This window comes from Candidatus Enterococcus murrayae, assembly GCF_017315985.1.
GTDB classification, from domain to species: domain Bacteria; phylum Bacillota; class Bacilli; order Lactobacillales; family Enterococcaceae; genus Enterococcus_A; species Enterococcus_A murrayae.
This window is the reverse complement of sequence record NZ_JAFLVR010000035.1, coordinates 1-115343: the sequence shown is the minus strand read 5'-3', so window position 1 is coordinate 115343 and position 115343 is coordinate 1. Positions and strand designations below refer to the sequence as shown.

The 115343-nt window shown below is 40.5% G+C and carries 119 protein-coding genes and 1 tRNA gene (1 of these 120 running past the window's edge); 101 read left to right on the top strand and 19 right to left on the bottom strand.

Annotated features, from left to right (window positions below; translation table 11 throughout):
• Positions 1-65 carry the 5' end (the start) of a TetR/AcrR family transcriptional regulator gene (locus JZO85_RS15205; protein ID WP_207109372.1) on the bottom strand. 544 nt of this gene lie to the left of the window's left edge, so only the first 65 of its 609 coding nucleotides appear in the window; it begins with the start codon at positions 63-65; its stop codon lies beyond the left edge, outside the window.
• 177 nt (positions 66-242) lie between these two features.
• Between JZO85_RS15205 and JZO85_RS15200 the strand changes: the two genes are divergently transcribed.
• Both JZO85_RS15200 and JZO85_RS15195 read left to right on the top strand, forming a co-directional pair.
• Entirely contained in the window at positions 243-4484 is a 4242-nt protein-coding gene (locus JZO85_RS15200) for a 2-hydroxyacyl-CoA dehydratase (RefSeq protein WP_207109371.1), read from the top strand.
• A gap of 144 nt (positions 4485-4628) precedes the next feature.
• Positions 4629-5333: a UTRA domain-containing protein gene (locus JZO85_RS15195; RefSeq protein ID WP_207109370.1), complete on the top strand. Its 705-nt coding sequence runs from the start codon at positions 4629-4631 to the stop codon at positions 5331-5333.
• Positions 5334-5343: 10 nt separating this feature from the next.
• Here the strand turns inward: JZO85_RS15195 and JZO85_RS15190 are convergent, their stop codons facing one another.
• A complete protein-coding gene (locus tag JZO85_RS15190) occupies positions 5344-5985 on the bottom strand; it encodes a YigZ family protein (RefSeq protein ID WP_207109369.1) in 642 nt (213 codons plus the stop codon).
• A 109-nt stretch (positions 5986-6094) separates the two neighbouring features.
• On the opposite strand from JZO85_RS15190, the gene JZO85_RS15185 reads away from it, so the two are divergent.
• The 15 genes from JZO85_RS15185 (at position 6095) to JZO85_RS15115 (ending at position 20205) form a co-directional block, all read left to right on the top strand.
• Complete coding sequence (locus JZO85_RS15185; RefSeq protein WP_488350010.1) at positions 6095-6376, top strand: DUF7662 domain-containing protein; 282 nt, start codon at positions 6095-6097, stop codon at positions 6374-6376.
• A gap of 146 nt (positions 6377-6522) precedes the next feature.
• Complete coding sequence (locus tag JZO85_RS15180) at positions 6523-7827, top strand: DEAD/DEAH box helicase family protein (protein WP_207109367.1); 1305 nt, start codon at positions 6523-6525, stop codon at positions 7825-7827.
• Positions 7817-8482, top strand: a complete 666-nt coding sequence (locus JZO85_RS15175; RefSeq protein ID WP_207109366.1) for a ComF family protein — start codon at positions 7817-7819, stop codon at positions 8480-8482. The genes JZO85_RS15180 and JZO85_RS15175 overlap by 11 nt, the downstream gene beginning before the upstream one ends.
• 140 nt (positions 8483-8622) lie before the next feature.
• A complete protein-coding gene (gene hpf / locus JZO85_RS15170) occupies positions 8623-9168 on the top strand; it encodes a ribosome hibernation-promoting factor, HPF/YfiA family (protein ID WP_067622946.1) in 546 nt (181 codons plus the stop codon).
• A 267-nt stretch (positions 9169-9435) separates the two neighbouring features.
• Entirely contained in the window at positions 9436-11967 is a 2532-nt protein-coding gene (secA, locus tag JZO85_RS15165) for a preprotein translocase subunit SecA (RefSeq protein WP_207109365.1), read from the top strand.
• Positions 11968-12183: 216 nt separating this feature from the next.
• A protein-coding gene (gene prfB, locus JZO85_RS15160) for a peptide chain release factor 2 (RefSeq protein ID WP_207109364.1) occupies positions 12184-13294 on the top strand; the annotation gives its coding sequence in 2 pieces (ribosomal slippage) (positions 12184-12255 and positions 12257-13294; 1110 coding nt in all).
• 97 nt (positions 13295-13391) lie between these two features.
• Positions 13392-14081 (top strand): cell division ATP-binding protein FtsE, encoded by a 690-nt coding sequence (gene ftsE / locus JZO85_RS15155; protein WP_207109363.1) that lies wholly within the window; start codon positions 13392-13394, stop codon positions 14079-14081.
• The gene (gene ftsX, locus JZO85_RS15150; RefSeq protein WP_207109448.1) at positions 14074-14958 is read left to right on the top strand and encodes a permease-like cell division protein FtsX; all 885 of its coding nucleotides are present in this window, start codon (positions 14074-14076) and stop codon (positions 14956-14958) included. Before ftsE ends, ftsX begins: the two co-directional genes overlap by 8 nt.
• A gap of 238 nt (positions 14959-15196) precedes the next feature.
• A complete protein-coding gene (locus JZO85_RS15145) occupies positions 15197-15517 on the top strand; it encodes a DMT family transporter (RefSeq protein ID WP_207109362.1) in 321 nt (106 codons plus the stop codon).
• 45 nt (positions 15518-15562) lie between these two features.
• On the top strand, positions 15563-16000 hold the full coding sequence (locus JZO85_RS15140; protein WP_207109361.1) for a GNAT family N-acetyltransferase: 438 nt from the start codon (positions 15563-15565) through the stop codon (positions 15998-16000).
• Between the two features lie 60 nt (positions 16001-16060).
• The gene (gene cls / locus JZO85_RS15135; protein WP_207109360.1) at positions 16061-17509 is read left to right on the top strand and encodes a cardiolipin synthase; all 1449 of its coding nucleotides are present in this window, start codon (positions 16061-16063) and stop codon (positions 17507-17509) included.
• A 232-nt stretch (positions 17510-17741) separates the two neighbouring features.
• A complete protein-coding gene (locus JZO85_RS15130) occupies positions 17742-18590 on the top strand; it encodes a phosphate ABC transporter substrate-binding protein PstS (protein WP_207109359.1) in 849 nt (282 codons plus the stop codon).
• A 120-nt stretch (positions 18591-18710) separates the two neighbouring features.
• Positions 18711-19487: an AraC family transcriptional regulator gene (locus JZO85_RS15125; protein WP_207109358.1), complete on the top strand. Its 777-nt coding sequence runs from the start codon at positions 18711-18713 to the stop codon at positions 19485-19487.
• A 67-nt stretch (positions 19488-19554) separates the two neighbouring features.
• A complete protein-coding gene (locus JZO85_RS15120; RefSeq protein ID WP_207109357.1) occupies positions 19555-19947 on the top strand; it encodes a VOC family protein in 393 nt (130 codons plus the stop codon).
• A gap of 6 nt (positions 19948-19953) precedes the next feature.
• Entirely contained in the window at positions 19954-20205 is a 252-nt protein-coding gene (locus tag JZO85_RS15115; protein ID WP_207109356.1) for a helix-hairpin-helix domain-containing protein, read from the top strand.
• Between the two features lie 107 nt (positions 20206-20312).
• Here JZO85_RS15115 and JZO85_RS15110 read toward each other — a convergent pair whose 3' ends face one another.
• The gene (locus JZO85_RS15110) at positions 20313-21302 is read right to left on the bottom strand and encodes an alpha/beta fold hydrolase (protein WP_347401802.1); all 990 of its coding nucleotides are present in this window, start codon (positions 21300-21302) and stop codon (positions 20313-20315) included.
• Positions 21303-21714: 412 nt separating this feature from the next.
• Here JZO85_RS15110 and pstC point away from each other — a divergent pair, with 412 nt between their 5' ends.
• The 16 genes from pstC (at position 21715) to JZO85_RS15030 (ending at position 35196) form a co-directional block, all read left to right on the top strand.
• Positions 21715-22647: a phosphate ABC transporter permease subunit PstC gene (gene pstC, locus JZO85_RS15105; RefSeq protein WP_207109355.1), complete on the top strand. Its 933-nt coding sequence runs from the start codon at positions 21715-21717 to the stop codon at positions 22645-22647.
• Positions 22640-23527 (top strand): phosphate ABC transporter permease PstA, encoded by an 888-nt coding sequence (gene pstA / locus JZO85_RS15100; protein ID WP_207109354.1) that lies wholly within the window; start codon positions 22640-22642, stop codon positions 23525-23527. The genes pstC and pstA overlap by 8 nt, the downstream gene beginning before the upstream one ends.
• A gap of 147 nt (positions 23528-23674) precedes the next feature.
• A complete protein-coding gene (gene pstB, locus JZO85_RS15095) occupies positions 23675-24475 on the top strand; it encodes a phosphate ABC transporter ATP-binding protein PstB (protein ID WP_207109353.1) in 801 nt (266 codons plus the stop codon).
• A 55-nt stretch (positions 24476-24530) separates the two neighbouring features.
• A complete protein-coding gene (gene pstB, locus JZO85_RS15090; RefSeq protein ID WP_207109352.1) occupies positions 24531-25286 on the top strand; it encodes a phosphate ABC transporter ATP-binding protein PstB in 756 nt (251 codons plus the stop codon).
• 92 nt (positions 25287-25378) lie between these two features.
• Complete coding sequence (phoU, locus tag JZO85_RS15085) at positions 25379-26056, top strand: phosphate signaling complex protein PhoU (RefSeq protein ID WP_207109351.1); 678 nt, start codon at positions 25379-25381, stop codon at positions 26054-26056.
• A 182-nt stretch (positions 26057-26238) separates the two neighbouring features.
• The gene (gene liaX / locus JZO85_RS15080) at positions 26239-27780 is read left to right on the top strand and encodes a daptomycin-sensing surface protein LiaX (RefSeq protein WP_207109350.1); all 1542 of its coding nucleotides are present in this window, start codon (positions 26239-26241) and stop codon (positions 27778-27780) included.
• A 25-nt stretch (positions 27781-27805) separates the two neighbouring features.
• Complete coding sequence (locus JZO85_RS15075) at positions 27806-28123, top strand: PspC domain-containing protein (protein WP_207109349.1); 318 nt, start codon at positions 27806-27808, stop codon at positions 28121-28123.
• Positions 28123-28485: a phage holin family protein gene (locus tag JZO85_RS15070; protein ID WP_207109348.1), complete on the top strand. Its 363-nt coding sequence runs from the start codon at positions 28123-28125 to the stop codon at positions 28483-28485. Before JZO85_RS15075 ends, JZO85_RS15070 begins: the two co-directional genes overlap by 1 nt.
• A 426-nt stretch (positions 28486-28911) precedes the next feature.
• On the top strand, positions 28912-29847 hold the full coding sequence (hprK, locus tag JZO85_RS15065; protein WP_207109347.1) for an HPr(Ser) kinase/phosphatase: 936 nt from the start codon (positions 28912-28914) through the stop codon (positions 29845-29847).
• A gap of 1 nt (position 29848) precedes the next feature.
• Positions 29849-30679 (top strand): prolipoprotein diacylglyceryl transferase, encoded by an 831-nt coding sequence (lgt, locus tag JZO85_RS15060; RefSeq protein WP_207109346.1) that lies wholly within the window; start codon positions 29849-29851, stop codon positions 30677-30679.
• 131 nt (positions 30680-30810) lie between these two features.
• Positions 30811-31830 carry an NAD(P)H-dependent glycerol-3-phosphate dehydrogenase gene (locus tag JZO85_RS15055; RefSeq protein ID WP_207109345.1) on the top strand — a complete coding sequence of 340 codons (1020 nt, stop codon included), beginning with the start codon at positions 30811-30813 and terminating at the stop codon, positions 31828-31830.
• A gap of 23 nt (positions 31831-31853) precedes the next feature.
• On the top strand, positions 31854-32747 hold the full coding sequence (galU, locus tag JZO85_RS15050; protein WP_207109344.1) for a UTP--glucose-1-phosphate uridylyltransferase GalU: 894 nt from the start codon (positions 31854-31856) through the stop codon (positions 32745-32747).
• Between the two features lie 165 nt (positions 32748-32912).
• The gene (locus JZO85_RS15045; RefSeq protein ID WP_207109343.1) at positions 32913-33473 is read left to right on the top strand and encodes a TetR/AcrR family transcriptional regulator; all 561 of its coding nucleotides are present in this window, start codon (positions 32913-32915) and stop codon (positions 33471-33473) included.
• 119 nt (positions 33474-33592) lie between these two features.
• The gene (locus JZO85_RS15040) at positions 33593-34030 is read left to right on the top strand and encodes a DUF948 domain-containing protein (RefSeq protein WP_016181289.1); all 438 of its coding nucleotides are present in this window, start codon (positions 33593-33595) and stop codon (positions 34028-34030) included.
• A 2-nt stretch (positions 34031-34032) separates the two neighbouring features.
• Positions 34033-34599, top strand: coding sequence for a YtxH domain-containing protein (locus tag JZO85_RS15035; protein ID WP_207109342.1), 567 nt, complete (start codon positions 34033-34035; stop codon positions 34597-34599).
• Between the two features lie 114 nt (positions 34600-34713).
• Positions 34714-35196: a helix-turn-helix domain-containing protein gene (locus JZO85_RS15030; RefSeq protein WP_207109341.1), complete on the top strand. Its 483-nt coding sequence runs from the start codon at positions 34714-34716 to the stop codon at positions 35194-35196.
• Between the two features lie 42 nt (positions 35197-35238).
• Here JZO85_RS15030 and JZO85_RS15025 read toward each other — a convergent pair whose 3' ends face one another.
• On the bottom strand, positions 35239-36339 hold the full coding sequence (locus JZO85_RS15025; protein WP_207109340.1) for a M24 family metallopeptidase: 1101 nt from the start codon (positions 36337-36339) through the stop codon (positions 35239-35241).
• 195 nt (positions 36340-36534) lie between these two features.
• Here JZO85_RS15025 and ccpA point away from each other — a divergent pair, with 195 nt between their 5' ends.
• On the top strand, positions 36535-37539 hold the full coding sequence (gene ccpA, locus JZO85_RS15020) for a catabolite control protein A (protein WP_207109339.1): 1005 nt from the start codon (positions 36535-36537) through the stop codon (positions 37537-37539).
• A gap of 67 nt (positions 37540-37606) precedes the next feature.
• Here ccpA and treR read toward each other — a convergent pair whose 3' ends face one another.
• Complete coding sequence (gene treR, locus JZO85_RS15015) at positions 37607-38329, bottom strand: trehalose operon repressor (protein WP_207109338.1); 723 nt, start codon at positions 38327-38329, stop codon at positions 37607-37609.
• A 350-nt stretch (positions 38330-38679) separates the two neighbouring features.
• Between treR and treP the strand changes: the two genes are divergently transcribed.
• Positions 38680-40626 (top strand): PTS system trehalose-specific EIIBC component, encoded by a 1947-nt coding sequence (gene treP / locus JZO85_RS15010; protein ID WP_207109337.1) that lies wholly within the window; start codon positions 38680-38682, stop codon positions 40624-40626.
• Positions 40627-40641: 15 nt separating this feature from the next.
• Positions 40642-42264 carry an alpha,alpha-phosphotrehalase gene (treC, locus tag JZO85_RS15005; RefSeq protein ID WP_207109336.1) on the top strand — a complete coding sequence of 541 codons (1623 nt, stop codon included), beginning with the start codon at positions 40642-40644 and terminating at the stop codon, positions 42262-42264.
• Positions 42265-42294: 30 nt separating this feature from the next.
• Here the strand turns inward: treC and JZO85_RS15000 are convergent, their stop codons facing one another.
• From JZO85_RS15000 to JZO85_RS14985, 4 genes are all read right to left on the bottom strand, one after another.
• On the bottom strand, positions 42295-42801 hold the full coding sequence (locus tag JZO85_RS15000) for a QueT transporter family protein (RefSeq protein ID WP_207109335.1): 507 nt from the start codon (positions 42799-42801) through the stop codon (positions 42295-42297).
• A 116-nt stretch (positions 42802-42917) separates the two neighbouring features.
• Complete coding sequence (locus JZO85_RS14995) at positions 42918-43670, bottom strand: 3-oxoacyl-ACP reductase (RefSeq protein WP_207109334.1); 753 nt, start codon at positions 43668-43670, stop codon at positions 42918-42920.
• Positions 43667-43888 carry a DUF2829 domain-containing protein gene (locus JZO85_RS14990; RefSeq protein ID WP_207109333.1) on the bottom strand — a complete coding sequence of 74 codons (222 nt, stop codon included), beginning with the start codon at positions 43886-43888 and terminating at the stop codon, positions 43667-43669. The genes JZO85_RS14995 and JZO85_RS14990 overlap by 4 nt, the downstream gene beginning before the upstream one ends.
• Before the next feature lie 154 nt (positions 43889-44042).
• On the bottom strand, positions 44043-46412 hold the full coding sequence (locus JZO85_RS14985) for a transglycosylase domain-containing protein (RefSeq protein WP_207109332.1): 2370 nt from the start codon (positions 46410-46412) through the stop codon (positions 44043-44045).
• A 330-nt stretch (positions 46413-46742) separates the two neighbouring features.
• On the opposite strand from JZO85_RS14985, the gene tyrS reads away from it, so the two are divergent.
• The 3 genes from tyrS (at position 46743) to JZO85_RS14970 (ending at position 49914) form a co-directional block, all read left to right on the top strand.
• Positions 46743-48005, top strand: a complete 1263-nt coding sequence (gene tyrS, locus JZO85_RS14980) for a tyrosine--tRNA ligase (RefSeq protein ID WP_207109331.1) — start codon at positions 46743-46745, stop codon at positions 48003-48005.
• Between the two features lie 94 nt (positions 48006-48099).
• Positions 48100-49005 (top strand): AEC family transporter, encoded by a 906-nt coding sequence (locus JZO85_RS14975; RefSeq protein WP_207109330.1) that lies wholly within the window; start codon positions 48100-48102, stop codon positions 49003-49005.
• An 18-nt stretch (positions 49006-49023) separates the two neighbouring features.
• Positions 49024-49914, top strand: coding sequence for a deoxyribonuclease IV (locus JZO85_RS14970; protein WP_207109329.1), 891 nt, complete (start codon positions 49024-49026; stop codon positions 49912-49914).
• A 42-nt stretch (positions 49915-49956) separates the two neighbouring features.
• Here the strand turns inward: JZO85_RS14970 and JZO85_RS14965 are convergent, their stop codons facing one another.
• Together JZO85_RS14965 and proB are read right to left on the bottom strand one after the other, a co-directional pair.
• Positions 49957-51207, bottom strand: a complete 1251-nt coding sequence (locus JZO85_RS14965) for a glutamate-5-semialdehyde dehydrogenase (protein WP_207109328.1) — start codon at positions 51205-51207, stop codon at positions 49957-49959.
• Entirely contained in the window at positions 51200-52009 is an 810-nt protein-coding gene (gene proB / locus JZO85_RS14960; RefSeq protein WP_207109327.1) for a glutamate 5-kinase, read from the bottom strand. The genes JZO85_RS14965 and proB overlap by 8 nt, the downstream gene beginning before the upstream one ends.
• 302 nt (positions 52010-52311) lie before the next feature.
• Here proB and JZO85_RS14955 point away from each other — a divergent pair, with 302 nt between their 5' ends.
• From JZO85_RS14955 to JZO85_RS14915, 9 genes are all read left to right on the top strand, one after another.
• Positions 52312-52530: a YneF family protein gene (locus JZO85_RS14955; protein ID WP_010740033.1), complete on the top strand. Its 219-nt coding sequence runs from the start codon at positions 52312-52314 to the stop codon at positions 52528-52530.
• A 207-nt stretch (positions 52531-52737) separates the two neighbouring features.
• Positions 52738-53652 carry a thioredoxin-disulfide reductase gene (trxB, locus tag JZO85_RS14950; RefSeq protein ID WP_207109326.1) on the top strand — a complete coding sequence of 305 codons (915 nt, stop codon included), beginning with the start codon at positions 52738-52740 and terminating at the stop codon, positions 53650-53652.
• Positions 53653-53840: 188 nt separating this feature from the next.
• Positions 53841-55565, top strand: a complete 1725-nt coding sequence (locus tag JZO85_RS14945) for a phospho-sugar mutase (protein WP_207109325.1) — start codon at positions 53841-53843, stop codon at positions 55563-55565.
• Between the two features lie 18 nt (positions 55566-55583).
• Positions 55584-55871: an ArsR/SmtB family transcription factor gene (locus JZO85_RS14940; protein ID WP_088931815.1), complete on the top strand. Its 288-nt coding sequence runs from the start codon at positions 55584-55586 to the stop codon at positions 55869-55871.
• Between the two features lie 127 nt (positions 55872-55998).
• Complete coding sequence (locus tag JZO85_RS14935) at positions 55999-57288, top strand: homoserine dehydrogenase (protein WP_207109324.1); 1290 nt, start codon at positions 55999-56001, stop codon at positions 57286-57288.
• A 2-nt stretch (positions 57289-57290) separates the two neighbouring features.
• On the top strand, positions 57291-58349 hold the full coding sequence (gene thrC / locus JZO85_RS14930; protein WP_207109323.1) for a threonine synthase: 1059 nt from the start codon (positions 57291-57293) through the stop codon (positions 58347-58349).
• Positions 58346-59209, top strand: coding sequence for a homoserine kinase (gene thrB / locus JZO85_RS14925; RefSeq protein ID WP_207109322.1), 864 nt, complete (start codon positions 58346-58348; stop codon positions 59207-59209). The genes thrC and thrB overlap by 4 nt, the downstream gene beginning before the upstream one ends.
• A gap of 352 nt (positions 59210-59561) precedes the next feature.
• Complete coding sequence (locus JZO85_RS14920) at positions 59562-60833, top strand: O-acetylhomoserine aminocarboxypropyltransferase/cysteine synthase family protein (RefSeq protein ID WP_207109321.1); 1272 nt, start codon at positions 59562-59564, stop codon at positions 60831-60833.
• A gap of 3 nt (positions 60834-60836) precedes the next feature.
• Positions 60837-61766: a homoserine O-succinyltransferase gene (locus tag JZO85_RS14915; protein WP_207109320.1), complete on the top strand. Its 930-nt coding sequence runs from the start codon at positions 60837-60839 to the stop codon at positions 61764-61766.
• Between the two features lie 2 nt (positions 61767-61768).
• Here the strand turns inward: JZO85_RS14915 and JZO85_RS14910 are convergent, their stop codons facing one another.
• Positions 61769-62623: a pyruvate, water dikinase regulatory protein gene (locus JZO85_RS14910; RefSeq protein WP_207109319.1), complete on the bottom strand. Its 855-nt coding sequence runs from the start codon at positions 62621-62623 to the stop codon at positions 61769-61771.
• 84 nt (positions 62624-62707) lie between these two features.
• Here JZO85_RS14910 and JZO85_RS14905 point away from each other — a divergent pair, with 84 nt between their 5' ends.
• From JZO85_RS14905 to JZO85_RS14805, 21 genes are all read left to right on the top strand, one after another.
• Complete coding sequence (locus JZO85_RS14905) at positions 62708-63145, top strand: Fur family transcriptional regulator (protein ID WP_207109318.1); 438 nt, start codon at positions 62708-62710, stop codon at positions 63143-63145.
• Between the two features lie 138 nt (positions 63146-63283).
• Complete coding sequence (gene rpsU, locus JZO85_RS14900; RefSeq protein WP_002356740.1) at positions 63284-63460, top strand: 30S ribosomal protein S21; 177 nt, start codon at positions 63284-63286, stop codon at positions 63458-63460.
• A gap of 20 nt (positions 63461-63480) precedes the next feature.
• On the top strand, positions 63481-63927 hold the full coding sequence (locus tag JZO85_RS14895) for a GatB/YqeY domain-containing protein (protein WP_207109317.1): 447 nt from the start codon (positions 63481-63483) through the stop codon (positions 63925-63927).
• Between the two features lie 742 nt (positions 63928-64669).
• On the top strand, positions 64670-65590 hold the full coding sequence (locus JZO85_RS14890; protein ID WP_207109446.1) for a PhoH family protein: 921 nt from the start codon (positions 64670-64672) through the stop codon (positions 65588-65590).
• A gap of 15 nt (positions 65591-65605) precedes the next feature.
• Positions 65606-67810, top strand: a complete 2205-nt coding sequence (locus tag JZO85_RS14885; protein ID WP_207109316.1) for an HD family phosphohydrolase — start codon at positions 65606-65608, stop codon at positions 67808-67810.
• Positions 67810-68283, top strand: coding sequence for an rRNA maturation RNase YbeY (gene ybeY / locus JZO85_RS14880; protein ID WP_207109315.1), 474 nt, complete (start codon positions 67810-67812; stop codon positions 68281-68283). The genes JZO85_RS14885 and ybeY overlap by 1 nt, the downstream gene beginning before the upstream one ends.
• Positions 68261-68656: a diacylglycerol kinase family protein gene (locus JZO85_RS14875; protein WP_207109314.1), complete on the top strand. Its 396-nt coding sequence runs from the start codon at positions 68261-68263 to the stop codon at positions 68654-68656. The genes ybeY and JZO85_RS14875 overlap by 23 nt, the downstream gene beginning before the upstream one ends.
• 35 nt (positions 68657-68691) lie before the next feature.
• On the top strand, positions 68692-69591 hold the full coding sequence (gene era, locus JZO85_RS14870) for a GTPase Era (protein ID WP_207109313.1): 900 nt from the start codon (positions 68692-68694) through the stop codon (positions 69589-69591).
• Positions 69592-69726: 135 nt separating this feature from the next.
• Entirely contained in the window at positions 69727-70506 is a 780-nt protein-coding gene (gene recO, locus JZO85_RS14865; RefSeq protein ID WP_207109312.1) for a DNA repair protein RecO, read from the top strand.
• Between the two features lie 320 nt (positions 70507-70826).
• On the top strand, positions 70827-72386 hold the full coding sequence (hisG, locus tag JZO85_RS14860; RefSeq protein WP_207109311.1) for an ATP phosphoribosyltransferase: 1560 nt from the start codon (positions 70827-70829) through the stop codon (positions 72384-72386).
• Positions 72383-73663, top strand: a complete 1281-nt coding sequence (gene hisD / locus JZO85_RS14855) for a histidinol dehydrogenase (RefSeq protein WP_207109310.1) — start codon at positions 72383-72385, stop codon at positions 73661-73663. Before hisG ends, hisD begins: the two co-directional genes overlap by 4 nt.
• Positions 73660-74718, top strand: a complete 1059-nt coding sequence (gene hisC, locus JZO85_RS14850; protein ID WP_207109309.1) for a histidinol-phosphate transaminase — start codon at positions 73660-73662, stop codon at positions 74716-74718. The genes hisD and hisC overlap by 4 nt, the downstream gene beginning before the upstream one ends.
• Complete coding sequence (hisB, locus tag JZO85_RS14845) at positions 74715-75308, top strand: imidazoleglycerol-phosphate dehydratase HisB (protein WP_207109308.1); 594 nt, start codon at positions 74715-74717, stop codon at positions 75306-75308. Before hisC ends, hisB begins: the two co-directional genes overlap by 4 nt.
• A gap of 61 nt (positions 75309-75369) precedes the next feature.
• Entirely contained in the window at positions 75370-75996 is a 627-nt protein-coding gene (hisH, locus tag JZO85_RS14840; protein ID WP_207109307.1) for an imidazole glycerol phosphate synthase subunit HisH, read from the top strand.
• Complete coding sequence (hisA, locus tag JZO85_RS14835; RefSeq protein WP_207109306.1) at positions 75993-76712, top strand: 1-(5-phosphoribosyl)-5-[(5-phosphoribosylamino)methylideneamino]imidazole-4-carboxamide isomerase; 720 nt, start codon at positions 75993-75995, stop codon at positions 76710-76712. Before hisH ends, hisA begins: the two co-directional genes overlap by 4 nt.
• A complete protein-coding gene (hisF, locus tag JZO85_RS14830; protein WP_207109305.1) occupies positions 76709-77467 on the top strand; it encodes an imidazole glycerol phosphate synthase subunit HisF in 759 nt (252 codons plus the stop codon). Before hisA ends, hisF begins: the two co-directional genes overlap by 4 nt.
• A gap of 14 nt (positions 77468-77481) precedes the next feature.
• Positions 77482-78114, top strand: coding sequence for a bifunctional phosphoribosyl-AMP cyclohydrolase/phosphoribosyl-ATP diphosphatase HisIE (gene hisIE / locus JZO85_RS14825; RefSeq protein WP_207109304.1), 633 nt, complete (start codon positions 77482-77484; stop codon positions 78112-78114).
• Positions 78115-78130: 16 nt separating this feature from the next.
• Positions 78131-78961, top strand: a complete 831-nt coding sequence (locus JZO85_RS14820) for a histidinol-phosphatase (protein ID WP_207109303.1) — start codon at positions 78131-78133, stop codon at positions 78959-78961.
• Positions 78962-79442: 481 nt separating this feature from the next.
• Positions 79443-80330, top strand: coding sequence for a glycine--tRNA ligase subunit alpha (gene glyQ / locus JZO85_RS14815; RefSeq protein WP_207109302.1), 888 nt, complete (start codon positions 79443-79445; stop codon positions 80328-80330).
• A gap of 1 nt (position 80331) precedes the next feature.
• A complete protein-coding gene (gene glyS, locus JZO85_RS14810) occupies positions 80332-82410 on the top strand; it encodes a glycine--tRNA ligase subunit beta (RefSeq protein ID WP_207109301.1) in 2079 nt (692 codons plus the stop codon).
• 109 nt (positions 82411-82519) lie between these two features.
• Complete coding sequence (locus tag JZO85_RS14805) at positions 82520-83011, top strand: P-loop NTPase family protein (RefSeq protein ID WP_207109300.1); 492 nt, start codon at positions 82520-82522, stop codon at positions 83009-83011.
• Positions 83012-83060: 49 nt separating this feature from the next.
• Here the strand turns inward: JZO85_RS14805 and JZO85_RS14800 are convergent, their stop codons facing one another.
• The 4 genes from JZO85_RS14800 to JZO85_RS14785 all read right to left on the bottom strand — a co-directional run bounded on the left by JZO85_RS14800 (position 83061) and on the right by JZO85_RS14785 (position 87552).
• On the bottom strand, positions 83061-84002 hold the full coding sequence (locus tag JZO85_RS14800) for an AEC family transporter (protein WP_207109299.1): 942 nt from the start codon (positions 84000-84002) through the stop codon (positions 83061-83063).
• Positions 84003-84044: 42 nt separating this feature from the next.
• Complete coding sequence (locus JZO85_RS14795) at positions 84045-85997, bottom strand: fructose-1,6-bisphosphatase (protein ID WP_207109298.1); 1953 nt, start codon at positions 85995-85997, stop codon at positions 84045-84047.
• Positions 85998-86098: 101 nt separating this feature from the next.
• Complete coding sequence (locus JZO85_RS14790) at positions 86099-86911, bottom strand: pyruvate, water dikinase regulatory protein (RefSeq protein WP_207109297.1); 813 nt, start codon at positions 86909-86911, stop codon at positions 86099-86101.
• Positions 86912-86922: 11 nt separating this feature from the next.
• Positions 86923-87552 carry a CBS domain-containing protein gene (locus JZO85_RS14785; RefSeq protein WP_207109296.1) on the bottom strand — a complete coding sequence of 210 codons (630 nt, stop codon included), beginning with the start codon at positions 87550-87552 and terminating at the stop codon, positions 86923-86925.
• 243 nt (positions 87553-87795) lie between these two features.
• Between JZO85_RS14785 and JZO85_RS14780 the strand changes: the two genes are divergently transcribed.
• The 9 genes from JZO85_RS14780 to JZO85_RS14740 all read left to right on the top strand — a co-directional run bounded on the left by JZO85_RS14780 (position 87796) and on the right by JZO85_RS14740 (position 94579).
• Positions 87796-87867 (top strand) — tRNA-Glu (locus JZO85_RS14780).
• Positions 87868-88008: 141 nt separating this feature from the next.
• Positions 88009-89061, top strand: coding sequence for a 1-aminocyclopropane-1-carboxylate deaminase/D-cysteine desulfhydrase (locus JZO85_RS14775; RefSeq protein WP_207109295.1), 1053 nt, complete (start codon positions 88009-88011; stop codon positions 89059-89061).
• Positions 89062-89341: 280 nt separating this feature from the next.
• Positions 89342-89815, top strand: coding sequence for a hypothetical protein (locus JZO85_RS14770; protein ID WP_207109294.1), 474 nt, complete (start codon positions 89342-89344; stop codon positions 89813-89815).
• 31 nt (positions 89816-89846) lie between these two features.
• Positions 89847-90275, top strand: a complete 429-nt coding sequence (locus JZO85_RS14765; RefSeq protein WP_207109293.1) for a hypothetical protein — start codon at positions 89847-89849, stop codon at positions 90273-90275.
• A 110-nt stretch (positions 90276-90385) separates the two neighbouring features.
• A complete protein-coding gene (locus JZO85_RS14760; RefSeq protein WP_242550380.1) occupies positions 90386-90817 on the top strand; it encodes a hypothetical protein in 432 nt (143 codons plus the stop codon).
• Positions 90818-91001: 184 nt separating this feature from the next.
• A complete protein-coding gene (locus JZO85_RS14755) occupies positions 91002-91475 on the top strand; it encodes a hypothetical protein (protein WP_207109292.1) in 474 nt (157 codons plus the stop codon).
• A 3-nt stretch (positions 91476-91478) separates the two neighbouring features.
• Positions 91479-92696, top strand: a complete 1218-nt coding sequence (locus tag JZO85_RS14750) for an efflux RND transporter periplasmic adaptor subunit (RefSeq protein WP_207109291.1) — start codon at positions 91479-91481, stop codon at positions 92694-92696.
• Positions 92697-93383 carry an ABC transporter ATP-binding protein gene (locus tag JZO85_RS14745; RefSeq protein WP_207109290.1) on the top strand — a complete coding sequence of 229 codons (687 nt, stop codon included), beginning with the start codon at positions 92697-92699 and terminating at the stop codon, positions 93381-93383. It abuts the gene before it with no gap.
• A complete protein-coding gene (locus tag JZO85_RS14740) occupies positions 93380-94579 on the top strand; it encodes an ABC transporter permease (RefSeq protein ID WP_207109289.1) in 1200 nt (399 codons plus the stop codon). The genes JZO85_RS14745 and JZO85_RS14740 overlap by 4 nt, the downstream gene beginning before the upstream one ends.
• Positions 94580-94626: 47 nt before the next feature.
• On the opposite strand, the gene yidC is transcribed toward JZO85_RS14740, so the two are convergent.
• Both yidC and JZO85_RS14730 read right to left on the bottom strand, forming a co-directional pair.
• On the bottom strand, positions 94627-95559 hold the full coding sequence (gene yidC, locus JZO85_RS14735) for a membrane protein insertase YidC (RefSeq protein ID WP_207109288.1): 933 nt from the start codon (positions 95557-95559) through the stop codon (positions 94627-94629).
• Between the two features lie 104 nt (positions 95560-95663).
• Positions 95664-95936 (bottom strand): acylphosphatase, encoded by a 273-nt coding sequence (locus JZO85_RS14730; RefSeq protein ID WP_207109287.1) that lies wholly within the window; start codon positions 95934-95936, stop codon positions 95664-95666.
• Positions 95937-96076: 140 nt separating this feature from the next.
• Here JZO85_RS14730 and JZO85_RS14725 point away from each other — a divergent pair, with 140 nt between their 5' ends.
• The 4 genes from JZO85_RS14725 (at position 96077) to efp (ending at position 98871) form a co-directional block, all read left to right on the top strand.
• Complete coding sequence (locus JZO85_RS14725) at positions 96077-96838, top strand: TrmH family RNA methyltransferase (protein ID WP_207109286.1); 762 nt, start codon at positions 96077-96079, stop codon at positions 96836-96838.
• 130 nt (positions 96839-96968) lie between these two features.
• Positions 96969-97466, top strand: a complete 498-nt coding sequence (locus tag JZO85_RS14720) for an HD domain-containing protein (RefSeq protein ID WP_207109285.1) — start codon at positions 96969-96971, stop codon at positions 97464-97466.
• Between the two features lie 132 nt (positions 97467-97598).
• Positions 97599-98219, top strand: coding sequence for a YczE/YyaS/YitT family protein (locus JZO85_RS14715; RefSeq protein ID WP_347401801.1), 621 nt, complete (start codon positions 97599-97601; stop codon positions 98217-98219).
• Positions 98220-98307: 88 nt separating this feature from the next.
• Positions 98308-98871, top strand: coding sequence for an elongation factor P (gene efp, locus JZO85_RS14710; RefSeq protein WP_207109284.1), 564 nt, complete (start codon positions 98308-98310; stop codon positions 98869-98871).
• A 438-nt stretch (positions 98872-99309) separates the two neighbouring features.
• On the opposite strand, the gene JZO85_RS14705 is transcribed toward efp, so the two are convergent.
• Positions 99310-99501: a hypothetical protein gene (locus JZO85_RS14705; protein ID WP_207109283.1), complete on the bottom strand. Its 192-nt coding sequence runs from the start codon at positions 99499-99501 to the stop codon at positions 99310-99312.
• Between the two features lie 166 nt (positions 99502-99667).
• On the opposite strand from JZO85_RS14705, the gene JZO85_RS14700 reads away from it, so the two are divergent.
• From JZO85_RS14700 to JZO85_RS14610, 19 genes are all read left to right on the top strand, one after another.
• A complete protein-coding gene (locus tag JZO85_RS14700) occupies positions 99668-100135 on the top strand; it encodes a hypothetical protein (protein ID WP_207109282.1) in 468 nt (155 codons plus the stop codon).
• Positions 100136-100147: 12 nt separating this feature from the next.
• A complete protein-coding gene (locus tag JZO85_RS14695; RefSeq protein ID WP_207109281.1) occupies positions 100148-100864 on the top strand; it encodes a GntR family transcriptional regulator in 717 nt (238 codons plus the stop codon).
• Positions 100865-100990: 126 nt separating this feature from the next.
• Positions 100991-101413: a PTS sugar transporter subunit IIA gene (locus JZO85_RS14690; protein ID WP_207109280.1), complete on the top strand. Its 423-nt coding sequence runs from the start codon at positions 100991-100993 to the stop codon at positions 101411-101413.
• A gap of 20 nt (positions 101414-101433) precedes the next feature.
• Positions 101434-101907 carry a PTS sugar transporter subunit IIB gene (locus JZO85_RS14685; RefSeq protein WP_207109279.1) on the top strand — a complete coding sequence of 158 codons (474 nt, stop codon included), beginning with the start codon at positions 101434-101436 and terminating at the stop codon, positions 101905-101907.
• A gap of 18 nt (positions 101908-101925) precedes the next feature.
• Positions 101926-102708, top strand: coding sequence for a PTS mannose/fructose/sorbose/N-acetylgalactosamine transporter subunit IIC (locus JZO85_RS14680; RefSeq protein WP_207109278.1), 783 nt, complete (start codon positions 101926-101928; stop codon positions 102706-102708).
• Positions 102698-103507, top strand: coding sequence for a PTS system mannose/fructose/sorbose family transporter subunit IID (locus tag JZO85_RS14675; RefSeq protein WP_207109277.1), 810 nt, complete (start codon positions 102698-102700; stop codon positions 103505-103507). The genes JZO85_RS14680 and JZO85_RS14675 overlap by 11 nt, the downstream gene beginning before the upstream one ends.
• A gap of 16 nt (positions 103508-103523) precedes the next feature.
• Positions 103524-104525 carry an SIS domain-containing protein gene (locus JZO85_RS14670; RefSeq protein WP_207109276.1) on the top strand — a complete coding sequence of 334 codons (1002 nt, stop codon included), beginning with the start codon at positions 103524-103526 and terminating at the stop codon, positions 104523-104525.
• A 448-nt stretch (positions 104526-104973) separates the two neighbouring features.
• Complete coding sequence (gene phnD / locus JZO85_RS14665) at positions 104974-106002, top strand: phosphate/phosphite/phosphonate ABC transporter substrate-binding protein (RefSeq protein ID WP_242550378.1); 1029 nt, start codon at positions 104974-104976, stop codon at positions 106000-106002.
• Between the two features lie 19 nt (positions 106003-106021).
• A complete protein-coding gene (gene phnC, locus JZO85_RS14660) occupies positions 106022-106774 on the top strand; it encodes a phosphonate ABC transporter ATP-binding protein (RefSeq protein WP_207109275.1) in 753 nt (250 codons plus the stop codon).
• Between the two features lie 8 nt (positions 106775-106782).
• A complete protein-coding gene (gene phnE / locus JZO85_RS14655) occupies positions 106783-107577 on the top strand; it encodes a phosphonate ABC transporter, permease protein PhnE (RefSeq protein ID WP_207109274.1) in 795 nt (264 codons plus the stop codon).
• A 62-nt stretch (positions 107578-107639) separates the two neighbouring features.
• Positions 107640-108464, top strand: a complete 825-nt coding sequence (locus JZO85_RS14650; RefSeq protein ID WP_429958622.1) for a PhnE/PtxC family ABC transporter permease — start codon at positions 107640-107642, stop codon at positions 108462-108464.
• Positions 108465-108499: 35 nt separating this feature from the next.
• On the top strand, positions 108500-108937 hold the full coding sequence (locus JZO85_RS14645; protein ID WP_207109272.1) for a phosphonate C-P lyase system protein PhnG: 438 nt from the start codon (positions 108500-108502) through the stop codon (positions 108935-108937).
• Complete coding sequence (gene phnH / locus JZO85_RS14640) at positions 108934-109500, top strand: phosphonate C-P lyase system protein PhnH (RefSeq protein ID WP_207109271.1); 567 nt, start codon at positions 108934-108936, stop codon at positions 109498-109500. The genes JZO85_RS14645 and phnH overlap by 4 nt, the downstream gene beginning before the upstream one ends.
• Positions 109500-110591, top strand: a complete 1092-nt coding sequence (locus JZO85_RS14635) for a carbon-phosphorus lyase complex subunit PhnI (RefSeq protein ID WP_207109270.1) — start codon at positions 109500-109502, stop codon at positions 110589-110591. The genes phnH and JZO85_RS14635 overlap by 1 nt, the downstream gene beginning before the upstream one ends.
• Positions 110591-111427 (top strand): alpha-D-ribose 1-methylphosphonate 5-phosphate C-P-lyase PhnJ, encoded by an 837-nt coding sequence (locus tag JZO85_RS14630; protein WP_207109269.1) that lies wholly within the window; start codon positions 110591-110593, stop codon positions 111425-111427. The genes JZO85_RS14635 and JZO85_RS14630 overlap by 1 nt, the downstream gene beginning before the upstream one ends.
• Positions 111424-112275, top strand: coding sequence for an ATP-binding cassette domain-containing protein (locus JZO85_RS14625; protein WP_242550377.1), 852 nt, complete (start codon positions 111424-111426; stop codon positions 112273-112275). The genes JZO85_RS14630 and JZO85_RS14625 overlap by 4 nt, the downstream gene beginning before the upstream one ends.
• 15 nt (positions 112276-112290) lie before the next feature.
• Positions 112291-113472, top strand: a complete 1182-nt coding sequence (gene phnM / locus JZO85_RS14620; protein WP_207109268.1) for a phosphonate metabolism protein PhnM — start codon at positions 112291-112293, stop codon at positions 113470-113472.
• A complete protein-coding gene (locus JZO85_RS14615) occupies positions 113450-114202 on the top strand; it encodes a phosphonate C-P lyase system protein PhnL (RefSeq protein WP_207109267.1) in 753 nt (250 codons plus the stop codon). The genes phnM and JZO85_RS14615 overlap by 23 nt, the downstream gene beginning before the upstream one ends.
• A gap of 34 nt (positions 114203-114236) precedes the next feature.
• Positions 114237-115067 (top strand): PHP domain-containing protein, encoded by an 831-nt coding sequence (locus JZO85_RS14610; protein ID WP_207109266.1) that lies wholly within the window; start codon positions 114237-114239, stop codon positions 115065-115067.
• The last annotated feature ends 276 nt before the right edge of the window (positions 115068-115343 follow it).

The window sequence follows — 115343 nt, the reverse complement described above, 5'->3', positions numbered from 1 at the left end:
TGAATAAAAGCTTCCATAATCATTTTATTGGTGCGCTTAACACGTAGGTCGATTTTTTTTACCATAGTAAAATCCTTTCAGTTTTGCAACAGATTTCTTTGAATTGTTGCTTATCACACGAATGAAACGGTTTTGAGTATTGCATAACGTTCGAAATGTTTTTAGAATATACGTGAGTAGTATAACAAACACTTTGTAAGTTAATCAACATGTGTTGTTAAAAATGGAAGGTAGGAATAATTATGACATTACGAGCGGGGATTGATGTTGGCTCTACAACCGTCAAGTTGGTCATTTTAAATGAACAAAACGAGAGTCTGTTTGCAAAGTATGAACGACACTTTTCAGATGTGAAAGCTGCCACAGAACGTGTGCTGCGAGAAGCTGAAGTAGTGATCGGCAATCAAAAAATGACCATGAGCATCACAGGATCTGGCGGGATGGGTTTAGCGGATGTTTTAGAAATACCTTTTGTTCAAGAGGTAATCGCGTGTACACGCACAGTTGAGGAAATTATTCCTGAAACAGATGTAGCCATTGAGTTGGGTGGAGAAGACGCGAAAATCACTTTTTTTGAAGGCGCATTGGAACAACGCATGAACGGGAGCTGTGCGGGTGGTACAGGGGCTTTTATCGACCAGATGGCAGTTTTATTGAAGACCGATGCCAACGGTGTGAATGAACTAGCAAAGAAATATAAGACGATTTATCCAATCGCTTCCCGTTGTGGAGTGTTTGCAAAAACAGATGTACAGCCATTGATTAATGAGGGAGCGGCAAAAGAAGATATTGCTGCAAGTATTTTTCAAGCAGTTGTTAATCAAACAATTGCTGGTTTGGCAGCTGGTCGAAAAATTAAAGGGAATATCGCATTTCTTGGCGGACCATTATTTTTCATGTCCGAGCTTCGTCAACGTTTTATCGAGACATTGGATATCGCACCAGAGAATGTAATTTTTCCAGAAAACCCACAGCTTTTTGTTGCGATGGGTGCCGCTTTTTACTCAGAGGAAGCAGAAGTGACTTCGTTAGAAGCGTTATTGCATCGTTTGACGACTGCTGAAGAAGGGCATTTGTCTCCTTCAGATACCTTGGAACGATTATTTGAAGATGAAGCAGATTTGGCAGATTTTCGTATGCGGCATGGTCAAGCGCAAGCTAAGGAAAAGAGTTTGACAGATCATGAAGGAGTAGCATTCTTAGGAATCGATGCGGGTTCGACGACGACTAAAGTTGCTTTGATCGATGATAGTGGAAACTTGATGTATTCATTTTATGGAAACAACCAAGGGCAACCTTTAGAAACAACTATGACAGTATTAAAAGATCTGTATAAGAAATTACCTGAAAATGTATTTATCGGAAAATCCGCAGTAACTGGGTATGGGGAACAATTGATTAAAAATGCCTTGAAGGTGGACATCGGTGAAGTTGAGACAATGGCGCACTATAAAGCGGCGAATCACTTTCAGCCAGGCGTTGATTTTATCCTAGACATTGGTGGTCAAGATATGAAGGCTATGACTATCAAAGAAGGTGCATTGTCTTCGATCCAACTGAATGAAGCGTGTTCTTCGGGGTGCGGATCTTTTATTGAGACGTTTGCTAAATCGTTGAATTATCGAGTGGAGGATTTTGCTCAAGCAGCCTTGAAATCGAAGGCTCCAGTTGATTTAGGTTCTCGTTGTACAGTCTTCATGAATTCTAAAGTAAAGCAAGTGCAAAAAGAAGGCGCCACTGTTGGTGATATCTCAGCGGGATTGTCTTATTCTGTTATTAAGAATGCTATCTATAAAGTAATCAAAGTACGCCGACCAGAGGAGCTGGGTGAAAAGATCGTCTGTCAAGGTGGAACCTTCTACAATGAGGCTGTACTGCGTGCTTTTGAAATGGTAACTGGTCGAGAAGTTGTTCGCCCATCGATAGCTGGTTTAATGGGGGCATTTGGGGCGGCTTTGATTGCTATGGAAGATTACGAGCTGGGTGAAAAAACTGAAACCTTATCTTTAGCCGAAATCGATAGCTTCACTGCAGAAAAGGAGTTCACTCATTGCGGACTATGTGAAAATAACTGCATGATGACAGTCACTTTATTCTCAGACGGTCGTCAGTTTATTACTGGCAATCGTTGCGAACGCGGTGCGCGAATCAAAATTAAGCGAGAAGATAAAAAAGTTAATTTGGTGGATTATAAATATCGACGTTTATTCAAATATCGTCCGTTACGCAAGAAGGATGCGGTTCGCGGTGAAATTGGAATTCCTCGTGTTCTTAACATGTATGAGAATTATCCACTGTGGCATACACTTTTTAGTGATCTGGGTTTTCGCGTAAAATTATCGCCGCGTTCAAACAAGGAACTGTATGAGCAGGGGATGGAAACAATCCCTAGTGACACAGCTTGCTATCCTGCAAAAATCGCTCACGGTCATATTCAAGCCTTGATTGATGACGGTGTGCCAATGATTTTCTATCCTGGTGTAGTATTTGAACAGGAAGAATCTAAAGAAGCAGATAATCATTTTAACTGCCCAATCGTTCAAAGCTATCCAGATGTAATTCGCAACAACGTGGATGATATTCGTGAAGGCAAGGTTGATTATCGTAATCCGTATTTGAATTTAGCAAATGAACAATCAGTAGCGGCAGTCTTAGGTCGCTGTTTCCAAGACTTGGGGATTACACAAGAAGAAATCAATCAAGCACTGCATCATGCGTATGAGGAATTAAAAATATTTAAAGAGGAGATCCGACAAAAGGGTGAAGAGACTCTATTGATGTTGAATCAAAAAGGCGAGCGCGGTGTGGTTCTTTCTGGCCGCCCCTATCATTTGGATCCTGAAATCAATCACGGAATCGCCGAAGTAATCACTCAAGAAGGATTTCATGTTTTAACAGAGGACAGCATTTCACATTTAAGTGATGTTGGAAATCTCCGCGTGGTTAATCAATGGGTCTATCATTCTCGTTTATATGCAGCAGCCCGTGTCGTTGCAAAATCGAAGAATCTTGAGCTTGTTCAATTGAATTCATTTGGTTGTGGACTTGATGCGGTCACGACGGACCAAGTAGAAGAAATCATGGAACAATATGGCAAAATCTATACTGTTCTGAAAATCGATGAAGGATCTAATCTTGGTGCGATAAGAATTCGCCTTCGTTCATTAAAAGCCGCAGTTAACGAACGAGACAAAACAAATTTCGAACCAGTTCGACGTTTCGAAGAACCAGAAAAAATCGTATTTACTAAAGAAATGCGTAAAACTCATACTTTATTGCTACCTATGCTGAGTCCGATTCACCAATCTGGTTTATTTGATGTTGCTTTGGAAGCATCAGGTTATAATGTCGTTTGTTTACCAGCGATGGATAGAGAAGCGGTCAATGTCGGTTTAAAATTTGTTAACAATGATTCTTGTTATCCGGCGATTATTTCGATTGGGCAACTTGTCGAAGCTTTACAAAGCGGCGAGTACGATCTAGATAATACGAGTGTAATGATGAGTCAAACAGGAGGCGGATGCCGCGCAACAAACTATATTCCATTGTTGCGGAAGGCTTTAAATGACGCTGGTTTCCCACAAGTTCCGGTTGTTTCTGTTTCTCTAGGTAACAAAGGAGTAGAAAGCAATCCAGGTTTTAAATACACATTGCCGATGTTAAAACGAATTGTAGTTGCGATCCTTTATGGTGATTTATTTGAACGAGTCGTTTATCGAACACGTCCTTATGAGTTGGAAAAAGGGCAGATTGATGCTTTGCATGAAGAATGGCTGAAAAAGGTTGAAAGCAATGTTCGAAATGGCTCGTTGACAATTTTCAATCGTAACATGAAGAAAATCATCAAGGATTTTGATACGGTGCCTATTTCAGATGAAGTTAAACCAAAAGTCGGTGTTGTGGGTGAAATCTTAGTGAAATATTCCCCAACTGCTAACAACGACATTGTACGTTTATTGGAAGAAGAAGGTGCTGAAGCTGTTGTTCCGGATTTGATCGGGTTTATGAATTACTCCTTGTATAACCAAATTTGGAAATACGATAACATGGGAATGCCGAAGAAAAACAAAACGATTGCGGAAATGGCGATCAAACTGATTGAAGTCGTAGAGAAACCGATGGATAAAGCCCTGCGTGCTTCTGAACGCTTCACCGGCATCCATTCTATTTATCAATTGGCTGAAGATGCCAGCAAGATTCTTTCAATTGGGAATCATACTGGAGAAGGCTGGTTCCTGACGGGTGAGATGATCGATCTATTGAAAACAGGCGTTAATAATATTGTCTGTATGCAACCATTCGGTTGTTTGCCAAACCATGTAGTTGGTAAAGGTGTCATCAAGGAGTTGCGTCATCAATATCCGAAGTCAAATATTGCTGCGATTGATTATGATCCAGGAGTGTCAATCGTTAATCAATTAAATCGAATTCGTTTGATGATGGCGACTGCCAACAAGCAATTAAAAGAAGAAGTAAAGAATTAGTTATAAGAGTAGACCAATTAAAAATGGTCTGCTCTTTTATTTTGAAAAAAAGATGTATGAGCAAAGGAGATAGAGGATTATTGTTGTGCATTAGGTATATACCAGTTATAATGAAAGTAGAAAAATTGAACGGGGTGACGGAACGTGGCGAATCAAGTGCCAGTTTATATTCAAATACATGATCAATTAAAGCATGAAATTGAAAACGGTGTATGGAAGGTTGGTGCTCGCTTGCCTTCTGAACGAGAATTATCGTTGAGATTTGGAGTAAGTCGAATGACTCTCCGCCAAGCGATTCAAACATTATCCGATGAAGGAATTTTAGAACGAAAGATCGGTTCAGGAACGTATGTAGCAAGTAAGAAAGTACAAGAAAAAATGAGTGGGACGACCAGTTTTACTGATATCATGGAATCATTGGGGAAAGTACCTTCTAGCAAGACTATTTCGTTTTTTCATTCACGAGCAAGTTCCAGTGAAGCAGAAAAATTGGGATTAGAAAAAGGGGAACAAGTTTTGCGCATGGAGCGAATTCGTTACGCTGATGATGTGCCGATTTGCTTCGAAGTCGCAAGTATTCCAGCCAAGCTGATAGAAGGGTTTAGTAAAGAAGAGATTACAGATTCTTTTTATCATAGCTTGCAAGAAAAGGGCTTTGAAATAGGTCGGGCAAATCAAACGGTATCAGCGATTTTGGCATCTGAACAAATTGCTGAATATTTAGCTGTGAAACGCGGTGATGCCATTTTAAGACTGCGTCAAATTTCTTATTTGGCAGATGGACGTCCATTTGAGTACGTGCGTACACAATACGTCGGTAGCCGTTTTGAATTTTATTTAGAAAAATGATCCAAGAGGACTACACCTCTTGGATCAATTGTTCATGGTAAGTAACTTCACCAGTTTTAAAGCTGACTTGGCCATTTAGCAGATCAGTAACCTGACTTTCAAAGTCAGTCACTTTATTTTCGTCTACCATACAGGTTACAACGACTTGATCCGTAAATTGAGTATCTTTAACTGACAGGTGTTCATTTGTGATGAAATTTTCCATCTTTCCCCACTGCGGATAGTCTAGCTGAACTAAGATTTCTTGTTGCAGTCGACCTTCTACAATGCCAGTAGCAACTAGCGCTTTGGCAACAGCACCTGAATAAGCTCTGATCAAACCGCCAGCGCCGAGTTTGGTTCCGCCAAAGTAACGCGTTACGACAGCACAAACATTAATCAGGTCATTTTTTTTCAGTACCTCTAGCATAGGAACACCGGCGGTTCCGCTGGGTTCGCCGTCATCTGATGAGCGCTGAATTTCATTACGATCACCTAAAACAAAGGCACTACAATTATGATTCGCTTTCCAATGCTCCTTTTTGATTTGTTGAATGAAGTTTTTTGCTTCTTCTTCTGATTCAATGCGCTTCAAAAAACAAATGAAGCGAGATTTTTTTATTTCTGTTTCGTGTTGATTGTCTTCTTTGATGGTTCGATAATTTTGCAGCATGATTTTGCCTCACTTTAGTTTTCTCTATTATAGTATAGGAGAAAAGCAGGGCAGGTTTCAACTAAAGGCTGTTGATCAATATGATTTTGTTTGAAGGTGAGGGATGAGCATGACACGTGCAAAAAAATATGATGGGATTACTCATTATTTGAAAAGTAATAATGGCTCTCAGGTGACATTGACTTTTACTCAGTTTGATGAGCTGTTGTTTCCCCGCAGTGGTCTGCCGCAAACAGCGCGAAGGGATCTAGATTGGTGGGCAAATGATTATCGTCATCCAGAAAAGGGCGCCTATGGCTGGTTGAATGCCAATTATGAAGTAGTACAAGTGAATCTTAATAAAGAGTATGTGGTCTTTAACAAATTGGTAAAATCAAGTTGGTTGATATAAGGATAAGGAAGTGCGACGATTTGATCGTCGCGCTTCCTTTTTACATCCCTCTATATCTGTATGGATCTTATTCTTAAAGGTAGCAGAATAATAGGAAGATTGACGCGTTCGCTTGCGTACGTTTATTGCAAGAAGGGAGGATTCGCATGGAGATAACTGGTCAACATCTATTATTGAGCGAGTGGCAGACGTTCTATCCACAAGTAGATTTGAAGTGTGCTGAAAAAGAACCTGCAATGACAGAAGTTAAAGAGGGCTGGCTATGTCAGCGTTGCGGAGGAGTTTCTCAGGAAAAATTGCCAGCCGATTTTTTTTATTGTACAGACTGTCTAGCTTTGGGGCGTGTGGATAGTCGCAGCTTTCTTTACTATTTTCCAGTAAAAAAATTGCCCGTTAGATCAGTTGAACTAATTTGGTCGGGACAACTTTCTCCTTCACAACATAAAATTGCTGAACAATTGTTAGAAGATCAGAGTATTGCCAAAACTTTCTTACTTTGGGCGGTGACAGGAGCGGGGAAAACAGAAATTCTATTTCCACTTTTGAAGACTTCATTAGAGCAAGCAAAACGAATCGCTGTAACATCACCTAGAGTGGATGTTTGTAATGAACTTTATTTGCGTTTTTGTAGAGCATTTCCGCAAGAACGAATCAGTCTGTTTCATGGACAGGATCGGAAGGATGCAGGAGATACTTTTGTTGTGTGCACGATCCACCAGCTTTTACGTTATCGTGATTATTTTGATTTGATAATTGTTGATGAAGTTGATGCATTTCCTTATGCAGCAGATCCGTTATTGCATCGGGCAGTAGATGACGCACAAAGAAAAGATGGAAATCGTATTTACTTGAGTGCAACTCCAGATGATTTTTTGAAGAAGAATGTCGATCGTTTCTATTATTTGCCAGCACGTTATCATCGTCGTAGTTTGCCAGTCCCGCAACTATTATTTTCTTGGCGTTTAGAGAAGTATTTATCTAAAGGGCGACTACCAAAAAATATTTTGACTAAAATTGCTCAACTGTTAGAGAAAAACAATGTGTTGCTTTTCTGTCCCAATATCCCTTTGTTAGCAAAAATGGCGAACCACATTCAATATGTATATCCGACAGTTCAGTTGACAACTGTTTTTGCACAAGATCAAGAGCGCTTAATCAAGGTTGAAAATATGCGGGCAGGCAAGTATCAGTTACTTTTAACGACTACTATTTTAGAACGCGGTGTAACTTTTGAGAAAGTGTCAGTTGTAGTATTGCAGGCTTCTCATCGTGTGTTTAATAAGGCAGCGTTAGTCCAAATTGCTGGAAGGGCAGACCGCAAGGGAGATTACGCTCATGCAGAAGTCATTTTTATCGCAAGTGAATTTACTGCTTCAATTAAGAAAGCAATCGTTGAAATTGAAGGGAATAACCAACAGGCGCTATTGGAGGGATTAATCGATGCGTTGTAGCTGTTGCCAAAAGGAACTGATTAATAATGTAACTTTACGAGAATTGTTTTTTTCCAGCAGTCAAAGATGTTATCATTGCGAAAAATTATTCTCAAAAATTGATCAAGCAACTGCTTGTCCCGGCTGTGGACGACCAAATTCAGCAGAATTATGTTCGGATTGCCGTTTATGGCAGCAGAAGCTTGGATTTGTTATGAAGAACTATAGTCTGTTCCGTTATGATGACGGCTTTCGTCAGTGGATCGAACCCTATAAGTTCACAGGGGACTATCGTTTACGAGGAGCCTTTGTCTTGGAATTGAATCGGGCACTTCAAAACTACCGATCCTATTTGTTTTGTCCTTTGCCTCTTTCAAAAGAGCGTTTTGAAAAAAGAGGATTTAATCAAGTGTGTGGTTGTTTAGATTTGACGAAGTTTTCTTATGAGCTTCTATTGAGACGCAGTGAGTTAGCTCCACAATCAGAAAAATCCCGAGAAGATCGCTTACGAATGGAACAGCCTTTTCAAATAAATGGACCAATTGAAAAAATTAGAAATCAAAAAGTTTTATTAATAGACGATGTTTACACAACAGGACGTACGCTGTTCCATGGTGCGGAATTGCTTTATGAAAAGGGAGCAGAAACAGTGAAAAGCTTGACTTTTGCACGCTAAAATGCATCCTTTTAGCTTTGGAAATTGATAGCGATTTACTTTGCAAAAGGATTAGATTTCGATATAATAGAGATAAGAAGAAGAGGCAAGAGTGGTCCTTCCTCCTATCTTCAGTTGGCAAGACGAAAGGGGCAATACGTATGTTCAAATATAATGTTCGTGGGGAAAACATCGAGGTTACAGAAGCTATCCGCAATTACGTTGAAAAGAAAGTAGGAAAGTTAGAACGCTACTTCACTGATGTTCCGGACGCAACTGCTTATGTCAATTTGAAAGTTTACACAGAAAAAACGGCAAAAGTTGAAGTAACGATTCCATTACCATACTTAGTTCTTCGGGCGGAAGAAACTTCACCAGATTTATATGCAAGTATTGATTTGGTTGTGGATAAATTAGAACGTCAGATCCGCAAATTTAAAACAAAAATTAATCGTAAAGCACGCGAAACCGGTGTACCTGAACGTGAAGTGGAAGTGTTAGTGAACGCTGAAGATTCAGAAGAATCTGAATTAGAAATTGTTCGTACTAAACGTTTATCACTGAAACCAATGGGCAGCGAAGAAGCTGTTTTACAAATGAACATGCTTGGACATAACTTCTTTATCTTTGAAGATGCAGAAACAAACGGTACAAGTATCGTTTATCGTCGTAAAGACGGCAAATATGGTTTAATTGAAACTGATTAACAGAAATTTAGTGCCTTCCAGTATTTGCTGGAAGGTTTTTTATTTTGATTGAAAATAAAGTTTTGGAATAATTCCATTTTTTTATCCAGAGTTACTTCCAACAAGCCTTGCTATTAAAGAAAACTATCAAAAAAGATTAATCATTGTATAAGTCGCTTTTTATTCGCTATGAGAAGTTTCTTTTCTCAAGGACTAATGATAAAATATACTAGCGGGTTTCTATCAAAAAATAGAAAATGAAAAGAAATAAAGGAGTAAGATAAACGAATGGCAAACTTTCTGAAACGAATGATTGAAAACGATAAAAAAGAATTAAAACGATTGAGCGGTATTGCTGACAAGGTCGAAGAGTTTTCTGGCGACATGGAAAAATTATCAGATGGGCAACTGCGCGGCAAGACTGAGGAATTCAGAGGACGCTACCAAGCTGGCGAAACGCTGGATGATTTATTGCCAGAAGCGTTTGCAGTAGTACGTGAAGCGGCAAAACGTGTCTTAGGACTATATCCTTATCATGTGCAATTAATGGGGGGGATCGTATTACACGATGGTAATATCCCTGAAATGAAAACCGGGGAAGGAAAAACGTTAACAGCGACGATGCCGGTTTATTTAAATGCTTTAACAGGCGAAGGCGTCCACGTAGTCACAGTAAATGAGTATTTAGCTACACGTGACTCGACTGAGATGGGTGAATTATACAATTTCTTGGGTTTGAGTGTCGGATTGAATATTAATTCGAAAACGGCTGATGAAAAACGTGAAGCCTACAACTGTGATATCACTTATAGCACGAATAATGAACTCGGCTTCGACTATTTGCGGGACAACATGGTAGTTTATCAAAGTCAAATGGTTCAACGTCCATTGAACTACGCTATCGTCGATGAAGTAGACTCAATTTTGATTGATGAAGCGAGAACACCATTAATTATTTCTGGTGCTGCCGAAAAATCAACGGCGCTTTATACACGAACAGATAACTTTGTAAAACGTTTGAAAGAGGACGAAGATTTCAAAATCGATATCCAATCAAAAACAATCGGATTAACAGAACAAGGGATCGAAAAAGCAGAGGAAAACTTTGGTTTAGAAAACCTATATGATTTGGACAATACTGCTTTGACGCACCATTTGGATCAAGCGTTGCGTGCAAACTTTATCATGATCCGTGACATTGATTATGTAGTGCAAGAAGGAAAGGTCCTGATCGTTGACCAATTTACTGGTCGTATCATGGATGGTCGGCGATATTCTGACGGATTGCATCAAGCGATCGAGGCAAAGGAATCTGTTGAAATTGAAGACGAAACTAAAACAATGGCAACAATTACTTTCCAGAACTATTTCCGGATGTATAAAAAATTAGCCGGAATGACAGGTACTGCTAAAACGGAAGAAGAAGAATTCCGTGAAATTTATAATATTGAAGTCATTCAAATACCAACGAATCGTCCCATTGTCCGGGAAGACCATGCAGATTTGTTATACCCGACATTGGAGAGCAAATTCCATGCGGTGGTGCAAGATATCAAAGAGCGTCATCGTAAAGGACAACCGATCCTAGTCGGTACAGTTGCTGTTGAAACATCTGAATTACTTTCTAATATGTTGGATCGCGAAAAAGTTCCACATGAAGTTTTAAATGCGAAAAATCACTTCAAAGAAGCGGAAATCATTATGAATGCCGGACAAAAAGGTTCGGTAACAATCGCTACTAATATGGCGGGTCGAGGAACTGACATCAAATTAGGTCTGGGAGTTGTTGAGTTAGGCGGCCTTGCGGTAATTGGTACGGAACGCCATGAATCACGCCGTATTGATAATCAGCTGCGTGGACGTTCAGGTCGTCAAGGGGATCCAGGTGTTTCACAATTTTATCTTTCATTGGAAGATGATTTAATGAAACGATTTGGTTCTGAGCGAATCAAGGCTTTCTTAGATCGCATGAAGGTTGAAGATGAAGATGCGGTGATTCAAAGTAAAATGCTGACTCGCCAAGTGGAATCTGCTCAAAAACGAGTAGAGGGTAATAACTACGATACTCGTAAGAACGTTTTGCAATATGATGATGTGATGCGGGAACAGCGTGAAGTTATTTACAAGCAGCGTCAAGATGTGATCATGGGCGAAAAAGATTTAACACCAAACTTGTTGAACATGGTACGTCGGACGATTTCACGTGTTGTAGACAGTCATACTCAATTGGAGAAGGAAAATTGGAATCTTGAAGCTCTAGCAGATTTTGCTGGTGCGACATTGGTTCATGAGGATTCTGTTTCAAAAACAGATTTTGAAGGCAAGACGCCAGACGAAATGAAAGACTATCTATACGATCATGCAAAAGCGGTTTTTGATACAAAAGTGTCACAATTGCAAAGTCCTGAACAGCTATTGGAATTTGAAAAAGTGGTTATCTTGCGTGTCGTTGATACGAAATGGACGGATCATATCGATGCGATGGATCAATTGCGTCAATCTGTTGGACTTCGTGCATATGGACAAAATAATCCACTAGTTGAATATCAAACAGAAGGCTATAAAATGTTTGAGGACATGGTTGGGGCCATCGAGTTTGAAGTAACTCGTCTCTTTATGAAAGCAGAAATCCGTCAAAATGTTCAACGTGAGCAAGTAGCACAAAATCAACAAGAACATCCTGTGGAAGCTGATGGTGATCCAAAGAATTTGACTCATACAAAACAACAACCGGTTCATGTAGAAAAAGTCGGACGAAACGATCCATGTCCATGCGGCAGCGGTAAAAAATACAAAAATTGCCACGGCAAAGGACAATAATTTTTTACGAAAAAAGAACCTCTAGGACGGGACATAGCTGCTATGTCTCGTCTTTTGACAGTTCTGTTAAGGGATAAACGAAGCTGATTTGTTAGAGTAAATGTTTAATCGGAAGATATGCATGCAAAAAAACTGTATACTACTAATTGAGAAAGCTAGATTTAGAATTACTGGTTAAAACGGATGAGTTTTATCCGTAAGAAAGAAGGAATAGATTTGGAAAACGCAGAAATACGCAATTCGTTAGACACAATGCAAGAGCAGGTCTTAAGCTTCAGGGGGTCTCTTTGACCTTGAGCAGTTAGAAGAAGATATTGCTGAAGCAGAAAATCAAATGACAGCAACAGATTTCTGGGATGATTCGGAAAAAGCTCAGGCTTTAATCAACCGTAACAATGCGGCGAAAGAAACATACGATCAGTTTCAAGCAATCGCGAATGAAACGGATGAACTGAATGTTATGTGGGAAATGCAGCAAGAGGAATACGATACAGAGTTGCAAACGGAATTGGAAGAGCGACTAGTAAAGTTGCAAGAAAAAATTGCTGCTTTTGAGTTGTCGTTATTGTTAGACAATCCTTACGATAAAAATAATGCAATTCTAGAGTTGCATCCTGGAGCTGGTGGAACTGAGTCACAGGATTGGGGATCGATGCTACTAAGAATGTACACACGTTGGTCAGAGCAACACGGTTTTTCTGTTGAGACGATTGACTACCAATCAGGTGATGAAGCGGGCATTAAGAGTGTTACTTTAATGATCAAAGGAACCAATGCATATGGCTACTTAAAATCTGAGAAAGGTGTGCATCGGTTAGTGCGAATTTCGCCATTCGATTCAGCTAGTCGACGTCATACGTCTTTTTGTTCTGTGGAAGTTATGCCTGAGTTAGATGAAAATATTGAAGTTGAAGTGAATACTGATGACTTGAAAGTCGATGTTTATCGAGCTAGTGGTGCAGGTGGACAGCATATCAATAAAACTTCTTCAGCTGTTCGTATCACTCATCTGCCAACGGGCACGGTGGTTGCTAGTCAAGCACAGCGGTCACAGTTTCATAATCGGGAAACTGCGATGCAAATGCTGAAAGCAAAACTGTATCAATTAGAGATAGAAAAGAAGGAGCAGGAAGCTGCTGCTCTGCGGGGGGAACAAAAAGAAATTGGCTGGGGCTCACAAATTCGTTCTTATGTTTTTCACCCTTACTCCATGGTTAAGGATCACCGTACAGAATATGAGACGGGGAATGTTCAGGCAGTTATGGATGGCGACTTAGATCCTTTCATTGACGCTTATTTGAAATGGCGCTTAGCACAAGAGGTTTAAGGGTAAAATGAAATCAAATTGTAAAGTAATGAAAGCCAGTTGCAATGTTGGCATGCTATAATAACAAAGAATTTAAGAGGATTTGGAGAGATAAAGCATGATTGAAATGCAGGATGTAACAAAAAAGTATCCTAATAAGACAACTGCTGTACGTGGGATTTCGGTCCGTATCGATCAAGGTGAGTTCGTCTATGTCGTTGGCCCCTCTGGTAGCGGAAAATCTACTTTCATCAAATTAATGTATCGTGAAGAAAAAGCAACTTCTGGAAAAATATTAGACGTTGCTCGCCATGATTTATTAAAAATTAAAAATAAAGAAGTTCCTTACCTACGTCGTGATGTCGGCGTTGTTTTTCAGGACTTCAAATTATTACCTCGTAAGACAGTTTATGAAAATGTTGCTTATGCAATGCAAGTAATTGGCCGTAAGCCGCGAGAAATCAAAAAACGTGTTATGGAAGTTTTGGACCTTGTTGGTCTGAAACATAAAGTCCGCGTGTTTCCAAGTGAGCTGTCTGGTGGAGAGCAACAGCGGGTTTCAATCGCGCGTGCTATCGTGAACACTCCCAAAGTGTTGATCGCTGATGAACCAACAGGGAATTTGGATCCAGATACTTCATGGGAAATCATGAAGCTATTAGAACGCATCAATAACCAAGGAACAACGATTGTGATGGCAACACATAATAAAACGATTGTTGATACCATGCGTCATCGCTTAATCGCAATTGAAAATGGTTTGATCGTTCGGGATGAAGCGGAAGGAGAATACGAGTTTGATGATTAGAAATTTCTTCCGACACTTGTTGGAAAGTATCAAGAGCGTTAAACGTAACGGCTGGATGACTTTAGCATCTGTCAGTGCGGTGACAATTACGTTGACAATGGCAGGAATCTTTCTGGCAGTTATCATGAACGCGACAAAATTAGCACAAGACGTTGAAGGCAATGTTGAAGTAACGGTTTTTGTTGATATCGGTACAAAAGACAAAGAATTAAAAGAGCTCAAATCTGATTTGCAGGATATAAAGCATGTTGATAAAGTGAAGTTTTCTAGTAAAACAGATCAATTGAAAAAATTGCAAAAACAAATGGGTGACGCTTGGGATTTATTCGAAGGTGACAGCAATCCGCTTTACGATGTATATGTGGTTAGTGCGACAGATGCGCAATACATTCGTCCTGTAACGCGTGAAGCAAGTCAGCTTCCGAATGTTTTTCGTGCAAACTATGGCGGCAACTCGGCTGATCGAATCATCCAAATGGCGAAGGTAGTTCGTACTTGGGGTCTGGCAGCAGCAGCATTGTTAGTCTTTGTAGCAATATTCTTGATCTCGAATACTATTCGAATCACGATTATTTCGCGTAAAACAGAAATTCAAATCATGCGTCTTGTAGGTGCTAAGAATGGATATATCCGTTGGCCATTTTTCCTTGAAGGTGGTTGGATTGGCTTGATAGGTTCTATCGTTCCAATCTTAGTTTTAACATATGGCTATTCGCAAGTTTATGGGTTAGCAGCACCGTATCTGCTCCAATCAAATCTAGCACTGTTACGTCCAAGCCAAATCGTTTGGATATTGGATATTACAATGGCAGTTGGCGGGTATCTGATTGGTTCATTAGGTTCAGTGATTTCTATGCGTCGCTTCTTGAAAATTTAAAAAAAGTGAACTTCTCTGTTTTTTCAGAGAAGTTTTTTTGCAAATAAGAAAGAACTTCTTGCTTGCCTTTTCCAATAAAAGACTCTAAGATAGGAATCAAGTTAATAAAACGCTACCGAGCAAGGGAGCCAATTTCGTTAGGTCATTGAAGAAATTGGACTCCCTTTTTGTCGTTTCCCTTTTTATAGCATTGGTATGCGCAATATTACTTCAGATTATTTTAGGAGGATTATTTATTATGGCATGGGTATCGTTGATTGTTGCGGGCCTTTTCGAAATGTTTTGGGCAACAATGATGAAAATGAGTGAAGGGTTCAGCAAATTGAATTATTCGTTATTAACAATAGTGGGTATGATTGCAAGCTTTTATTTTTTGGCTAAATCGCTTCATTCGTTACCGATGAGCTTGGCTTATCCAATTTGGACTGGGATTGGAGCAGTGGGTGCGATTTTGATCGGTGTATTTTTCTTTAAAGATCATTTATCCCCTCTGACCTGTTTTTTTGTACTTCTTTTAGTAGTCGGTATCATTGGAATTAAGATTACTAGCGGACATTGAGCAAGAAGTGCGATAAACTATTTTTAGAAAAAATAGGAGGTACTTATGATTAAATCAACTGATGAGTTAACGTCGCAAGAGTTATTAACGATTTTGCAGGCTCGCACCGCTGTTTTTGTAGTGGAGCAGAAATGTCCGTATCAAGAAGTTGACGAGGAAGATCGTCAAGCGCTGCATGTTTGTCTGGAAGAAGAAGGAGAACTTCGAGCCTATGCACGAATTTTGGAGGATGGAGAGATTATTCATTTTGGACGTGTGCTAGTGGTGAAAAAGTATCGCGGACAGCAATTAGGAAGGAAAATTGTTGCAGCGACGTTAAATGAAATTGACAAACGCTATCCAGATCGAACGATTGTCATTTCAGCACAAGCACATTTAGTGGATTTTTATCGCTCATTCGGATTTGAACAAAATTCTGAGATATATTTAGAAGATGAAATCCCTCACATTGAGATGATTTTGGAAAACGACCAAAATCGTTAATGCACATTGTTTACATTCAGCATTTTCTCGGCTATCCTTTAGGAGAAGGAGTGTGGAGGCATGTCTTTTGTGGCAGGGCACTTAGGTCTATTTTTTTTGATTATCAACACTATTTTATCTTTTATTATTGTTTTTCGAGAACGTAAAGATACAGTCAATACGTGGGCTTGGTTATTGGTTCTAACGTTTATTCCCGTGCTGGGCTTTGTTTTATATGTCTTTTTTGGCAAAGGGATATCTAAGGAACGTATTTTCGATTTGAAGATGCAAACCAAAATCGGGATGAATGTTGAGGTTCAACAGCAACAACGAGCGTTGGTGAGAGGACTATTTCCAAAGCCGACTACGAATCAGGTTGATCCAAGACAGCTAATTTATATGCTGACGATGTTTGAGAGTTCTTTGTATACTACTAATAATGAAGTCACGCTTTATACCGATGGTCGCGAGAAGTTTGATGCGTTACTTGAAGACATTCAACGAGCGAAATATAATATTCATATGGAATATTATATTTATCGAGCAGATGACTTAGGGCTTGAGGTTCGCGAGGCATTGGTGGAGGCTGTTTCACGTGGTGTAAAGGTGCGACTACTTTTAGACGCCTGGGGTTCCACTCAAGTGAACCGTCGTTTTCTTGCGCCCTTGATTGAAGCGGGTGGAGAGGTCGATTTTTTCTTTCCCTTATTTTTACCCTATTTAAACCCACGGATGAACTATCGTAATCATCGGAAAATCGTTGTGATTGATGGTGAAATTGGTTATACTGGCGGGTTCAATGTCGGCGACGAATACCTTGGCTTAGTGGATAAATTTGGTTATTGGCGAGACAATCATCTGCGGATTCATGGACAAGCTGTTTATACCTTACAGAATCGTTTTTTGATGGATTGGAATTCGCAGCAAAAGCATGAGCTGGTTTATCAGCCAGACTATTTTCCAGAGATCGAATCAGAAGGGAAATTAGCTTTGCAGATTGTCAGCAGTGGGCCAGATAGTGAACACGAGCAGATTAAATTGACTTATTTAAAAATGATAAATTTGGCTAAAAAAGAAATATTGATTCAGACGCCGTATTATATTCCGGATGCACCGATTCATGAGGCGTTGAAGTTGGCATTGCTATCGGGAGTAAAAGTTCGAATGCAGATACCAAATAAACCTGATCATATCTTGGTTTACTGGGCGACGTATTCATTTGCGGCAGAATTACTGGAATATGGTGCAATTATCGAGACCTATGAAAATGGGTTTATTCATGCGAAAACAATGGTGATTGATGGAGGGATTGCTTCAGTAGGTTCAGCTAATATTGATGTACGCTCCTTTAAATTGGACTTTGAAGTAAATACCATCGTTTATGATGCTGAATTTGCAGAAGAGCTGCGAGAAGAATTTCACAAAGACTCATTGAAATCGGAGCTTTTAACGCAGGAAAAGTATGAACAACGTGGTATGCTAATCAAATTTAAAGAAGGTATTGCTCGTTTAATCTCCCCGCTCCTGTAAAAATCATTTGCGCTTTCATGGTTTGATAGTATAAAATGAACTAGCTTGTTTAGTGAGTGAAACAGATGAGTATTGAACGAGGATGCCAGCTTAGCTAATTAGCATGTTGATTGAAAGAATATAAAGAGAGTAAGTATAGAAAATGCTAGTTGGATGGCTTCCAGTATGAAAATAAGAGTCATTTTTCTTTTTTGAAGAATGATTGCTTATAAAATGAGTAAGGAGATTTTTCATGAAGAAATGGTTAATTCCCCTATTGGGTACGCTTCTACTTTTATCTGGTTGTTCGAAATGGATTGATCGTGGTGAATCGATCACTGCTGTTGGTTCTTCTGCTTTGCAGCCGTTAGTCGAAACAGTCGCTGAAGAGTATCAAAGCAAAAATCCAGGCAGATTTATCAATGTCCAAGGCGGGGGTAGCGGTACAGGCCTGAGCCAGGTACAATCAGGGGCAGTCGATATCGGCAATTCAGATTTATTTGCTGAGGAAAAAAACGGGATTGATGCAAAAAAATTAGTTGATCATAAAGTTGCTGTTGTTGGAATCACTCCGATCGTGAATAAAGGCGTTGGAGTTACAAATATTTCGCTTGAGAATTTGCAAAAAATATTTTTAGGCGAAATCAAAAACTGGAAAGAAGTCGGTGGAAAAGATCAAGATATTGTAATCTTGAATCGGGCGACCGGCAGTGGTACACGCTCGACATTTGAGCAGTGGGTCTTAGACGGCAAGACGGCGGTTCGGGCACAAGAGCAGGATTCTAGTGGAATGGTTCGTCAAATTGTTGCGGATACGCCTGGAGCAATCAGTTATACGGCTTTTTCTTATGTAACAAAAGATGTTCAAACACTGAACATCGACAATGTCGAGCCCACAGATGAGAATGTAACAATCAATCGTTGGAAAATTTGGGCATACGAACATATGTATACTAAAGGACAGCCAACGGAACTAGTCAAAGACTTTCTTGATTACATGCTTTCAAAAGAGGTCCAAGGGAAAGTCGTTCCCCAACTGGGCTATATCCCGATATCTGATATGAAGGTTGAACGTGATTGGCAGGGAAATGAAATTAAATAAAATTTTTTAGGGCACGGAATTAATCTGTGCCCTTTTTGCTAATTTAATTAGTAGATGAGTAGATGAGATAAAAAGTGCGTCATAGATGATGGCTAACTATCGACAAGGAGGAAGAAAGCGATGTATTATCCGATTCAATTGCCCTTTATTTTGAATGATACTTTTACTAGATTAGTCACTTACCGTGAGAAAATCATTCCTGAGTGTAGTGATTTTGTATTGTGTTTTTGGGAGATGTTTCCAAAAACAAGCGAGCAGGCTCGTGTGAAAAATATAATTATTGCGGATGGCTGTATCGATCTGATTGTGGATTTTGATCAAAGGCAGCTTTTTTTCACAGGAAATCAGCAGACAGATTTTGATTATGAGATTGAAGTACCAGCGCGCTTTTTTGGTGCACGGATGATGCCGGGAGCGTTCCATCAATTAACTGGATTGCCAGCTGAAGAGGCAATGGGGAATTTCATTTTACTGCAAGAAGTTTTTGCTGATTTTAATTTGGAAGAGTTTTTTTCTATGTCGTTTGAAACCGCGCAAGAAGCTTTTCAAACATACTTATTAGAAAAATTTTCAGGACAACAGCCCAATGATTTTACTCAGCTTTTTCCGCCATTGTTTGAGTCAATTCCACCGACGAGCAAAGAATTATACGAACAACTTTATTTTAGTCCGCGTCAATGCCAGCGGCTGTTCAAAAAACATTTTGGGTTGACGCCCAAGATGGTTTTGAGTATTTTACGATTTCAAAAATGTTTGCAAATTTTAACTTCAGAGCAGGCAGAACCGGCGGATATTCTTGCTGTTACGAACTACTATGATCAACCGCACTTTAATAAGGATTTCAAACAGCATTTAGGAATTACTCCTTTAGAGTTAGTTGCTCGGTATAGAAAATGACGTATTTTTACAATAAGCTTAGCCTTGAACTTGCTAGAATAAGGATATAAATAAGGAGGCGGTAAAAATGTACAAAAACATAACAACAAATTTGATGGTGGCTAGTGTAGATGCTTCAGTAAAGTTTTATCAAGAGATTTTGGGACTAGAGGTAGTGGCTTCTGTTCCAGCGAAGGATCAGACGTTACAATTTGCAATACTTGCTAAAGAAGCAATCACTTTGATGCTGCAAGAGAAAAACAATTTGAGTGAAGAGTATCCGATCTTAGCGACAGAAAAAATTCAACCATCGATTACACTATATATCACAGTTGAGGACTTTGAGACTTTTTATGCAAATACAGAAAAAAACTATTCGATTTATACGGAACCTCATGCGACGTTTTATGGGGCGAAAGAGTTTGCCATCACAGATCCAGATGGATATGTCTTGACTTTTACTGAATACAAGGAAGGCTGATCGACGATGGAAAACAATTTAAAGGTGATACCGGGTATTGGGAAGAATATGGAGCAGCATTTAATTAAGGCAGGGTATCCAACTATTGCTTCGCTAAAAAAGCAAGATCCGGAGGAAATCTATTTGAAGGATTGTGTAATGCAAGGAGAAAAAGTTGATCGATGTGCATTGTATGTCTATCGTTTAGCCGTACATTACGCCAATCACGATGGCGACCTGCCAGTAAATAAGCAGAACTGGTGGGATTGGCAGGATTAAACTTTCAAATAGCGGTACAGAGGCTTTCAGCTTTCTGATGAAGCTGCTTCTATCCAGCTGATCAATCACAAAAAGGGGCCCTGACATCAATTTGTCAGAGCCTTTTTTTAAATTGGTTGAGGACTAATATCATCCGCTAACCGTATTTGCTTTTGCAAGACATCTTTTTGCAAGATTCGACACATTTTTTCTGCTTCTTCAAAACAGGGACTATGAGCCGAATCCTCGAAGGTATAAAAGCCAACTAACGGGGCTTTGATGGTCTGAGAAAATTCTTTTGCAAGTGTGTAGGATACTTGATAATTATATTTGCCATGCAATATATAGACGGGGACAGCAAGTTCAGGAATTTCCTTTGTGAGATCAATCGCCATAATGGTATTCCAAAGACAGTTCAAAGCGAAGGAATTACCTTGCATAAATTTAATCTTTTCTTTCAATGTGTAACCTTTAAAACGCAGCAACATCCCGCCGATATCCAGCATTGACTGACAATGATGCATAACACCGATACCAAGTTTCATCATTCCGGCACTTCGTACAGAGAGATACGCATTAGTTACCTCAGCACCTTGATCAATGGGGAATTTCTCCAGTTTTTTAATCATCTTCCTATTTTCATTTTTCCGAAATTCATTCAACATGTAGCTATATGCTAAACGCTCTGATTCTAATTGGTTGCTCAGCTGACCTACACCGATATAAGCGTGAAAGAGCTCTGGATTTCTTTGGACCGTTAACATTCCAAGTAGCGTACCCCATGAATGTCCAATTACATAAATTTTATTTTTTGCGAAGCGTTTTTGTAAATAACTTGTTACCACGAGGGTATCAGAAATCATTTGGTCAATGGTCATTTTTTCTTTTGGAATATGCCTTTGATATGAGATTCCACTGCCTCGCTGTTCCCACCAACAAACCGTGAATAGTTCCTCTAGCCCTGTTGGATTTTCTTGCGTGAAGGCAAATTCTGGTGATCCTGGGCCGCCGTGCAGAAATAGTAATACCGGATTTTCTGTATCCATACTTTGTAAAAACATTCCCTGCTGCACGCCGTTTACTTCCACGAAGATTTTTTCATCCAATTCTTTTTTCACATTCCTACTCCTTTTTTTGTTTAATGAAGTTAATTTTCTTACAAAAATAAATCTGATTTTCCAGCCTTATAGGATTCCGTTAGCAGCGTTCGATACTGCATTCTTTTTGCTGGTTTTTCCTATTCACAATTGAAGCTGAAAAAGCAGAGTGGTCATCCTTATATAAATAGTATGAATGTATTGGTAGTACTTCACAATGCAACTTAAGACCTAAATAAATGATTTAAGGTATAAAAAACTCTCTCAGGCAGTTCTGTTGCGGTCAAGCTCTGATCTGGTTTACACTTTCTTTACAATTGTCATGGAAGCGTTACAGGAGATTAAAAGGAAATTGATTTTCAACGAGTAGAATGACTTTGTTGGTTTGCAAAAAACCGAGTGGATTAGTTTGAAGGATCAGGAGGAGTAGGCTTTGGAAAATGAAGATGTAAAAAAAGCGCTAACGACGAAATCAAAGCGTGCGAAAATCGAACAACGGGGACGATTTGTTAGCTTTGTTTGTATCGCGTTGATTGTGCTTGTTGTAGGAGCGATTTTCTATTTTGTAGCGAGTAAAGGGCTATCAACCTTTTTTGTAGATAAGATTAATGTATTCGACTTCTTGTTTGGGACTGTCTGGAATCCTAGTGCAACGGGACCAGATGGAAAGCCATTAGTTGGAGCGTTGCCTATGATTTTAGGCTCATTCATGGTGACTTTTTTATCGGCAATCGTAGCGACCCCGTTTGCGATCGGTGCTGCTGTCTTTATGACAGAAATTTCACCAAATAAAGGACAAAAATTTTTACAGCCTGTCATTGAGTTATTGGTGGGAATACCTTCCGTAGTTTATGGATTTATTGGTTTAACGGTGATCGTACCGTTTATCCGGTCGATTTTTGGTGGAACTGGCTTTGGTATTTTATCAGGAACTTTCGTTTTATTTGTAATGATTTTACCGACCGTGACTACAATGACGGTAGATACGTTGAAATCAGTGCCGCGTCATTACCGTGAAGCTTCATTGGCTTTAGGAGGCACGCGTTGGCAAACGATTTATAAAGTTGTTTTACGAGCAGCGGTGCCAGGAATTTTAACAGCAGTTGTTTTTGGCATGGCGCGTGCGTTTGGTGAAGCTTTAGCAATCCAAATGGTGATTGGGAATGCGGCGTTAATGCCGACAAGTTTAACGACGCCAGCTTCAACTTTGACTTCGATTTTGACTATGGGTATCGGAAATACCATCATGGGCACAGTAGAGAATAATGTATTGTGGTCATTGGCGTTGATCCTGTTGTTCATGTCTTTAGTTTTCAATATTTTGATTCGTTATATCGGAAAGAAAGGGGAGATAACAAATGGATAAAGCAAAACGCGCAGATAAAATTGCGACAGGTGTCCTTTACGTTGTCTCAGCTTTGATTGTTGCAATCTTGGCTTTTCTTCTGCTTTACATTTTAATCCGTGGTTTGCCGCATGTGTCTTGGGAATTTTTGACCTCGCCTTCGAAGGCCTATCAAAAAGGTGGCGGGATCGGAATTCAACTATTCAATTCTATTTACCTGCTGTTGATTACTATGATCATCAGTCTGCCGATTTCTCTCGGAGCAGGAATCTATTTATCTGAATATGCAAAGAAAAATTGGGTGACGAACGTTATTCGAACATCCATCGAAATCCTAAGCTCATTACCTTCAGTTGTTGTGGGGCTATTTGGTTTCTTGATTTTTGTTATTCAATTTGGTTATGGCTTTTCGATTCTTTCTGGGGCATTGGCACTGACTCTTTTCAATCTGCCGCTATTGACAAGAAATATCGAAGAATCCTTAAGAGCGATTCATTACACCCAGCGTGAAGCAGGATTAGCATTAGGGCTGTCACGATGGGAAACAGTGACAAAAATCGTTGTCCCCGATGCTTTGCCTGGAATTTTAACCGGTGTAATTTTAAGTTCAGGACGTATTTTTGGTGAAGCGGCTGCGTTGATTTATACGGCAGGTCAAAGCGCGCCAGCGTTAGATTTTACCAACCTTAATCCATTAAGCGTTTCAAGTCCGTTAAGTATTTTCCGACAAGCCGAGACTCTAGCTGTACACATTTGGAAAATCAATACAGAAGGAACGATGCCAGATGGAACCTCAGTATCTGCGGGAGCTTCTGCAGTGTTGATTTTAGCTGTTTTGTTGTTCAACTTCGGAGCGCGGGCAATTGGGAAACGATTGCACAGAAAAATGACTTCGGCCTAGAACGTTTAGCTCATTCTTTAATGAGGTAGTAAATTTAAAAATTGCTGTAACGCAGAAAACATACTTGAAGAAACACACGGTGTGAGATTTTGAGAATTTCACAGAAGAAAATTTTCAACAAATAGTATGAACTATAGGAGAAATTCGATGAAAGAATATAATTGGGAGGAACGCAATATTATCAGTATGCCTGGTGAAGTTGCGTTACATACGGAGGATCTGCATGTCTACTATGGTGATAATGAAGCCATCAAGGGTGTCGATCTTGAATTTGAAAAAAATAAAATCACAGCTTTGATCGGCCCTTCAGGCTGCGGAAAGTCGACCTATCTACGTTCGCTAAATCGAATGAACGATGGCATCGCCAGTGCTAGTGTAACGGGTAAGATTATTTATAAGGATGTCGATGTCAATGCATCGAACATCGACGTTTACGAAATGCGTAAACGGATTGGTATGGTATTTCAACGACCGAATCCTTTCAGCAAATCTATTCGTGATAATATTACCTTTGCATTGAAGCAGCACGGAATGCGAGACAAGCATCAGTTAGAAGAAATCGTAGAGACTAGCTTGAAACAGGCAGCGCTTTGGGATCAAGTCAAAGATAGTCTAGATAAAAGTGCCTTGGCTCTTTCTGGCGGACAGCAGCAGCGTTTATGTATTGCACGTGCGATTGCAATGAAACCAGATATTTTACTATTGGATGAACCAGCTAGTGCGTTGGACCCCATCTCAACAGGTACGGTAGAGGAAACCTTGGTTCAGTTGAAAGAAAATTATACGATTATCATTGTCACTCATAACATGCAGCAAGCTGCACGTATCAGCGATTATACTGCATTTTTCTATTTAGGACATGTGATCGAGTATGATGATACCGCAAAAATCTTCACACGGCCGAAGATCCAAGCCACTGAAGATTACGTATCGGGACATTTTGGTTAAAAGAAGGATGCCAATTTTCAGTACTCAACATATCTATGAAAAAGGAGAAAATTGAATGTCGAAGATTATTACTTCCAAGGACCTTCATCTATATTATGGCAAAAAAGAAGCCTTAAAAGGCATCGACATGGAAATCGAAAAGGGAGAAATCACTGCAATGATCGGACCATCCGGTTGCGGAAAATCGACCTATTTACGTTCATTGAATCGAATGAACGATTTGATTCCCGGCGTTACGATTACCGGCAGTGTCATGTATAAGGGAAAAGATATTTATAGCCCTAAAACTGACACGGTAGAACTGCGAAAAGAAATCGGAATGGTCTTTCAACAACCCAATCCTTTTCCTTTTTCGATTTACGAAAATGTCATTTATGGGTTAAAATTGAAGGGTGAAAAGGATAAAAACAAACTTGATCAAGTCGTCGAAGAGAGTTTGAAAGCTGCTTCGGTCTGGAATGACGTGAAAGATAAATTGCATGAAAGTGCACTGTCACTGTCTGGTGGGCAACAACAACGAGTTTGTATTGCACGTGTTTTAGCAGTGAATCCAGAAGTTATTCTTATGGATGAACCAACAAGTGCTTTAGACCCTGTATCAACAGGTAAAATCGAAAATATGCTGTTGGAGTTGAAGGAGAATTATACGATTATCATTGTGACCCATAACATGTCACAAGCATCACGAATTTCCGATCGCACAGCCTTCTTCCTGCAAGGTGAGCTGATTGAGTTCGATAAAACGAAGAAAATTTTCCTCGACCCAGCAAAACAAGAGACCGAAGATTACATCTCAGGAAAATTTGGTTAGTGAACAAGAAAAAAAGAGTCTTGGAACAGTATAGAAATAGAATTAAGTTTCTTTAGGAAAATAATTCTTTAACATGAAAAAGGAGGGCAACGATGTTACGTACACAATTTGAAGAAGATCTGTTGAATCTTCACAATCAGTTTTATGAAATGGGGATGATGGTCTCAAGTGCCGTGCACAAATCGGTTCGTTCATATATTGACCATGACAAAAAATTAGCGCAAGAGGTGATTGATCATGATGTCGAGATCAATGACATGGAAGTCCGATTAGAGAAAAAGAGCTTTGAAATGATTGCTTTGCAGCAGCCGGTTACTACTGATTTGCGTACGATCATTACAATCATGAAAGCCAGCTCGGACTTGGAACGAATGGGAGACCATGCTGTTTCAGTGGCAAAGTCAACAATTCGTCTAAAAGGACTGCCCCGAATTTTGGAGGTTGAAAAAGAAATCAATGAGATGTCCAACTACGTGAAAAAGATGGTGGACAATGTTTTGATTGCTTATGTTAAAACAGACGAAAAAGATGCTCGAATGATTGCGAAAATGGATGAGCGGGTAAACGATTATTTCCAAAAAATCTATGATATGACGACTAACACAATGGAGAAAGAGTCCGATACAATTATCAGCGGAACAGATTACTTGCATGTTGCTGGTTATTTGGAGCGTGTCGGAGATTATGTAACCAATATATGTGAATGGATCGTTTACTTAGCAACAGGGAAAATCACTGAGCTTAACAGTAATCGTAATGAAACTTTTTAAGACAAGCGGCCAGCTGGAATTTTCTAGCTGGTTTTTTCTACATTTAAATAGGAAGAAACTCTTCTCTTCAGGAAGTCGGATGAAAAGATGGGTCTTTAGTCCTATGACAAACGGATAAAAACATTGCATAATATGAATGTAAACAAAAGTAATGTATTTGCTTTTTGAAGGAGGCAATTTCTATGAATGAAAGACAAAGAATTTTGGAATTAGTAAAAAAAGGTATTTTATCGACTGAAGAAGGGTTAGATTTACTCGAAAGCATGGCCAAGGCAAAGGATGAAGCGCAGATCAAACAGGCTGCAGATAAAGTGGATTCTTATCACCGCGACCAAGCAACCAATTTAGTTGATGAATGGGAAACTGGAAAAAAAGCCAAAGGTTCTGAAGAACAGGACTTGGAAGACCTTGAAGCTTATTTTGATGACTTAGCAACAGAAGTGAATCAAATTTCCGCTCACATTGATGAGATTAACCAAAAGAAAAATGAGTTAAAAGCAGCACTTCATGAAAAAGAAGAAGTTTTGATGGAGTTAGATACAAAAGAGGAATTAGAGACTTTATCAGAAGCTGACGATGAAATTCGCGAAGCTGTCGAAGCAGCAATCGATGAATTGAAAGAGCAAATCTCAGAGTTAGAAGAGCAAGTTGAAGAGCAAGAAGAAGAATTGAGCAATGTACAAAATGATCAAAAGGACAAGCGTAAAAAACGGGTCTACGCTCATATTGAGATTCCAGATGATTTGAAAGATCAAGCCAGTGAAACTTTCTCGCAGGTTGGTGAAAAATTGGGAGAAGCCGGCGTTCAACTAGGTCGTTTGATGAAGAAGACTTGGAAATCTGTTTCTGATACAGTAGAGGAAAATGTTGACTGGAAAGACTTCAACGTGAAAGTTCCTGGTCTGGTAACCTCTAAATTTGAACATCAGTTTTTATATACAGATGTTGAACCTACCTTGCTTGATATCAAATTAGCTAATGGTAAAGTGACTTTAAAGGCTTGGGATGACGCAGCTATCAAAGTGGATGCGAAAATCAAACTTTATGGTAAAATGAATGAAGCAACTCCTTTACAATCATTGATGGAACGCAGTCAGATCGAAGTGAATGATGAACATATCTCATTCCAAATTCCGAACAAGCGGGTTCAAGCAGAACTTGTTTTCTACTTGCCAAAACGTACTTACGATCATGTAGCAGTGAAACTGCTAAATGGTGATTTGAATGTTGAAGAGATGGATGCTAAAGATGTTTATGCTAAATCAACAAACGGCAATATCACTTTCAAACATATTGATGCAACAATGCTTGAGATCCAAGGCGTTAATGGCAATATCGAAATTCGCGAAGGCGCGATCTTAGATTCAATTATTGAAACGGTTAATGGGAATATTACTACTAAAGCAGCGATTCAAAACTATGGTATCTCATTGGTTAATGGAGACGTGAAATTGACTGCTGGCCATGATACTTTACAAAAAATCAAAGCAAGCTCAGTTAACGGAAACGTTAAAGTTTCTGTAGGGAAAACGATTGGTTTGGAAGGTTTAGCTAAAACAAGCCTAGGAAGCATCAATGATCGTTTGTCAAACTACGAAGTGATCAGAGAGAAAAAGGAAAAAACGAATCGTTTACTACAATTTCGACGAGTAGCTGATGAAATGGCGAAAATCGATGTATCAACTACCACGGGTAGCATTTTCTTGAAAGATTTCGACAATTAGGAAATAATAAGGAAGGAAGATTCATATGCAAAAGAGATTACAAAAGTCACGAAATAATGTGGTACTGACAGGTACCTTAGCTGGGATCGCCGAATACTTCGGGATTGATCCAACAATTGTGCGTGTGATTTATGTTTTCTTAAGTTTCGGCTTAATCGGCGCGCCAGTTGTATTATATGTCTTGTTAGCATTAGTGATTCCTGCGAGCCCGCGAGGCCGGGATTCTTATGGACATAATAACCCATATTATGGCAACAACGACTACAACAACTATGAGAAAAAAGCGTCCCGCCAACGTAAGAAAGCGGATAAAATCGACGATGATGACTGGAGCGACTTTTAATGACTTACCTACAGCGCTTAATAGCTAATGCACTGATTTTTATTTCACTATCAGTGCTCTTTCCCAATCAGGTTTATGTGGAAAGTCTTACGATGGCTATTGCCGCAAGCTTTGTCTTATCAATATTGAATACATTAGTGAAACCAATTTTGATTCTGCTTTCACTGCCGTTAAATATTATGACTTTAGGACTGTTTAGCTTTGTGATTAGCGCTGGTATGCTGCAATTGACTTCCAACTTATTAGGAAATTATCGTTTTGGCTTCTCTAGCTTTGCCATCTCAGTTCTGGTGGCTATTGTCATGGCGATTGTCAATGCGATCGTTTCAGATCATAATATCGACAAATACGCGGATAGGTAATTTTTACCTATCCGTTTTTGTGTGCCAACTTTTCGCAACAACCTGATGACAAAAATCAAATATGGATAGTCATTTATAAAAACCGGTTGGTTAGCTAGATTGTATACATTGTGAGAGTAAAACTAATTCTCTAAAACTGATTAGCTGTGCGATTTTCTTCCTGCTTTAGCAAGCTTGAAGAATATTATGTTTACAAAAGCTTTTTTTGAAAGAGGCTTTTTTGAGGTGTCTATGACTTCCAACATTGTGAGCAGCAATCGTAAGTCTAAATGTAGATGATCTTCATAAAACTAGTTGGTTCTTTTATGCGAGTTCATTAATAATTTATGAAGCCTTTTCTGTTTCTTAGGGGAGAAGCTGTCTGAACCTAGTCACTCCATGGATAAAATGATAAAATAGAGCGGAAGTGTAGAAAAGAGGGATTATATGGCTGAAACAGTAAAAGTAAAAGAACTAGTTGATAAACTTTCATTGGAAGTAGTAACTGGCGATGAAGAGAGCCTAGAGCGGGTCATCACTACCGGCGATATTTCTCGCCCAGGGTTAGAATTGACCGGCTATTTTAACTATTATTCACATGATCGTTTACAGCTTTTTGGAAATAAAGAAATCACCTTTGCAGAGCGTATGATGCCAGAGGAACGATTAATGGTATTACGCCGGATGTGCAGCGATGATACACCAGCCTTTATTGTTTCCCGCGGATTAACTCCGCCAAAAGAAATGATAAAAGCTGCTAGTGAACGTAATATTCCAGTGTTGAGTTCACCTATCTCGACATCTCGTTTGCTGGGTGAGATATCCAGCTTTCTAAATGGCGGTTTAGCGCCTCGTACGAGTGTCCATGGTGTATTAGTCGATGTTTATGGATTAGGTGTATTGATCCAAGGCGATAGTGGGATTGGCAAAAGCGAAACGGCATTGGAATTAGTTAAACGTGGACATCGCTTGATTGCAGACGATCGGGTCGATGTCTACCAGCAAGATGAATTGACTTTAGTCGGTGAACCGCCTAAAATTTTACAGCATTTAATCGAAATTCGCGGAATCGGTATCATTGATGTGATGAATCTATTTGGAGCGAGTGCTGTTAGGGGATCAATGCCTTTGCAACTAGTGGTCTATTTAGAAAATTGGTCGAAGGATAAAAAATATGATCGCTTAGGCAGTGGAAACACTGAAGTGGAAATCGCGGAAGTGAAAATTCCGCAAGTGAAGATTCCAGTGAAGACCGGGCGAAATGTTGCTATTATCATTGAAGTAGCAGCAATGAATTTCCGTGCTCGCACGATGGGTTACGATGCTACGAAGACCTTTGAGAATCGTTTGACCCAATTAATCGAAGAAAATTCTGGACAATAGAATGATCGGACAAATAAATCGCGTAGCTTTTGAATTGTTTGGTCTTCAAATTTATTGGTACGCGATCATTATTGTTTCTGGGATTGCCATTGCTTTGTGGCTTGCGAATCGGGAGGCACTAAGAGTTGGTTTAAAAGAAGATGACATGACAAATTTCATTCTTTGGGCTCTGCCAATCGCGATCATTGGTGCTCGCTTGTATTTCATCTTGTTTGATTTAGAACCCTATCTCGCAGATCCAATCCAAATCTTTAACACGCGTAGCGGAGGATTAGCCATATATGGCGGATTGATAGCTGCGGCGATTGTTTTGGTTATCTATACTAGACACAATTTTATCGATCCATGGCTCTTCTTAGATGTGGTGGCACCGAGTGTTATGCTGGCACAGGCGATGGGGCGATGGGGGAATTTTACAAATCATGAAGCTTATGGCGGGGAAACAACTCGCCAATTTTTAGAGAATTTACAGTTACCACAATTTATTATCGATAATATGTATATTGATGGTGCATTTCGCCAACCGACGTTTCTCTACGAATCAATGTGGAGCTTAGCGGGTTTTATTCTGATTCTGATTATTCGCAAAAAAATTTCTGTTAAGCGTGGTGAATTGTTTTTAGGTTATGTGATCTGGTACAGCTTTGGCCGATTCTTTATTGAAGGAATGCGGACAGACAGTTTGTACCTATTTGGTGGCATTCGTGTGTCTCAAATGTTGTCGTTGATTTTGTTTGTTGGCGGATTGATTTTACTTTACTATCGTCGAAAAAAGCGTATCGATATCAAGCCTTACGAACGTGACAAGGGTGCTAATCAAGCTTTAATTTAAGAACGAGGCAGCAGTTATCTATGCTATGATGATAAAGAAGAATTTTTTTAATAAACGAATTTATGAATAATCAAGCTTATTTATTTTTTAATCCACTAAAAAAGTTTAATATAAACTAGGAGGAAATCTCTGTGAAACAAAAAGTTGCAGTTTTAGGACCGGGTTCTTGGGGAACGGCGTTAGCACAAGTCTTAGCCGAAAATGGACATGAAGTAAGACTATGGGGGAATCACGAGGCACAAATTGATGAAATCAATACGTACCATACAAATCGCCATTACTTACCAGATTTGAAAATTCCCGAAAGCATTAAAGGGGAAAAAAATCTAAAGAATGCGGTAAAAGATGCGGATGCTGTCTTATTTGTTGTTCCAACGAAGGCGATCCGTTCAGTCGCACAGGAATTTGCTCAAGTAGTTGAAAATAAACCAGTTATTATCCATGCCAGCAAAGGCTTAGAGCAAGATACCCACAAACGTATTTCAGAGGTCTTGGCTGAAGAAATTCCGGAAGAACGACGTCAAGGTGTAGTGGTTTTATCTGGACCAAGTCATGCTGAAGAGGTAGCTGTTCATGACATAACAACAATTACTGCTGCTTGCAAGGATGAAGAATTGGCAACATATGTTCAAAAGCTGTTCATGAATGATTACTTACGAATTTATACGAATCCTGATGTAATTGGTGTTGAAACTGGGGCTGCATTAAAGAATATTATCGCTCTAGGAGCAGGTGCGTTACATGGTCTCTCTTACGGAGATGATGCTAAGGCCGCGATCATGACACGTGGATTAGCTGAAATCAGCCGTCTTGGTGTTGCGATGGGAGCGAATCCATTGACCTTCATAGGATTGAGCGGTGTGGGAGACTTGATCGTTACATGTACTTCCGTTCATTCTCGAAATTGGCGTGCAGGAAATCTTTTAGGAAAAGGTCACAAACTGGATGAAGTTCTAGAGAATATGGGGATGATCGTCGAAGGCGTTTCGACGACGAAAGCCGCGAAAGAATTGGCTGATGGCTTGAATGTCAATATGCCGATCACTGAAACGATCTATGAGGTTTTATATAATGGGAAAGACGTACGTCAGGCTTGTCGTGAGTTGATGACGCGTGAAGGTACGTTTGAAAATGAATTTACTATAAAATAAATAGAAAGAGTGGGACAAGATAGATGCGAGTAAAAAAAGCAGTTATTCCAGCCGCTGGTTTAGGAACAAGATTTTTACCAGCTACAAAAGCGATGGCCAAAGAAATGTTGCCAATCGTTGACAAACCAACGATTCAATTTATCGTTGAGGAAGCTTTAAAATCCGGTATTGAAGATATTTTGATTGTAACTGGAAAAGCGAAACGCCCGATTGAAGATCATTTTGATGCAAATATTGAACTAGAAATGAATCTGAAGGAAAAAGGCAAAACAGATCTATTAAAATTAGTAGAAGAAACAACAGATGTGAATCTGCATTTTATTCGGCAGTCACATCCCAAAGGCCTAGGACATGCTGTCTTACAGGCTCGTGCTTTTGTTGGCAATGAACCATTCGTTGTAATGTTAGGCGATGATTTAATGGAAGATCGTGTTCCGTTAACTAAGCAATTAATGAATGATTACGAACAAACTCATGCATCAACGATCGCAGTAATGCGTGTTCCTGAAGATGAGACGTCAAAATATGGAATTATCAATCCGGGAGAAGAAGTTTCTAAAGGTTTGTTCAACGTGAAGAATTTCGTTGAAAAACCAAAACCAGAAGAAGCACCGAGCAATTTAGCGATTATTGGACGATACTTGCTAACACCTGAGATTTTTGATGTATTAGCTAACCAAAAACCAGGTGCCGGTAACGAAATTCAATTAACAGATGCTATTGATACCTTGAATAAGACACAACGCGTTTTTGCACAGGAATTTAGCGGAAAACGTTACGATGTTGGTGATAAGTTCGGGTTTATGACAACGAGTATCGAATATGGGTTGAAACATCCAGAGATTAAAGATAAATTACACGATTATATCATATCTTTAGGTAAAGAATTAAGCGGACAAAATAAAATAAAAAAATAATTTTTAAAGCGTAGATTTGATTCTACGCTTTTTATATTGTTAGTTATTTTAAAAAGATGAATCATTTGATTTTTTAATGCGAATTATCACTATAACGAATAGAATTAATTAGTTATTTCGTTATATAATATTTTTTGGAAATAACAATATTGAAAAGGAGACTTAATGAAAACTTCCCGATTAAATAAAGAAATCGTTATCAAATGTGCGATGGAGTTAGTCTATGAATCTGGACTCAATGGATTGAGACTAAATAAAATCGCTGATCGTCTTGATGTCAAATCTCCTTCCTTGTATACACACACAGGCAGTGTGACAGATCTGCGGCATGCTGTCGTAAGACGAGCGATGGAGGATTTTCGCGAACAATTAATAGACTCATTATTGGGCCGAGCAAATCTTTGTGCCTTTATCGAATTAGGAAAAACTTGGGCTGTTTTTGCGAAAAATAAAAATGCATTTTACACTGTATTTTATCAAAAAGAGTACATAGATTCTTATGAAAAATATATTGCTGTCTTTCTAAGAGCTGCATTTGATCGAATCTTTTCTGAGCGTGAGCTGACCAGTAAGGAAATTAATCAAATAGAACGTGTTATGACTAATTATTTTCGCGGTCATGCAGAATGCTTCACTGGAAATAGTTTTAACGAAGCAGACTTGATTAGTGACTTAGAAATCATTTACAATGGCATTCTTCAAAACTTCACGAAGGTATCTCAATAATTTAATTGAGATATCTTTTTTTATTAGTAATTAGTATAATTCTTTCTCTTTCATTAATTTCCTTGGGAATGGTATAATTTAAGTTAGCATAATGAGTGAAAAATGAGAGGAGCGATTGAATGAGTTTAGGCGGCATTGCAGCAATTATTGCGGCACTTGCATTTGTTGTTTTGGTTATATTTTTAGTGCGTGTCTTGAGTCAAGTGTCAAAAACAGTTGAAAAAGTTGAGACGACGGTAACTGAAGCCAATACAACGATCGATGTTCTTACCAAAGATGTAGATTTACTCATGCAGCAAGTAGAAGGATTGTTAGTAAAAGGTAATCACTTGCTGAATGATATTAACGGAAAAGTGGAAACGATTGATCCATTATTTACGGCAGTGGCTGATCTGAGTCAGAGTGTTTCAGATTTAAATACGACTAGTCGTAATTTAGCAGGAAAAGTTGGCGGCGTAGGAAAGAATGCAGCAAAAGCAAGTGTTGCAGGAAAGGTTGGCGCGACCACGATGAGATTCTTTAGGGATCGTAAGACAACAACGAAAACGGAGGGATAAGAATGGCAAAAAGCGGAAAGTTTTTAGCAGGTGCCTTAATTGGAGGGACAGCTGCTGCGGTAGTAGCTTTATTATTAGCACCGAAGTCAGGAAAAGAGATGCGGGAAGACTTAGCGAAAAAAACTGATGAGTGGTTAGATTTAGCTTCAGACTACACGGATGACTTTGTTATGAAGACAAGTGAGATGGGGTCAATTGTGAAGGATCGGGCTTCTGACTTGAGCGATCAAGCAAATGATTTGGCTTCAAACGTGAAGGGTAAAGCCGGAGATGCTATGGATGACATGGATGATATCACCTCTGATACTTTGGCAGATTTGAAACGTCAAAGCTCCGATTTATCTGATCGTTTTCGTAAAGCGGCAAGCGAAGCAAAAGATGTAGCTGAAGATACTACAGAAGATATCGTAATTGATGTCAAAGAGACAAAAGAAGCAGCGAAGGAAACCACCTCTGAAGGAGCAGAAGCTTTAGCGGATAAAACAAAAGAGTTAAATGAGAAAAAACCTGATTTTTCTGAAATCAAAGAAGAATTAAAAGAAGAAGTCGAAAAAAATAATCCAGAGTAAGTTGGAATAATGTAGCCCTTAGCGTTAAGGGCTATTTTTTTTGTGTTGCGTGCGCAACGCAGAATATTGCTGTAATCTGATGTCACAATAATTAATAATTGAGGTGTAACGAAATTGGAAATAGGAAAAACGATTCGTTCAAAAAGAGAAGCGATGAAGATGACTCAACAGCAATTGGCAGATCAAATTTATGTGACTAGACAAACCATTTCAAAATGGGAGTTGGGTAAAAGTGAGCCTGATGCCATTTCTAAAAAAAGTTTAGAGAGAGTTTTAGCTGTTCAATTAGTAGAGGAGTCTTCTTCAAAAAAAGGTGAGGAGGAACGTTTTATGAGAAAATTTCAATGGGGTCTAGGTTTGCTATTGTTTGGGATTGTATTTCTTCCATTACGGGTAGTATGGGTAACAATTCGTCGTAATTGGAAACAGCCCTGGAATCGTTTTGTCTTACTGCCAACTGTTTTTGCTTTTTTACTATGGTATTTGCATTCTCTTAAGGACAATGTATTCAATTTATTTTTGGCGTTGCTTCTATTATCATACTTTAGTACAAGTTGGTATTTTTTTAGTGATCAAAGAGAAATAGGAGACAATTAAAAGAAACACCGCTCGTTTTGAACGGTGTTCCTTTTTTTTCTATTATAAGATCGTTAATTCTTTTGATGTCTTAGTAAATGGAATGCAGCCGTCTTTTGTTACGAATAGGCAATCTTCGATTCGAACACCAACATCATTGGGCAGATAGATACCTGGTTCGATTGAGAAGCACATGCCTTCTTTAACCTCCAGATCATTTCCTCCAACGATTTGCGGGAATTCATGGATCGTAGTTCCAATTCCATGACCCAAACGATGATTGAAATACTCACCGTAGCCGTGGCTTTCAATGACGTCACGAGCAAGCTTGTCTAGCTGACCACAAGTGACACCTGGTTTTACAGCGTTTAAAGCAGCCATATGGGCTTCTAGTACAATGTTGTAGATGTCTTTTTGGTGATCAGTTGGCTTGCCGCAAGCAACGGTTCGAGTTGCATCACTACAGTAGCCATTAACGATTGTACCAAGGTCGAACAAAACGAGTTCATTTTCTTTACAAGTATTTTTACCCGGTGTACCGTGTGGGCTGGCAGCGTTTGGTCCAGCGAGCACTTCGGTAGGGAAGGACATTTGTTTAATGCCTTTTTTCTTTAATTCATATTCGATCTCTGCGACGATTTCTTCTTCAGAAACACCTGGTTTCACGTGTCTAAAGCCGATTTCAAAAGCTAAATCAGCAGTAGAACCTGCTTCGAGCAAGCGTTGACACTCATCTTCAGTCTTATATAATTGCAATTCTTGGACTAGCGGAGTCAGGTCAGCTGAAAAATCAGCGGAAGGAAAAGCTTCACTCAAACGTAGATAACGATCTAGTACTAGCTGATTTTTTTCTAACGCAATTTTTTTAGGAGAACCATAACGTTTTTTGATTTCATCCACGATGATGGCAAATGGATCTTGACTGTCTAAATAGCCTACAACATCATATTCAAAGCTGCTGGCTTTTGCGTCTTCAACTTCGAGGCCAGGTGCAAATAAAAATGGCTCTTTTTCAAGTGGAATGAACAATGCCAATACACGTTCCATCGGATTGCTGTCAAAGCCGGAGAAGTAGCCAATATGACTCGCATCAGAAACATAAGCCAAATCTACCTCGTTTTTTTGCATCCATTTTCGTAGTTCCAAAACTTTTTCTTGGTTCATTAAAGCATCCTTCTTTCTTTTGGCGTTATACTGATTGTAACACTAATAAATTTTATTGAAAAATGATTCTAATAAAACGCTTACAGATTTTTAAGGAAAAATGTGTAAAACGGTTGCAATCAATGAAACAACGTGCTATTATCTTTTAGAAATGTAAATGATATTTTCTGAAAACAATATAAAAGGAGCGTATCCATGGAAAAGCAAACAATTACGATTTATGATGTTGCCCGCGAAGCGAATGTTTCAATGGCAACCGTTTCTCGTGTAGTCAACGGCAACCCAAATGTAAAGCCGACAACACGTAAAAAGGTACTAGAAGTTATCGAGCGTCTGGATTATCGTCCAAATGCTGTCGCACGAGGATTGGCAAGTAAGAAAACAACAACGGTTGGTGTAATCATCCCTGATGTCAGCAACATGTTTTTCGCTTCATTAGCACGTGGAATCGATGACATTGCGACGATGTACAAGTATAATATTATTTTAGCTAACTCAGATGGCGAAGCACAAAAAGAAGTAAACGTGTTAAACAACTTATTGGCAAAACAAGTTGACGGTGTAATCTTCATGGGCCATCGCATTACTGATGAAATTCGTGCAGAATTCTCTCGTTCGAAAACACCGATCGTTTTAGCTGGGTCTATTGATCCAGATGAACAAGTCGGCAGTGTAAATATTGATTATGCTGCAGCTACGAAAGAATCAATCGACTTATTGGCAAAACACGGTAATAAGAAGATTGCTTTCATCAGCGGCGCGTTGATCGATGCTATCAACGGACAAGCTCGTATGGGCGGCTATAAAGAAGCTTTAGCTGACAATGGTTTAGAATACAACGAAGGTTTAATCTTTGAAGCTAAATATAACTTTAAAGAAGGCTTAGCCTTGACCGATCGTATCCTTAACAGCGGTGCAACAGCGGCATATGTAACTGATGACGAACTTGCTATTGGATTATTAGATGGGTTAATCGATAAAGGTGTGAAGGTGCCTGAGGATTTCGAAATCATCACAAGCAATGATTCATTGTTGACAGATGTGGCTCGTCCACGTCTAAGCAGTGTAACGCAACCATTATATGATATTGGTGCTGTAGCAATGCGTCTATTAACAAAAATGATGAACAAAGAAGACATCGAACAAAAAACAATCGAATTACCACATGGTATTTATGAAAAAGGTTCGACAAAACAATAAGCTCAAAGAGGCTGTACCCAAGTTGGTACAGCCTCTTTTTTCATAAAATTCTCTAAGCTTCCCCTAATTACATAGTGGAAGGATGGCGTCGTGCAAAATCAAAAAAGCGAAACTTGTCTACTTGATGACGACTCTCAGTATATTGAAACTGTCGAGCATCACTAGTGAAGACTCGGCTTTTCACAGAAACGATGTTGATATCGTGCTGATTTAAATCTAATAATTCGCGATCTGCCTCGGTTAACGCATCAATTGTGATTTCTTTTTCTGCAAAAGCGATGTTCAAGCCCAATTCATTTTCAAAATAGCGATAAATTGAATCCTTTGCAATCTCAGTATCCAACTCAGGGATAATTGTTGTTAGCAGTATGTCCTTATCGAGAATCACTTTTTTCTGATCGATGGCACGAGTACGAATGAGTTCCCAGCAAATGACACCTACCTCAAAACCGGTAATGCGAGCCATTTTTTCATTAATGACGATCTTTTTAAGACTAACAACCTCGGTGCTGCTTTCATAGCCATAGGAATTTTGCAGCTCCTTATAGCTGGTCAAGCCAGATACAGGAAAACGCAGCTGTTCACGCTTCAATACAAGCGAGCCTTTACCTTGGATTTTTTGGATGTAGCCATTGGCCATTAGAAGAGACAGGGCCTTACGAATCGTATCACGAGAGACATGATATGTTTGTCTTAATTTGTTTTCGCTAGGCAAGTAGGAACCAGCCTCATAGATTCCTTTTAAAATTCCACGTTCGATCGCTTGGTAGATCACTTCATAATTTTTCATATTGTCACCTTCTTCTTAGTTAAATAAGAAATATCAACTTGTCCGTATAAGTAATTTCATTATACAAAGAAAGAATCTGAAAGTAAAACGCTTCCTGAATAAAGCTAAATATAAAAATGAGTAAATTCTTATGTAGGATAAAACTTGTTGGGTTTTTTACCGACTTGTTGGTAACTATAAGACTGATAAATCGTTAATAAAATCAGTTGTGCTTCATTTAAATGAGAATTTCCTAATCAAAAGTGTTTTGCCACTAATGTAAGCGATTTACAAAAATGCCTAGAGCAATTATAGTAAACCTATCAGCTGAACTTATCCATACAAGTTAAAATTATTCGGAGGGAAAAAAGATGGGAAAATATGAAAAGGATACTAAGGATCTGTTAACGGCCATCGGCGGTAAGAAAAACATTTCCGCGGTTACCCACTGCGCCACACGGATGCGCTTTGTTTTGAATGACCCCAAAAAAGCAGACGAGGAGCAAATCGAGAATATTCCTAGCGTTAAAGGGATGTTTACAAATGCAGGTCAGTTTCAAATAATTATCGGAAATGATGTAGCTGTTTTTTACAATGAATTCGTTGCTGTTTCAGGAATCGAAGGTGTTTCTAAGGAAGCAGCGAAGTCAGCGGCAAAGCAAAATCAAAATCCAGTTCAACGTGCCATTACTGTTTTAGCAGAAATTTTTACACCATTGTTACCAGCAATTATTGTCGGCGGTTTGATTTTAGGATTTCGAAATATTTTAGAAGGCGTACAAATGGGGTGGCTGAATGGTCAGACGATTGCTGACGCGTCGCCATTTTGGAACGGCGTTAACGGATTTCTATGGCTCCCAGGTGAGGCGATTTTCCACTTCTTACCAGTTGGGATCACGTGGAGTATTGCCCGTAAGATGGGTGCTACAGAGATCTTGGGAATCGTTCTAGGGATCACCTTAGTTTCACCGCAGTTGTTGAATGCTTATGCAGTGAATGGTACTTCTGCTGCAGAAATCGCAAAAAATTGGACATGGGACTTCGGTTTTTTTACTGTTGATAAAATTGGTTATCAAGCGCAGGTTATTCCGGCAATGTTGGCAGGCTTCTTGCTCGTTTATTTAGAGCGATTTTTCCGCAAACATATTCCAGAAGCTGTTTCTATGATTTTCGTCCCATTCTTCTCCTTGATTCCGACGATTCTAGCAGCACATATCATTTTAGGACCGATCGGCTGGAAAATCGGGACAGCGATTTCAGCTGTAGTAAATGCAGGTTTGACCTCTAGCTTCAGCTGGTTGTTTGGTGGTATTTTCGGAGCGCTATATTCGCCTCTGGTCATAACCGGTTTGCACCATACAACTTTAGCGATTGATTCGCAATTGATTGCTGATTTTGGCTCAACAAATTTATGGCCGATGATCTGTTTATCAAATATTGCCCAAGGAGCGGCTGTTTTAGCAATTGTATTTGCCCATCGTGGGAATAAGAAAGAAGAGCAAGTATCGATTCCATCTGTTATCTCTGCTTGGCTAGGGGTTACAGAGCCGGCGATGTTTGGGATTAACTTGAAATATACGTATCCATTTATCGCTGCCATGATCGGCAGCGGAATTGCCGGATTATTTGTAACCTTGTTCAAGGTTCGAGCACTATCAATTGGTGTCGGCGGTTTGCCAGGGATTTTAGCAATTCGCCCGCAAGACTACGTGATCTTTGGAATTGCTATGCTGATTGCAATTGCTGTTCCATTCATTTTGACTCTGACTTTCCGTAGAATCGGTTTGTTTAATAAAATTGATCGTGTCGAAGAAGGAAATGTACCAAGCTTAGGAAGTGAGACGACGAAAAAAGCAGGTTCTGTTGTGGAATTATTCGCACCAATCGCTGGTATGCTGCATCCTTTAAGCAGTGCTAAAGACCCTGTATTTGCTGAGGGGCTGATGGGACAAGGTGTAGTGATTGATCCCAGCGAAGGGAACTTAGTTGCTCCATTTGATGGACAAATCAGTTTGCTGTTTCCAACCAAACATGCTATCGGTCTAGTAAGCACAGAGGGGACAGAAGTATTGATTCATATCGGAATTGATACAGTTCAGTTAGATGGACAATATTTTACCAGTCATGTGCAGCAAGGCGACAGCGTCAAAAAGGGTCAGCTTCTAATGGAGTTTGATGTCGAGGCGATCAAAGCAGCAGGCTATGAGGTTCAAACGCCGATCATTGTAACTAATTCAACGGATTTTCAAGTAGATCCGTTGATTGAAGAAGCGCCTGTGACAAGTGCAGAAAAAATTATATTAGCAACAGAGTTGTAGAAGCTGGAGGATAACATGAGTTTTAAAGAGAAAGTAATCTATCAAATTTACCCCAAATCGTTTTTAGATACGAATCAAGATGGTATTGGGGATTTGGCAGGGATCAAGCAAAAAATACCTTACTTGAAACGATTAGGTGTTGATATGATTTGGTTAAGCCCAATTTATCCAAGTCCGCAAAATGATAACGGGTATGATGTGGCAAATTATACTGCGGTCAACCCAATGTTTGGAACGATGGCAGATTTTGAAACGCTGATAGCAACTGCAAAAGAGCATGATATTGAAATAATGCTGGACATGGTTTTCAACCATGTTTCCACAGAACATGAATGGTTTCAAAAGGCCTTGGCGGGTGACAAAAAATTTCAAGATTACTTTATTTTACGTGACGAGCCGACAGATTGGGTATCGAAATTCGGTGGAAACGCGTGGGCGCCATTTGGAGATACCGGTAAATATTATCTGCATTTATTTGATCGAACCCAAGCTGACCTAAATTGGCGCAACCCAGAGGTACAGGAAGAACTATTTGAAGTCATACGCTTTTGGATGGATAAAGGTGTAAAAGGATTTCGTTTCGACGTGATCAACTTGATCGGCAAGGATGAAGTTTTAAAAAATTGTGCAGAAAATGATGGAAAGCCGGCTTATACTGATCGCCCGATTAATCATGATTTTATCCACATGATGAATCAAGCAACCTTTGGAAAAGCAGACGAAATGATTACGGTCGGAGAAATGAGTTTTACCACAGTAGAAAATTGCATTTTATATACAAAGCCCGAACGAGAAGAACTGAATATGACCTTCAATTTTCACCATCTAAAAGTTGATTATCAGGATGGAAAAAAATGGACACAGATGCCATTTGATTTTGCGAGATTAAAAGAATTGTTTCATACTTGGGGAACGCAAATGAGTGAGGAAAGTGGATGGAATGCACTTTTTTGGAATAATCATGATCAACCACGTGCGTTGAATCGTTTTGTTGATGTGGATAACTATCGAGTAACTGGAGCTAAGATGTTAGCTAGCGCGATTCACTTAAACCGTGGGACCCCTTATATTTATATGGGTGAAGAGATTGGAATGGTGGATCCGGATTATGATTCCATGGAAAAATATGTTGATGTGGAAAGTCTAAATGCGTATCAAGAACTATTGCTTGCTGAAAAGACTGAACAAGAAGCGTTCGAGATCGTCAAGGCGAAATCAAGAGACAACTCACGTACGCCGATGCAGTGGGACGGTAGCATGTATGGTGGTTTTTCAACTGTTGCCCCATGGTTAGCCTTGGGGAATTCAGTAAATCAAATCAACGTAGCAAAAGAATTGCAAGAAGGGTCATTATTCAACTATTATCAAAAATTGATTAAGCTGAGGAAGGAGTATCCAGTAATCGCTGAGGGTAGCTACGAAGCCTTTTTATCGGAACATCCACAAATTTATGGCTATATTCGTCGTTTTAAGGGGCAGAGCCTGCTCGTGCTTAATAATTTCTTTTCTCAAGAAACGACGATCGAACTACCAGAAGCATTTCAAAATGGAGAAACCTTGATCAATAATTATGACAATGAAAAGCTGGATAAGGAAGTCGTATTGAAGCCTTATCAATCAATTGCTATTTATTGCTAAAAAACGCGTGAGCAGTTCTGCTCACGCGTTTCATTTTGTCAAATCTATTCGTTTATTTATCAAATAAATCAATATGCCGCCTAATGACATAGAGAGCAGCTCACCTATGCCAATAATCAGCCAATTAAAGAAAAACGGTGCTTGATAAAAAAAGGTCAATTGTCCAGCAACCGTGAACATTGAAAAAGCAAAAATCAATGCTGTGATAATCATTTTTTTCTTAAGAGAGGCGATTTTTTTCGTTGCAGCTCGACAGATCAGCAAAACAATCAAGGTGGAAATACTGCCTAATAGTACGTCCACGATACCAAGTGGTGAGGCCAGGTTGGCGATCGCAACACCTAATGTTACCGCAATAGTATAGCGTTTATTGAAAAGGGGCATGTAGTTGAACATTTCTGCAATGCGCAGTTGGATCGCACCAAAACTAATGACGGATAAAACAATAGTGATAGCGACATAAAGTCCGGTCACTACAGCCATTTTTGCCGTATCGGTGGTGGTCCAGTGTTGGGTTGAGCTTTTTTCTAAATTCATTTTTAATCTCCTTTACAAGACAGTGTCTCGTTAATAACTGCGACCAAAGGATTGAAGTGCCGCAGTGCGAAATTCTCGCTATCATTTATCATAGATGATTTCATAAAAATTGCAAGCTATTTTAAAAGCCAGCCGCCATCGATTGGTAAAACATTTCCTTGCATATAGCGGGCTTCTTCACTTGCCAAAAACAATGTGGCATAGGCTACTTCTTTTGGATCTGCCCAGCGTTTAACAGGAGTTTCTTCAGCGACCCATTCAGCCATTTGCCCATCACCAGCGAAATCCGCTTGATTCATAGGGGTGTTGATCGCTCCAGGGGCGATAGCGTTGACATGGAGTCCTTTGGCCGCATAGTCTAATGCAAGCTGCTTAGTGAAGCCGATGATGGCATGTTTGCTGGTTGTATAAGCAATTCCGCCTCCTCCAGCAACAATTCCGGCGATCGATGCCATATTAACGACTGTTCCTCGATTTGCCAATAGTTCCGGCAATAATAATTTTGTCAGTAGGAACATGCCCTTTACATTGGTATCTAGAATTTGTTCCCATAAATCTTCATCTGTTTTATCTAACGGCAGATAATTATCTAGCACTCCAGCAGTATTTAGCAAAATATCCACCGTACCGAAACGTTCAAAACATTTTTGTTGAGCTGCTTGCAAAGCTTTTTTCTCGCGAACATCTCCGATGGAATAAGCAAAATGATCAGGGAATTTACTTTGCAGTTCATCTAGATATTGCTTCTGTTGGTCAAAAGCGAAAACGCGAGCGCCTTTTTCCAAGAATGCGGCAGCTTGAGCAGCACCAATACCTGAAGCCGCTCCTGTAACAAAAACAGTTTTTTTAGAAAAATCAAACGTCATCATTTAACGATTTTCCAATCGTTTGCTAAGATATCACAAACCGTTGGTGCAAAACTTGAAAAACCTTCATCAGCAGTTTTGATCAAAAAATAGGGTGTTACTGGCGAACCATCAAATACTTCACCTTCTACGAGCGTCACATATAATTCAAAGCCGCCCCAGCCTTCGCGAATAATTTTTGCCCCCTTTTTTAATTCAGGTAAGATTTCTTCAAATGTCATTTACAATTCCTCCGTTCGAAATTACTTTTCTTTTGGTAGAATACCAAAAAGCCTGAGATGTCACAAGATGCCAAAACGCAGAAGCTGTTCATACAAAGAAAGGCCGCTCTGAAAAGAGCCGCCTTTCTTAAAAGTATTCGTTGTCCATTTTGGTTTAATCATCGTCTTTATCTTCTTTGGCTTTTGCGTTGACTTTATTGCGAGTATTCCAATAAGTCTTGTAATCATCGTCGTTACCACCGATACCAAATTCATAGGTATTATCCCCTGGTCCATCCTTCGCCCAAAGAGAGGTTGTTTCACCACTTGGCACTTGATAATTGGTCCCATTGTGATTTACTTTACCAGGTTTTAGTCCAGTAAAATCAGAAACTTTAATCTGTTTGACGTCATCAGACAACTCGAATTCTTCATCTTCACCAAAGATGTTTGGATTGACCTGATAAATACGACCAGCAAGGTAAGCCATGTAGGTCGCAGTCCGATTTCCCGCGCCGTCATTCATTGGTTTGTTATCATCTCGTCCAGTCCACGTTCCTAATGTGATTGTTGGGGTGGAGACGATCAGCCAGTTATCGGCATAATTATCAGTGGTCCCTGTTTTCCCGACCCAATCAGCCGTACTCAATTGATAATTCACTCCACTCAAAATGGATTTGAATGGGGTAGTATGCTGTTCGTTAATTACGCTACGCATCAAGTCATTCATGATGGAAGCCGTTGCTTTTGAGTATACTTGAACCGGTTCGTCCTTGTGTTTATAGATCTCTTTGCCAGTACTGTCAGTAATTGAATCAATCAGATAGCCTTGCTGATAAACCCCGCCGTTAGCCAATGTTTGGAAGCCGTTGACTTCTGTCAGAGTCGAGACGTCAGTTGTTCCTAATGGTGCTGATTCAACTCCCCAAGCATTGGAAGTCGGATAATTCATTTTCTTCAAGTAGTTATCATAAGCAAATTGATCGGACCCTTTATTTGCTAACATATCTTGATAAACATGATATGCGGTGATGTTTGTGGATTCAACAAGAGCCTGTCGTGTTGTTTGGAAAGTTTTAGAACCTTTGTTTTCAGCGTTTCCTAATTCCTTGCCCGCATGTTCACCATGCTGGTATTTCATCGGAAAATCAGCAATTCGTGACGCGCTGCCTAATAGCCCTTGGTCGATAGCTGGCCCGTATACTAGCATCGGTTTGATTGATGAGCCTGCTTGTCGAGCAGTATCAAAGGCATGGTTGTTTTGGTTCGTATTATAATCACGGCTGCCGACGAAACCGTAGATTCGGCCAGTTTTGTTATCCATCATGACTGTACCAGGCTCAACAGTCGCACCAGAGCCGTCGTCCAAATATTGTCCATATTCAGCTACGCCCAGCTGCATTGCGTCATAAATATTTTTATCAATTGTTGATTTGACGACTAATCCTTGATTTTGCATTTTAACTTTGGCTTGTTCGACATAGCGATTTCGCGTTTCCTCTTTACTGTAATCCGCATCGTTGACACCATCTTCTTTAGCCTGTTGCTTTGCAACGATGCTGATGGCTTCATTATAAACGGTATAGTATAAGAAACCGTGTTGTTGGACCTCTACGTCTTGCCGTGCTTGGAAGTCTTTAGAAAGATCATATTTTTTGGCTTCTTCGTATTCCTTTTTAGAAATCATTTGTTCACGATACATATTGAAAAGCACATCATCTTTTCGAGCCATACCTAGAGAATAATCTTGCTTTAGATCGCCAGTATTCGTATAAGGGCTGTAAACAATTGGACTTTGCGGCAGACCAGCAATAAAAGCGGATTGCGGTAGATTTAGATCTTTTGCGTGAACACCAAAGATACCAATTGCCGCTTCTTCAACCCCGGCAATATTTTGTCCTTTGTTATTACGGCCAAAAGGGGAGACGTTCAGATAAGCCGTTAAAATCTCATCTTTGCTTAAATATTTCTCCAAATCCAATGCCAAGATGATTTCATTGGCTTTACGTTTGAAGGAAGTCTCATTGGTCAAAACTTGCTGCTTGATTAGTTGCTGTGTAAGCGTAGAACCGCCAGATCCGGCACCAAATCCAACCATTTCTCCTAATAAGGCACGAACAACTGCTTTTGGAACAACACCTGGATGCTCGTAAAAGTTCTCATCTTCTGTGGCAACGAGTGCTTTTTTTACCCATTCAGAAATCTCATCAGAATTTATTTTTTCACGAATTGGATCGGCTTGAATCGTTGCTAACTCACGGTCATCAGCGTAGAGTAGTTTGGAAGATTCAGCGATGTCCCCAACCTTTTGTTTCATTTCTGATTTTGTCGGTGTCGGTGTTCCTTCGACAAGATGCGCAAAATACCCAGCACCGATTCCGACGACCAGCATGCCGCCTAAAAAGAGCACAACGACTAAGCCAAGTAGCAATGACTTGACTACCCGCAATGAAACATTAAGCGCAAAAGAGCCTCCCAGAGTAGCTTTTGCTTTACTTTTGCCGCTCTTTTTCGGTTGCTTATTTATTTTTTTCTTGTGAGCCAAAAAGTCCACCTCATTAGATTCTATCATTTTAATTATCTGTTGAATTATAGCAAAGTTTTACTTCTATTAACAAGCGGATGGAATGTTTGTAATCAAAACTTCAACTAATTGTTAAGTAAAACAAAACAAACATTATTATATTGTTTGGCTTCTTTTGCTCGAGAGGCATTCTTGCAGGTACAGAAGTTTGAATAATTCTAGTGAATCGCTTTTATTTCCTTGTTTTTTCAGTTAATATGGGAAGGTATAAATCATTTAGGATTGATATGCGTAATAAGCAAATGTTTTACTTTTTTAAGTAAAGCAGCAAAATTGATTAGGAGGATAAAAATGCATTCAGACTTTTTTCAAGAACTAAAAGCCCGTGGCTTAATTTTTCAAGTAACAGACGAAGCAGCCTTAGAAAAACAATTAAATGAAGAGTCTGTTAAACTATATATCGGCTTTGACCCGACTGCAGACAGTTTGCACATTGGTCATTTATTACCGATTTTGACGTTGCGTCGTTTCCAACAAAACGGTCATGTGCCAATTGCTTTGGTTGGCGGCGGTACCGGAATGATTGGAGACCCTTCATTTAAAGATGCGGAACGTCAGTTAAACACTTTGGATACTGTTCAAAATTGGTCACAAAGTATCAAAGACCAGCTTTCTGGTATTATTGATTTCGAAAACAAAGAAAATCCAGCAGTTGTCGCTAATAACTATGAGTGGTTAGGCGAGTTAAAATTGATCGACTTTTTACGTGATGTAGGTAAAAACTTCACAATCAACTACATGATGAGTAAAGAAAGTGTAAAACGTCGGATCGAATCTGGAATTTCTTATACAGAGTTTGCGTACCAATTATTACAGGCATACGATTTTTATGAATTGAACAGACGATACGGCTGTCTTCTGCAATTAGGTGGAAGCGATCAATGGGGAAATATCACTTCGGGGATCGAATTAATTCGCCGCGAAGCAAGCAAGCAAGCTTTTGGAATGACAATGCCGCTAATCACTAAAGCAGACGGTACAAAATTCGGGAAAACAGAGGGGAATGCTGTGTGGCTTGACCCAGAAAAGACTTCACCTTATGAATTCTACCAATTCTGGATCAATACCGATGATCGTGATGCTGTCAAATTCTTGAAGTATTTCACATTCTTAAACTTAGAAGAAATCGATGCGATTGAAAAAGAGTTTACAGCTGCGCCTGAGCAGCGTGCAGCTCAAAAAGCGCTGGCTAAAGAAGTTACTGTGTTAGTTCACGGAGAAGAAGCGTATAATCAAGCAGTTCATATCTCTGAAGCATTATTCAGCGGAGAGGTAAAAAATTTGAACGCAGATGAAATCAAGCAAGGCTTTAAGAATGTACCGAATTATCAAGTTCAAACGGAAGATAATTTAAACCTTGTAGAAATTTTATTGACTGCTGGAATTGAGAACTCGAAACGTCAAGCTCGTGAAGACATCAACAACGGAGCAATCTACATCAATGGAGATCGTGTGCAAGATGTAGCTTATACGTTAAGTGATCAAGACAAATTATCAGATGAATACATCGTTGTTCGTCGCGGCAAGAAAAAATATTTTGTTTTACAATTTTAATCATAATCGCGAAAGGGATTGTACCAATTTTTTGGAGCAATCCTCTTTCTATGCATTGACAGGTAAGCGTTTTAGAAGGTAAAGGGGTGAACAGGTGAGAGCAGTTTTATTAAACTCGTTAGGATTATTTGTTATTATTTTGATAGGCTATTTAACGAAACGATTGAACTTATTGATGAAAGCGGATGGTTCGATGATCTCAAAAATTGTCGTTAATGTTACCTTGCCAGCGGCGATTATCGTAAATCTGCAGTTTTTGGAGATTAAAAATCAATTGTTATTGCTGATTATAGCGGGGCTGTTTTTGAACCTAGTAATGATTATTACTGGCCATTTTTTATCAAAAAGGCAAGAGCAGGTGGAACGAGAATTTTTGATGTATGGTGTTTCCGGTTACAATATCGGAAATTTTGCGATCCCATTTGTCCAAAGTTTTATGCCGCAGGCGATTCCGATTTTATCTTTTTTTGATATTGGAAACAGCGTCATGCTAGCGGGAGGGTCAAATGTTGTGATTGAAGGTATCAGCGGCAGTAATGAAGAACGCCCAACCGCTAAAAAGGTTTTAGGACGTTTGGGACGTTCAGTCCCGTTTCTCTGCTATTTAATTATGTTGCTTTTTCGTATGTTAAAGATTGATTTACCAGAAGCAGTTTTTCAGATCGCACAGCCGATCGCGAATGCGAACACTTTTTTGTCAATGTTCATGATTGGTTTGTTTTTGGAACTCCGTTTGCCGAAGAAAGATTTGGCATTAGTCTTGCGTGTTTTAGCAATCAAATATGGGGTAGGTATCTTGCTAGCGATACTGTTCATGTTGATGCCTTTTCCGATGATGATCAAAATCGTTTTATGCCTTGTTTCAGTCGGACCGATTCCAACGTTTGGTGTGATTAACAGTGTAGCTGCAGGTATGCGAGCTGAAGTAGTTGGCTTTACATCGTCACTCAGTTTCTTAATCAGTTTACCGTTGATGACTAGCTTATTATTATTCCTATAAAAAAATCTGGAGGTTCTTATGTTAATTGGTTCTCATGTAAGTATGAAAGGAAAAGAAATGTTATTAGGTGCGGCGCAAGAAGCAGCCGGCTACAAAGCTTCAACCTTTATGATCTATAGTGGAGCTCCCCAAAATACTCGTCGTAAGCCAGTGGAAGAAATGAATATTCCGGCTGGAGAAGAATTTATGAAGGAGCATGGTCTGTCAAATATCGTGATGCATGCACCGTATATTATTAATTTAGGCAACACTAAAAAGCCGGAAATGTTTCCATTTGCGGTTCAATTTTTACGGGATGAAATTATGCGGGCGGAGGCCTTAGGAGCAATGCAGATTACTTTGCATCCGGGTGCGCACGTAGGTGCGGGCGAAAAAGCCGGTTTAGATCAAATTATCAAAGGCTTGAATGAAGTACTGACTAAAGATCAGCGAGCGCAAATCGCTTTAGAAACAATGGCAGGTAAAGGGACGGAGTTAGGAAAAACGTTTGAAGAGTTGGCTTATATTATCGATGGTGTGACTTTGAATGAAAAGCTTTCTGTAACTTTTGATACTTGTCACACAAATGACGCGGGTTACAATGTTAAAGAGGACTTTGATGGGGTATTAGACGAATTTGATCGAGTAATCGGCTTGGAGCGGTTGAAAGTGGTCCATGTGAATGATTCGAAAAATCCAATCGGTTCTCACAAGGACCGACATGCGAATATTGGCTTCGGTACGATTGGATTTGACACACTAAATGCTATTGTTCATCACGAAAAATTGAAGGACTTGCCTAAAATTTTAGAGACCCCCTATGTTGGAGCAGATAAAAAGAATCAGCATGCCCCTTATGGTTTTGAAATAGCGATGCTGAATGAGGGAATATTTGATCCAAATTTGTTGGAAAAAATTCAAACACAATAGAAAAAAAGCACATGCCTATTAAAATGAGCATGTGCTTTTGTCTTACTCTCGAATTTGACCGTCACCGTAAATGATGTATTTACTAGACGTCAAATGTTCTAATCCCATTGGTCCACGAGCGTGCAATTTTTGTGTAGAGATGCCAATTTCAGCACCAAAGCCGAATTTAACCCCATCGGTAAAGCGAGTAGAGGCATTAATATATACGGCTGCCGCATCAACTTCTTTTAAAAATCTTTGACCATTTTGATAACTATCAGTCACAATTGATTCAGAATGCTTTGAACTATAGTGATTGATGTGCTCAATCGCTTCATCTAAAGAAGCAACCACTTTAATTGCTAAAATATAATCTAAAAATTCAGTTTTCCAGTCCTCTTCGACCGCTAGGCCTGCTTTTTTTAAATAGGTTAAGGCTTTGGAATCAGCCCGCAGAGCGACAGGATAAGAAGCCAAGGACTCTTCGAGCAATGGAAGAAACTCAGGGGCAATGTCTTCATGGACCAGCAAAGTTTCGATGGCATTACATACCGACGGACGTTGAGCTTTTGCATTGATAACGATGTCGTTAGCCATGTCTAATTGAGCAGCCTGATCAACGTAAACGTGATTGTTGCCAGTACCTGTTTCGATTACTGGCACAGTCGCATTCATTTTGACTTGTTGAATCAATCCTGCTCCTCCGCGAGGAATCAAAACATCCAAATAGTCATTTAAGCGCATCATTTCGTTTGCTGTATCGCGGGAAGTATCATTGACGAATTGGATCATCGCAGTGTTTAGCTGATTGTTTCGCAAAGTTTGCTGCATCAGCTCCACTAGCATCTGATTAGAATAGAAGGCTTCTTTTCCGCCGCGTAAGATTACTGCATTTCCTGATTTAAAGCATAGACTGGCAGCATCGGTGGTTACATTCGGGCGTGATTCAAAAATAATGCCAACCACTCCCAAAGGAACTCGTTGCTGACCAATCATTAACTGGTCCTCTGTGCGCCACATTTTTTCAACTACACCGATTGGATCAGGCAAAGCAGCTACTTGCCGAATCCCGTCGGCCATTTCTTGAATTCGTATATCGGTTAAACGTAACCGATCAATCAATGGATCTGTAACCCCGTTTTTTCTAGCTTGTTTCAAATCCTGCTGATTTGCCGTTAAAATCGATTGGGTATTGTTTTCTAGATCCGCAGCCATTTGCAGCAGACATTCATTTTTTTGAGCTGTTTCTAGCTGACTCAGTTGTCGAGCAGCTTCCTTACTTTGTTTTCCTAAAACGTTCATTAAGTTATTCATGGCTACCCTCCTTGAATAATGTTCCGACTTCTGCACCTGCTAAGATATCAAAAATTATTCTGGGTGGTTTTCCATTTGCTAAGACCATAGCACTTTTAGCATCTAACACTCTTTGAGCAGCCTTTAGTTTGCTGACCATTCCGCCAGTACCAAACCGACTGCCTTCACCGCCTGCTTGATCCATTAGATTTTGATTGATGGTTGAAATGGTTGAGTAAAGGATTGCCTGTTTATTTTTAGATGGATTATCGGAATAAAAACCATCAATATCACTTAACATGATTAATAAATCAGCAGCCATCAATTGTGCAACGATGGCTGACAACTCATCATTGTCACCGAACTTTCTCGTATGATCCATTTCATCAACAGCCACAGTGTCATTTTCATTTATGATAGGAAGGATTCCCATTGAGATAAGCTGTTCTAACGTGTTGATAACATTTTTTCGACTTTCTGGGAAATCTACTACATCTCGTGTTAATAAGACTTGAGCAGTTTGCTGATTATATCCCAAAAAACGCTGATTGTAGATATGCATCAGCTCAGATTGACCGACAGCGGCAACTGCTTGCTGCTCCGGAATTTTCTGTGGCCGCTCTGGAATATGAAGCTTGTCCATTCCAACGCCAATCGCGCCAGAAGAGACTAATATTATTTCTTTGCCTTGATTACGAAGGTCAGTCAATACAAATGCTAATTGATCAATTCCAGAAAAATTGATCTTACCGTTTGGATGGATCAAAGAGCTCGTCCCGATCTTCACCACGATCCGATTGACGGATCTCAAAAAATTTCTCATGTATACACCTCTTCACTTAGCCACCAGCGAGGAAGATATTGTTTTGCATTTTAGCATATTCTAATCAATATTTCATCAATTATTTAAAATTAGTTGAAAATTTTTTTGATAATTACTCATATTCGCGACAGCTCAGCTTTCTTCATCCTTTCAATAAAACTAAAGTATTGGATACTCCTCGAAAAATTAATAAGAATGGCATAAAATTTCGTAACCAGATTTGAAGTTTCTTAAAACTGCTTTTCTTTTGAAGTATCTTTTAGTAAAATGTATAAGAATGTGTCAGGAAAGGAGCGGTGAAAATGGTATCCACTGGAATCGTAGTATTGATCGCAGTAATCGCTGCACTATTAGGTGCTGTTGGCGGTTTCTTCTTAGCTCGTAAATATATGCAAGACTATTTCAAAAAGAATCCTCCAATCAACGAGGATATGTTACGTCAAATGATGATGTCGATGGGGCAAAAGCCTTCAGAAAAAAAAGTTCGTCAAATGATGCAGCAAATGAAAAACCAACAATAATTTTTGAAAGGACAATCGTCGCAGGATGGTTGCCCTTCTTTTTTGATAAGAATTTCAGCAAGAGTTATTTGCAGATGTACTTTAAAATTAGTAATCGAACGTATTCAAAAATACAAGTTAGAATAAGAAAGGTTACATTTAGTAAGCAGATTTGTCGACAGAATAACTTCTTGGATGTAAAGTTAAGCCGAATGGGGGAATGACTAAATGTATGATGTAATTATTATTGGCGCGGGTCCTGCAGGGATGACCGCAGCTTTATACGCTTCACGCTCAAATTTAAAAGTTCTTTTGATTGAACGTGGTGCACCCGGCGGACAAATGAACAATACTGCCGAAGTCGAGAATTATCCAGGTTTTGAATCAATTATGGGACCAGAACTTGCAATGAAAATGTATGATGGTGTTACAAAATTTGGTACTGAAAATGCCTATGGAATCGTTCAGGATATTCAAGATCATGGTGATTATAAAGAGGTTATTACTGAAGAGGAAAGCTATAAAGCTAAAACTATCATCATAGCGACAGGCTGTGTCCATCGTAAACTAGGTGTGCCGGGAGAAGAATCATTTGCCGGACGAGGAGTATCTTATTGCGCTGTTTGTGATGGTGCGTTTTTCCGAAACAAACGTTTGATCGTTGTTGGCGGTGGTGACTCAGCGGTTGAAGAAGCAATCTATTTAACTCGTTTTGCTTCTGAAGTTGTCATCGTTCATCGTCGTGACGAATTACGAGCACAAAAAATTATTCAAGATCGTGCGTTCGCAAATGAAAAAATTTCATTCATCTGGGATAGCGTTGTGGACGAAATCGTCGGCAACGACATGGCAGTAACAGGCGCACAAATCCGCAATGTTAAAACTGGTGATAGTCATTTGGAGCCAGCAGACGGAGCATTCATTTATGTTGGCCTAGAACCATTAACTGAACCATTTAAAAATAGTGGTATTACTAATGCTGTCGGTTGGATTGAAACCGATCATGAAATGAAAACTAAAATTCCTGGTGTATTTGCTATTGGTGATGCACGTGAAAAGGATCTGCGTCAAATCACAACAGCTGTCGGTGAAGGTGGAATTGCAGGTCAGCAAGTGTATAAATATATTGAAGCGCAAAATTAGTTTTGGAAAGGAAGGCAGAATCGTGTCTTCCTTTTTCCTATTTTGCAATTCAAACAAAGGGTGTTCGTTCAATTGAAAAAGAATCTCAAAAATTTTTTTAAGTAGGATTAAGATACAAGTTTTCTTTGCTGAATATAACAGTAATGGTATACTTAAATGGTAAGAAAATTTTGAAAGAGGTGTGTTTCATGTCTTGGGAACAAGTTTATGAACAATGGATTGATTCAGATAAATTAGATGAAAAAATGCGCAATGAATTACAAGATCTAGGTAAAGACCCGGAGTTGAAAAAAGATGCGTTTTATAAACAATTAGAATTTGGAACCGCAGGTATGCGCGGCGTTTTAGGTCCTGGTGTCAACCGAATGAATATTTTCACTATTCGTCAAGCAACAGAAGGTTTGGCTCGTTTTATGGACACACAGGGTCCTGAGACCAAGCGTCGTGGAGTAGCGATCGCATATGATTCACGCCACATGTCACCAGAATTTGCAATGGAGGCGGCCAAGACTTTGGCAAAACATGATATTCCTTCATTTGTGTTTGAAAGTTTGCGCCCAACCCCAGAATTATCCTTTGCTGTTCGTTTTGAGAATGCTTTTACTGGAATTATGATCACAGCATCCCACAATCCAGCGGAGTATAATGGGTACAAAGTCTATGGAGAAGATGGTGGACAAATGCCGCCGGAGGATGCAGACGCATTAACGAAATTTGTTCGTGATGTGGAGAATCCTTTGGAAGTTGAAGTGCTCTCTGATGAAGAGGCAAAACATAGCGACTTGATCAATATCATTGGTGATGAGGTCGATTCAGAATATTTGAAAGAAATCAAAACAGTAACAATCAATCAAGAACTGATTAATGAAATGAGTGAAGAGCTCAAACTAGTATACACACCTTTACATGGTACCGGTAAAATGATAGGTGAAAAAGCTCTAAAACAAGCGGGCTTCGAAAAGTTCATTTTAGTTCCTGAGCAGGCGATTGCCGATCCAGATTTTTCAACTGTGAAATCACCGAATCCAGAAGAGCACTCTGCTTTTGAATACGCAATCAAATTGGGTGAACAACAAGATGCAGATTTGTTAATTGCAACGGATCCTGATGCCGATCGTCTTGGCGCAGCCGTTCGTTTGCCAGATGGTCGCTACCAAGTACTAACAGGGAACCAAATCGGTGCGATCATGATCCGCTACATTTTAGAAGCCCATAAACAAGCCGGTACCTTGCCAGACAATGCGGTGGTTCTTAAATCGATCGTATCAAGTGAACTAGCAACAACAATTGCGAACTCTTATAATGTGAAAATGGTAGATGTACTAACTGGCTTCAAATTTATTGCTGAGAAAATCCAACAATATGAGGATGACAACTCACAAACCTTCATGTTCGGTTTTGAAGAAAGCTATGGCTACTTGATTAAATCATTCGTTCGGGATAAAGATGCGATTCAAGCATTGGTACTGCTGGCGGAAGTGGCTGCTTATTATAAGAAGCAAGGCAAAACATTGTATGATGGATTGCAGGAAATCTTTGAAGAATACGGCTACTATGCTGAAAAGACGATTTCAGTTACTTTAAGCGGTGCTGAAGGCGCAGAACAAATCAAAACGATCATGGGGAATTTACGTAATGAAGCACCAAAATCATTCGCTGATGTAGCAGTTACCTTGACTGAAGACTTCAAAACGTCAAAAGTGGTTGACGCTGAAGGAAATGAGACAGCGATTGATATGCCAGCTTCAGATGTATTGAAATACACGTTAGCAGATGAGACTTGGTTAGCCGTCCGACCATCTGGTACAGAACCAAAAATTAAATTCTATATTGGTGTAAAAGGTGATTCTCATGATGCTGCCGCAGAAAAAATTGCGATGTATGAAGAAGCAATCCGTAAAATCACTGAGTAGAGTAAATGAGGGCTATAAATGAAGGAACACGAAGAATTTCAAGCGGTCAGTCAATTTTTTAAAATTTTGAGTGATCCGACACGTTTAAAAATTTTGATGTTTCTAAAAGAGGGAGAACGGAATGTTTCATCAATCAGCGAAACGTTGGCGATGGAGCAATCAGCTGTTTCTCATCAATTAAAATTATTACGTGATAATCGCTTAGTTAAAGCGCGTCGAGACGGGAAGGCAATGCTTTACAGCCTGGACGATCAACATGTCTTGGATGTTTTGGAGCAAACCTTTCGCCATGTCCTACATCAATAAAAGGGAGCTTTTCCAAAATTTTTGGAAAAGCTCTTTTTTTTTGCAGAAATTTTGTTATACTGATAGCTAACTATTAGAATACGATGAAATTACTTTTAATACGAATGTAATTTAGTGGAGGCGGATTATGGAAAAAGCAGTCAAGGTGGGTCTATTAGGTTTAGGTGTAGTAGGTACCGGTGTTTTAGAAATTTTGGCAGATCATCAAGAAAAAATTGAGAAAAGCATTGGCGGTCCCTTGGTTGTAACAAAAGCCTTGATTCGACCACAGGAAGATAAACGTGCTTTAGCTGAAAAATATGATTTGGAATTAGTCACAGAGTTGGATGCTATCTTAAAGGATCCTGAGATCGCAATTGTCGTAGAAGTAATGGGCCGCATTGAACCGGCGAAAACCTTTATTAAAGAGGCGTTGATGGCAGGGAAAAATGTAGTAACTGCGAATAAGGATCTACTGGCGCAGCATGGCAGCGAATTAGTGGATTTGGCGCGTGAGCAGCAGCGCAATCTGTATTATGAGGCTAGTGTTGCCGGCGGTATTCCGATATTACGGACCATCGCCAATAGCTTAGCTGCAGACGATATCACTGAGGTCTTGGGAATCGTCAACGGTACAACAAATTACATGCTGACTAAAATGGTTCAGGAGCATCGCACTTATGACGAAACATTGAAAGAGGCTCAAGAGCTTGGTTTTGCAGAAAGCGATCCAACGAATGATGTAGATGGTATTGATGCTGCGTATAAGATGGTCATTTTAAGTAAGTTTGCTTTTGGCATGTCTATTACGATGGATCAAGTAAAAATAAAAGGAATTCGCGGTTTGGCAGCAAAAGATGTTTCGATTGCTGATCAGCTTGGCTATACAGTAAAACTAATTGGTTCAACAATTAAAAAGAATGATACGATCTCGGTAGAAGTTGGACCAGTCTTAGTTCCTCATGAACATCCGCTTGCTTCGATCCACAATGAAATGAATGCTGTTTTTGTTAAAAGTTCAGGTATTGGTGAATCAATGTATTACGGACCAGGTGCAGGAGCACGACCAACTGCAACAAGTATTGTGGCAGATATGATGACAATTGTTAACAAAATGAAAAAGAATACAGTCGGCCATCGTTTTACTGGTTACACACAACCAACAAAGATTACATCGCCGAGCGAAAATATTAGTAAGTACTTCTTGTCTCTGGAAATGCCAGATCAGTCTGGTCAATTTTTGAAACTTGCTGAAATTATGACTGAGACAGAGGTTGGCTTTGAACAAGTCGTGCAGGAAAAAGGCGATGGTGAAACTGCGCGTGTCGTATTGATTACACACGAGACATCAGAAACAAAGATGGCGGCAATCCAACAAGAAATTAAAGAAAAAACTAGTTACAAATTATTGTCATTGATGAAAGTTATGGGGGAATAAGCATGTACGAAGGTTTATTAAAACAATATAAAGAGTATCTGCCAATTACAGACAAGACGCCTCAGATCGCTTTGGCGGAAGGAAACACACCGTTGATTCCTTTGAAAAATCTATCTAAGGAATTAGGGATTACACTTTATGGTAAATATGAAGGCTTGAATCCAACCGGTTCCTTCAAGGATCGCGGTATGGTGATGGCTGTTGCAAAAGCAGTAGAAGACGGTGCTAAGGCAATTATCTGTGCTTCAACTGGTAATACAAGCGCTGCAGCTGCAGCTTATGCAACACGAGCGGGGATCAAGGCATACGTTGTTATTCCCGATGGAAAAATTGCGATGGGCAAGCTAGCTCAAGCAATCGCCTATGGTGCGGATATCATTTCAATTCCTGGGAACTTTGACGAAGCATTAAAAGCTGTACGGGACATTGCTGAGACGGAAGCAGTGGCTCTAGTGAACTCAGTAAATCCTTATCGTTTGGAAGGACAAAAAACAGCTGCTTTTGAGATTTGCGAACAATTAGAAAAAGCACCGGATGTATTGGCGATACCTGTTGGAAATGCAGGGAATATTTCCGCTTACTGGAAAGGCTTCAAAGAATGGCATGAGAAAAAAGGAACTGATTTACCACGAATGCACGGCTTCGAAGCAGAAGGGGCAGCAGCAATCGTAAAAGGAGAAGTCATCGAAGCTCCAGAAACAGTGGCAACGGCAATTCGGATCGGTAATCCTGCAAGTTGGACATTGGCCGAAGCGGCACGCGATGAATCGAATGGTTTTATTGATTCAGTAACAGATGCAGAAATTTTAAATGCCTATCGCAAAGTTGCTGCACAAGAGGGTGTCTTTGTTGAACCTGGTTCAGCGGCTTCTCTAGCAGGAGTGATTCAACATGTAGAAAATGGTCGGATCAAACCTGGCGAAACGGTGGTTACGGTCTTCACTGGGAATGGATTAAAAGATCCTGATACAGCTATCAATGAAACAGATATTAAAATCAATAAGATGAGTGATTTGGAGGATATGCGCCGACACTTACGTGAAGGAGTGGCATCTCTATGAAAATCCGTGTCCCAGCAACCAGCGCCAATTTAGGTCCCGGTTTTGATTCTTGCGGGATTGCATTATCACAGTATCTAACTATTGATATTGGACCTGAAACAGCAAGTTGGCAGATTAAGCACAAATTAGGCAGCGACATTCCTTCAGATGAAAAAAATCTGTTAATCCAAACAGCCCTAGACTTAGCTCCTGATTTAACACCGCACAGAATTACGATGACCTCAGATATTCCTATTGCACGTGGGCTGGGAAGCAGTTCTTCGGTTGTTGTTGCAGGAATTGAGTTAGCTAATCGTTTGGGAAATCTAGGAATGACACCTCAGCAAAAAGTGAATTATGCAACAAAAATTGAAGGACACCCTGATAATGTTGCACCAGCGATTTGTGGTGATTTTGTAGTAGCAAGCTATAACAACGACGAAGTGAACTTTGTAAAGCACACGTTTCCTGATTGTGACGTGATTGCCTTCATTCCAAATCATGAGCTATTGACATCAGAAAGTCGTGCTGTTTTACCGAAAGAAATGTCGTATCGTGATGCGGTTAAGGCTAGCTCAATTGGAAATGTGATGATCGCGGCCGTTCTAAATGGTAATTTACCATTAGCTGGGAAAATGATGGAACGAGATATCTTGCATGAGAGTCACCGTCAGCATCTTGTACCTCACTTGAAAAAAATTCGTGAGTTCTGCAAAGCCGATGGCGGTTATGGTAGTTTTTTAAGTGGTGCAGGGCCTACTGTTTTGGTTCTAACACCGCCTGAGAATACAGAAAAACTAGTATCATCCTTAAAATCATTTGATCATGAAGCGATGATTGATATGCTTTCAGTGGAAAAAGAAGGCGTACAAATATTTTAATTGCGTAGAAAAGAAGAGTACAACGAATCGGACTTGACAGAGAGCTTCGGTAACTGAGAAGGAGCAGCAGCGATTCATTGGAAGATGGTCTTGGAGCAATACGGGAATGCCCGTTACAGCAGTTCGTAGCAATACGACAAAAGATCAGTCTTGTGAGAGACTGATGAACTAAGGTGGTACCACGGAACTCCCGTCCTTTCAAATATGAAAAGACGGGAGTTTTTTTGTCAGTTCTGCAGCTAGTTTCAAGATTGACAAAATATGATACTGCTCAAACATCGGCGTAACAAAAATCATGTTTATTTTAAGCTGTATTTGTTGACTATACTAATTCGAACTAGGAGGAAGAAAGATGGAATTTGAAACAAAATGTTTACATGCTGGTTATCAACCGGAAAATGGAGGGCCTCGAGTGTTGCCAATCGTTCAGAGTACGACCTACGCGTATGACTCTACCGATGAGATTGGAAAATTATTCGATTTGGAAGCGGCAGGTTACTTTTATACTCGTTTGGCAAATCCAACAACTGGCGCTGTAGAAGAAAAAATTGCGGCATTAGAGGGGGGCGTTGGAGCGCTATGCACATCTTCAGGTCAAGCGGCAACGTTCTATGCTGTGCTTAATATTTTAGAAGCGGGAGACCATTTGATTTCATCCAGCTATATTTATGGCGGAACGTATAATCTGTTTGCTCATACCTTTAGAAAAATGGGGATCGAAGTGACATTTATCGATCAAGATGCTTCAAAAGAAGATATAGTGAAAGCGGCAAAACCAAATACTAAAGCAATTTTTGGTGAAACAATTGCAAATCCTGCGGTAAAAGTTTTGGATCAGGAGAAATTTGCGACTATAGCTAAAGAATTAGACATTCCATTCATCATCGACAACACCTTTGCAACACCATACTTCTGTCGTCCAATTGAATTTGGAGCAGACATTGTTATTCACAGCACTACAAAGTATTTGGATGGACATGCCGTTCAAACAGGAGGTGTGATCGTAGACGGCGGAACATTCGACTGGAACAATGGGAAGTTCCCACAGCTTTCCGAGCCAGATGAAACGTATCATGGCATCGTTTATACTGAGAAATTCGGCCAAGCTGCTTATATTACCAAAGCCCGTGTTCAATTGATGCGTGATTTAGGTGCAACGCCTTCGCCACAAAATTCGTTCTTGCTTAACTTGGGAATGGAAACATTGCCTGTTCGGATGGACCGTCACTATCAAAATGCGATGACTGTAGCAAAATTTCTAACGGATCAAAAAGCGATTGAGAATGTCTATTATCCTGGTTTGGAAAAGGACGAAAATTATGAGTTGGCACAAAAATATGTACCGAATGGCTTGTGCGGAGTAATTTCTGTTGAATTTGCTGATGGAAAAGAGACTGCGGCGAAATGGCTGGATGCTCTAAAACTTGTTTCATTGGAGGTCCACGTAGCGGATATTCGCACATGTGCATTGCATCCTGCAACTTCTACCCATCGTCAACTAACAGATGAAGAATTGCAACAAGCGGGAATCTCCCCGGGCCTTGTTCGTTTATCCTGTGGGATAGAAAATGTGAATGATATTCTTGCTGATCTGCAGCAGGCCTTTGATGAATTGGAGGGGTAACTTATGCCGATTCGCTTAGAGCCCGATTTTCCAGCGAAATCGGTGTTGGAATCTGAGGATATTTTTGCGATTGATAATTCGCGGGCGGAACAGCAGGATATTCGACCGTTAAAGCTATTGATCCTAAATTTAATGCCGAACAAGATCGATACAGAGATTCATTTATTGCGTTTGATCAGTCAAAGTCCATTGCAGATCGATGTGGATTTTTTGAAGGTTGCCAGTCATGAACACAAGAACACGAGCAAAACACACTTAGATAAATTCTATTTAGAATTTTCACAAGTTAAAGACACTTGTTATGACGGATTGATTATCACTGGTGCGCCAGTGGAGCAGTTGGCTTTTGAAGAAGTCGATTATTGGGCAGAATTAGTGGAAATTATGGATTGGAGTCAGCTATCAGTAACTTCAGTTGTGCATATCTGCTGGGGGGCACAGGCGGGCTTGTACCATCATTTTGGTATTGATAAAGTTCCATTCAAAGAAAAATTATTTGGGATATATAAGCAAGAAATCGAGCATCATTTTCGTTTGTTCAGAGGATTTGATGATCGCTTTTGGATGCCTCAATCACGATATACTGGAATTAACGAAGAGCAGGTCCGTCAGAAAAAAATTAAAGTGATCGCAAAAGATGAGGAAGAGAGGTCGGCTATTTTAATTTCGGAAGATGAACACGATGTCTTTTTGTTGGGGCATTTCGAGTATGCGACCAATACATTAGAAAAAGAATATCTGCGTGATCATGATCGTGGGATCACTACAGCTAAACCAGAGAATTATTACGAGGATGGAAAAATCCATAATTATTGGCGTGCACAAGCTCATTTGTTTTATCATAATTGGTTGAACGATGTTTACCAAATTACTCCCTATCGGTTAGAAAAAATTCGTGAATTACAAAAGAAAAGAAAGCTGAGATCATATTGATCTTAGCTTTCTTCTTCCATAAAGTAATAACTGTGGTCTTCCAGATCCAGAGCACTCATAATCATAGCTGCAGTCTCTTCAATGGATAATGTTGCAACATTGATGATCTCACAACCCAATTTATGATAAAGTTCGTTGGCAAATTTCAGTTCTGCTTGAATTTTCTCACGGTCTGAATAAGCCGTTTCAGGATTCAAACCATAAGCCCGCATACGTTCTTTGCGGATGCCGATCAATACTTCTGGATCGTTGGTCAAGCCAACAATTTTTTTCGGATCAATCTCGAATAATTGCTTCGGAATGTGCGCTTGCGGAATCAAGGGCAAGTTGGCAACTTTTAAGTTTTTATTGGCCAAATATAAACTTAGAGGTGTTTTTGACGTACGAGATACCCCAAGTAACACGACATCGGCTTCTAAAAAGCCGCGAGGATCCTTTCCGTCGTCGTATTTCACTGCGAATTCCATTGCTTTGATTCGTTTGAAATAATTTTCGTTCAGATGATGTAATGCGCCTCTTTCGCCTGTCGGTTCAAGGTGCGCGCGTCGACCAATTTCACTAACGACAGGGTTTAACAAATCCATTGTAAACAAGTCTTCGTTATCACAAAAATCTTTAGCAATTTTAGATAATGTTGGATCGATCAGTGTATAGATGATCATTCCGTTTTCGGCCTTGGCATCATTCAAAGCCTTCATCAATAATTCTTCTGTATGTACAAATGTACGACGGAAGAGACAAAATTCCACAGTAGGGTATTGTGCCATCGAGGCTTGTGCCAACTTAGAGGCGGTTTCTCCAGCAGAATCGGAGATGATGAAAATAGTGACTAACTCATTCTGTTTTTCGCTATCCATAAGAAAAACTCCCTTGCAATCAGTAATAATTTATTATACCATACTGTTTATTCGGAATCATTACACTTTGAAACGAGGGAGAACATGACACAGACGACCTTATTAGAAAAAGCCTTGGCGAAAGTAAAAGAAAATGGCTTTAAGTATACAAAAAAACGTGAAACGTTATTAGATTATTTGATCAAGTGCAATCGCTATGTCGCTGCTCGTGAAGTTTATGAGTATTTAAATGACCAATTTCCCGGACTGAGCTATGATACAGTGTATCGTAATTTAAGAGAATTCTGTGAAATTGGATTGATTGAAGATACTGAACTGCAAGGAGAAATGAAATTCCGCTTTAGCTGCAGTGAAAATTTTGAACACCATCATCATTTTATTTGTACTGTATGTGGAATGACGAAGGAAATCCATATGTGCCCGATGACCTTTTTTAAAGAACAATTAGATGGTTGTGAAATCGAAGGACATCGCTTTGAATTGTACGGTCGATGCGAGAAATGTCAAAAACTTCATGAATAAATTAAGAATTAAAATTCTTCAGTACCTTGACTCAAAATAGACCATTGGATATAATAACTTATGGACGGTCTTGTTGTTTGGAAGTACATTTCAATAACAAAAACGGTTACATTTCAAGCCCGGAGGGAGGGAATTTATATGTCAAAAACAGTGGTTCGTAAAAATGAATCTCTTGACGATGCTCTTCGTCGCTTCAAACGTTCCGTTTCAAAAGCAGGGACTCTACAAGAATCTCGCAAACGTGAATTTTATGAAAAGCCAAGTGTGAAACGTAAGAAAAAATCAGAAGCAGCTAGAAAACGTAAGAAATTCTAGTCTGTCAACGGAGTGATTTGATGTCACTACTTACTACCTTGAATGAAGACATGAAGCAAGCGATGCGAGCAAAAGATAAAGAGACTTTGCAAGTGATTCGGATGCTTAAAGCTTCGATTCAAAATGAGCAAATTAAAAAAGGTCAGGATTTAAATGACGAGGAAGAATTGACTGTGTTATCTCGTGAGATGAAACAGCGTCGTGATTCTCTAGCCGAGTTTGAAAAAGCTGATCGCACCGATTTGGCTGATAAAGTCAAAAAGGAAATCGTGGTTGTTGAAAAATATTTGCCGGCTCAGCTTTCTGAAGAGGAGATTCGTGCAATTGTTCAAGAAGCAATGACAACAACAGGAGCGACTTCACCAAAAGAATTTGGTAAAGTAATGGGCGCAGTGATGCCGAAGGTCAAAGGCAAAGCCGATGGCAATCAAGTCAATGCGATCGTTAAAGAGCTTCTAAACAATTAAGCAATAACGAAAGCCGAGAGAGTTTTCTCTCGGCTTTTTTTGAACCTTAAAGAAACTATAAAAAATCCATAAGTAAAAACATTGAATCCACAGCTTTAACGATGTCCGGCTTCACGAACGAGCTTTATCGACCATAAGCGAAAATGTTGTTAATTCTGAGAAACGCCAAGTAGGTAACAATCAACGTCAGCTCCTAAAGGTCACTGCGTTTCTTGTCAACTCATCAAAATTTTAGTCTTATTGCTGCGAGACACAGCGATCGTACTTTGGAGCTGAGGTGGAACAATACCTATTTGGTGTCAAAAGCTGAGTGAGTTCAAGAAGCCTTTCTAATCATTCCATCTTTTCATAGAATAGCAAGTACGAGATAAATATAGTTTGAAACGTTCTAAAGACTGAACAAGCTTGTTTAGTTGGATGATATCCGAATTGGTTTTTGATTTTCGCTTTCTTCTATATTAGTAGTTTTTCGCACCGAGAATAAAACAAACTTTTGTTTCTAAAGATATGAACATTTTTTTCAGAAGCAAAAAATATACATATAATTATTAATTGAAGGATCAGATATGGAGCATAAGTAAGCAACGATTCGCATTCTTTTTAAGGAAAGTTTAGACAATTTTTCTTTTATTTAGAGTGTGGTATTATAAGAAGGAATGATTTATGAAGGGATGAGCGCTTGTTGAATAGCAACGATTTTGAGTCGTTAGAAATAAAGCTTGATGGAAAAGATGACATCAGTATGCTTTTAGGTACCCATGATAAACATGTAAAATTTTTAGAAGACAATACAGAGACAACGATCAATACTCGTGGTGAAACGATCCAGATTATTGGTCCGAAAGAAGAAGCAAAGTTAGTAGGAGACATTATTCGAACACTGCAGATTTTAATTGATCGTGGAATCAAAGTGGCTACGCCTGACGTGATGACTGCATTGCGATTAGGACGTGAAAATCACTTAGATGAGTTTGTTATGATGTATGAAGAGGAATTATTAAAGGATCGCAATGGAAAACCGATTCGTCCCAAAAATATTGGTCAAAGTCGTTACATTGCAGCAATTCGGAAGTCAGATGTAGTGTTTGGCGTTGGACCGGCTGGGACAGGGAAGACCTATTTAGCGATCGTGATGGCAATAGCTGCGTTGAAAAAGGGTGAGGTACAACGTATTATTTTGACGCGTCCAGCTGTAGAAGCCGGTGAGAGCTTAGGTTTCTTGCCAGGAGACTTAAAAGAAAAGGTTGATCCTTATCTGCGTCCAATGTATGATGCCTTGCATCAGATTTTTGGTGTGGAGCATACCAATCGTTTATTAGAGCGAGGAGTAATTGAAATTGCTCCCCTTGCATATATGCGCGGCCGAACGCTGGATGATGCCTTTGTCATATTAGATGAAGCTCAGAATACCACGATTTCACAAATGAAGATGTTTTTGACACGACTTGGCTTCAACTCCAAGATGATCGTTAACGGGGATACTTCTCAGGTGGACCTTCCAAGAGGACAAGTCAGCGGACTGATCCATGCGGAAAGAACGCTACAAGGAATCAAGAAGATTCGTTTCGTGAATTTTGAAGCTGGAGATGTAGTAAGGCATCCTGTTGTGGCAGAGATCATAGAGGCATATGAGCATGAGAACCTACGACATCAAGAAAAGTAGTCAGGAGGGAATTGGATGTTAAATCGACCCATCAATAACTTGCTGAAAAAGTTAGGTTCAAAATTTATACCGATCATTCTAGGTGTCTTTTCGATTGTTTTGGTTTTGACGATGCTTTCCAGTGTCATTCAAAAAAGTGTGGATTATAAAGAAGGTCAAGTTGCAACAGAAAGTATTCGTGCTAATAAAACGATTGAAAATAAGGCTGAAACAAATCAGAAGCGGCAGCTCGCTGCAGAAGCAGTTACGCCTGAATATACTTTTCAAGCTGATTTGGCGCAGACGCAGCATGATCGAATTAGTCAATTAATCACATTGATCCAAAAGGCGAACAGTGATTTAGATAAGAGTTATCAAACGAAGGTATCACAAGCCAAAGATGGAGAGAAGATTCCTCAGCCGACAGTTGATGAACGTGTCGCGGCAGTTAAAAAGAATTTTGAAGGCTTGGATCAAGACGCAGTGACATTTTACCAACAGCTGCCAGAGGATTTTTATCAAGCCGTTGTTCAATTAAACGCGACAGAATTGACGAAGGTCGGAACAGAAAGTTTGAAGCTGCTGGATGAACAAATGGCGAAGCGTATTCGTCAAAATGATTTAGCGGAGTATAAGCAGCAAGCCGTTGATAAAATTCAGAACTTAGGTTTGTCGGATGAATCGACCCAGGCAATGCGCTATCTGCTGGAGAAGGGGATCGTCATCAATGATTCGTTAAACCAAAAGCGGACGGATGAACTGAAAGAACAGGCCAGTGACTCTGTTCAGCCGGTAATGATCTTTCAAGGTGAAGTGATTGTTCGTGAAGGCAGTCAAATTGACGCGAATGCGATCAATAAGTTAAAACTATTAGGGTTAACCAGCTCAAGTACCTCGATCTTTCCTTTGATCGCGATGATTTTGGCTGCGATTTTGCAGGGCGTCTTACTGTGGTTCTATAGTCGTCAGTTTGAAGTTGAGTTTCAGCGTGTACGATTCATTTTATTTTATAGTGCGACGATGACGATCGGTGTTTTCATCATGAAAATACTGCAATCTTTTCAAGGAGCAACCTCTAACAATCTGGCTCTGTTCTTTCCAGCTGCTTTCATGCCGTTGATTTTGACTGTTTTCGTTAATCGACGGGCAGGAGCATTGTCAGCTGTTTTCCAAACCGTTTTTGCTTTGTTCATTTATTACAAAGCAATTGGAACAAATATGCTGCCAGTTATTTTGATGACGTATCTTTTTTCTGGAACTTTGGCTGTTATGGTTAAGCAGAAGCGGTTGTCTGATCAGGTGAAACAAGCAATGCTGTGGATCGTAGCATTTCCGATTGCTTGGTCATTCATTTTAAGCATCTACCAAGGAATGTCTTTTACAGACTCACAAACATGGGGGCTATTGCTGAGCGCTTTTGCAGCGAGCATGCTTTCCTTTATTATGGGAATGGGACTTCAACCGTATATTGAGATTTTAGTAACAGACAGCGGTGTGATTACTTTAAATGAATTAAGTAATCCCAATCATCCGCTACTAAAGGAGTTATTAGAAAAAGCGCCAGGGACATATCATCATTCAATGATGGTGGCCAATTTGAGTGCCAATGCGGTAGCCGAAATCGGCGGTCGTTCACTTCTAACTCGAGTGGCTTGCTATTATCATGATATTGGTAAAATTCGTCATGCGAACTTCTTCGTAGAAAATCTGCCGACAGGAGCTGAGAACCCGCATAACTTTTTATTACCGGAGGATAGTAAGCAAATCATCTTTGGACATGTTATCGAAGGGGCGAAGATTCTAAAGGAATATAAGATGCCTCAGATGGTGATCGATATTTGTTATCAGCACCATGGGACGACGTTGATGCAATTTTTCTACCATAAGGCAAAGGATCGAAATCCTGAAACAACAGAGGCTGATTTTCGTTATCCTGGACCTAAGCCGCAGACACGCGAAGCTGGCGTTGTCAACATTGCAGACAGCTGTGAAGCAGCGGTTAGGGCAATGGATCATCCTTCAATTGATAAGATTACTGAATTTGTTCATACGTTGATCGAAGAACGAATCAATGATGGACAATTAGACGATTCTGGTTTGACGCTAAAAGAAATTCGAATCGTCGAAAAATCACTGATCAGCGGATTAAGCTCGACCTTCCATTCACGGATCAAATATCCTCGAATGCAATCAGAAGCGGAAAAGATGAAAGAAGAGCAAGAGAAAAAAGGGGAAGAGTAATGGATATTACTTTTATTGACGAAACAGAGCAAGTCTCTGAAGAGAAGATTCAAGAAATCGATGGCGTCCTGCAATTTGCAGCAGATTATTTAGAACTGCCAAAAGATACGGAGATGTCCGTTACCTTTATGGATAATGCAGCGATTCAGGTCATTAACCGTGATTATCGCGGCAAAGATGCGCCGACCGATGTAATCAGTTTTGCATTGGAAGAAGAAGGTGAAAATGAAGTTCCGATCATCATGGATGAAGAGGATCCGATGCCGCGGAATCTTGGGGACATCATGATTTCTACTGAACGTGCTCGCGAGCAAGCAGAAGAATATGGGCATAGCTTTGATCGTGAATTAGGGTTTTTAGCCGTACATGGTTTTTTACATATCAATGGGTACGACCACATGACTCCTGATGATGAGAAAGAGATGTTTGGTCTACAGAAAGAGATATTAGATGCCTATGGACTTAAAAGATAAAACAGAAAAAAATAAGCATTTTATTACGTCTTTAGAGTTTGCTATTCAAGGGATCCGGACGGTCTTTCAAGAGGAGCGCAATATGCGTGCGCACGTAGTCTTTGGACTGATGGCTATTTTAGTGGCATTTTTATTGGGTGTATCTGTACTAGAATGGCTATGGATTTTTCTAGCAGTTTTTCTAGTCTGGATCGTGGAAATCATCAATACCGTATTTGAAAATGTAGTGGATATGGTCACCGACTGTCATTTTCATCCGATCGGAAAAAAAATCAAAGATATGGCTGCTGGAGCAGTTTTAGTCACTTCAGTATTTGCCATTATCGTAGGTGTGATCATCTTCTTACCAAAAATTATTGAACTTTTTCTTTAAAAATGAGTACGTAAGGTTCAGAAAGGAACTTTTTCATGTCAGAACATAAATCAGGTTTTGTAGCGATTGTTGGCCGGCCAAATGTCGGAAAATCAACGCTGCTAAATCGTATCGTAGGACAAAAAATCGCCATCATGAGTGATAAAGCCCAAACGACCAGAAATAAAATTCAAGGAGTTTATACGACTCCAGAAGCCCAAATCGTTTTTATTGATACACCGGGGATCCACAAACCAAAGCATCGTTTAGGTGATTACATGGTGGAGATGGCCTATAGTGCATTAAGAGAAGTTGATGCGATTCTTTTTATGGTCAGCGCGGATCAAAAACGTGGACGCGGCGATGACTTTATTTTAGAACGTTTGAGCAAGCAAGAGGTTCCAGTCTACTTAGTAATCAATAAGATTGACACGATTCATCCAGACGAGTTGTTGGCAATTATCGATGACTACCGTACGATTATGGATTTCAAGGAAATTATTCCAATCTCAGCAACTGAAGGGAATAATGTTGAGCATTTATTAGAAGTTTTAGTTGAGCAAATGGATGAGGGCCCACAATATTTCCCCGAGGATCAAATCACAGACCATCCAGAATACTTTATCGTATCTGAATTGATTCGTGAAAAAGTTCTGAGTTTAACACGTGACGAGGTGCCGCATTCTGTAGCTGTTGTGACCGAATCAATGAAGCGTGATGAGAACGACAAGGTTCATATCCAGGCAACTATCATTGTCGAGCGCACCAGTCAAAAAGGAATCATTATCGGAAAAGGCGGCAAGATGTTGAAAAATATCGGAATTCAGGCCCGTAAAGATATTGAGACTCTTTTGGCCGACAAAGTCTATTTAGAGCTTTGGGTAAAGGTACAAAAGGACTGGCGTGATAAACAAACGTATTTACAAGATTACGGCTATCGGAAAGACGATTATTAATGAAGCGGGGCTTCACGATTCTTTCGTGGAGCTTTTCCTCATTGTTTGAAAGAATGAACGAGATTCAAATGAAATGATTTGCCCGCTGGTTATCAAAGGATCAGCGATGTATTAGTCGCAAAAGGAGGTGAATCTATGGCACAGATAGGCGAAACAAAGGGCATTATTCTATTCAGTCGCGATTATAAAGAAAAGGACAAGCTGATCAAGATATTTACTGAATCAGCTGGGAAGGTGATGTTTTTCGCCAAAGGCATCCATCGTGCCAATAATCCATTGCAAACAGCTGTACAACCGTTCACAGAAGCAGTGTTTATCGGAAATTTGAAAGCAGATGGCTTATCATTTCTGAACAGTGCGAAGGAGATTCATCCTATGCGCAGGCTGCAGGAAGATATCTTTTTGAATGCTTACGGTTCTTATATTCTAGGATTGACCGATGCGGCGATTGAAGACCATATATACGATCCGTCATTATATGGATTTACACGTGAGGCATTGCAGCGGATGAATGATGGAGCCGATGGTGAGACGATCATGAATATTTTTGAAGTACAGATTATGCAGCGGTTTGGTGTCTCGCTGAATTGGCAGGCTTGTGGAGTATGTGGCAAGAAAACGGGCGCCTTTGATTTTTCTTCAAAGTACAATGGGATTCTTTGCGAAGAACATTGGCATTTGGATCAGCATCGCTATCACGCTGATCCTCGGGCAATCTACTTTATTCGGATGTTCAACAGCATTACTTATGAAAATATCAATACGATCAACTTAAAGTCTGAAACCAAGAAAACGATCCGACGAACACTTGATCAGTTGTACGATGAGTACATTGGATTGCATTTAAAAAGTAAAAAATTCATTGATCAGATGAGTGAGTGGCAGGATGTTCTAAAACCGAAAGATGAAAAGTAATCTGCAGAACCTAATGGGTGCTGCAGATTTTTTTGTCATTATTAAAAGTACAGTGTGGACTGCTCCTCCTTATATCCATTCAAACGACGGAGTTAAAACAGGCGTATGGACTTATACGGCTGTTTTTTTTGATCTATCAACGTAAAAATGAAGAGAGCGCGTCAAAGATGCAAAAAATCAAGTTCAAAGAAATACCTATGAATCAATTTTTGCAAAAAAATGGTGGTTTCACAGATTTTCATTGCTAATTTATGATAAAGTGATTAATATGGTTAGAAAACACTAATATTTCGCTATTAAAAAATTGAGGAGTGATAAGTTTGGAAGAATTATGGGAAGTATTGAGACCGGAAGAACAAATCGAATTGAAGCTAAGAAGGTTGTACACTCAGCATCATTTCCATCCTTATCATTTAAATAATTTTGAAGAATATGGCACTTATCAGCAAAACTATAATTTTTTGCGTAATTCTTCAATCATAACCTTTACTGGAAACGATGGCCGAACAATGGCGTTGAAACCGGATGTGACCCTATCGATTGCGAAAAACACACCGGCTGGTGAGGCTCGCAAGGTCTATTATGTGGAGGATGTCTATCGTCACGATCGTCAGGCAGGAGAATATCAAAAGATTTATCAAATTGGACTAGAGATTATTGATGAAATTAAGTGGGAAGATCAGCTGGAAGTCTTGAAGCTGGCTTGGGAAAGCCTGGCTCAGGTTGGCGAAGGCACGCTGGATCTTTCTCACATGGGAATTTTGAATGGTATTTGTGATCGATTCCCGGAAGAGGATCGACAACTGGTGCTGGACTGTTTGCGGGACAAAAGCTCTCACGGAATGGACGAGCTTACTGCAAAAGCGGGATTATCACAGGAAGAGTCGGAAAACTTAGCGAAATTGGTTCGGATGTCCGGTGATTTTGAGACAAAATATCAAAGAGCAAAGGTCTTGTTGGCTGACTATCCTAAAGCGCAAGCTGGTTTAGAAGAGTTGAAGCAGCTGTATAATGAACTGCAAAAGGAAGGAATGTCGGACAAGATTCGACTGCGATTAGACTTTTCTATCATTAATGATGCGGATTACTATAGTGGACTATTGTTTCAAGGCTTTATCAAAGAAGCGCGGGAAACAATCCTGTTTGGCGGACGCTATGATCGCTTGATGCACCGTCAAGGAAAGGAGCAAGGGGCGATCGGTTTTGGGATGAAGCTGAATCATGTAGGACAAAAGCGGCCTGATGATGCCCAAGCTTCTGAATATCTGAACATTGCGCTGCCGAAAGGTCGGATGGGTGACGCGGTTTACGAATTATTCACCAAAGCGGGTGTGGCGGCTGAAGGAGTATTCGAGGAGAATCGTAAATTGATCTTTTGTGATGAAGACAATAAGCTGCGCTTTTTCCTAGTAAAACCGAGCGATGTCGCGATTTATGTTGAGCACGGAGCTGCGGATATCGGCGTAGTTGGAAAAGATATTCTATTGGAAAGCAAAGCCGAAGTCATCGAATTTCTTGATCTGCATATGGGAGAATGTCGTTTGGCAGTCGCAGCACACAATGATTTTGAAGAGGATTTCTCTCGTCCATTGCGAGTATCGACAAAATATCCTCAGATTACTCGTGAGTTTTATGAGGGGTTAGGACGTTCAGTAGAATTAATCCATTTACATGGTTCGATCGAATTGGCACCTTTGTTGGGCTTATCGGATGTGATCGTCGATATCGTCGAAACAGGAACGACATTGAAAGAAAATGATTTGAAGGTCATTCAAGAAATCGCGCCATCTTCTGCTCGTTTGATTATCAACAATGCAACATGGCGCTTTAAACAAGAACGAATCCAAAAGGTGATTGAGAAGGTGAGGAAGCAACTATGAGAGTCTATTCAACGCAAAAAGATGACTTAGCGGATATTTTAGCTCGAAAGTATTCTGAAACTGCGGATGTTTCCACGGCCGTTACAACTATCATTGATCGTGTGAAAGCAGACGGGGATCAGGCACTTTATCAATTAGTCAAAGAGATTGATGATGTCACGCTCGATTCGTTGACAGTCACCAAAGAAGAGATTGCTGACGCTTTAAAGGCTACTTCACCAGAGTTGATAAAGGTGATTGAACAGTCGAAGGCCAATATTTTAGCCTTTCATCAAAAACAAGTACGTCAGGGATTTGTTTCGACTGAGGAAAACGGCGTGGTCATGGGGCAGCGAATTCTACCCTTAGCGCGTGTCGGCGTTTATGTTCCCGGCGGTACAGCAGCGTATCCTAGTACCGTGCTGATGGATGTATTGCCGGCAAAAATCGCTGGAGTAAAAAAAATCGTTATGGTCACACCAACTGATAGTGAAGGAAAAGTTCCAGCGGCGATTTTAGCAACAGCTTCAATCGCTGGAGTGGATGAAATTTATAAGGTTGGCGGTGCTCACGGAGTAGCTGCACTTGCTTACGGTACAGAAACGATTCCGAAAGTCGATAAAATCGTCGGTCCGGGAAATATTTATGTGGCAACCGCTAAAAAGATGGTCTACGGCGTAGTGGATATTGATATGATCGCAGGGCCAAGCGATGTTCTGATTGTAGCAGATCACAGTGCAAATCCGCGTTGGATCGCAGCGGATCTGTTAGCACAGGCAGAACATGATAAGCTGGCACAGGCGATCCTTGTAACAACGGAAGACGCTTTGATTGAAAAGGTTCAAAAAGAAGTAGAGCAACAGTTAGCTGCGTTGCCGAGAAAAGAAATCGCAGCAGCAGCAATTGAAAATAACGGTAAAATCATTTTGGTTCAGAATTTAGGAGAAGCGATTTCGATTGCTAATGAAATCGCACCTGAGCATCTAGAATTATCTGTCTCTGAGCCTTTCGCATTATTAGGAAAAGTTGAAAATGCTGGTAGTGTTTTTTTGGGGCACCACACGCCAGAGGTTTTAGGCGATTATTTTGCCGGACCGAATCACACGTTGCCGACAGAGGGCACGGCTCGGTTCTATTCGCCATTATCCGTGGATGATTTCGTTAAAAAGAGCAGCTACCTTTATTACACCGAAGAAGCGATGAATGCGGTGGGAGAAGCGGTAGAACTGTTTGCAGAAACAGAAGACTTGATGGGCCATGCCCGCTCAATGAAAGTGCGAAGGGAGGAAAAAGAATGACCTTTTTAAATGAAAAGTTTCAAGAACTGACTCCTTACACACCCGGCGAACAGGTGAATGAGGAAGCGTTTATCAAACTGAATACCAATGAAAGTCCTTATCCACCGGCTCAGGGCGTTCAAGAGGCAGTCGCAGAAGCCTCGAAAAAGCTGAATCGCTATTCAGATATCGCGGTGGAGGCTGTTGCTAAACCATTAGCCGAATATTTAGGTATTCAACAGAACCAGCTTTTTCTTGGAAATGGCAGTGATGAAGTCCTCTCTTACATTTTTCAAGGTTTCACGGAAAAAGGGATTGCTTTTCCTGATGTGACCTATGGGTTTTATCAAGTTTATAGCGGGTTATATCAAGTGGATGCGACCGTCGTTCCATTGGAGGATGATTTTTCACTTGAATTAAGTAAATACGATGATTTGGATGGCACAGTGATATTTGCTAATCCCAATGCACCGACCGGGATTTATTTAACACAGGAAAAAATTTGTGACTTTTTAGAGCGTCATCCAGATCGGTTAGTGGTTGTGGATGAGGCATATATTGATTTCAGTGGGGAATCAATGGTTTCCGTAATCGACCAATATAAAAATCTATTCGTAGTAGGAACATTCTCTAAATCTCGTCAGTTAGCTGGCGCACGTTTAGGCTTTGGAGTGGGGAATGCTGACTTGATCGCGGATATGAATCGACTGCGCTTCAGCTTGAATCCTTACAATATTAACAGTATGACCCAAGCAGCGGGCAGTGCTGTTTTGCAGGAGCAAGACTATGTGGATCAGAAAGTTCAAGAAACGATCCAAGTACGTGAATGGAGTAAGAGAGAACTAGCTAAACTAGGCTTTGAGCAAACAGACAGCCAAGGAAATTTCTTGTTTGCAAAGCATCCGAAGCTATCCGGTGAAGAACTATTCACTGCATTAAGAGAAAAGAAAATTTTAGCCCGCTGGTTTAATCAACCGCGAACCAAGGAGCATTTACGAATCACTGTAGGTACGCAGGAACAAATGGAACGATTGGTGGAGGCTCTAAAAATGATATTAGAAGAGGTGGAAGCATGAGAAAAGCGGAAGTAACGCGCAATACATCAGAAACAAAGATTCAACTGACATTGGCAGTGGATGGTACTGGGCAGCAAAAGATCAATACAGGTGTGGGATTTTTGGATCATATGCTGGAGCTTTTTGTTCGTCATGGGCGCTTTGATATCGATTTAGTTTGTGATGGCGATATCGAGGTAGATGCGCATCATACAACAGAAGATATCGCTATTGCGATTGGCCGCGCTTTTTCTGAGTGCTTAGGGGACCGCCGGGGAATCAAGCGTTATGGCAGTTTTTTGTTGCCGATGGACGAAGCGTTGGTTATGACTGCAATCGACATCAGCGGACGAGGGATGGCAGTCGTTGAGTTGGACATTCCTACTGAAAAAATCGGGTCACAGTTCGATACGGAATTAGTTGAAGAATTTTTCATTGCTTTTGCTCGAGAATTAGGTGCAACAATCCATCTGCACCAAATCGCCGGTAAAAACAGTCATCATATCGTGGAGGCTTGTTTCAAAGGCTTTGGGCGTGCATTAGGTGAAGCGGTGGCAATCAATCAGTCGGCACCGAATGAGATTCCATCAACTAAAGGTACAATCAACTAAGCTCGTTCTGTTTTTCGTGATAAAAATAATTACTATAAAACGAAGTAGATGGAGGGAACCTATGCTAGCAATTATTGATTACGGCGTTGGAAATTTGTTCAGCTTGTCGCGTTCACTGGAATATCTCGGAGTGGAATGCCAAGTTACGCGTTCATTGAATGAATTGAAGGCAGCTGATCGAATCATTTTGCCAGGTGTTGGCGCATTTGGTGACGCACGAAAAAAGCTGGAGGAATTATCGCTGGTGGAACCAATCCAAGAATTGGCAGCTTCTGGCAAACCCTTCTTGGGAATCTGTTTAGGGATGCAGCTGCTGTTTGATAAGAGTGAAGAATTTGGCGAGCATCAAGGACTTGGGTTGATTCCTGGACGAATCGTTTCGATGAGGGAAGCCTTCGATGCAGCGAATATCGATCTGAAAGTACCGCAAATCGGTTGGAATAGACTTGATGTACGAAAATCTGACAGCCCATTGGTTAAGTCCTTGAGGGAAAATGATTTTGTTTATTATGTTCATAGCTACTATGCAGCTGATTGCCAAGAGCACTTAGTTGCCGATAGTGAATACGGGGTTTCGATTCCCGGAATCGTACAAAACAAAAATGTTTTTGGGACCCAATTCCATCCTGAAAAAAGCGGCGATGTTGGTTTAAATATCCTAAAAGCATTTACGGAGGTGCCGGTATGAAAATATTTCCCGCAATTGATCTTTTAGACGAGAAAGTTGTTCGGCTGTATCAAGGCGATTATGGTCAAAAGGAAGTTTTTGGCGATGATCCTGTGGCTTTTGCGCAATCCTTCGAAAAAGCCGGGGCGAACTATCTGCATCTTGTCGACTTAGATGGCGCGAAAGCTGGTAAGCTGCACTATTTTGGGATTGCTCAAAACATCGTTGAAAATACGAATTTATTTGTTGAAGTCGGTGGCGGTATTCGTGATGAAGAAACCATCCAGCACTGCTTGTCTGCAGGCGTAGATCGCGTGATTCTAGGGACGATCGCTCAAAAAGATCCAGAGTTTACACAAGCAATGCTGAAAAAATATGGCAATAAGATCGCTATCGGTGTAGATGCGAAAGACGAAAAGGTTGCTATAGAAGGCTGGTTGGAGAGAACTGAGACAGATGCTTTTGACTTTTGCCAGCAATTAGTTGAATGGGGCGCTGAAACGATTATCTTTACAGAGATATCCCGTGATGGAACGGGTGAAGGGATCAATTTGCCGCTCTATCAAAAATTGAATCAGTTGAATGTTGAGATCGTGGCATCTGGCGGAGTAGCAACACTGGAAGATATTAAAGGGTTAAAAGAATTAGGTGTTTCCAGCGCAATCGTAGGAAAATCCTTGTACAACGGAAGCTTGAAGCTGGAAGATGTCTTGGCTGCCGGAGGTGATGACCAATGATCGCAAAGAGAATTGTTCCTTGTTTAGATGTCCGCGATGGCCGGGTGGTTAAGGGGGTCAATTTTGCTGGACTGAAAGATGTGAATGATCCAGTGACGTTGGCTCGTTTTTACAACGAACAGGGTGCGGACGAATTGGTTTTTTACGATATCACGGCTTCGGCGGAAGAACGCGGCTTGTTTACTGATATTTTAAAGGGTGTTGCTTCGGAGGTGTTTATTCCTCTGACTGTTGGCGGCGGCATCAATGAAGTTTCTGATTTCGAACGGGTTTTAAATTGCGGCGCGGATAAGGTCAGCGTCAACTCAGGAGCGATTCGTCGTCCTCAGCTGATTGAAGAAGGGGCAAAACGTTACGGCAGTCAATGTGTTGTGTTGTCAGTAGATATCCGACGCGTCGGTGATCGCTGGAATGTTTTTGCCAAAGGCGGTCGAGAAGATACCGGGCTAGAGGCATTGGAATGGATTCGTCAAGGTGAACAGTTAGGTGCAGGTGAACTAGTGATCAACAGTATGGACACTGATGGTGTGAAGCAGGGATTTGATTTGGAGCTGTTAAAAGCGATCAGTGAGATCACTACTTTACCAATCGTTGCTTCTGGCGGTGCTGGAAAGAGTGAAGATTTTATTGACTTGTTCCAGCTGCCGAAGATTGAAGCTGGTTTAGCGGCATCGATTTTCCATTATGGTGAAGTAAAGATTCCTGATCTAAAAAAACAACTGATGGCGGCAGATATTCCTGTCCGTATCGTATAAAGGGAGCAAGTAATATGACGAAATTGAAATTTGACGATCAAGGATTGATTCCGGTGATCGTGCAGGATGCCGAAACCAATGAAGTATTGACGTTGGCCTATATGAATCAAGAAAGCTATGAAATGACGTTGAAGGATCAGCTAATGACCTTCTATTCTCGCAGTCGCAAGGAGTTATGGCGCAAAGGCGAGACCAGCGGAAATTATCAGCATCTGGTCTCTTTGAAATTGGATTGTGATCAGGACGCGCTAGTAGCGAAGGTGAAAAAGGATGGACCGGCTTGCCACACAGGTGCGGAAAGCTGCTTCAATGAAATCTTATATGGTGAGGATAAGCAAGCGACAATTGATACTTTGTATGAGCTAGTCCAAGGTCGTAAGGAAAATCCTCAAGAGGGCAGTTATACCAGCTATTTATTTGAAAAAGGTGTCGAAAAAATCTTGAAAAAAGTCGGTGAAGAATCGACTGAAGTGGTGATCGGCGCGATGAAAGAGGATCACAACGAAACTGTTTTTGAAATTTCTGATTTGGTGTATCATGTTCTTGTATTGATGGTTGAGATGGGCATCGATCTGGCGGAAGTGCGTCAGGAACTAGCAAACCGTCACGTTGTCGATAAAAAGGTGAAGCAGGAACGGATGCAGTAAGCTTAGGAGGTCAATTATGTTCTACTCAAATGCTCATACCCACAGCACATGGTGTGATGGGAAAAATACGCTCGAAGAAATGGCTCAAGCAGCGATCGATTTGGGTTTTACAGATTTGGGCTTTACCTGTCATTCGCCTGCTTTATTTGATCCTAGCTGTCCCGGGGTAAGCAATGAAGTGGATTATCAACAGGCACTGCGGGATTTAAAGGAAAAATTAGCAGGTCAATTAAACATCAGTTTAGGATTGGAATGGGATTATTATAGTGCCGATCCGATCGATGGGTATGATTATACGGTTGGTTCGGTGCATTATTTTCCACCGCGGCAAGGAATTTTCCGCAGTGTCGATGAAAGTCCGGAAAGTTTGATGAAGACCTTAGATGAGTGGTATCAAGGAGATCAAATGCTAATGATACGGGATTTCTATGATACTGTGGTGAAGCATATCCATCAGAATCACTCGAAGATCGTAGGTCATTTTGATTTGATTACGAAGTTTAACGAAAAGAATCCTTGGCTGGATGAGGACAACGCAGAATATCAGGCAATCGCTTCGAAGGCGCTGAACGATGTTATTGATATTATAAAAACGTATGATGGTATGGTAGAAATCAATACCGGCGCGATTTCTCGTAACTGGCGGACGACACCGTATCCAAGCCCCTTCTTATTAAGGCAGTTGAAGGAACGAGAATGTCCAGTTATTATTACAAGCGATAGTCATGAAACGACCACGTTAACCTGTCATTTTCCGGAAACGGTTGAATTATTAAAATCGATTGGTTTTACGGAAACGATGCAATTGAAGAACGGGATTTTTCAGCCGATACCTTTTGATCAATAGAAAGATTTGACAAAAGGGGTCTGGTGTCGCTATTATAGAACCAAGTTGAATAGGTGCGAAGATCAAATTAAAAATTTGTGGAAATCACAGCGAGTTTGGGCCGGTGTAAGCCAAGCAGGGAAGCAAATTTTGTTGGCGTTTGTGAGCACGTTTAGTTAAAGCTGCCAAGCATTCGCTTGGAAGTAGGGTGGAACCGCGTTGATACGTCCCTATGTCGATTATTTCGGCATAGGGACTTTTTGTCAGTCCAACTTTTCGCAGGTCGTTGTCAGATGAGAAGTCTAATTAAAAGTTTTATGTAAATAATCTTAACGAGTTGTTTAGTTGGATGATATGCGTACGAAGATAAAACTCATTTTTCGCGGGTTTCGAAAAATGAACACCTTTAAATGAGTTAGCTGTCCTGCAAGTTAACAGTTAAACATCGTGATATATACTACCCAATACAGAAACCTACATACAAAACACAGGAGGAAACAGAATGAGCAAATTAACAGTGCAAGAAATGATTTTGTCGTTACAGAATTTTTGGTCAGACAACGGCTGTATGCTGATGCAGGCCTACGATACGGAAAAAGGAGCGGGAACGATGAGTCCCTATACTTTTTTACGGGCAATCGGACCTGAGCCTTGGCGCGCGGCTTATGTAGAGCCTTCACGTCGTCCTGCTGATGGTCGTTATGGTGAAAACCCGAACCGTTTGTATCAACACCATCAATTCCAAGTAGTTATGAAGCCTTCACCAAAAAATATCCAAGAGCTGTATTTAGATAGCTTACGTTTATTAGGGATCGATCCGTTAGAACACGATATTCGTTTCGTAGAGGACAACTGGGAAAATCCATCAATGGGCTGCGCCGGTGTTGGTTGGGAAGTTTGGCTAGACGGCATGGAAATCACTCAATTCACGTATTTCCAGCAAGTCGGCGGTCTGCAAGTAAATCCTGTAACTTCTGAATTGACTTACGGTCTGGAACGATTGGCCTCATATATTCAAGAAGTTGACAGTGTTTATGATTTGGAATGGACTACTGGCGTCAAGTATGGTGAAATCTTCAAACAGCCAGAATATGAACATTCGAAATATTCCTTTGAAGAAAGCGATCAAGAAATGCTGCTGGATAATTTCACGAAATTTGAAAAAGAAGCAAAACGCTGTATTGACGAAAATCTAGTGCATCCAGCCTATGATTACATTTTGAAATGCAGCCATACCTTTAATCTGTTAGATGCTCGTGGAGCAGTTTCAGTAACCGAACGTGCCGGTTATCTGGCTCGTATCCGTAACATGGCACGATCAGTCGCGAAAATCTTCGTAGCTGAACGGGAAAAACTAGGCTTCCCATTATTGAATCAGGAGGGCAAATAAGATGGCGAAAAATCTATTATTAGAAATCGGTTTAGAAGAAATGCCAGCCCACGTGGTTTGGCCAAGTATCAAGCAATTGGAAGAAAAGGTCTCAAAATTTTTGACAGAAAATAGCCTAACCTTTGAATCCATCGAACCTTTTTCAACACCACGTCGATTAGCGGTTCGAGTAACAAACATCCCTGACCGTCAAGAAGATGTGCAGGAAGAAGTTAAAGGACCAGCGAAAAAAATCGCACTAGATGCTGAAGGCAACTGGAGCAAAGCAGCGGAAGGTTTTGTTCGCGGCCAAGGTTTGACGACAGACGCGATTACCTTCCGTGAATTAAACGGCGTGGAATACGTCTATGTCACAAAATATATCCACGGGAAAGAAAGCAAGGACGTCTTGACTGGACTTTTAGATGTTGTGAAGAGTATGAATTTCCCAACGATGATGCATTGGGGCGACACGATGTTTGAATACATCCGGCCAATTCATTGGATCACCGCATTATTGGATGAAGAAGTGATTCCATTTGAAATATTGGATGTTACAACGGGACGCACAACAGCAGGGCATCGCTTCTTAGGAGACCAAATCGAATTGGCTGATCCAAGCGAATACGAAGAGAAACTAGAAGAGCAATTCGTAATAGCAGATGCACATAAACGCCAACAAATGATCGTTGAGCAAATTGGGGAAATCGCTGAAAAAAATAAATGGGTAATCGATCTTGATTCTGATTTATTAGAGGAAGTAACGAATTTAGTTGAATACCCAACCGCTTTCGTCGGTGATTTTGATGAGCGATTCCTATCAGTGCCGGAAGAAGTTTTGGTTACCTCTATGAAGGAACATCAACGCTATTTTGAAGTACGTAACCAAGCAGGGATGCTGCTGCCTCATTTCATTTCTGTGCGAAATGGAAACAGCGTGAAATTAGATAACGTCATCAAGGGAAATCAAAAAGTTTTAGCCGCTCGTTTAGAAGACGGCGAGTTCTTCTTTGAAGAGGACAAGAAATTATCAATCGAAGAGTGTGTTGAAAAACTAAAAAATGTGACTTTCCATGAAAAAATCGGCAGCATATATGAAAAAATGCAGCGTGTTGGTTTGATCAGTCAAGTGATTGGGACACAAGTGGATTTGAATGAGGAAGAATTAACAGACCTGAAGCGTGCCTCTGAAATCTATAAATTTGATTTGGTCACAAATATGGTCGGTGAATTTCCTGAACTGCAAGGGATCATGGGAGAAAAATATGCTTTGCTGAAGGGTGAAAAACCAGCTGTTGCCGCAGCGGTTCGAGAGCATTACCTGCCGATCTCCTCTGAAGGAGACCTGCCAAAAACAGCGATTGGAGCTGTTTTAGCGATTGCGGATAAGATTGACAGTGTATTGGGCTTCTTCGCTGTAGGCATGATCCCAAGCGGCTCAAATGACCCATATGCATTGCGCCGACAAACTTACGGAATCGTTCGGATCGTCGAAGCACAAGGCTGGACATTCCCATTCACGGATATGCAGGGTGCGATCGTAGATGCGATCAATGAGGATGTTTTGGATTATGGCATCCACTTCAACCGTGATCAAAAAGAGTTTATCGAATTCTTCAAGGGCCGTATGCGTCAACGTCTGCAAATGCACAATGTCCGCCATGATATCATTGATGCAGTTGTCGATTCTCGCCAAGATGATTTGGTGCAGATCTTCAAGACAGCACAAATTTTCGATCAGCATTTAACAGATGCGCACTTTAAAGAGGCGATGGAGGCTTTGACTCGGGTTATTAACCTGACGAAGAAAATGGATCCTGCAAAAATCAGCTTTAAGGTTGATCCTAAGCTATTTGAAAACGACAGCGAAAAAGAATTATATGCTGCGGTAAAAGAAGCTGAAGATGAATTTGCAAACCAAAGTATGGCTGAAAATTACCAAACATTGACGAACCTGCGTCCAGTGATCGAACGTTACTTCAACGAGACGATGATCATGGTCGACAATGAAAAAATCCGTGATAATCGCTTAAATCAATTGGCAATCATTGCGAGAATGGCCAATGCTTTAGCAAGTATCGATAAGATTATCACCAAATAGAATAAAAGCAATTTTATAAAAACGGTGTCGAGTGTCTAATTTACCAATACTCGACACCGTTTTTGGTTTCGTGATACCATTCGTTAATTCGAAAAGGAGAGGGAAAGCCATGCTTAAGGCAGTCGTTATCGGAAGTCCCGGGGCAGGGAAAAGTACATTTTCTCGAAAACTAAGAGCTGTAACTGGATTACACTTATACTATTTAGATCGTTTCTGGCATAAACCAGATCGAACAACCGTGTCTCGAGAACTATTTGTTCAACAATTAGCCGAGGTAATTAAACGGGAAGAGTGGATCATTGATGGAAATTACCTGCACACGCTTGAAATGCGTTTGAAGGAATGCGACACTGTTTTCCTTTTAGATTATCCACTAGAGGTTTGTCTTGCGGGGGCAAAATCGCGGATTGGTAAAGCTCGTGAGGATATGCCGTGGATAGAGACAGAATTTGATGAGGAATTTAAGCAATGGATCATTGATTTTGCGAAGGATCAATTGCCGCAAATTTATAGATTACTAGACGAGTATAAAGAAACGAAAGAGATTATTATTTTTAAATCCAGAGAAGAAGCAGACACTTATTTGCAAAATGAACTCTGATAGTTTTCACAAACAAACAGCCCTCGAGCGCAAACTCGAAGGCTGTTTGTTAAAGAATTAATTTCAATAATAATGGAATATACGCAAGATAAAGCAGTACAGAATAGCCTAGTGAAGAAGCGGCAAATTGCTGATCGGCGTCATAGGAGCGCGCCAGGATCGGCACAGAATTTTGAACGGGCATGGCCGCTTGAATAATGAAAACGGAGAGCATTAAAGGCGGTACGCTGATCCATTGTCCTAAGAGCCAAACAATCAAAGGCGAAATGATATAACGGCCTATGATCACACCGATAATATCCTTGTTCAGAGGCAAATTTTTGATCCCCACATTGTAGACGATGATCCCGATTACGAACATCGATAAAGGAGTGGTCAAATTCGCGAGGTAACTAAAGAAAGTTGCGATGGAATCTGATACGTTGATATTTAACAGGACGGCGCATAGGCCAATCAAAAAGCCCATCAACGCCGGAGAAAAAATTTTCTTCAGAATCGGGACTAAATGAAAGCTGACCTTCGCTTGCTCAATTTGGGGATTGTCGCTAGCGATAAAGTAGATCCCCAATGTCCAAAAGAGCGTCGTGTTCACGATGTAATAGAGCAGGACATAAGGAACAGCCTGTTCACCGAAAATCGCCAAGTTGATCGGCAAGCCGATAAAAATCGTGTTGGAGCAGGTAAACATTGTAGTGAAGATTCCTTTACGAGCTGGCGTGATTTGAAAAATCCGCCGGTAGGCAAAGCTGATGGCAAAAGTCAGCAGCATCGAAAGGAGCGGAATAACGGTTCCCCCAACCAACTGGAGAAATTCTGAACGAGAGAAATTTTTGGTGATCGTCAAAAACATGTTGCAGGGCAAAGCGATCTGCAGGACCAGCTTTGAAAACGCGTCCCCGATTTGATTCGAGAACCATTGCTTATACGTCAAAAAGTAGCCGATAAACATCAAAACAAAAATAAACAAAATATTGATATATGCGGAAATCATTTTTTCACCTCGATACCACTATACAGAAAAACACGGGCGTCATCAATTGCTGATGGGACCCGTGTTGTCATTTTTATCTTGATAATTTAGTAAGCCGGTCAGATTTTCAATCTGTTCCTCGAGGCTGTCACCAACTGTCGTATCCTTGATGAGAATACGCTTCAGGTCTTTGTCGATCACTCGCTTCAAGGAAGTCTCATCGGCCTGCTTATCTAATAGATTCTTCACCGATTCAAAAGGATCGTGCGTGACGAGCTGGAAGCCATAAGAATTATTCAGCAGTGAATAACCTGCGATTCCCGTCGTTTTTTGATAAGCCTTTGATAACCCGCCATCGATCACGAACAGCATGCCTTCTCCTTTGATAGGCGATTCGCCGCTCTTGACCTTCACTGGGGTGTGGCCGTTGATAATGCGAGAATTTGGCGAATACAAAGCGAACTCCTCAAGGATCATTTGACACGTCTCATGAGTATCCCGAAATTGATAGTAAGGATTTTTGATTTCTTTATGAGTCGTTTTGTCAGCAATGAAATACCGTTCGAAAGTGGTCATCGCACTTTTACCAAACTGCGGTGAAATCTTACCGGTCCAGCAATACCAGATCCAATCCGCAGCAGAACTGTCCTTTTCTTGACTTTGACAGCCTGAACGAATCTGCTCTTCAAAGAAGTTCAAAAGGTCCTTTCCACCATAATCCTTACCGGCGATGTTAAGCGGAAGAAAGCTGCCGTCTGCTTTTAATGGCAGACAGCCGTGAAAGAGCAGATGCTGGTTATAGACCAGATACATCGAGCCCTTATCCAAAAGCAGCTGCATATGCTCCTGCATTTTTGCTGATTGCTGGAAAGAGGTCAGTAAGGTATCCACTACATATTCTTCCTGTTCGGTCAGCTGATGAACATCTTTTTTCAGGGTCTGGAAGCAGGCTCCTTGTAAAGGATATTCTTTTCCAGCTAGTTGAATCGTTTCTTTATCATAATCGATCTTTTCAAATAGCAGCCGATCCTCCATTTGAAAATCAGGATGCCGTTTGATTAATTGACCTTCTAATTTAAACTGAATAATCGACAAGGCCTGATGGACTTTTTCTAAACTATCCAAACTTTCGATAGAGTAGCTGGCACTGCTGTTTTTTTCCTTTGGTGTAAAAATTGGATTTTTTTGATAATGCTCTTCCGCATACATGAACAGCGGACGAAGGTTCAATGCGTAGGCTTGTTCAATCTCATACAGATAATTATAGCGTGCAGCGATCCGCAACAGTGTCATCAGACAGGCACGAGAACCAGCGTAAGCTCCCATCCATAAAATGTCATGGTTGCCCCATTGAATATCGACAGAAGGGTGTCGACACAACTTATCCATGATTTTATCAGCCTCAGGACCACGGTCATAGATATCACCGACAACATGCAGATGATCGACGACTAATCGTTGAATACTTTGGCATAAAGCAATGATAAAAGGTCTGCCCTGCTCTAAATCAAGCAGATGTGCTAAAATCTGGTCGAAGTAGGCAGCCTTATCGGAATAATTCGTATCCGTGTACATCAATTCTTCAATGATATACATGTATTGTTTGGGCAAGGCCTTTCGGACCTTTGAACGAGTATACTTAGTGGAGCAAAAGGCCAGCAGTTCTAATAGCTGACGGATCTTTTTTCGATACCAGGAACAATCACGATAAGCATAAAAGTCTTTATCATCCAACGATTCTCGCGGATAAGCTACAAGGATCGTCAATTTGTCTTTTTCATGTTCTGTCAAACGGTCACCGAAGAGCAAACTGATTTTTTCTTTGATATTACCAGCGCCAGTACGCAAAATGTGATCAAAGGCAGTAAACTCCCCATGAATATCACTGATGTAAAGTTCGGTTCCTTTGGGCAGATGCATGATAGCTTCTAAGTTGATCAACTCGGTCATGACCGCCTCCTTGGTACTAAATTCTTTCTCCAACATTTGATAGTACTTCTCACGGGTCGATAGCATAAATCTGCTCCTTATTTATAGTAATGATTTGATTTTCATACTGCGGCTCATTTCTGCTAAATAATTCTTCAGTGGCAGTTCTCTCAAAATTGTATCCATTTTTATAAGAAGTTGTCTAAATGCTCGCAAATCAAGGTTGCTGATTCTTCGATCGATTTATTGGTAACATCCAGTGTGAAGGCCCCCAACTCATCGTAAACGCCTAGGGCATAATCCAGCTCCTCTTTGATACGATTGATATCTGAGTAGCGAGAGTTTTCAGCTAGCCCCAATGAATTCAATCGGCTCATTCGGATTTTTTTCTGCACTTCCGGTTCGATCACTAAACCAACGATCTTGTCCTTTGGTACCGCTTTGATTTGTTCAGGTAATGGGACCTCCGGAATCAATGGCAGGTTCGCCACCTTGATACGATTATTCGCTAAATACATGCTTAGAGGGGTCTTAGAAGTACGTGAGATCCCCAATAATACAAGATCTGCTTCTAAAAAGCCCTTTGCATCTTTTCCATCATCATATTTCACAGCGAACTCGATCGCGGCAACACGGTCAAAGTACTCTTGATTCAATTTGTGCACAACACCGGCTTGTTGCAATGGAGCGACACCGGTTTTTTGGTGAACGATATCCATGAATTGGCTCATTAAATTAATGTATTGCAGACCAGTTCTTTCAGCGAAGTCCTCGACGATTTGAGTCAAGTTGTCGCTGACTAGAGTGGTCACCACAACAGCACTGTCTTTCAATGCATCGCTAAGAATACTTTTCAGTTCCTCCTCGTCTTTAGTAAAAGGGAAACGGTAAGACAAATCAAAATCCACTGTAGGGAATTGAGCTGCGGCGGCATTTACTAATTTCAGCGAAGTCTCGCCGACTGAATCAGAGATCATGTATAATGGTACACTTTTTTTCATTTTTTTCGCTCCTATCGATTGGTTTCAGTTTGTTTGGCTTGCTGCATGATGTAATTAAAAATCCGTGATTTCGTGATTTTTCCAATCACTTTCTTTGGATCTTCTTCACTAACTACTGGTAGCGAATCTACCTGATAGTCCAATAAAACAGCACCAGCTTCCAAGATCGTGTAATCCTTTGTGCAGGTTCGCAGATGTGGCGCACGCGTCATTACGACTGCGACAGGTGTGTTTTGCAGGTTGCTGTTTAACGATGCCCTCAGTAAATCCTTACGAGACAATAGTCCAACTAGATGCTGCTCTTTGTCCGTTACATAAATCGAGCCGACATCATACATGAACATATTGGTGATCGCATCATGGATCGAGGTATCCTGCGGTGTCAATAAAGGCGACAGCATGATTTCTTCGACTTTTACAGAAAAGATTTTATCGAACAGGAACTGCTCGATGCCGACACCTGTATAGGTATAGCCGACTTTAGGACTGGCTTCTAAAATACCTGCCATTGTTAGGAAGGAGAGGTCGGTTCGTAAAGTAGCATGTGAGATCCCCAGATGATCGGCGATTTTTTCGCCGCTTAGCGGTTGATCGCGTTTGACGATCTCGATGATTTTCTCTTGCCTTTGTGATAGATTCATAGGTCCTCCTAGTGATACATTCGTTTTTCTTTGAGAAAAAATGAATTTATTTTTCCTTTCAAGGTCCATTCAATTTCACCTGAAAAGCAGTGACTTGAATACACAACCTATTATACACGTAATAAGCATATAAACAACATGAATGGTCAAATAAACACATATTTAATTATTCGCAAAAACAAAGTGCAAATCCTTTCTAAAAAAAAGATTTAGCAGTATACTATTTTCTGTTGAGGAAATCCTAACCCGTTAGTCAAGGGGTCAAGACGCTGCGTTCTCAGCGCGGAGACACGGGTTCAAATCCCGTACGGGTTATATAGTAAAAAGAAGACGTTTCATTGGCAGTTTTGCTGATGGGACGTTTTTTTGTGTCTCAAAAAATGGGATTGGTATGCACTTATGATGATAGGTGCTATATACTAGAAAATAGAAGAGAGCTAAGCTAGGAGGATCGCAATGGAAACTACAGGTGTAAAGCAATTGTTGAAGCAAAAACCCAAGGCAAGTCTGGGCTTTTATCCCACGCCGTTTTATCGGCTTGAGAATTTGTCGAAAAGGCTGGGAATCAATTTGTTTATTAAGCGAGAGGATTTTTCAGGACAAAGCTTATTTGGCGGAAACAAAATCAGAAAACTCGAGTATCTGATCGGTGATGCGAAAGAACAAGGTGCAGAATACATTTTTACGTTTGGCGCGACACAATCCAATCATGCGATGCAAACAGTGGAGGCCTGTCGAAAAGAGGGCTTAACACCTATCCTATACTTAGTAGCATACGTTGAACCAGATGAAAAGGATCTTCGAAGCAATCTACTACTGGATAAAATTTTAGGTGCAGAGGTCCATGTTATTCTGAAAAATCCCGGCGAATCTGATGCTGAGGTAGATGCACGTTCAGTCCAACTGGCTCGCGAGCACATGAAGCGCCTAATAGAAGCAGGGCATAATTGCTATGAGATTCCGATGGGCGGCGCGAGTCCGATCGGGACAACTGGTTTTATTGAGGGTTTCATAGAAATGGCGGAACAGGCTGAAGCGGCTGAACAGCAGTTTGATTATTTGGTGCATGCGACCGGTTCTGGCGGAACGATGGCAGGCCTAGTGGCAGGCAAGAAGCTGCTGAATCACCCCATGCGGATTTTATCCTTTGATGTGATTGGGCATGATAGGAGCTATTTAGAAAATTCGGCCATGTTAGCGAATAAGAGTTTAGCGCTGTTGGGTCTAGAAGAGCGCCTGACAGCGGATGACTTTGAACATGATAACAGCTATTATCAACCTGGATATGAAATGCCAAGCGATAAGGGGAATGATGCGATTCGTGTGTTGGCACGAGAGGAAGGCTTATTTTTAGATCCGGTCTATTCCGGCAAGGCTTTTGCCGGCTTGCTGGATTATGTCGATAAAGGAATTATTCCACAAAATAGTTCAGTTATTTTCTTGCACACAGGGGGTGCCACCGCTTTATTTGCGGAAAAAGAAATCTTAGGAGATTTGTTGGATAAGTAGTTCCGTGTTCGACTATATTAGTGGAACGCTTGGCCAGATTTTACGAGCAGTAAATTGAAAAGGAACAGTTTATCCAATCAGAAAATAATAGTCCGTGATCCATCTTAGGCGGCTCTATACTCAAAAGCTAAGCAGTGACTTTAATAGTTGGTGCTTAGCTTTTTTTATCTGATGTCGTAAAGATAACTTTACTTATGAGCAGGAGAGTAGTAGAATTTTTGTAAAGATATCTTTACGTAATGGTGAGTTAGAAAAAAATTTGATTGAAGGAGAATCATTTATGGAGATGATTGTGAAATTAGTAATAAACTTTATCTTTTTTCCGATAGTCATTTTAGGTTTGATTTCCGTTGTTCCCTTTTGGTATTCATTGAAAAGAATGATAACGAGACGTGTAACTAGTGAGCAAGAGAAAAAAATGGTTATGGAAACAATCCTGATCAGCGTCTGTATCATTTTGCTATTGATCATTGTTCGGTGGCTGCTCCCGAACATTTTACCAACAGAGTTACTTCAGAACATTTGTCCGAAGAACCAATATGTAGTTGCAATAATCGGTAAATCAACTTTTGAAATATACAGCCTTTTATTTTATTGCATATTATTTGGCTTTGTTCATAAAATCAAACAAGTTCAGTATCGCATGCTTTCCAAGGATTATTTTGTTAGAAGAAGCCTTCTGCCAATGCTCGGCATTTCCTTGTTGTGCACCTTTATTCCGTATTTTTTTGGAGTTTGGCAACTGTCTTTGTAGTAAAAATGAAAAATGAGTTGGAGGGGAAATGATGTTTGATAAAGTTACATTTTGTCTGATGATTGCTTTGTTAGGATATTCCTTATTGGTATTTTTTTCACTAATTAAGAGAGTGGTACTGTTTCATCGATCAGATGAGCTGCAGAAGAAAATCTTTTTTGAAACATTGTCGATCAGCATGGGGGTCATACTGAGCTTGCATCTTATTCAATTGATTCTTTCCATCGTCCAGCCAGCAGGTTATCAGCCCGTCATCTATTCTGGCGGAAAATCGATGGTGCGCTTTACTCTTGGTGCGTTTGATCATGTTGACAGCTTTTTGCTGTATTGCATGGTGATCGCCGTCGTATACAACATTAGAAGAGTTCAATATGGCTTAATTTCAAAAAGTTCTTTTCTTGTAAGAAATCTTTTGCCCATGCTAATCATTTTTTTATTTTTACTTTTACCATTTTTTTGAAAAAAATATTATAAATAAGGATGAATATATTGAGGGATTGAAATGGACATAGTCAATTTTTATCTTTGGAGACTCATCAGTGAAAAATTCTTATTAAAAAGAGGTGTAAAATGATCGTTGAACTGATAATAACTACGATTTTTATGTTTTTGGGGATATATTCCTTTGTCGGAATGTTCTCGTTGATAAAAGTATTAGTCACAATCAACCAATACGATGAATTAGAAAGAAGAGCGGTTATTGAGGCATTGGCAATAAGCATGTTGATTATTCTTGTAGTGAATTTGGCACAGCTGATTTTGTCGATTTATTTACCTGCTGAGTGGAGAGGTTTTGTCTCGCCAGGTCCAGTTAATCGCTCTCTTGTTACTAATACCCCGCTGCATATGGAAAGCTTTCTATTTGATTGTTCCATTATCGGGATTAGTTATGCGCTTCGTCGTCACTATTTTGGACTGATAAAAATGAGAAATATGCTAATACCCATTTTTATTATATTATCGTTTATTTTATTTCCATTCCTTATTTCTCTATTATTCTAGAGAATCATCAAACGAGCGAAGGATTGTGATTGTGTGCGTTTAAGACAAAAATACGTATTTTTAGGATCACTCTTCAAAAGAGGAGGAACTTAGTAGTATAATGAGGAATAATTTGTGAAATGTTTGCTTAGGGTTGCTGCGGCATTTTCATAAATGATTGAAAATTGTTGAATGGAGTGATGAAATGGAAAAGCACATAAAAAAGGCAAAAACGTGGAATCTGGTATTAATCGTTTTAGGGCTACTTTCTCTTGTTTCTAATTTGATAGGGTTACCAAAGTCATTGAATCCTAAAATGAGTAGTTACGAGATGATGGGACCACTTGCTCAACAAATGTTTGATTATATGAATAATCCACTGACAAAAATAATCTCAGTTTTATCTTTAGTAATATCGATTGCTTTGCTGGTCTTCTATTTTAGGGCAAATAAGAAGTTGGCAGACGACATTGTACCTATTAAGATGCCTTACTACGTGAACGTTGGTTGGAATCTTTTTAGTTTAGCGATAGGCTTAATTATGCAGCCGAAAATGGAATTTGAAGGAATTAATCTATCATTAGCAACGACAATCATCGCTTTAATTGTCCAGTTGATTTTCTTGATTCCAGCGATTCTTGTTATCGTTCACTTATTTAAAGCAGAGCCAGAGGAGTAATAAATGACAAAGAAAAAAATGACGAAAAAGCAAAAGATCCGTTGGAGTATCATTGCGGGGGTGCTCGCGTTAGTGCTGTTTATTGGCGCTTTCGCTTACTCTCAAATGAAGAGCAATACGGTTAAGGAAAATCAATTTCAGACAATTACATTGAAAAAGTCTGATCCACTGACCTTTAATGGGATCGTGGAAGCGACCCATACACAGGATTATTATTTGGATCAAACATTGGGGAAAATTTCTGAAATCAATGTTCAGGATGGACAGGATGTGGATTCAGGAACCATGCTGCTGAGCTACACCAATACAGAATATCAAGAGCAGGCAGAGGAGCAAAGCACGAACTTAGATAAGCTCTATCTTGGTGTCTCTAATGCACAGGAATCATTGGCGATCGCACAGGATAAGCAGGCCAAAGAGCAGCAAAAATTGAATGAAGCTATTACGAATTACAATAATACAAATGAAAATACTGAAGAGGGCGCTGCTAAAAAGGAACAATACAAACAAGAGCAGACTCAATATGAAAGCAGCCTAGATGCAGCCAGTGATGCGGTTGTACAAGCAAGACAAGCATTGGAAACGGCGAATGTTGAGCTGAGCTCGGCTTCACAAAGTGTTAATAAGATGCGTGGGAAGGTTACTTCAACAATTGCCAGTGCGACAAAGGGAACCGCCTATATCAATGAAAAAGGCAAGAATGACCCTTCAGTACCAGTTGTAAAAGTTGTCAGTAATGAAATCACCGTCGAAGCAAAAGCCTCCGAATACGATTATCCGCAGGTGCATCAAGATGCGGCAGTGACGATCAAACCGATCACGACGAACCAAGAGATCGCAGGCACGATCACCCATGTGAACAAATTACCGGATCAAGCAGGCGATGCTGCCAGCCAAGCTGGAGCAGCAGGGGCCGCAGCGACTAGCTCAGTCTCGAATTACAGCTTCATTGTAAAACCGACGGAAGAACTGCAATATGGTTATAACGTACAAGTTGTTCTGCCGTTGAATGAGATCCGCATACCCAAAAAAGCAGTTATGAAAACAGGCAATACCCATTATGTTTTTGCTTACCGCAAGGGGAAAGTTCGAGAAGTGACGATCCAGGCCGAAGATAAGGGCGATTACTTTGTTTTGAAGGATGGTCTTAAAGACGGTGACCGCATTATTTCAAATCCTGACAAATCATTACGAGACGGTCAGGAATTGGCGGTGGATTAAATGATCGAACTAAAAAATATCAACAAGTATTATCGGAACGATGAAGAAGCGCTGCATGTGCTAAAGGACATCAATCTAAAAGCCGACGCCGGCGAAATGATCGCGGTCATGGGACCATCAGGTTCAGGGAAATCAACACTGATCAATCTGTTGGGCTTCATCGATACAAAATTTGACGGAGAATATCTATTTGAGGAGGAGAATCTGGTCACTACAACGGATGATCGCTTATCAAAAACGCGCAATGAGATGGTAGGCTTCGTCTTCCAGAATTTCAGTCTGATCGAAAATTATACCGTTTATGAAAATGTGGAGCTGCCGCTGCTCTATAATGGCTACGGCTTTCACCAAACCAAAGAAAGAGTCATGTCAGCCTTGGAACGGGTCGGAATCGCGGATAAGGCAGAGAAACACCCACGTCAGCTTTCTGGCGGGCAGCAGCAGCGGGTCGCTATTGCTCGAGCCTTGATCAACCAGCCGAAATTTATTATCGCTGACGAACCGACCGGTGCTTTGGATACCCATACTTCAAATGAGATCATGGAGCTGTTTAAAGAGTTGAATCGGCGTGATCACGCAACAATCTTTCTAGTCACTCATGATCCAGAAGTTGTTCCCTATTGCACACGTCTGGTTAAAATCAGAGATGGTGCGATCACTGAGGATAGGGCGGTGATCGAAGAATGAAGTTCTATGTAAATTGGCGTTCATCATTGGGCTCGATTTTTAAGAATAAGAAACGTAGTGCTCTAACAATGTTTGGGATCATTATCGGTATCGCCGCAGTAATCGCGATTTTATCGATTGGCCGCGGCTTTGAGCGCGACACGATCGAAAGCCTGACTGCTGAAGAATCGGATAAGCTGGAAGTCGATATCAATTTCATTCCTGGAAACAATGCGCTATATTATTCGAATGTTGATATGATTCAAGACTCTGACTTTAGTTTGCTGAAAAATGTTGAAGGGGTCGAGTCTGTTTCGTATCCAAAAAATGATTTGTCTTATATCTATAAAGAAATCAAAATAAAAGATAAAACGAAGAACTATCGAGTGGGCGTCGTTTCTAAGGATGGGGACACTGTAAGTCATGGTCGTGCCATCAGTGCATACGATAACCAAACCCAAAACAAGGTAGTGACGATTGATGCCTCATTGGCAAAGGATCTTTATGGTTCGGCTAAGGGAGCAGTGGGGCGCGGCTTTGAACTCGATAAGCAGGTCTTTACGATCATTGGGGTTTTTCCAGCAGGACCAGAGGAAACGATGTTTTCAGAAGGCTCGACTAAAATCCTGCTGCCGCGCCAAACGTATATCCATTTCTTCGGAAATGAGCAGGATACTAGTGCGGTGGTCTTGACCTTGGCAGATGGAAGCAAGTTGAACAAGGTTGCGGACAAAGCAATCAAGAAGCTGGAATCCGCAGGCGCTATGCGTCAGCAAGGGGAATATCAAGTCTCGAATATGGCGATGATGACCGATGGAATCAGTGAAGTACTTAGCAGTATCACACTATTCATTAGTGCGGTAGCGGGAATCTCATTATTTATCGCGGGTGTCGGAGTGATGAACATGATGTATATTTCTGTTTCAGAACGGACAAAGGAGATCGGGATTCGCCGAGCGCTGGGAGCTACACGAGGTGCGATTCGTATGCAGTTCTTATTAGAAGGGATGACTTTGACTCTTGTTGGAGGAATCATCGGTTACCTATTAGGAATGCTTGTCGCCTATGCAATCGGCAGTGCGATGAAAATCTCCGTATCTGTTGATTTGTTTACTGTTTGTTTGGCAGTCGGAGTGTCTAGCGGGATCGGACTGATATTTTCAGTGATGCCGGCTTCTGAAGCTGCTAAGAAAGATTTGATTGATATTTTGAGATAAGAATAAAAATAAGAACCATCGCTCGCAAGCGATGGTTCTTATTTTTGCTAGTTCCGTTTTTGTTTGCCGGCATTTCGACCGTTAGCATTCTTGTTGTTTTTATTTTTTGGTTGAGCGACTTGCTTTGGCTGAATCGGCTCAGCCTTTTTGATTGGCTTCGAAACCACCTGTTTTGGCGGGTTTTTCTTTAATTCCTCTTTGATCTGAGCTTTGATACGAGGACGCATCAAGACGTTGGTGATAAAGGTTTGAAGGCAACTAAAGATACCACCGACAACCCAGTAAAGTGCCACTCCAGCAGGTGAAGTGAATGACATGAAGACGATCATCAATGGAGAAGCGATCATCATACTGCGCATCGTTTTCTTCTGTTCTTCAGGGACACCGATTAATGAAATGTACCCTTGCAGCAAGTAAGCCACACCAACGACAACTACTAGAATATAACTTGGTTTCGCCATATCCATTCCTAAGAATGTCGAATGCTGGATACCTTCTGAAAAACGAGCAGTGTAATACAATGCTGAGAAGATCGGCATTTGGATCAGTAAAGGCAGACAACCCATGCCGCCCATCATGCTGACATTGTTTTCCTTGTAGACAGCTTGCATTTCACGCTGAGCTTCCATTTGCTCTTCTTGCGTCGTTGCTTGTTTTACTTTTGCTTGTGCCGCATCGATTTGCGGTTTGATCGATTGCATTTTTTCTGATTGGATCAACGATTTCTTCGATTGGTGGATTCCTAGCGGCAAGATGATCAAACGAACGATGATCGTCAAGACGATGATCGCTAGGCCATATGACCAGTTGAAATTATTCACCATCCAATTTAGGAAGTTCTCTAATGGAACAACCAGCATGCGGTAAACAAGACCGGATGTATCTGGGGTACCATCACTGTTTGAGCGAACACAGCCCGAAAGGAGTAAAAGAACACCCAAAAGGCCGGAGCCTAGTAGCCAATTTTTAAATTTTGTCATTTATTTCTTCCTCTGCTAATAAAAATTTATACAGGAAATACTATACTAGATAACTCAAGGCTTTTCAATCTAATTCCGGGAAATCAGCCAACCTTGTCTTATTTTTAATAGACGACATTGAATTGATCGTAATCTTTGATGGTAGGGTCTTCATAATGTTCAATGTGATTCACTTTGGCAAATGGATTTTGCGGCTTTTTGATTTTTTCAAGAAATTCCGCGAGCTGTTCTTTTGTCCCGATCGCTTCAATGGTCACACTGCCATCGTCCTCATTTTTCACGGTGCCGGTCAATCCGATCTCGACGGCTATTTGATAGGTAGTATAGCGAAAACCGACGCCTTGAACACGTCCAGTAACATTTAAGTACATCTTCATAAGAAAACCTCCTAATTATTTTTCTCTTATTATCTATGATAACGACTTTTTCTGGTTGATACAAGAATTCGCGTGCTATAATGACAGACGAAGCTATCTCGTATAGAAAATAATACCTAAAAATAAGTGAGGCAGACATTTTGAAAGAGATTCAATCGAGTAAAAATACATTGATCAAAGAAACAAAAAAATTACAGCAGAAAAAATATCGGCAGCAGACGCAAACCTATCTCTTAGAAGGGTTTCATCTAATCCAAGAAGCGAAGGCCGCTAATGTGGCGTTGAAGGAAGTCTTTATCAATCAACGAGGGTTGAACGAATGGTCGGAATGGATCGAAGAAAATCTGTCGGATTACTATTTAGTTTCTGATGAGGTTTTAAAAGTGTTGGCAAGCCAGCCGACGCCGCAGGGTATAATCGCGGTGGCGGAGATGCCGCAGGAAGTGAGCAGCGATTTTTCCGGAGCTTGGTTACTGCTGGATAATGTGCAGGACCCCGGCAATGTCGGTACAATGATTCGTACTGCGGATGCGGCCGGCTTTTCTGGTGTTATCTTAGGCCAAGGCAGTGCGGATTTATACAATCCCAAGACTTTACGCAGCACGCAGGGCAGTCTTTATCATTTGTCTGTCCAAAATGGGGAGCTTTCAGCGCTCATTCCGCAATTTCAACAAGCCGGCAGTCCAGTGCTGGGAACTGCGTTGGATAAGGAAGCGAAGGAGTATCTTGCGGTCGAGAAAATGACGGATTTTGCTTTAGTGATGGGAAATGAGGGACAAGGTATGTCATCAGAATTATTAGCGATGACGGATCAGAATCTATACATTACGATCAAAGGTCAAGCCGAGTCTCTGAATGTCGCAATCGCTGCTGGAGTGCTAATGTTCCACTTACTTAAGTAAAAATTCACAAATTTGTAACTGTTATTAAGGAACTGTTAAACTTTATTCACAAACTCGTGGAAGCCTATTCAAGGTTTCCTCACCGTGCTATAATGAGCCACAGAGACAAATGAAAAGGGGCTTTATATCCATGACCGAAAACTGGCGTGACGATGAAGAATACGTTTCTTATATTGAAGATTTATTAGCTACCGAGGAAGTTCAAAGATTAGCAAATTACACTCAACATATGAATTCAACACGTTTGGAACACTCTATCAGTGTTTCTTATAATAGCTACAAATTAGCAAAACAATTTAACGGCGATGCTAGAGCTACTGCTCGTGCAGGCTTGTTACATGATTTGTTTTATTATGACTGGCGGACAACGAAATTCGATGAGGGCTCCCATGCCTATATGCATCCACGAATTGCTGTGAAGAATGCAGAAAAAATCACCGAATTGTCTGACCTTGAGCGTGACATTATTATTAAGCATATGTGGGGCGCAACCATTACTCCTCCTAAATATAAGGAAGGCTACATCGTAACGATGGTCGACAAGTACTGCGCCATTAAAGAAGCGGCCGTGCCTTTAGTAGACAGATTCAACTCCTACAAAGCACGCTTAAAGAAAGAATGGAATTAACAAAAACTATCCAGGCACCAGACAAATTATTTGTTTGGTGCCTTGCCTTTTGTTTGATGTAAATTTTTGAAGTAAAACAGTTTACTAGAATTGAAATACGAGAACTTCGATTTTATGAAAGTGAGGAATAAAGTGATCAAACCAACTATAGCAAAGCAGTTACTTTTTGCCATTATTGGAACCTTTATCGCGGCTGTCGGTGTTCGCTTAATCGTTGTCAGTGGACTAGGGGCTGATGCGATCAGCACACTAGTATTGGGAATATTACAGCATGTACCGCTGAAGTTTGGGACTGTGAGCATGCTGTTTAATGGTATTGTTTTAATTGTTATCTTTTTCTATGATCGAAAGATGATCGGCATTGGCAGTCTTATTAATAGCTTTGGATTAGGCTTTTGTCTGAATAGTTTAGACTGGCTTGGAGTTCTGCAGACGATTCCAAACGGAACGGGTTATTACGCTATCATTGCCGGATCGATTGTTTTCGGCGTCGGAACAGGCATTTATCTATTAGCAGATGCTGGCTCGGCAGCCTACGAGTCTTTGATGATTGTATTAAAAAAAGCATTGAAGAGCTCGGTAAAAGTTGCTCGAATCCTATTAGATGCCGTCATCTTTTTAACGGGTTTTTTATTAGGTGGACACATCGGATTTGGTACAGTGATCGTCTTACTGTTGATGGGACCTTCTTTAGAAATGACACTGAATCAATTACCGAAGCTTAAATTCTTTCGGGTACAGGAAGCGAAATAGACGGATAAATAATTTTCCCTAGTAAGTCCAAGGGTTATTTGCTACAATAAATAAGGTTCATTTTATAGTAGAAGAGGAGTGCTTAATAATGATTTCAGCAAGCGATTTACGTGCGGGTATGACTTTTGTTCAAGACGGAAAATTGATCAAAGTTTTAGATGCCAGCCACCACAAACCAGGTAAGGGAAATACTGTTATGCGTATGAAGCTGCGCGATGTGCGTTCAGGCTCAACCTATGACACGACTTTACGTCCAGATGAAAAATTTGAAAAAGCAATGATCGATACAAAGCCTGTTCAATATTTGTACAGCCAAGACGATATTGCAATCTTCATGGATTTGGAAACATATGAACAATATGAAATCCCTGTAGCTACAGTCGCAGATGAAATGAAATTCATCCTTGAAAACATGGAAGTAAAAATCCAATTCTTTGGCGATGAAGTGATCGGCGTGATGCTGCCATCTTCAGTAGTCTTGAGAGTAGTTGAAACACAACCATCAATCAAAGGTGCGACAGTTACTGGTTCAGGCAAACCTGCAACAATGGAAACAGGCTTAGTTGTAAACGTCCCTGATTTCATTGAAGAGGGCGAATTATTGGAAGTAAGTACACAAGAAGGCACGTACCAAAAACGCGCGAATAAATAATAGAAAACGCCATGACTACATACGGTCATGGCGTTTTTTGCTGTCATGTAAATGAAGAATGGATCTATTTTTTCATTGCTTTCGAAAATGAAAAAATTAATATGACTATTCCCAGCGTTATCAGGAAGCTAAACAGAATGAAAAGAATAATTCCTGTTTTGGATAGCGAATCGAATAAAGTTAATAGCTGCTGCATCTGTTCTACTCCTTGTTCATAGTGAATGATCGTCGAATACTTGATCAATACAAATTTTTATCGACTGTGATTCAGCCGGATTCTACATTTCTAATGTCGGGCCTGTGGCAAAATTGTCCGATTGATCGTTTTCTGCCTATTCCTCTTATTAAATTAATTATAGCATGAGAGCGTAAATGAAAGGAAAAGAATTGTAAGCAAATAGAAAAAGAGGCCTAAGCCTCTGATAAACATGTCTCAATTTAATAAAAAAAGCAGTAGCCCGCAGCAAAAAGAAAGCTTATACCAATGATGAAGCTAAACCACAATCCTAACAAAATGAAGGGAGACGTATTTTCGTTGCCACCTTTTTTTAAATGTGTAAATGAGCGCTTGGTCATCACCAACTGCCAAATACTAAGCAATAAAAAGACCACGCCAATTAAATAGCTCATGAGGAATCTCCTTTTTAAACAAGTCTACTCTTATACGGATGTTCATACAAGAGATAGTAAACAGGCAGTATCACCTAGAGCAGAATGCGTTTTTTTGCATGATCAGAATTATAAAAGGCAATATGTTACACTATTGTCAAATAAAAATTGTACTGGCAGGTGATCAATGGTGAAAATTAGAAAGAAAGTAAGAGTATATCAAACACCCCTAGAACGGAATCATTTTACTTATAGAATGGAGCAGCAGGAGCCAATTATTCATGAAAAAAAGAATTTCTATAAGGTGCTCTTTGCTAATCCATTAGTAGAAGAAGTGATAGAAAGGCCATTTCTATTCACTGATAATGCTACTCCAATGGCATTAATCAAGTCTTTTATTCCTGATATGTATATAAAAAGAAATTTAATGACTAGTTCGAATCTAGAATTGAAAATCGATGACTTCTACCAGATTGATAAAATAAAAAAAGAGTATTCACTTACATGGCCCACATCAGAAGAAGCAGAAGTATTACAGATTATCGGCGATGGTCAAATTATGATCGAAAAGCAATTTTTTCTAGATTCAGACAACCATATAATCAGATATGAAGAGGAAGTTTCTTGTCCAGAAACGTACATTTTTGAGGAGTAGGAGTAAAAAGTAATGGGAAAGTTTTTATATCAAGAAGCTAAGGAAGAAATTATCAAGCTTATTCAAAGCGGCTCCTTCAAGCCCAATGAAAAGATCATGACTGAGCGAGAGCTGTCTAGTTTGCTTGGTTTTAATCGAATGACAGTAAAAAAAGCCATAGCCTCACTAGTAGAAGATGGGGTTCTGTTCAAAAAAAGGGGTTCAGGAACGTTTTTATTGGGTGATATTGCTTCTAATCGTTTTGAGATCGGTGATGAAGCACCGGTGTCTTTAAGTCAAGGAATCATGGTAAAAAGAATGAGTTCTTCAAGTTTTGTTGAATCGTTTAAATTAGTCTATGACCTGCCGGATTTGATGGAAATCTTTGATGACTATTTTGAATTTTTTGAATTGATTCGTGTTCGAGAAGCCAATAATGAAGTCGTTTCGATCCAACGAGCGTATTTTCCATTTCGATTATTCAAAGATGCTCATCGCTACGATTTTAGTCAGTTTTCTTTGTATGATTATATGGAATACAAAAACAAACGACCTACAAAATTTAGTAAGCGTTTTTTTGCGAAACGTGTTGAAAATGACGAACTATTAGAAAAACTTGGTGCGTGTTCAGGAGAGTATGTGGTATGTATAGAATATCTCGGCTATACAGATCAGAATGAGCTTGTCGAGTACACACAATCCTTTTTTGATCCAGAAAAGGTAAATCTTGCAATTGAGACAAAAAGATAATTGGTTCCTTAATTGGTTCCTATTTGAGACCATTTTAAATAATTGGTCTCTTTTTTTATTGTTTTGAAGCGCTTTCCATTCTATTATTTAGTTGTAAGCCAAAGATGTAAAGACAGGAGGAAAATAATGGAAATCGTTTTAGCTAGTCATTCGAACTTAGCAGTTGGAATGAAAGAGACCGCGGAGTTCATCATGGGCAGGCAAGAAAAACTACATGTGATTGCAGCGTATATAGAAGATGAAAAAAGCGTGGTAGATGAGTTAACGGAATTAGTCTCTCAATTTGGAAATGAAGCCGTTTTATTTTTAACAGATTTGAAGGGCGGCAGTGTCAACAGAATAATTAGCGAATACATCCTTGAAAGGGAAGATTATTATTTGATTTCTGGAATGAATCTTGCATTGGTATTGGAATTGTTGATGCTCTCGTACGAAGGACAACGTAGTGAGGTGATGGCTCAATTAAAGGAAATTGTTGTAAATGCATCCAAGGATCTAGAGGTAATTGATGTGGATGAACTCAGCGTGCAAGCAGACGAGGATTTCTAGTGAAAAAGGAGGATTTGAAGATGATTAAAATGACAAGGATCGACTATCGATTATTGCACGGACAAGTGGCTTTTGCATGGACTAAAAATTTATCGGCAAATGCCATTTTGATCGCCAATGATGAGGTTGTAAATGATTCATTTAGAAAACAAACTTTAAACTTAGCAAAACCAAATGACACGAAGCTGATTTTTAAAAGTGTGGAGGATTCAATTAAAGCAATCAAAAGCGGAGTCACTGACAAATACAATGTATTTATTGTAGTGGAAAATGTTCATGATGCGTATCGAATGGCTAAAGGAACTTCGGCGGTGGATAAAGTGAATTTAGGCTTATCAGCAAAAAGGGAAGGGACGATGAATATCGCAAAAGCTGTCTATGTTTCTGAAAGTGAAATCAATGAGTTAAAGGAGCTGATTGATTTGGGCGTGGAGGTACTTGTTAAACAAGCGCCAAATGATACGAATGTAGATTTTTGTTCACTTATCAAATAAGGCAAAGGAGATGAGGTAATGGTTGTACAAACAGTTGGTATATTCATCATTGCATTAATTGCCAATATGCAGGATTTTCTTGGGGCATCATTTATCGGCAGGCCATTAGTTACTGGATTATTTGTGGGTTTACTGTTTGGAGATGTCTCACAAGGATTGATCATGGGTGCCACTTTAGAATTAGCTTTTCTTGGGTTGATGGGAGTAGGAGCGACGGTACCGCCAGACGAAATTATAGGAGGAATCTTAGCGACAGCATTGGTTTTAAAGAATGGATACGGAGTGGATGTAGCCCTGACTCTTGTATTGCCGATTGCTGCTTTAGGTTTAGCTATTAAAAATATTTTATACGTAATCATTTTTCCTGCCATGACCCATAAAGCGGATAAGCTAGTAGAGCAAGGAAAAATCAAACAAGCGGCTAATATGCATCTAATTGCTTCATTTACAAGGATATTCATGATGACAACGGTCACAACAGTAGCCTTTGTGATTGGAAGCAGTACGGTAGACAAAATTTTAGAACTGATTCCGCAGGCATTTATCAACGGGATGAACATTGCTACTAATATTTTACCAGCTGTCGGATTCGCGATGCTGATTAATATGACGTTTTCAAAAAAGGTCGCACCATTCTTCTTTTTAGGATTTGTTTGTTCAGCCTATCTGCAATTAGACATGATAGCTACAGCGATCGTAGGTGCAATTTTTGCTGGGATCATGTATATCATTCTAGATACGATTGAAAAGAATAAGGGACAAATGAATGGTAGCGGAGAGGAGCAATACGATGACTTCTAAAACGATTACAAAAAAAGATTTAATGGGAATCTTTTGGCGCTCAATGCCGATGGAGGCTTCCTTCAACTATGAACGTATGATGAGTCTGGCGTTTTCATATTCAATGAGCGGCGTCATTCAGAAGCTATATCCTGATGTAGAAGATCAAAAAAAGGCGATGCAAAGACATCTGGAGTTTTTCAATTGTACCTCTGCTACTTCTCCATTTATTGCTGGTGTAGCAGCATCTATGGAAGAGCGCAAAGCGAATGATCCTGCTTTTGATGAAAGCTCAATCAATGCTATGAAAGCAGGATTAATGGGTCCAATTTCTGGAATTGGTGATTCCATTTTTTGGGGGAGTCTCCGCATCATCGCAAGTGGAATAGGGATATCATTGGCAAAACAAGGAAGTATCTTAGGCCCGATTCTTTTTATACTAGTTTTCAATGTACCGAATGTTTTAGTTCGCTATTTCGGAACTTTTTGGGGATATAAAGCAGGTGTGTCCTTTATCGAGAAAATGTCTAGCGGACTGATGGAAAATATCACGTATGCCATCAATATTTTAGGAAATACAGTAATTGGCGGAATGGTTGCATCAATGGTCATTATTAATATACCAGTAAAATTGACTAGTGGAAAAGATGCACAAACGATTCAAAGCCTGTTAGATTCAATGATGCCGGCATTATTACCAGTATTGCTGACCTTCCTGTTTTGCAGACTGTTGAAAAAAGATGTCAAAGTCATCTATATTTTATTGGCCATTTTAGGATTTAGTATTTTAGGAGCTATTTTTGGATTTTTATCTGTTTAAGAAGGGAAATGTATAGATGTATTTTAAAAATGAAAATTTTGTAAGTGATTATCAACAAGTGATCTCACAATTTGCTGATATTGAAAAAATAGCTGAGAAGCTCAGTCAAAAGGAATACTCCAAGCTTTTTTTGATTGGTTCTGGCGGAACTTATACGAAGTTTGTAGGATTACGACCAATGCTTTTTGAAAAGCTGAACCTGCCATTTTTGATTGTTAGTCCAGAAGAATTATTGGAGCTGTATTTTGATCAAATTGATGAGCATACATTGATTATTGCTGGAACAAAGACTGGTGCAACGGAAGAATTGCTGGAGGTGCTGCAAGAAACTAGGAAGAAGTTTCCTGCTACCACCATTTATGGATTTATCGGTGATGAAGATACAGAATTAGATAAATTGAACATTCTTGATTATCGTACAAGCTCTGTCGATACCGATATTCATTTGATTCTTTTTGGGTGGCTTTTATTATGCCTGACGGAAGACGATCCTGCTGTTTTACATCAATATAAGAAAGAACTTGAAACAGTTGGGGAAAAAGTAGCAGAGGAGATTTTGAAAAATGAAGAGAAAGCCGTTCGATTAGTACAAGCTTCGGATACTGAGCGGCTTCAGATGTGGGTAACCTCTGGAAGGTTGTGGGGAGAAGCCTGTTGCTTCTGTAACTATATTTTAGAAGAAATTCAATGGATACAGGCGCAGGGAATCCACTCCTCGGAGTTCTTTCACGGACCTTTCGAATTAGTAAGTGCTGATTTTCAAGTAAATGTTGTCGTAAATTCCAGTGAAACACGCAACCAAGACTTACGCGTAAAGAGCTTTATTAACCAACATTCCACAGCCTCAAATACAATCGACATGCAGGATTTTGATCTTCGAGGATTCTCATCAGAGTTAATTAAATTTGTGGAACCATGGCTGTTAAATCATTACTATGATTTATTATTACGAATTTACGAGCAAAAAACAGGAAAATCCGCAAAGACACGACGTTATTACCGAGTAATGGACTATTAATAGAAGATAAAGCAAAGACTACTAAACGGTGAATAAAACCCAATACTCAGATTTTTCCGAGCGAAGCATCGCTCGGATTTTTGTTTTATAAGAATAGCAAATTGTAAGCTTAGCAGGGGTTCGTGCATTTTTCTTGTGTTGAGAACGACGGACTACTAATTGAACGTTCATCACTTAATACTAAAAATTGAGCAAAAATGAAAGCCTATTCATAAACGGCATGTAAATTTTACAACTGATTTTCATCGAAATCATTCGAAGTTATTATAATGTAGGTTATTTAAATAGATGGTTTCATTGATAAAAGCGGGCAATTCTTGTTGAATGCCTGTTTTATTTGCGTTTACACAGGCTTTACATTGTTTACAAAAATAAAATTTGAATCATATTGGACCTTCACAATGCTTGCTTATACTTTATTTGTACCAAAGAAAATTAAGGAGCTGTGATGATGAAGAAAATTTTTTCAAAGATGATTTTAGCAATGGTAGCTGCTTTAGCTGTAACAGGATTAGCTGGGTGCGGCAAAGATGATGGTGCAACAGCGGAACAAAAAAAGGACACACCAATGAAGGTTATTTTTTATCCTAGTGAATCGGCTGCAGAGTTTGAAAAATCGCGTGACGCTTTAAAAGATATTCTTTCTGAGGCAACAGGGCGTAAGGTAAAAATTGTTACTACGACGGACTACAACATCGTGATTGAGTCGATTTCGAATGGGCAAGCGGATTTGGCATTGATGGGTGCAGAAGGGTACATTCAGGCTAACAAAAAAAATCCAGATGTCAAAGCGATTCTAACGAACTCAGGAGCAAGCGGTACTTTGGAAGATGCGCTTTATTACAGCTTCATCGCTGTAAAAGAAGAGAACGAGAAGGAATATGAAACAGGAGACGGCTATACGATCGATCCAATCAAGGGCAGAACCTTCTCATTTGTTTCAAACAGTTCAACATCAGGCTTCAAGGTCCCAAGCAATGCGATCGTAAAAGAGTTTGATTTGGAAAATTCAGATGAACTTATCAATGAAGGAAAGTTCTTCGACAAAGTATTATTTGGCGGATCTCATCAGGGCTCAGCAGTCAACCTGCTGAAGGGAGATGCGGACGCAGCAGCCTTCATGAATCTACCGCAATATTTCAAAGTAGCTGACGGCGAAGAAAACAAAGCAGGAATGCTGTATCAGGTGAAGGACGACGCAGAGGCTCCCTTTGATACGGTGCGAGGTGAAAAAGCTCGGATCATTCAATCGACTCCGGTCTTAAATGCACCAATCGTGGCAAATACAAAAGTAATGAGTCAAAAAGAGATCGATAAGGTCATCGAAGTGCTGACATCAAAAGAGGTTTCAGATAATGAAGAGATCTTTGCTCCTGAGGATGCAGAGCAAGCGGCATTGTTTGTCAAAGAAGGGGATGAACGCTTCTTGGAAGTAGATGATAAGTTTTATGATCCGATCAGAGAGCTGTCCAAGTAAACAGGAGGAAGGCAAAGAGATGCTTTTAGCAATTAAGGATATATCTAAAACTTACAGCAATGGAAAACAAGCGTTGAAGGATGTAAGCTTTTCGATCAGCAAAGGCGAGTTTGTTTCTGTGATCGGTCCTTCCGGTGCCGGGAAATCCACACTGCTGCGAAGTATCAATCAGCTAGTCTCCCCTGACAAGGGAGAAGTGCTTTTTAATGGTACCGATTTGATGAAAAGCAATAAAAAAAAGCTGCGCCAAAATCGCTGCAAAATTGGGATGATTTTTCAGCATTATAATCTAGTCAGCCGATTGACGGCAGTTGAGAATGTACTCCACGGAAGGCTTGGCTATAAGTCAAGCCTTAGTGGCTCACTGGGGCATTATACGGAAGCGGAAAAGAAAAAGGCCTTTAGTCTGCTCAAGCGAGTTGGTCTGGATGAATTTGCCTACACTCGTTGTGATGAGCTGAGCGGGGGTCAAAAGCAGCGGGTCGGGATCGCCAGAGCGTTGATGCAAGAGCCAGAGCTGATCTTGTGTGATGAACCAATTGCTTCCCTTGATCCGAAATCATCAAAGGTAGTCATGGATTATCTCAAAAAGGTAACCGCAGAGATGGGGATCACCTGCTTGGTCAATCTTCATCAGGTCGAGGTTGCCATCAGCTATTCGGATCGAATCATCGGGGTTACCGATGGACGGATTGTCTTTGACGATCTGCCGCGGAACTTAGATTCAGAGATGATTAATGAAATCTATTTATCGAAAGAATTATTGGTGTGAGGACAATGATGGAAAAAGGACAAAAAGATATTTTTACTCAAAGAAGAAAAATGATGGTCTGTCTATTGGTTTTCCTCCTTGGCCTTTACACATTTTCAGCAGTGGGGACTAATTTTGATCTGTTGGCCTCGCTGCCTTCGATTCCCGCAGGGTTTGGGTGGCTGTTCATTAATTTTGTACCGACGGAAGCCTCATTAGAGTATTTGCCAATGATCCTTACTAAATTATGGCAGACGATGCTCATGTCGGTCACAGCAACGACCACGGCTGCTATCTTTGCCCTGTTCATGGCGATTTTTGGCTCTAGAGAAACGGGAATCCACCCGTTAGTAAAGGGATTCGCACATGTGCTGGCAAGCTTCTTTCGAAATATGCCGATCGTTGTTTGGGCGATGATTTTATTACTCAGCTTTAAGCAAAGTGAATTTACCGGTTACTTAGCGATCTTTTTTGCAACGTTCGGCTATTTGACACGAGCCTTTATGGAAACGATCGATGAAATAGCCGGCAGTACGATTGAAGCGTTGACAGCAACCGGCGCTTCTTATTTTCAAGTGATCTTTCAAGGCGTATTGCCGATGGTCGGCAGTCAGCTGATTAGCTGGGTTCTTTTTCTGATTGAAAATAATATTCGAGATGCTACTTTGGTAGGGATCTTGACTGGAACGGGCATTGGCTTCCTTTTTGACCTCTATTACAAAAAATTTCAATACGATATCACCGGAATGATCATATTGACGATCGTTATTGTAGTCATCGGACTTGAATTATTCTCAAACAAGATTAGGAGGAGCATTATCTGATGGAAACACCTCAAGAAGAAGCAGTATATCCGCTATCACCTGCTTTAGCTGACAGTATTCACATGATCCATGGCAGAAGGAGGAAAATAAGAATTCGATTATGGAAGAAAAATCGCTTGATTCTTTGGGGCCTGCTGTTTTCACTCCTAGCAGTCTCCTTACTGACCTTTTCTACAATGGATTATGGCGATGTGGTTTTGCTTGAAGCAATCAGCCAATTTTTTTCGGATATTCAACGGATTTTCCTGCAGCCGCATCTATCTGGCCGCTTTTCGTTGAAGACCTTGATTGAAGCGTTGGGTGTTACGATTGGACTTTCTGTAGTCACTACGTTGTTAGGAGCCCTCGTCGCCTTTTTCTTCAGTCTGCTAGCGGCGTGCAATTTATCCTCGAAAAGACTTTCGACAGGGATTCGTGTTGTGATGTCCTTTGTCCGAGCTGTTCCAACGATCCTATGGGTAATGATCTTCTCGATTATTATCGGACTTGGTTCGAATGCGGCGGTAATAGGGATGCTTTTCCACAGCGTTGCTTATTTAACGAAGGTTTATTCTGAAAGCATCGAGGAGATGGACTATGGAACGATTGAGGCCCTAAAAGCAAGTGGAGCGACCTGGTGGCAGATCGTTTTTCAAGTTGTTTTGCCCTCATGTATCACAGCAATTCTTTCATGGACATTCATTCGTTTTGAGATCAATTTTACGAATGCGATCGCTGTAGGAGCCGCAGCCGGAGCTGGCGGACTAGGCTTTCAACTGGCTATGGCCAGCGGCTTTTACTTCGATCTACATGAGATTGGTGTCATGGTGTACATGATCCTATTGGTTGCCGCCGTATTAGAGCTGATCTCCATGAAGTTGCGGTCCAATTATATTGTAAAAAATTAACGATAAAAATGAGCGGAGCAGAGAAAGGATAACCAATGAATCGAAAAGAACGAACATGGGTACTTGTCGAGGATCAGACAGCCTTGGCTGCAGAACTCGCCGCCCAGGCAAGAAAATTATTCAATGTCGAAGTTCGTGAAGAGCCTCGCTTGATGCTAATCATGAATAAAATTAGAGAGTCTGCGCAAAATTCACTGTTTTATGGTGGCGAGACCTTAGTAACTAGAGCCAGAGTAGTGATTCAGGACAAGAGCGGTCTGGGACTCATATGTGGCGAGCATTATCAAAAGGCCTTGAATTTAGCGATTATCGATGCCGCTTACGAGCAGCTTCCAGCAGCTGAAAAAAATGCGTGGGACAATCAGATTTTAGAGCACAGGAAACAGCTTTTAGCCGAGCTGGGCTACCAGCAATATTTGATCAATCAAACAAAAGTTTCCTTTGAAGTGATGGAAGTGGAGGAGCAGTCATGATTCATGAGACACAGCAAGTATTTCGCACCCTAGTCCAGCTAAATTCCTACGTTGGTGAACGTGGCAGGCTGGAGGGCCATTCTTTTAATGGGCCAATCAGTCAAGGTGCTTTTCTGATAGCAGCGACTCTGTTGGATCAGGAGGTGAGCTTCTCCGTTTTAGGTATGGAAGCAGAACAGGAAAACTACCTTCAGCAAGAATTTCGAAGCTTTCCAGTGAAGATTACGGAAGCAGATTTCATTTTTGTTGGGAAAAAGGTCACGGCTGAGCAGCTGACTGCATTACAGCAAGCCAAGATCGGTGATTTGATCGACCCGCAAAAATCCGCGACGATCATTGTTGAATTAGAATCATTGTCTGAGGCAAGTGTACATTATCAGCTTGAGGGACCTGGGATCAAAGAGAGAAAAAGCGTTGATTTTCCTAAACAATTAGTAGATATATTCATGATTAGAGAACAGTTGAATCAGGAATATCCTTTAGGGGTGGATTTAATCATTGTTGATGAACAGTTAGAAATCCTCTGTATTCCTAGAACAACGTTGATCAAGGAGGTAGCATAATGACCTATGTCGCAGTCAAGGGAGGACAAGAGGCTATTGAAGCCAGTCTCAAGCTTCTTGAATACCGAAAAATCGAGCAGGGCGATCAGCTAAAGATTTCTGCTATTGAAGCAAATATGAAGCTGCTAGTGGATCAGGTCATGAGTGAAGCTTCCCTTTATGCACCGAATTTGGCGGCGCGAGCGCTTTGGCAAGCGGAGGGGTCCGTCGAAGAGGCAGTCTTTCTGCTTCGTGCCTATCGTTCTACCTTAGAACGTATGGGTTATTCGGAGATCATCGATACCTCCAATGAAATGCAGGTCCAAAGAAGAATTTCGGCAGCCTTTAAGGATATCCCAGGGGGCCAAATGCTGGGGGCCACCTATGATTACATGCATCGCTTGATTGATTTTTCCGATGAAGATGAACATAGAGAGCAGGTAAAACAGCTGCTTGCTGAGTTTCGCCCACAGGAAACGGAAATGAAGACTGCGGAAATCGGTAAGTATGAGAAGGTCTCTGCCTATTTGCAGGATCAAGGAATACTGAATCGGCTGCCCGAAAATAACACCGAACCAGAGGATATGACAAAAAAAGTATTGGAATTTCCTACCAAACGCAGTGAACGGCTGCAGATTCTCAGTCGAGGAATGGCGCAATCATTAATGGCCTTCGCCTATTCGATCATTCGCGGCTACGGCGATGCGCATCCAACAGTTGGCGAGCTACGTGTCGGGACTGTCCCTGTTTACTATACAGAGGAACAGCAATCAGAAGCTGCCTATTATCTAGGGAAGATTGAAATGACAGAAGCAGAAATGTACATTCCTAAAACCATCAAAAAAAATGGCAAAGAGAAAATGGAGATCGAGATCGGCTACGGCTTTGTCTATGGACGAAATGAAACGAAGGCCATCTCGATGGGAATCTTGGACTATAGCTTAGAAGAAGGAAATAAGGAACTGCCGACCGGAGATGAAGAATTCGTTCTGTATCATATCGACAGCATTGAATCAACCGGCTTCTTGTCCCATCTGAAGCTTCCTCATTACGTCACCTTCCAATCCAAATTGGACAGTATCCGCAAGACGCAAGAGCGAGGTGAAGAGTAATGGAACAAACGTATAATTTTGCTTTCTTTGATGAGGGCTCAAAGCGTGAAATTCGCCGAGCAATCTTAAAAGGGATTGCGATTCCAGGGTATCAGGTGCCCTTTGGTTCAAGGGAAATGCCAATCGGACGCGGCTGGGGAACCGGCGGCCTACAGGTAACGCTGTCATTAGTAGGAAAATCGGATGTTTTAAAGGTGATCGACCAAGGCAGTGATGAAAGTGTCAATGCCGTCAATATCAAAAAGCTGATCCAAAAAACAACAGGAATCGGATTAACTTCAGATACAGAAGCGGCCTCTCTCATTCAGTCACGCCATCGAATACCTGAGAAGAAATTAAAAAAAGGACAGATTCTCGTTCTTCAGGTTCCAGTTTGTGAACCGCTGCGATCCTATGAGCCCAGCGAGTATATCACGAAGCGATTACATGCGGATAAAGAATACACGGGAGCCTGGCTGATGCTGTTTGATCAGATCATGCGCTATGGTGTCACGACAACAGGAGCAGAGCATCCAGTGATTGTAAATGATCGCTATTTGATGACGCCGTCGCCGATTCCACGCTTTGATAATCCCAAAATGCTGGAAAATGACGGACTGATTCTATTAGGAGCCGGACGGGAAAAGAAAATCTTCGCGGTGCCGCCCTATACAAAAGTAAAATCGATTGATTTTGAGGATCGCCCCTTTGCGATCGAAGATTTTTCTGAAGTCAGCTGCCATTTGTGTGGAGCAAAAGGCGTCTTTATGGATGAATTATTTGATGAAAATCATCAGGTTGTTCATCAATGCAACGATACCAGCCTGTGTACTGAGAGGAGAAACCAACTACGATGATGAGTGCCGAATTTGAGCAAGAACAGCCGATTTTATCAATTGAACACCTGAATAAGCAGTACGGAGAAGGCTGTTCGAGATGTCAGGATGCCTCGACCAGAAAGCTGGAAAAAAATTATTGTCCTGCCTGTGGAACGGTCTATGCCTGCCAAGATATCTCCATTGATTTATACAAGGGAGAGATCGTCGGGATTGTCGGAGAGTCTGGATCTGGAAAATCAACTCTGATGAGGTGTCTATATTTTGACGAGGAGCCGACTTCAGGGACGGTCTCTATCAATGAACCGCCGATCGACAATATTTACGCACTCTCTTCGCAGGCGCAGCGGCAATTAAGAAACGAGCTCTTCGGGATGGTCTATCAGAATCCCTACCTAGGCTTAAAAATGGATTTCTCCGCCATCGCCAATGTGGCGGAAAAAATGATCGCAAGCGGAAATCGGAATGTATCGGATATGCAGACGATTGGCGGCAATTTATTAGAAGAAGTCAATATTCCCCAATTTCGAATGAAGGAGCCGCCAAAAGCCTTTTCTGGCGGAATGCAGCAGCGAGTCCAGATTGCGAAGGCCCTCTCGACCAACCCGCCGATCCTCTTTCTCGATGAAGTGACGACCGGATTGGATCTATCGGTACAAGCCGTGGTATTGGATATCATCAAAAAAATCCAACAGGAATACCAGGTGAGTATGCTGGTTGTCTCTCATGACCTAGGGGTGATCCGAATGCTTGCTCAACGAACCTACGTGCTGCTCGGCGGCGAAGTGATAGAAGGCGGGATAACGGATCAGATTCTTGAAGATCCGCAGCATCCCTACACACAGCAACTCGTTTATTCATTACTTTAAAAAAGGAGCATCGCGATGTATGTAATTACAAACGGCAAAATCGTCACCCAGGCGGGAGTAGTCGAGCAGCACTCGATCCTAATCGAAAATGAACGGATCGTCGACATCAGAAAAAATACCGCATTACCTCAAAAGGACTGCAACCTGATCGTCATCGATGCCAAAGGCGGCTGGATCATGCCAGGCTTCATTGATCTTCATTCTGACTATATCGAAAAAATCGCAGCGCCAAGACCAACGTCACTGATTGATTTTGAGCTGGCCCTGTATGAAGCGGAAAGAGAGCTATTGACTCATGGGATCACGACGATGTTCCATTCATTAAGCTTAAGCGGAAAAACCGTCTTTAAGGAAAACCCGATCCGCAACAGCGAAAACGTGGTCAAGCTGCTGGATTTAATCAATGAAAGCAATTATAAGGCCCATTTGATTCATCATCGCATGCATCTGCGCTATGAGATCGATAACTTTTCACAGCTGGAGCTGGTTAAATCACTGCTGCGTACAGGGAAGATTCAACTCTTCTCGCTCATGGATCATACGCCTGGGCAAGGGCAATACCGCGATTTGGAAACCTACCGCCTGATCCTTGCAGGATACCATGGGGGAGATACTCAGAAGACCAATCGCATCTTAGCCAATGCGATGACCGCGGAAAAACTGACCTTAGAGGATTTGACTGAGCTGGCCGAGCTGGCAAGTAAAAACGATATCCCCGTTGCCTCACACGATGATGATACGGTAGAAAAGCTGGATATCGTTGAACAATTACACAGCTCGATTTCTGAATTTCCTATCACCTTGGAGATTGCTGCCGAAGCGAAGGCGAGAGGGCTGGCAACTGTGGGAGGTGCCCCAAATGTTCTTCTAGGAAAATCACATGCCGGAAACCTTTCAGTAAAGGAAGCGGTACAGGAAAATCTCATTGATATCCTATGCAGCGATTATTATCCAGCAGCGATGCTTCATGCAGTCTTTACTTTATGGAGAGAAGGGATTCTGGAGCTGTCGGAAGCAGTGAAGCTGGTCACTCAAAATCCTGCAAAGGCGGTGGGGATCGATCATGAAGTAGGCAGCATCGCCGTGGGAAAAATGGCCGACCTGCTGATCGTTGATTATGCCGGAAATCAAGTGCCTGTTGTCACACATACTTTTGTAAAGGGAGTTTTAGTGAATGAAACAACTTACAGAATCTAGAACAGAGGATCGTTTAGCTGGAACAACAACAGTACCAGTCCCGCTTATTCAATTGCAGGGTGTTTCGAAGGGCTTTGTTTTACACAGCGTAGGCAAGCGAGTCTCCGGCTGTCAGGATATCAGCTTTGCGGTGGAAAAAGGACATTTTGTCGGAATAACCGGAAAAAGCGGGAGCGGAAAATCCACAATCTTACGTTGTATCTACCGCACGAATCTCCCTCAAGAAGGCCAGATTCTTTATCAATCTGCCCTTTTTGGGACAGTCGATCTGGCTCAATTAGATGAACGAAAAATCTGTCAGATCCGGCAATATGAGATCGGTTATGTTTCCCAATTTCTACAGACCTTGCCGAGGATAACCGCATACGATATCGTCTACCGTGCCGCTTTAGAAGCAACTGATACGGAAGCCGAAGCCCATATGGAAACAAAGAAAATTTTGACTCATTTTGAAATCAAGGAAGAGCTGTGGCCGCTTTTTCCCAATACGTTTTCTGGCGGAGAAAAGCTGCGCCTGAATATTGCTAAGGCGATGGTCAAACGCCCTAACCTGCTTTTGCTTGATGAACCAACAGCTTCTCTGGACCAGCATTCGAAAGAAAAGGTTCGTGAGCTGATTGAGCAGCTGAAGTGCTCGGGGACGACGATGATAGGCATTTTCCATGATTTAGAATTTATGGAAGGCTTATGCGATCAGGAGTTCAATATACAAGAAGGCTCATTTATTTAGCCCACTATAATTTTAGGAGTAAGAAGGAGGAAGTATGAAAGCTGATCTTCATGTACATAGCTGCTATTCAGACGGCACATTGACACCTGGAGAGCTTGTCTCATTGGCTGTTAAAAATAAAATCTCTGATATCGCTGTGGTGGATCATGATACGTTTGCAGGCATATCCGAGCTGAAGGAAGTTTTTTCTCAAGCACCTGTCAATTACATTGAGGGAATAGAAATCAGTGCCTTTGACTTCAAAAGAAATCGGAAAGTCCACATTTTAGGCTATGCTGTTCAAGATCCCGTGTATATTGAAGAACTCTGTACACCTTTACTGGAACGGCGAACAGCCAATACGCTTAAGCAGGTAAAAAAAATCCAATCGGTCGGCTATGAAATCGAATTGGAGGAAGTCATTAAAAAGGCGCAGAACGCAACGGCCGTTTATAAGCAGCATGTGATGGCTGTACTGATAGATAAGGGGTATGAAACCACTATCTATGGGCCATTGTATCAAGCCTTGTTTAAAAATAATGGTGTAGCGGAAATGGATATCGAGTACATCGATGTTTTTAAAGCAATCGAAGCAGTCAAATTAGGTGGAGGATTGGCAGTGGTCGCTCATCCAGGTCAACTAGACAGCTACGATCTGATTGAGGAGCTGGTTTCCTTCGGTTTGGATGGGATCGAGAAATATCATCCGGATCATAACTTGAAGGATCAGCGAAGAGTTCAGCAGCTGCTGGATAAATATCAGTTGAAATGCTTTGGAGGTTCCGACTTTCATGGGGCATACGGTCCTGACTTTTTTGGCGATTGCCAGATCGACAATACTCAAGAGTTTCCTGAAGTGTTGCGTCTAAGCAGCTATGTGAATTAATTAAATGATTTGAGCAGCCCTCAAGAGTGGATGGAACCTTCTCTTGAGGGCTTTTTGTGGTGAAAAACTTTCCATTTTGCTAGGAAGAAAACGATAGTCATCTAACTTATTGTCATATGTTGTAATTGCCTGAAAGTACATGGATGGTCGTAATTAAAATGAAAATAAATAAAAAATGCGGAAAATCTTATATACACAGAAAATAAATAACGTTATTTTCTTTATTCTGTTGTATTTATTATAGATGTATATTATAAAATGAAATAGATAAAGGTA

Coding starts and splice junctions, on each gene's coding strand:
- JZO85_RS15185 (WP_488350010.1), top strand. CDS start 6,095: ATGACACGTGCAAAAAAATATGATGGGATTACTCATTATTTGAAAAGT.
- glyQ (WP_207109302.1), top strand. CDS start 79,443: ATGAGCAAATTAACAGTGCAAGAAATGATTTTGTCGTTACAGAATTTT.
- yidC (WP_207109288.1), bottom strand. CDS start 95,559: ATGACAAAATTTAAAAATTGGCTACTAGGCTCCGGCCTTTTGGGTGTT.
- hpf (WP_067622946.1), top strand. CDS start 8,623: ATGTTCAAATATAATGTTCGTGGGGAAAACATCGAGGTTACAGAAGCT.
- JZO85_RS14920 (WP_207109321.1), top strand. CDS start 59,562: ATGGAATTTGAAACAAAATGTTTACATGCTGGTTATCAACCGGAAAAT.
- JZO85_RS14785 (WP_207109296.1), bottom strand. CDS start 87,552: ATGAATCTATCACAAAGGCAAGAGAAAATCATCGAGATCGTCAAACGC.
- galU (WP_207109344.1), top strand. CDS start 31,854: ATGCGAGTAAAAAAAGCAGTTATTCCAGCCGCTGGTTTAGGAACAAGA.
- JZO85_RS15200 (WP_207109371.1), top strand. CDS start 243: ATGACATTACGAGCGGGGATTGATGTTGGCTCTACAACCGTCAAGTTG.
- JZO85_RS14625 (WP_242550377.1), top strand. CDS start 111,424: ATGATGAGTGCCGAATTTGAGCAAGAACAGCCGATTTTATCAATTGAA.
- JZO85_RS14955 (WP_010740033.1), top strand. CDS start 52,312: ATGGTATCCACTGGAATCGTAGTATTGATCGCAGTAATCGCTGCACTA.
- JZO85_RS15070 (WP_207109348.1), top strand. CDS start 28,123: ATGACTTACCTACAGCGCTTAATAGCTAATGCACTGATTTTTATTTCA.
- efp (WP_207109284.1), top strand. CDS start 98,308: ATGATTTCAGCAAGCGATTTACGTGCGGGTATGACTTTTGTTCAAGAC.
- rpsU (WP_002356740.1), top strand. CDS start 63,284: ATGTCAAAAACAGTGGTTCGTAAAAATGAATCTCTTGACGATGCTCTT.
- JZO85_RS14635 (WP_207109270.1), top strand. CDS start 109,500: ATGACCTATGTCGCAGTCAAGGGAGGACAAGAGGCTATTGAAGCCAGT.
- phnM (WP_207109268.1), top strand. CDS start 112,291: ATGTATGTAATTACAAACGGCAAAATCGTCACCCAGGCGGGAGTAGTC.
- hisB (WP_207109308.1), top strand. CDS start 74,715: ATGAGAAAAGCGGAAGTAACGCGCAATACATCAGAAACAAAGATTCAA.
- JZO85_RS14890 (WP_207109446.1), top strand. CDS start 64,670: ATGCTTTTAGGTACCCATGATAAACATGTAAAATTTTTAGAAGACAAT.
- JZO85_RS14630 (WP_207109269.1), top strand. CDS start 110,591: ATGGAACAAACGTATAATTTTGCTTTCTTTGATGAGGGCTCAAAGCGT.
- treC (WP_207109336.1), top strand. CDS start 40,642: ATGAGTTTTAAAGAGAAAGTAATCTATCAAATTTACCCCAAATCGTTT.
- JZO85_RS15145 (WP_207109362.1), top strand. CDS start 15,197: ATGGCATGGGTATCGTTGATTGTTGCGGGCCTTTTCGAAATGTTTTGG.
- JZO85_RS14730 (WP_207109287.1), bottom strand. CDS start 95,936: ATGAAGATGTACTTAAATGTTACTGGACGTGTTCAAGGCGTCGGTTTT.
- JZO85_RS14680 (WP_207109278.1), top strand. CDS start 101,926: ATGGTTGTACAAACAGTTGGTATATTCATCATTGCATTAATTGCCAAT.
- JZO85_RS15180 (WP_207109367.1), top strand. CDS start 6,523: ATGGAGATAACTGGTCAACATCTATTATTGAGCGAGTGGCAGACGTTC.
- JZO85_RS14650 (WP_429958622.1), top strand. CDS start 107,640: ATGATCCATGGCAGAAGGAGGAAAATAAGAATTCGATTATGGAAGAAA.
- JZO85_RS14895 (WP_207109317.1), top strand. CDS start 63,481: ATGTCACTACTTACTACCTTGAATGAAGACATGAAGCAAGCGATGCGA.
- JZO85_RS15040 (WP_016181289.1), top strand. CDS start 33,593: ATGAGTTTAGGCGGCATTGCAGCAATTATTGCGGCACTTGCATTTGTT.
- hisIE (WP_207109304.1), top strand. CDS start 77,482: ATGACGAAATTGAAATTTGACGATCAAGGATTGATTCCGGTGATCGTG.
- JZO85_RS15115 (WP_207109356.1), top strand. CDS start 19,954: ATGGAAAACAATTTAAAGGTGATACCGGGTATTGGGAAGAATATGGAG.
- JZO85_RS15190 (WP_207109369.1), bottom strand. CDS start 5,985: ATGCTGCAAAATTATCGAACCATCAAAGAAGACAATCAACACGAAACA.
- thrC (WP_207109323.1), top strand. CDS start 57,291: ATGTACGAAGGTTTATTAAAACAATATAAAGAGTATCTGCCAATTACA.
- JZO85_RS14765 (WP_207109293.1), top strand. CDS start 89,847: ATGTTTGATAAAGTTACATTTTGTCTGATGATTGCTTTGTTAGGATAT.
- hprK (WP_207109347.1), top strand. CDS start 28,912: ATGGCTGAAACAGTAAAAGTAAAAGAACTAGTTGATAAACTTTCATTG.
- JZO85_RS14690 (WP_207109280.1), top strand. CDS start 100,991: ATGGAAATCGTTTTAGCTAGTCATTCGAACTTAGCAGTTGGAATGAAA.
- JZO85_RS14935 (WP_207109324.1), top strand. CDS start 55,999: ATGGAAAAAGCAGTCAAGGTGGGTCTATTAGGTTTAGGTGTAGTAGGT.
- phnH (WP_207109271.1), top strand. CDS start 108,934: ATGATTCATGAGACACAGCAAGTATTTCGCACCCTAGTCCAGCTAAAT.
- era (WP_207109313.1), top strand. CDS start 68,692: ATGTCAGAACATAAATCAGGTTTTGTAGCGATTGTTGGCCGGCCAAAT.
- treP (WP_207109337.1), top strand. CDS start 38,680: ATGGGAAAATATGAAAAGGATACTAAGGATCTGTTAACGGCCATCGGC.
- JZO85_RS14795 (WP_207109298.1), bottom strand. CDS start 85,997: ATGCTATCGACCCGTGAGAAGTACTATCAAATGTTGGAGAAAGAATTT.
- glyS (WP_207109301.1), top strand. CDS start 80,332: ATGGCGAAAAATCTATTATTAGAAATCGGTTTAGAAGAAATGCCAGCC.
- JZO85_RS14965 (WP_207109328.1), bottom strand. CDS start 51,207: ATGAATAACTTAATGAACGTTTTAGGAAAACAAAGTAAGGAAGCTGCT.
- JZO85_RS14915 (WP_207109320.1), top strand. CDS start 60,837: ATGCCGATTCGCTTAGAGCCCGATTTTCCAGCGAAATCGGTGTTGGAA.
- JZO85_RS14770 (WP_207109294.1), top strand. CDS start 89,342: ATGGAGATGATTGTGAAATTAGTAATAAACTTTATCTTTTTTCCGATA.
- JZO85_RS14940 (WP_088931815.1), top strand. CDS start 55,584: ATGAAGGAACACGAAGAATTTCAAGCGGTCAGTCAATTTTTTAAAATT.
- JZO85_RS15025 (WP_207109340.1), bottom strand. CDS start 36,339: ATGAACCAAGAAAAAGTTTTGGAACTACGAAAATGGATGCAAAAAAAC.
- pstB (WP_207109353.1), top strand. CDS start 23,675: ATGAAAGAATATAATTGGGAGGAACGCAATATTATCAGTATGCCTGGT.
- phoU (WP_207109351.1), top strand. CDS start 25,379: ATGTTACGTACACAATTTGAAGAAGATCTGTTGAATCTTCACAATCAG.
- ybeY (WP_207109315.1), top strand. CDS start 67,810: ATGGATATTACTTTTATTGACGAAACAGAGCAAGTCTCTGAAGAGAAG.
- hisH (WP_207109307.1), top strand. CDS start 75,370: ATGCTAGCAATTATTGATTACGGCGTTGGAAATTTGTTCAGCTTGTCG.
- JZO85_RS15035 (WP_207109342.1), top strand. CDS start 34,033: ATGGCAAAAAGCGGAAAGTTTTTAGCAGGTGCCTTAATTGGAGGGACA.
- thrB (WP_207109322.1), top strand. CDS start 58,346: ATGAAAATCCGTGTCCCAGCAACCAGCGCCAATTTAGGTCCCGGTTTT.
- JZO85_RS14970 (WP_207109329.1), top strand. CDS start 49,024: ATGTTAATTGGTTCTCATGTAAGTATGAAAGGAAAAGAAATGTTATTA.
- JZO85_RS14740 (WP_207109289.1), top strand. CDS start 93,380: ATGAAGTTCTATGTAAATTGGCGTTCATCATTGGGCTCGATTTTTAAG.
- pstA (WP_207109354.1), top strand. CDS start 22,640: ATGGATAAAGCAAAACGCGCAGATAAAATTGCGACAGGTGTCCTTTAC.
- JZO85_RS15000 (WP_207109335.1), bottom strand. CDS start 42,801: ATGAATTTAGAAAAAAGCTCAACCCAACACTGGACCACCACCGATACG.
- JZO85_RS15125 (WP_207109358.1), top strand. CDS start 18,711: ATGTATTATCCGATTCAATTGCCCTTTATTTTGAATGATACTTTTACT.
- hisC (WP_207109309.1), top strand. CDS start 73,660: ATGACCTTTTTAAATGAAAAGTTTCAAGAACTGACTCCTTACACACCC.
- JZO85_RS14905 (WP_207109318.1), top strand. CDS start 62,708: ATGACACAGACGACCTTATTAGAAAAAGCCTTGGCGAAAGTAAAAGAA.
- secA (WP_207109365.1), top strand. CDS start 9,436: ATGGCAAACTTTCTGAAACGAATGATTGAAAACGATAAAAAAGAATTA.
- hisF (WP_207109305.1), top strand. CDS start 76,709: ATGATCGCAAAGAGAATTGTTCCTTGTTTAGATGTCCGCGATGGCCGG.
- JZO85_RS14750 (WP_207109291.1), top strand. CDS start 91,479: ATGACAAAGAAAAAAATGACGAAAAAGCAAAAGATCCGTTGGAGTATC.
- JZO85_RS14705 (WP_207109283.1), bottom strand. CDS start 99,501: ATGAGCTATTTAATTGGCGTGGTCTTTTTATTGCTTAGTATTTGGCAG.
- hisD (WP_207109310.1), top strand. CDS start 72,383: ATGAGAGTCTATTCAACGCAAAAAGATGACTTAGCGGATATTTTAGCT.
- JZO85_RS14745 (WP_207109290.1), top strand. CDS start 92,697: ATGATCGAACTAAAAAATATCAACAAGTATTATCGGAACGATGAAGAA.
- JZO85_RS14790 (WP_207109297.1), bottom strand. CDS start 86,911: ATGAAAAAAAGTGTACCATTATACATGATCTCTGATTCAGTCGGCGAG.
- JZO85_RS14700 (WP_207109282.1), top strand. CDS start 99,668: ATGGTGAAAATTAGAAAGAAAGTAAGAGTATATCAAACACCCCTAGAA.
- JZO85_RS14670 (WP_207109276.1), top strand. CDS start 103,524: ATGTATTTTAAAAATGAAAATTTTGTAAGTGATTATCAACAAGTGATC.
- JZO85_RS14675 (WP_207109277.1), top strand. CDS start 102,698: ATGACTTCTAAAACGATTACAAAAAAAGATTTAATGGGAATCTTTTGG.
- JZO85_RS14685 (WP_207109279.1), top strand. CDS start 101,434: ATGATTAAAATGACAAGGATCGACTATCGATTATTGCACGGACAAGTG.
- treR (WP_207109338.1), bottom strand. CDS start 38,329: ATGAAAAATTATGAAGTGATCTACCAAGCGATCGAACGTGGAATTTTA.
- phnC (WP_207109275.1), top strand. CDS start 106,022: ATGCTTTTAGCAATTAAGGATATATCTAAAACTTACAGCAATGGAAAA.
- JZO85_RS14820 (WP_207109303.1), top strand. CDS start 78,131: ATGTTCTACTCAAATGCTCATACCCACAGCACATGGTGTGATGGGAAA.
- JZO85_RS14945 (WP_207109325.1), top strand. CDS start 53,841: ATGTCTTGGGAACAAGTTTATGAACAATGGATTGATTCAGATAAATTA.
- JZO85_RS14995 (WP_207109334.1), bottom strand. CDS start 43,670: ATGATGACGTTTGATTTTTCTAAAAAAACTGTTTTTGTTACAGGAGCG.
- ccpA (WP_207109339.1), top strand. CDS start 36,535: ATGGAAAAGCAAACAATTACGATTTATGATGTTGCCCGCGAAGCGAAT.
- phnD (WP_242550378.1), top strand. CDS start 104,974: ATGATGAAGAAAATTTTTTCAAAGATGATTTTAGCAATGGTAGCTGCT.
- JZO85_RS15120 (WP_207109357.1), top strand. CDS start 19,555: ATGTACAAAAACATAACAACAAATTTGATGGTGGCTAGTGTAGATGCT.
- hisA (WP_207109306.1), top strand. CDS start 75,993: ATGAAAATATTTCCCGCAATTGATCTTTTAGACGAGAAAGTTGTTCGG.
- JZO85_RS14610 (WP_207109266.1), top strand. CDS start 114,237: ATGAAAGCTGATCTTCATGTACATAGCTGCTATTCAGACGGCACATTG.
- JZO85_RS14695 (WP_207109281.1), top strand. CDS start 100,148: ATGGGAAAGTTTTTATATCAAGAAGCTAAGGAAGAAATTATCAAGCTT.
- JZO85_RS14875 (WP_207109314.1), top strand. CDS start 68,261: ATGCCTATGGACTTAAAAGATAAAACAGAAAAAAATAAGCATTTTATT.
- JZO85_RS14885 (WP_207109316.1), top strand. CDS start 65,606: ATGTTAAATCGACCCATCAATAACTTGCTGAAAAAGTTAGGTTCAAAA.
- cls (WP_207109360.1), top strand. CDS start 16,061: ATGTCTTTTGTGGCAGGGCACTTAGGTCTATTTTTTTTGATTATCAAC.
- JZO85_RS15130 (WP_207109359.1), top strand. CDS start 17,742: ATGAAGAAATGGTTAATTCCCCTATTGGGTACGCTTCTACTTTTATCT.
- recO (WP_207109312.1), top strand. CDS start 69,727: ATGGCACAGATAGGCGAAACAAAGGGCATTATTCTATTCAGTCGCGAT.
- JZO85_RS14775 (WP_207109295.1), top strand. CDS start 88,009: ATGGAAACTACAGGTGTAAAGCAATTGTTGAAGCAAAAACCCAAGGCA.
- trxB (WP_207109326.1), top strand. CDS start 52,738: ATGTATGATGTAATTATTATTGGCGCGGGTCCTGCAGGGATGACCGCA.
- ftsX (WP_207109448.1), top strand. CDS start 14,074: ATGATTAGAAATTTCTTCCGACACTTGTTGGAAAGTATCAAGAGCGTT.
- JZO85_RS14720 (WP_207109285.1), top strand. CDS start 96,969: ATGACCGAAAACTGGCGTGACGATGAAGAATACGTTTCTTATATTGAA.
- JZO85_RS14990 (WP_207109333.1), bottom strand. CDS start 43,888: ATGACATTTGAAGAAATCTTACCTGAATTAAAAAAGGGGGCAAAAATT.
- JZO85_RS15140 (WP_207109361.1), top strand. CDS start 15,563: ATGATTAAATCAACTGATGAGTTAACGTCGCAAGAGTTATTAACGATT.
- JZO85_RS14805 (WP_207109300.1), top strand. CDS start 82,520: ATGCTTAAGGCAGTCGTTATCGGAAGTCCCGGGGCAGGGAAAAGTACA.
- phnE (WP_207109274.1), top strand. CDS start 106,783: ATGGAAAAAGGACAAAAAGATATTTTTACTCAAAGAAGAAAAATGATG.
- proB (WP_207109327.1), bottom strand. CDS start 52,009: ATGAGAAATTTTTTGAGATCCGTCAATCGGATCGTGGTGAAGATCGGG.
- pstB (WP_207109352.1), top strand. CDS start 24,531: ATGTCGAAGATTATTACTTCCAAGGACCTTCATCTATATTATGGCAAA.
- JZO85_RS14760 (WP_242550380.1), top strand. CDS start 90,386: ATGATCGTTGAACTGATAATAACTACGATTTTTATGTTTTTGGGGATA.
- lgt (WP_207109346.1), top strand. CDS start 29,849: ATGATCGGACAAATAAATCGCGTAGCTTTTGAATTGTTTGGTCTTCAA.
- liaX (WP_207109350.1), top strand. CDS start 26,239: ATGAATGAAAGACAAAGAATTTTGGAATTAGTAAAAAAAGGTATTTTA.
- JZO85_RS14910 (WP_207109319.1), bottom strand. CDS start 62,623: ATGGATAGCGAAAAACAGAATGAGTTAGTCACTATTTTCATCATCTCC.
- JZO85_RS15045 (WP_207109343.1), top strand. CDS start 32,913: ATGAAAACTTCCCGATTAAATAAAGAAATCGTTATCAAATGTGCGATG.
- tyrS (WP_207109331.1), top strand. CDS start 46,743: ATGCATTCAGACTTTTTTCAAGAACTAAAAGCCCGTGGCTTAATTTTT.
- JZO85_RS15175 (WP_207109366.1), top strand. CDS start 7,817: ATGCGTTGTAGCTGTTGCCAAAAGGAACTGATTAATAATGTAACTTTA.
- JZO85_RS14755 (WP_207109292.1), top strand. CDS start 91,002: ATGGAAAAGCACATAAAAAAGGCAAAAACGTGGAATCTGGTATTAATC.
- JZO85_RS14615 (WP_207109267.1), top strand. CDS start 113,450: ATGAAACAACTTACAGAATCTAGAACAGAGGATCGTTTAGCTGGAACA.
- ftsE (WP_207109363.1), top strand. CDS start 13,392: ATGATTGAAATGCAGGATGTAACAAAAAAGTATCCTAATAAGACAACT.
- JZO85_RS15075 (WP_207109349.1), top strand. CDS start 27,806: ATGCAAAAGAGATTACAAAAGTCACGAAATAATGTGGTACTGACAGGT.
- JZO85_RS14645 (WP_207109272.1), top strand. CDS start 108,500: ATGAATCGAAAAGAACGAACATGGGTACTTGTCGAGGATCAGACAGCC.
- JZO85_RS14800 (WP_207109299.1), bottom strand. CDS start 84,002: ATGATTTCCGCATATATCAATATTTTGTTTATTTTTGTTTTGATGTTT.